This window comes from Pseudoalteromonas agarivorans (genome assembly GCF_024518735.1).
In the GTDB taxonomy this organism is placed as follows: Bacteria; Pseudomonadota; Gammaproteobacteria; order Enterobacterales; family Alteromonadaceae; genus Pseudoalteromonas; species Pseudoalteromonas atlantica.
On the sequence record NZ_JANIGJ010000005.1, the window covers coordinates 1 to 115,343 of the forward strand.

Annotated in this window: 96 protein-coding genes and 1 riboswitch (1 of these 97 running past the window's edge); of the genes, 55 read left to right on the plus strand and 41 right to left on the minus strand. The window is 40.7% G+C overall.

The genetic code is table 11. The features are described from left to right. Positions 1-278: 278 nt before the first annotated feature. The 5 genes from NQT65_RS10180 to NQT65_RS10200 all read left to right on the plus strand — a co-directional run bounded on the left by NQT65_RS10180 (position 279) and on the right by NQT65_RS10200 (position 3,958). Positions 279-707 (plus strand): hypothetical protein, encoded by a 429-nt coding sequence (locus tag NQT65_RS10180; RefSeq protein ID WP_024033275.1) that lies wholly within the window; start codon positions 279-281, stop codon positions 705-707. Positions 708-717: 10 nt separating this feature from the next. Next, complete coding sequence (locus tag NQT65_RS10185) at positions 718-1,746, plus strand: hypothetical protein (RefSeq protein WP_256851112.1); 1,029 nt, start codon at positions 718-720, stop codon at positions 1,744-1,746. A gap of 284 nt (positions 1,747-2,030) precedes the next feature. Next, positions 2,031-2,423: a hypothetical protein gene (locus tag NQT65_RS10190; protein WP_256851113.1), complete on the plus strand. Its 393-nt coding sequence runs from the start codon at positions 2,031-2,033 to the stop codon at positions 2,421-2,423. Positions 2,424-2,615: 192 nt separating this feature from the next. After that, complete coding sequence (locus NQT65_RS10195) at positions 2,616-3,158, plus strand: DUF6795 domain-containing protein (RefSeq protein ID WP_256851114.1); 543 nt, start codon at positions 2,616-2,618, stop codon at positions 3,156-3,158. Between the two features lie 458 nt (positions 3,159-3,616). Further along, positions 3,617-3,958, plus strand: a complete 342-nt coding sequence (locus NQT65_RS10200) for a hypothetical protein (protein ID WP_256851115.1) — start codon at positions 3,617-3,619, stop codon at positions 3,956-3,958. 206 nt (positions 3,959-4,164) lie between these two features. Here NQT65_RS10200 and NQT65_RS10205 read toward each other — a convergent pair whose 3' ends face one another. Next, complete coding sequence (locus NQT65_RS10205) at positions 4,165-4,473, minus strand: hypothetical protein (protein WP_138684889.1); 309 nt, start codon at positions 4,471-4,473, stop codon at positions 4,165-4,167. A 461-nt stretch (positions 4,474-4,934) separates the two neighbouring features. Between NQT65_RS10205 and NQT65_RS10210 the strand changes: the two genes are divergently transcribed. Further along, positions 4,935-6,167, plus strand: a complete 1,233-nt coding sequence (locus NQT65_RS10210) for a Vgb family protein (RefSeq protein ID WP_256851116.1) — start codon at positions 4,935-4,937, stop codon at positions 6,165-6,167. Between the two features lie 212 nt (positions 6,168-6,379). Further along, positions 6,380-6,874 carry a hypothetical protein gene (locus NQT65_RS10215; RefSeq protein ID WP_004587586.1) on the plus strand — a complete coding sequence of 165 codons (495 nt, stop codon included), beginning with the start codon at positions 6,380-6,382 and terminating at the stop codon, positions 6,872-6,874. 88 nt (positions 6,875-6,962) lie between these two features. On the opposite strand, the gene NQT65_RS10220 is transcribed toward NQT65_RS10215, so the two are convergent. Then, positions 6,963-7,208 carry a DUF4235 domain-containing protein gene (locus NQT65_RS10220; RefSeq protein WP_004587585.1) on the minus strand — a complete coding sequence of 82 codons (246 nt, stop codon included), beginning with the start codon at positions 7,206-7,208 and terminating at the stop codon, positions 6,963-6,965. Between the two features lie 507 nt (positions 7,209-7,715). On the opposite strand from NQT65_RS10220, the gene sodC reads away from it, so the two are divergent. Together sodC and NQT65_RS10230 are read left to right on the plus strand one after the other, a co-directional pair. Next, complete coding sequence (gene sodC / locus NQT65_RS10225; protein WP_096042283.1) at positions 7,716-8,285, plus strand: superoxide dismutase family protein; 570 nt, start codon at positions 7,716-7,718, stop codon at positions 8,283-8,285. Positions 8,286-8,299: 14 nt separating this feature from the next. Further along, positions 8,300-8,533 (plus strand): ChaB family protein, encoded by a 234-nt coding sequence (locus NQT65_RS10230; protein WP_256845473.1) that lies wholly within the window; start codon positions 8,300-8,302, stop codon positions 8,531-8,533. A 78-nt stretch (positions 8,534-8,611) separates the two neighbouring features. Here the strand turns inward: NQT65_RS10230 and NQT65_RS10235 are convergent, their stop codons facing one another. Next, a complete protein-coding gene (locus tag NQT65_RS10235; protein ID WP_138626223.1) occupies positions 8,612-9,940 on the minus strand; it encodes a sodium/glutamate symporter in 1,329 nt (442 codons plus the stop codon). 311 nt (positions 9,941-10,251) lie between these two features. Here NQT65_RS10235 and NQT65_RS10240 point away from each other — a divergent pair, with 311 nt between their 5' ends. After that, positions 10,252-10,842: an acyl carrier protein phosphodiesterase gene (locus NQT65_RS10240; protein ID WP_256851117.1), complete on the plus strand. Its 591-nt coding sequence runs from the start codon at positions 10,252-10,254 to the stop codon at positions 10,840-10,842. Positions 10,843-10,899: 57 nt separating this feature from the next. Here the strand turns inward: NQT65_RS10240 and NQT65_RS10245 are convergent, their stop codons facing one another. Genes NQT65_RS10245 through NQT65_RS10255 form a run of 3 tightly spaced genes read right to left on the minus strand, consistent with a single transcriptional unit; the run spans position 10,900 to position 12,606 of the window. After that, positions 10,900-11,577: a DUF799 domain-containing protein gene (locus NQT65_RS10245; RefSeq protein ID WP_004587580.1), complete on the minus strand. Its 678-nt coding sequence runs from the start codon at positions 11,575-11,577 to the stop codon at positions 10,900-10,902. 1 nt (position 11,578) lies between these two features. Then, positions 11,579-11,926 carry a DUF4810 domain-containing protein gene (locus NQT65_RS10250; protein WP_256851118.1) on the minus strand — a complete coding sequence of 116 codons (348 nt, stop codon included), beginning with the start codon at positions 11,924-11,926 and terminating at the stop codon, positions 11,579-11,581. Further along, positions 11,926-12,606, minus strand: a complete 681-nt coding sequence (locus tag NQT65_RS10255; RefSeq protein ID WP_256851119.1) for a CsgG/HfaB family protein — start codon at positions 12,604-12,606, stop codon at positions 11,926-11,928. The genes NQT65_RS10250 and NQT65_RS10255 overlap by 1 nt, the downstream gene beginning before the upstream one ends. 347 nt (positions 12,607-12,953) lie before the next feature. Between NQT65_RS10255 and NQT65_RS10260 the strand changes: the two genes are divergently transcribed. Beyond that, positions 12,954-13,631, plus strand: a complete 678-nt coding sequence (locus NQT65_RS10260; protein ID WP_256851120.1) for a glutathione S-transferase family protein — start codon at positions 12,954-12,956, stop codon at positions 13,629-13,631. A 67-nt stretch (positions 13,632-13,698) separates the two neighbouring features. Here NQT65_RS10260 and NQT65_RS10265 read toward each other — a convergent pair whose 3' ends face one another. Further along, the gene (locus NQT65_RS10265; protein ID WP_256851121.1) at positions 13,699-14,847 is read right to left on the minus strand and encodes a PA0049 C-terminal domain-containing protein; all 1,149 of its coding nucleotides are present in this window, start codon (positions 14,845-14,847) and stop codon (positions 13,699-13,701) included. Between the two features lie 206 nt (positions 14,848-15,053). Here NQT65_RS10265 and NQT65_RS10270 point away from each other — a divergent pair, with 206 nt between their 5' ends. Continuing rightward, positions 15,054-16,421, plus strand: a complete 1,368-nt coding sequence (locus NQT65_RS10270; RefSeq protein WP_256851122.1) for an alkaline phosphatase PhoX — start codon at positions 15,054-15,056, stop codon at positions 16,419-16,421. Between the two features lie 250 nt (positions 16,422-16,671). Here NQT65_RS10270 and dps read toward each other — a convergent pair whose 3' ends face one another. After that, positions 16,672-17,187: a DNA starvation/stationary phase protection protein Dps gene (gene dps, locus NQT65_RS10275; RefSeq protein ID WP_256851123.1), complete on the minus strand. Its 516-nt coding sequence runs from the start codon at positions 17,185-17,187 to the stop codon at positions 16,672-16,674. Between the two features lie 612 nt (positions 17,188-17,799). Between dps and NQT65_RS10280 the strand changes: the two genes are divergently transcribed. Continuing rightward, entirely contained in the window at positions 17,800-18,579 is a 780-nt protein-coding gene (locus NQT65_RS10280; protein WP_256851124.1) for a nucleoside-binding protein, read from the plus strand. 88 nt (positions 18,580-18,667) lie between these two features. Here NQT65_RS10280 and NQT65_RS10285 read toward each other — a convergent pair whose 3' ends face one another. Further along, the gene (locus NQT65_RS10285) at positions 18,668-19,447 is read right to left on the minus strand and encodes a DUF2189 domain-containing protein (protein WP_256851125.1); all 780 of its coding nucleotides are present in this window, start codon (positions 19,445-19,447) and stop codon (positions 18,668-18,670) included. A 256-nt stretch (positions 19,448-19,703) separates the two neighbouring features. Here NQT65_RS10285 and NQT65_RS10290 point away from each other — a divergent pair, with 256 nt between their 5' ends. The 3 genes from NQT65_RS10290 to NQT65_RS10300 all read left to right on the plus strand — a co-directional run bounded on the left by NQT65_RS10290 (position 19,704) and on the right by NQT65_RS10300 (position 23,417). Further along, entirely contained in the window at positions 19,704-20,537 is an 834-nt protein-coding gene (locus NQT65_RS10290) for a mechanosensitive ion channel family protein (protein ID WP_256851126.1), read from the plus strand. 230 nt (positions 20,538-20,767) lie between these two features. Beyond that, the gene (locus NQT65_RS10295; protein WP_256851127.1) at positions 20,768-22,840 is read left to right on the plus strand and encodes a catalase; all 2,073 of its coding nucleotides are present in this window, start codon (positions 20,768-20,770) and stop codon (positions 22,838-22,840) included. Between the two features lie 106 nt (positions 22,841-22,946). After that, positions 22,947-23,417: a GFA family protein gene (locus NQT65_RS10300; protein WP_256851128.1), complete on the plus strand. Its 471-nt coding sequence runs from the start codon at positions 22,947-22,949 to the stop codon at positions 23,415-23,417. 66 nt (positions 23,418-23,483) lie between these two features. On the opposite strand, the gene NQT65_RS10305 is transcribed toward NQT65_RS10300, so the two are convergent. Next, positions 23,484-24,500 carry a substrate-binding domain-containing protein gene (locus NQT65_RS10305; RefSeq protein ID WP_138684879.1) on the minus strand — a complete coding sequence of 339 codons (1,017 nt, stop codon included), beginning with the start codon at positions 24,498-24,500 and terminating at the stop codon, positions 23,484-23,486. A gap of 170 nt (positions 24,501-24,670) precedes the next feature. Between NQT65_RS10305 and NQT65_RS10310 the strand changes: the two genes are divergently transcribed. Then, positions 24,671-25,144, plus strand: a complete 474-nt coding sequence (locus NQT65_RS10310; RefSeq protein WP_256851129.1) for a VOC family protein — start codon at positions 24,671-24,673, stop codon at positions 25,142-25,144. Positions 25,145-25,181: 37 nt separating this feature from the next. On the opposite strand, the gene NQT65_RS10315 is transcribed toward NQT65_RS10310, so the two are convergent. Then, complete coding sequence (locus NQT65_RS10315; RefSeq protein ID WP_256851130.1) at positions 25,182-26,777, minus strand: nicotinate phosphoribosyltransferase; 1,596 nt, start codon at positions 26,775-26,777, stop codon at positions 25,182-25,184. A gap of 10 nt (positions 26,778-26,787) precedes the next feature. Then, positions 26,788-27,642: a ribose-phosphate diphosphokinase gene (gene prs / locus NQT65_RS10320; protein ID WP_126008120.1), complete on the minus strand. Its 855-nt coding sequence runs from the start codon at positions 27,640-27,642 to the stop codon at positions 26,788-26,790. A 186-nt stretch (positions 27,643-27,828) separates the two neighbouring features. Here prs and NQT65_RS10325 point away from each other — a divergent pair, with 186 nt between their 5' ends. From NQT65_RS10325 to NQT65_RS10335, 3 genes are all read left to right on the plus strand, one after another. Beyond that, positions 27,829-28,527: an NUDIX hydrolase gene (locus tag NQT65_RS10325; protein WP_256851131.1), complete on the plus strand. Its 699-nt coding sequence runs from the start codon at positions 27,829-27,831 to the stop codon at positions 28,525-28,527. Between the two features lie 19 nt (positions 28,528-28,546). Beyond that, positions 28,547-31,243 carry an AAA domain-containing protein gene (locus NQT65_RS10330; RefSeq protein WP_256851132.1) on the plus strand — a complete coding sequence of 899 codons (2,697 nt, stop codon included), beginning with the start codon at positions 28,547-28,549 and terminating at the stop codon, positions 31,241-31,243. Between the two features lie 61 nt (positions 31,244-31,304). Beyond that, positions 31,305-31,778 (plus strand): hypothetical protein, encoded by a 474-nt coding sequence (locus tag NQT65_RS10335; protein WP_126008114.1) that lies wholly within the window; start codon positions 31,305-31,307, stop codon positions 31,776-31,778. A gap of 81 nt (positions 31,779-31,859) precedes the next feature. Here NQT65_RS10335 and NQT65_RS10340 read toward each other — a convergent pair whose 3' ends face one another. Next, positions 31,860-32,627, minus strand: a complete 768-nt coding sequence (locus NQT65_RS10340) for a DUF6515 family protein (protein WP_256851133.1) — start codon at positions 32,625-32,627, stop codon at positions 31,860-31,862. Between the two features lie 437 nt (positions 32,628-33,064). Further along, positions 33,065-34,360, minus strand: a complete 1,296-nt coding sequence (locus NQT65_RS10345; protein WP_256851134.1) for a YHYH protein — start codon at positions 34,358-34,360, stop codon at positions 33,065-33,067. A 374-nt stretch (positions 34,361-34,734) separates the two neighbouring features. Here NQT65_RS10345 and NQT65_RS10350 point away from each other — a divergent pair, with 374 nt between their 5' ends. The 5 genes from NQT65_RS10350 (at position 34,735) to NQT65_RS10370 (ending at position 40,588) form a co-directional block, all read left to right on the plus strand. Continuing rightward, the gene (locus NQT65_RS10350) at positions 34,735-36,567 is read left to right on the plus strand and encodes a tetratricopeptide repeat-containing diguanylate cyclase (RefSeq protein ID WP_256851135.1); all 1,833 of its coding nucleotides are present in this window, start codon (positions 34,735-34,737) and stop codon (positions 36,565-36,567) included. Between the two features lie 246 nt (positions 36,568-36,813). Next, positions 36,814-37,659 (plus strand): enoyl-CoA hydratase/isomerase family protein, encoded by an 846-nt coding sequence (locus NQT65_RS10355; RefSeq protein ID WP_126008107.1) that lies wholly within the window; start codon positions 36,814-36,816, stop codon positions 37,657-37,659. Between the two features lie 94 nt (positions 37,660-37,753). Then, positions 37,754-38,362, plus strand: coding sequence for an NAD(P)H-dependent oxidoreductase (locus NQT65_RS10360; protein WP_126008105.1), 609 nt, complete (start codon positions 37,754-37,756; stop codon positions 38,360-38,362). A 2-nt stretch (positions 38,363-38,364) separates the two neighbouring features. Further along, positions 38,365-40,212: a monovalent cation:proton antiporter-2 (CPA2) family protein gene (locus NQT65_RS10365; protein WP_256851136.1), complete on the plus strand. Its 1,848-nt coding sequence runs from the start codon at positions 38,365-38,367 to the stop codon at positions 40,210-40,212. Positions 40,213-40,348: 136 nt separating this feature from the next. Further along, positions 40,349-40,588: an HP1242/YdcH family protein gene (locus NQT65_RS10370; RefSeq protein WP_256845461.1), complete on the plus strand. Its 240-nt coding sequence runs from the start codon at positions 40,349-40,351 to the stop codon at positions 40,586-40,588. An 80-nt stretch (positions 40,589-40,668) separates the two neighbouring features. Here the strand turns inward: NQT65_RS10370 and NQT65_RS10375 are convergent, their stop codons facing one another. Next, positions 40,669-41,565 (minus strand): LysR family transcriptional regulator, encoded by an 897-nt coding sequence (locus NQT65_RS10375; RefSeq protein WP_039972407.1) that lies wholly within the window; start codon positions 41,563-41,565, stop codon positions 40,669-40,671. A gap of 172 nt (positions 41,566-41,737) precedes the next feature. Between NQT65_RS10375 and NQT65_RS10380 the strand changes: the two genes are divergently transcribed. Both NQT65_RS10380 and NQT65_RS10385 read left to right on the plus strand, forming a co-directional pair. Further along, entirely contained in the window at positions 41,738-43,075 is a 1,338-nt protein-coding gene (locus NQT65_RS10380) for an MATE family efflux transporter (protein ID WP_256851137.1), read from the plus strand. 167 nt (positions 43,076-43,242) lie between these two features. After that, entirely contained in the window at positions 43,243-43,770 is a 528-nt protein-coding gene (locus tag NQT65_RS10385) for an acyloxyacyl hydrolase (RefSeq protein ID WP_256851138.1), read from the plus strand. Between the two features lie 37 nt (positions 43,771-43,807). Here the strand turns inward: NQT65_RS10385 and atzF are convergent, their stop codons facing one another. The 11 genes from atzF to NQT65_RS10440 form a co-directional block, all read right to left on the minus strand. Beyond that, positions 43,808-45,595, minus strand: coding sequence for an allophanate hydrolase (gene atzF, locus NQT65_RS10390; protein WP_256851139.1), 1,788 nt, complete (start codon positions 45,593-45,595; stop codon positions 43,808-43,810). 4 nt (positions 45,596-45,599) lie between these two features. Next, the gene (gene uca, locus NQT65_RS10395) at positions 45,600-49,202 is read right to left on the minus strand and encodes an urea carboxylase (RefSeq protein WP_256851140.1); all 3,603 of its coding nucleotides are present in this window, start codon (positions 49,200-49,202) and stop codon (positions 45,600-45,602) included. A gap of 105 nt (positions 49,203-49,307) precedes the next feature. Beyond that, positions 49,308-49,946: an urea amidolyase associated protein UAAP2 gene (locus NQT65_RS10400; protein WP_138684867.1), complete on the minus strand. Its 639-nt coding sequence runs from the start codon at positions 49,944-49,946 to the stop codon at positions 49,308-49,310. Between the two features lie 2 nt (positions 49,947-49,948). Next, positions 49,949-50,668, minus strand: a complete 720-nt coding sequence (locus NQT65_RS10405) for an urea amidolyase associated protein UAAP1 (RefSeq protein WP_031289807.1) — start codon at positions 50,666-50,668, stop codon at positions 49,949-49,951. Next, positions 50,665-51,444 (minus strand): ABC transporter ATP-binding protein, encoded by a 780-nt coding sequence (locus tag NQT65_RS10410; protein WP_024033241.1) that lies wholly within the window; start codon positions 51,442-51,444, stop codon positions 50,665-50,667. The genes NQT65_RS10405 and NQT65_RS10410 overlap by 4 nt, the downstream gene beginning before the upstream one ends. Then, a complete protein-coding gene (locus NQT65_RS10415) occupies positions 51,441-52,208 on the minus strand; it encodes an ABC transporter permease (RefSeq protein ID WP_256845456.1) in 768 nt (255 codons plus the stop codon). The genes NQT65_RS10410 and NQT65_RS10415 overlap by 4 nt, the downstream gene beginning before the upstream one ends. Before the next feature lie 69 nt (positions 52,209-52,277). Beyond that, complete coding sequence (locus NQT65_RS10420; protein ID WP_024033239.1) at positions 52,278-53,312, minus strand: putative urea ABC transporter substrate-binding protein; 1,035 nt, start codon at positions 53,310-53,312, stop codon at positions 52,278-52,280. Positions 53,313-53,368: 56 nt separating this feature from the next. After that, positions 53,369-53,532, minus strand: a riboswitch (guanidine-I (ykkC/yxkD leader). 235 nt (positions 53,533-53,767) lie between these two features. Next, on the minus strand, positions 53,768-54,835 hold the full coding sequence (locus NQT65_RS10425; protein ID WP_256851141.1) for a cytochrome-c peroxidase: 1,068 nt from the start codon (positions 54,833-54,835) through the stop codon (positions 53,768-53,770). Continuing rightward, a complete protein-coding gene (locus NQT65_RS10430) occupies positions 54,828-57,506 on the minus strand; it encodes a TonB-dependent receptor (RefSeq protein ID WP_256851142.1) in 2,679 nt (892 codons plus the stop codon). Before NQT65_RS10430 ends, NQT65_RS10425 begins: the two co-directional genes overlap by 8 nt. A gap of 16 nt (positions 57,507-57,522) precedes the next feature. Then, positions 57,523-60,267 carry an Ig-like domain-containing protein gene (locus NQT65_RS10435; protein WP_256851143.1) on the minus strand — a complete coding sequence of 915 codons (2,745 nt, stop codon included), beginning with the start codon at positions 60,265-60,267 and terminating at the stop codon, positions 57,523-57,525. Between the two features lie 195 nt (positions 60,268-60,462). Next, a complete protein-coding gene (locus NQT65_RS10440; RefSeq protein WP_256851144.1) occupies positions 60,463-61,116 on the minus strand; it encodes a hypothetical protein in 654 nt (217 codons plus the stop codon). A 192-nt stretch (positions 61,117-61,308) separates the two neighbouring features. Here NQT65_RS10440 and NQT65_RS10445 point away from each other — a divergent pair, with 192 nt between their 5' ends. The 5 genes from NQT65_RS10445 to NQT65_RS10465 are packed head-to-tail and all read left to right on the plus strand — an operon-like array spanning position 61,309 to position 68,963. After that, positions 61,309-62,670: a TolC family protein gene (locus NQT65_RS10445; RefSeq protein WP_256851145.1), complete on the plus strand. Its 1,362-nt coding sequence runs from the start codon at positions 61,309-61,311 to the stop codon at positions 62,668-62,670. Further along, positions 62,667-63,812, plus strand: a complete 1,146-nt coding sequence (locus tag NQT65_RS10450) for an efflux RND transporter periplasmic adaptor subunit (protein ID WP_004588879.1) — start codon at positions 62,667-62,669, stop codon at positions 63,810-63,812. The genes NQT65_RS10445 and NQT65_RS10450 overlap by 4 nt, the downstream gene beginning before the upstream one ends. Next, positions 63,812-66,997 carry an efflux RND transporter permease subunit gene (locus NQT65_RS10455; RefSeq protein WP_256851146.1) on the plus strand — a complete coding sequence of 1,062 codons (3,186 nt, stop codon included), beginning with the start codon at positions 63,812-63,814 and terminating at the stop codon, positions 66,995-66,997. The genes NQT65_RS10450 and NQT65_RS10455 overlap by 1 nt, the downstream gene beginning before the upstream one ends. Next, the gene (locus tag NQT65_RS10460) at positions 66,997-67,680 is read left to right on the plus strand and encodes a response regulator transcription factor (RefSeq protein WP_029772931.1); all 684 of its coding nucleotides are present in this window, start codon (positions 66,997-66,999) and stop codon (positions 67,678-67,680) included. The genes NQT65_RS10455 and NQT65_RS10460 overlap by 1 nt, the downstream gene beginning before the upstream one ends. Then, positions 67,677-68,963 (plus strand): sensor histidine kinase, encoded by a 1,287-nt coding sequence (locus tag NQT65_RS10465; protein WP_256851147.1) that lies wholly within the window; start codon positions 67,677-67,679, stop codon positions 68,961-68,963. The genes NQT65_RS10460 and NQT65_RS10465 overlap by 4 nt, the downstream gene beginning before the upstream one ends. Before the next feature lie 104 nt (positions 68,964-69,067). Here the strand turns inward: NQT65_RS10465 and NQT65_RS10470 are convergent, their stop codons facing one another. The 3 genes from NQT65_RS10470 to NQT65_RS10480 all read right to left on the minus strand — a co-directional run bounded on the left by NQT65_RS10470 (position 69,068) and on the right by NQT65_RS10480 (position 73,294). Further along, positions 69,068-70,015, minus strand: coding sequence for an alpha/beta hydrolase (locus NQT65_RS10470; RefSeq protein ID WP_256851148.1), 948 nt, complete (start codon positions 70,013-70,015; stop codon positions 69,068-69,070). A 107-nt stretch (positions 70,016-70,122) separates the two neighbouring features. Next, complete coding sequence (locus NQT65_RS10475; protein WP_029772934.1) at positions 70,123-70,980, minus strand: MBL fold metallo-hydrolase; 858 nt, start codon at positions 70,978-70,980, stop codon at positions 70,123-70,125. Positions 70,981-71,410: 430 nt separating this feature from the next. Further along, positions 71,411-73,294 carry an AMP-binding protein gene (locus NQT65_RS10480; protein ID WP_256851149.1) on the minus strand — a complete coding sequence of 628 codons (1,884 nt, stop codon included), beginning with the start codon at positions 73,292-73,294 and terminating at the stop codon, positions 71,411-71,413. Positions 73,295-73,478: 184 nt separating this feature from the next. Here NQT65_RS10480 and NQT65_RS10485 point away from each other — a divergent pair, with 184 nt between their 5' ends. Beyond that, positions 73,479-73,883, plus strand: a complete 405-nt coding sequence (locus NQT65_RS10485) for a nucleotide triphosphate diphosphatase NUDT15 (protein WP_256851150.1) — start codon at positions 73,479-73,481, stop codon at positions 73,881-73,883. On the opposite strand, the gene NQT65_RS10490 is transcribed toward NQT65_RS10485, so the two are convergent. The 4 genes from NQT65_RS10490 to NQT65_RS10505 form a co-directional block, all read right to left on the minus strand. Further along, positions 73,873-74,961 carry a polysaccharide lyase family 7 protein gene (locus NQT65_RS10490; RefSeq protein WP_055252782.1) on the minus strand — a complete coding sequence of 363 codons (1,089 nt, stop codon included), beginning with the start codon at positions 74,959-74,961 and terminating at the stop codon, positions 73,873-73,875. The genes NQT65_RS10485 and NQT65_RS10490 overlap by 11 nt on opposite strands. 127 nt (positions 74,962-75,088) lie before the next feature. Then, positions 75,089-76,039, minus strand: a complete 951-nt coding sequence (locus tag NQT65_RS10495; RefSeq protein WP_024033222.1) for an alpha/beta fold hydrolase — start codon at positions 76,037-76,039, stop codon at positions 75,089-75,091. Between the two features lie 46 nt (positions 76,040-76,085). Further along, the gene (locus tag NQT65_RS10500; protein ID WP_256851227.1) at positions 76,086-76,856 is read right to left on the minus strand and encodes a substrate-binding periplasmic protein; all 771 of its coding nucleotides are present in this window, start codon (positions 76,854-76,856) and stop codon (positions 76,086-76,088) included. 94 nt (positions 76,857-76,950) lie between these two features. Continuing rightward, a complete protein-coding gene (locus NQT65_RS10505; RefSeq protein ID WP_256851151.1) occupies positions 76,951-77,946 on the minus strand; it encodes an AraC family transcriptional regulator in 996 nt (331 codons plus the stop codon). A gap of 97 nt (positions 77,947-78,043) precedes the next feature. Between NQT65_RS10505 and NQT65_RS10510 the strand changes: the two genes are divergently transcribed. Beyond that, positions 78,044-78,490 carry an SRPBCC family protein gene (locus NQT65_RS10510; protein ID WP_256851152.1) on the plus strand — a complete coding sequence of 149 codons (447 nt, stop codon included), beginning with the start codon at positions 78,044-78,046 and terminating at the stop codon, positions 78,488-78,490. Next, positions 78,487-79,308: a sterol desaturase family protein gene (locus NQT65_RS10515; protein ID WP_096740120.1), complete on the plus strand. Its 822-nt coding sequence runs from the start codon at positions 78,487-78,489 to the stop codon at positions 79,306-79,308. Before NQT65_RS10510 ends, NQT65_RS10515 begins: the two co-directional genes overlap by 4 nt. A 5-nt stretch (positions 79,309-79,313) precedes the next feature. Here the strand turns inward: NQT65_RS10515 and NQT65_RS10520 are convergent, their stop codons facing one another. From NQT65_RS10520 to NQT65_RS10535, 4 genes are all read right to left on the minus strand, one after another. Then, complete coding sequence (locus tag NQT65_RS10520; RefSeq protein WP_256851153.1) at positions 79,314-81,146, minus strand: Lnb N-terminal periplasmic domain-containing protein; 1,833 nt, start codon at positions 81,144-81,146, stop codon at positions 79,314-79,316. 80 nt (positions 81,147-81,226) lie between these two features. Next, positions 81,227-81,709 carry a DUF3015 domain-containing protein gene (locus tag NQT65_RS10525; RefSeq protein WP_256851154.1) on the minus strand — a complete coding sequence of 161 codons (483 nt, stop codon included), beginning with the start codon at positions 81,707-81,709 and terminating at the stop codon, positions 81,227-81,229. A gap of 166 nt (positions 81,710-81,875) precedes the next feature. Next, positions 81,876-82,259 carry a hypothetical protein gene (locus tag NQT65_RS10530; RefSeq protein ID WP_024033215.1) on the minus strand — a complete coding sequence of 128 codons (384 nt, stop codon included), beginning with the start codon at positions 82,257-82,259 and terminating at the stop codon, positions 81,876-81,878. Beyond that, entirely contained in the window at positions 82,256-82,561 is a 306-nt protein-coding gene (locus NQT65_RS10535; protein ID WP_256851228.1) for a hypothetical protein, read from the minus strand. Before NQT65_RS10535 ends, NQT65_RS10530 begins: the two co-directional genes overlap by 4 nt. Before the next feature lie 271 nt (positions 82,562-82,832). Here NQT65_RS10535 and NQT65_RS10540 point away from each other — a divergent pair, with 271 nt between their 5' ends. Beyond that, positions 82,833-83,252 carry a VOC family protein gene (locus NQT65_RS10540; protein WP_024033213.1) on the plus strand — a complete coding sequence of 140 codons (420 nt, stop codon included), beginning with the start codon at positions 82,833-82,835 and terminating at the stop codon, positions 83,250-83,252. 153 nt (positions 83,253-83,405) lie between these two features. Further along, complete coding sequence (locus tag NQT65_RS10545) at positions 83,406-84,191, plus strand: hypothetical protein (RefSeq protein ID WP_232423966.1); 786 nt, start codon at positions 83,406-83,408, stop codon at positions 84,189-84,191. 25 nt (positions 84,192-84,216) lie between these two features. Here the strand turns inward: NQT65_RS10545 and NQT65_RS10550 are convergent, their stop codons facing one another. Beyond that, positions 84,217-85,803 carry a sensor domain-containing diguanylate cyclase gene (locus tag NQT65_RS10550; protein WP_256851155.1) on the minus strand — a complete coding sequence of 529 codons (1,587 nt, stop codon included), beginning with the start codon at positions 85,801-85,803 and terminating at the stop codon, positions 84,217-84,219. 294 nt (positions 85,804-86,097) lie between these two features. Between NQT65_RS10550 and NQT65_RS10555 the strand changes: the two genes are divergently transcribed. Further along, positions 86,098-86,556: a DoxX family protein gene (locus tag NQT65_RS10555; RefSeq protein ID WP_004586061.1), complete on the plus strand. Its 459-nt coding sequence runs from the start codon at positions 86,098-86,100 to the stop codon at positions 86,554-86,556. A 74-nt stretch (positions 86,557-86,630) separates the two neighbouring features. Here the strand turns inward: NQT65_RS10555 and NQT65_RS10560 are convergent, their stop codons facing one another. After that, positions 86,631-89,729: a beta-galactosidase gene (locus tag NQT65_RS10560; RefSeq protein WP_256851156.1), complete on the minus strand. Its 3,099-nt coding sequence runs from the start codon at positions 89,727-89,729 to the stop codon at positions 86,631-86,633. 112 nt (positions 89,730-89,841) lie between these two features. Between NQT65_RS10560 and NQT65_RS10565 the strand changes: the two genes are divergently transcribed. After that, complete coding sequence (locus tag NQT65_RS10565) at positions 89,842-90,669, plus strand: AraC family transcriptional regulator (protein WP_256851157.1); 828 nt, start codon at positions 89,842-89,844, stop codon at positions 90,667-90,669. Between the two features lie 5 nt (positions 90,670-90,674). Here NQT65_RS10565 and NQT65_RS10570 read toward each other — a convergent pair whose 3' ends face one another. Next, positions 90,675-91,910, minus strand: a complete 1,236-nt coding sequence (locus NQT65_RS10570; RefSeq protein WP_256851158.1) for a TMEM143 family protein — start codon at positions 91,908-91,910, stop codon at positions 90,675-90,677. A gap of 189 nt (positions 91,911-92,099) precedes the next feature. Here NQT65_RS10570 and NQT65_RS10575 point away from each other — a divergent pair, with 189 nt between their 5' ends. From NQT65_RS10575 to NQT65_RS10590, 4 genes are all read left to right on the plus strand, one after another. Continuing rightward, positions 92,100-92,684, plus strand: a complete 585-nt coding sequence (locus NQT65_RS10575) for a YqaA family protein (RefSeq protein ID WP_029772950.1) — start codon at positions 92,100-92,102, stop codon at positions 92,682-92,684. A 232-nt stretch (positions 92,685-92,916) separates the two neighbouring features. Continuing rightward, a complete protein-coding gene (locus NQT65_RS10580; protein WP_256851159.1) occupies positions 92,917-93,822 on the plus strand; it encodes a GGDEF domain-containing protein in 906 nt (301 codons plus the stop codon). A gap of 159 nt (positions 93,823-93,981) precedes the next feature. Beyond that, on the plus strand, positions 93,982-95,343 hold the full coding sequence (locus NQT65_RS10585) for a DUF4397 domain-containing protein (RefSeq protein ID WP_121637898.1): 1,362 nt from the start codon (positions 93,982-93,984) through the stop codon (positions 95,341-95,343). Between the two features lie 176 nt (positions 95,344-95,519). Further along, positions 95,520-98,237: a DUF2339 domain-containing protein gene (locus NQT65_RS10590; RefSeq protein WP_256851160.1), complete on the plus strand. Its 2,718-nt coding sequence runs from the start codon at positions 95,520-95,522 to the stop codon at positions 98,235-98,237. 81 nt (positions 98,238-98,318) lie between these two features. Here NQT65_RS10590 and NQT65_RS10595 read toward each other — a convergent pair whose 3' ends face one another. Then, positions 98,319-101,759 (minus strand): PAS domain-containing hybrid sensor histidine kinase/response regulator, encoded by a 3,441-nt coding sequence (locus NQT65_RS10595; RefSeq protein ID WP_248530587.1) that lies wholly within the window; start codon positions 101,757-101,759, stop codon positions 98,319-98,321. 392 nt (positions 101,760-102,151) lie between these two features. Here NQT65_RS10595 and NQT65_RS10600 point away from each other — a divergent pair, with 392 nt between their 5' ends. The 12 genes from NQT65_RS10600 to phoR form a co-directional block, all read left to right on the plus strand. After that, positions 102,152-102,415: a DUF4212 domain-containing protein gene (locus NQT65_RS10600; RefSeq protein ID WP_004586074.1), complete on the plus strand. Its 264-nt coding sequence runs from the start codon at positions 102,152-102,154 to the stop codon at positions 102,413-102,415. 10 nt (positions 102,416-102,425) lie between these two features. After that, positions 102,426-104,150, plus strand: a complete 1,725-nt coding sequence (locus tag NQT65_RS10605; RefSeq protein ID WP_126008048.1) for a sodium:solute symporter family protein — start codon at positions 102,426-102,428, stop codon at positions 104,148-104,150. Between the two features lie 113 nt (positions 104,151-104,263). Continuing rightward, entirely contained in the window at positions 104,264-106,102 is a 1,839-nt protein-coding gene (locus tag NQT65_RS10610) for a DUF294 nucleotidyltransferase-like domain-containing protein (RefSeq protein WP_126008046.1), read from the plus strand. 15 nt (positions 106,103-106,117) lie between these two features. Beyond that, complete coding sequence (locus NQT65_RS10615) at positions 106,118-106,741, plus strand: 3'-5' exonuclease (protein WP_256851161.1); 624 nt, start codon at positions 106,118-106,120, stop codon at positions 106,739-106,741. Between the two features lie 125 nt (positions 106,742-106,866). Then, positions 106,867-107,598 (plus strand): type II toxin-antitoxin system death-on-curing family toxin, encoded by a 732-nt coding sequence (locus NQT65_RS10620; protein ID WP_256851162.1) that lies wholly within the window; start codon positions 106,867-106,869, stop codon positions 107,596-107,598. A gap of 91 nt (positions 107,599-107,689) precedes the next feature. Beyond that, positions 107,690-108,418, plus strand: a complete 729-nt coding sequence (locus NQT65_RS10625; protein WP_256851163.1) for an SIMPL domain-containing protein — start codon at positions 107,690-107,692, stop codon at positions 108,416-108,418. Positions 108,419-108,497: 79 nt separating this feature from the next. Beyond that, complete coding sequence (locus tag NQT65_RS10630; RefSeq protein WP_256851164.1) at positions 108,498-109,160, plus strand: peroxiredoxin-like family protein; 663 nt, start codon at positions 108,498-108,500, stop codon at positions 109,158-109,160. Positions 109,161-109,338: 178 nt separating this feature from the next. Next, on the plus strand, positions 109,339-110,349 hold the full coding sequence (epd, locus tag NQT65_RS10635) for an erythrose-4-phosphate dehydrogenase (RefSeq protein WP_126008039.1): 1,011 nt from the start codon (positions 109,339-109,341) through the stop codon (positions 110,347-110,349). A gap of 63 nt (positions 110,350-110,412) precedes the next feature. Next, complete coding sequence (locus NQT65_RS10640) at positions 110,413-111,588, plus strand: phosphoglycerate kinase (protein ID WP_004586081.1); 1,176 nt, start codon at positions 110,413-110,415, stop codon at positions 111,586-111,588. 202 nt (positions 111,589-111,790) lie between these two features. Then, a complete protein-coding gene (gene fba, locus NQT65_RS10645) occupies positions 111,791-112,855 on the plus strand; it encodes a class II fructose-bisphosphate aldolase (RefSeq protein WP_004586082.1) in 1,065 nt (354 codons plus the stop codon). Positions 112,856-113,489: 634 nt separating this feature from the next. Next, positions 113,490-114,179 carry a phosphate regulon transcriptional regulator PhoB gene (phoB, locus tag NQT65_RS10650; protein ID WP_004586083.1) on the plus strand — a complete coding sequence of 230 codons (690 nt, stop codon included), beginning with the start codon at positions 113,490-113,492 and terminating at the stop codon, positions 114,177-114,179. 58 nt (positions 114,180-114,237) lie between these two features. Beyond that, positions 114,238-115,343: the 5' portion of a phosphate regulon sensor histidine kinase PhoR gene (gene phoR, locus NQT65_RS10655; RefSeq protein WP_004586084.1), read on the plus strand. It continues 202 nt past the right edge of the window; only the first 1,106 of its 1,308 coding nucleotides appear in the window; the start codon lies at positions 114,238-114,240; the stop codon falls past the right edge of the window.

Sequence of the window (115,343 nt, forward strand, 5' to 3'; positions counted from 1 at the left end):
CGGCGATATCGAAAGCTGTAGGTAGGTTGAATAAATTAATGGTTGAAGATGAAAAGGTTAAATTACAATTGGAAAAACTTCGAGATTGTTTGATGTCTGAAGTCAAGATTTGACCCCAAGCCTTTTTGACCCCAAGCCTTTTTTTGATAAAAATACAGAAAAACTCTATATTTCCTATAAAGCAGTTTTTAATTTATCTTAACAACTTTGCTCCGAAGTATACATTACTCAAAGAAAAATATAATATTATTAATATCTAATGTTAAACGGATTTAATTATGGAAGAAATTACAGCTTTCTCAGAAAATAAAACCAAAGAAAAATTACAGGTGCGCTTAGATAGCCTGAAAAACCAACAGGTATTATATGGAGAAAAGGTAGAAAGAATATTTAGAAGAAAAAATTGCACATATATTTTTTTTACCTCAGATGATTCTCCATACGAGGAGGCATTGTACATTACTTTAGTTGATTCAATAGGTGAAGTTATTGAAAGTGTTGAACTGATGAAGCCATATTCGCCAGGGATTTTGAAAGATTTAATAATTAGAAATGATCAAAATATTGAATTTAAATTTTGGGGGGAATCGATAAATAATTTAATTATTGCAGACAAAAAAAAAGTACACTTCTCTCATATAATACCTTCAAATGGTGTTCGTTACTCCAATAAATTATCACCAAGTTATTTAACAATAAAAGATTAAGGTTTCAAACATGGACTCGTTTATTTCTGATAAAGATGTAGAAATTAGTATTAAGCAAATGGAAATAGCTGCGATTAACTTTGGTAGTCGTTTCATAAATGACTCAAAAGTAAGAGCACTATATATGGAACAGACAAAAAAAATGTCCTTGGAATTAGTTAATGCTTATAAGGCTGGAGTCATTACGCCTAAACAGGCAGCTGTAGCTGCAAATGAGATGCGGAATGAAATAATGACTGTTTCTCGCAGTAAAACTAGTGATATTGGTAAAGCTAAAGTAGTTAAGTTAAAGGCAAAAGGTCTGAATTTAGAGACGTTATTAGATAAATATGCAAAAAGCCAGTTCGGTAAAAGTTTCGCTGAGCTTACCGAATCAGAAGCTTCATCAATTTATAAAAAGATAGTTCAAAGTGCAGGGAAGGCAAATCCTAAGGTTAGTGCCAAAGCAAGCAATTTAGGCAAAGCCGGACGAAGTTTATGGGTACTTTCTATATGCATCGCCGTTTATAATATTAGTAGTTCTAATAATAAAATTAAAACTGCAGGGCGTGAAGCAACCAACATTGGGGGAGGTTTCGCTGGGGGCGCTGCAGGGGGCGCGACTGCTGGTATCTGGTTTGGGCCTATTGGTGTAGCTGTAGGTGTTGTAGTTGGAGGTGTTTTAGGCTCTATTATGTCTGATCAAGCATATATTGAGCTTGCAGGTCCTGATGGAAAATTTGCAAGAAGTTTTATACCTCGCTTTACTAATGTCTTATCTACTCATGAGAATAAAATGGCAAGTGCTTTAATTACTGAGTGTACGTATGAATTAGATAAGGTAATGGCTGTTTTTTTTGAATTGAATGATAAATATTTCACTGATGTTGATGATATTGCACTAGCTTATGTAGGAATGATTAGAACAGGTAGGTATCCTCTTATTAAGCAAGCTTTATCACTAAATAAAGCTCTAAAAAACTTTCTTATTCAGGTATTGGATAGTGGTTGGACGTCTTCTTCTGAGAAAGAGTGTATAAGGTACCTTCGTCATATCTAGTTACAATGGACTTCTGTAGTGGTCAACTAATTTTGGCCACAGTTTTAAAATTTAAAAGTGTTAGAAATTATTTTTAATATTCAACACTATTCAGCCATATCCCAAACGGTATGCAGGCTAAATAAGTTAATAATTGAAGATGATAAGGTCAACTTACAGTTCGACAAACTTCGAGATAGTTTGATGTATGAAGTCAAGATTAGATCCCAAGCCTGACTATACAGGAACTGCATATAACGGGGAAATTAAGGGTATTGCAATTGGTGTCATTGAGAGCCTAGAAAGTGAAGGTTGAAGCATTGTCAGCAAGTGACCAAATTTCCAATTTAAAACATAGCTCAATCTGTGCTGCGGCGATTGTTGCGAGTGTTTTTAGCTATTCATCATTAGCATTCACTATATTAATAATGTTATGGCCTTACAGCGCAGTAGATGAGCTAGGTCAGCGGGTAATAGGTTTTTTTGTTGGAATATGTATATTGTTTGGTGTACTTTTATCAATTGGTAAATGCTTGGTTCTAAAGATTTATAGCCTGTTAGCTTGTAGTGCTATAATTTCAACCCTTATTTATATAATAGGTATTGTTACCGAGCAGAGAGATGGTTTTTCTTTTAATGGCTTAGAACTTTCTGTTTTATTTATAGTACTTAATTTTATTACTCTTTTTCAAAAGTAAATATTTAAAATTTAGCATTAAAGTAATTAAGAGGCTTAAAAGACTACATCAGCAGCAGTTAGAGTAGCGAAAATTAATTGCATATTATTTAATACCCGATAAAATATTTTTATATCGACAAGGACTGTGGGTAATCTTCATAATAAATTACACATTATTCCTCCAAAAACAATCATATTTCAAGAGGTTATTGTGTCAATCATTGACAAAATTCAAAGCTTCAGCGCGAAAATTCAGCCCTTTTTTGATCAATTTGGTGCGCACAAAGTACATCTATCTCCTGAAGTACTCGGGTGTTTAAAAAATAACGGTGAGCCAATTGGCAATCAATTGATTTTACGTAGTCTTAGCTTCTCAGACGGTAAGCCACGTAGAGATTTTGTTTATACAGACCCCGATGGTAGTTTTAGATTTCCTGAAAAAACGATTCGTTCCGATGAACCCAGCATACCATTCAAAGAAATATTTACTAATCAATACATTACCACGACTATTAATAGAAAAAAATTTATTATTTGGCGAGCGACATTAATAGGAAAAAACCCTATTAATGAATTTAACAGTAAATTAAGTTGCCTTAACGCTGATATAACTAATGAGGCCATTTTATTTAGCTTTTCTAGTAATCGAGAAGAAATGAGCTTAGAGGGGACTTCAATTTGTCGTTGGGATAAAGGTTTTGAAGTTATTGATGTTGATGAACACCTAAATCTTAATAGTGATAAAGTTAAATAAAAATATAAGAAAATAATTATGATGCAAGTTTTAACTCCTTCATTAGCAGCTAGGTTTACTGCAATATCATATTCAACTAACACAACTGATGGTGTCGAGGGCTCCTCTTATTATGGAGCTTTGTCTAGACACTTTGATTTTAATTAGCAAATGTTTTTAATGTTAGGCATTATTCGGCTGTATCAAAAGCTGTTGATAGATTAAATGCATTAATTATTGAAAATAATAAGGTTGAATTACAGTGGGAAGAGCTTCGAGATGGTTTGATGTCTGAAGTCAAGCTTTAACCTCATACTGCATACTGACTTTCATAATGGGATAGCCTTATGTTTGAGTTTTATACTACCAATAATAGCTATATTCCTTTTTTTTAGTGGCTTTTATTGCTTGTTATGTTTCTGGTTATATTATCAGAGTTTATCAAAATTTATTTTTATATATTTAAAAAGGAGTGTTAAATGATGCTTAGTGTTTTTTTAATTGCTTCGCTAAGTATTGACTTTCATCTTGCTGGAAAAACTTCTGCGGGCTTAATACTTTGTGAAAATTTAAATAAGAAGGCGACTCTCGAAAAAATAAAAGAATATAGTAAGTTGCATAATGAGCTCAATAGTTATTTAAGCTCTGAGTTAGAGTCAAACTCTGACTTAAGTAATCGATTTTATAGTGCGCAGGTTGATTTTATTAATTCATTTGAAAATGCAGATAAAAGCAAATCTTTAGATGAAAGTTTATTAACTACAGAAAAGTGCCAAATACATATAAATAATGCAAATCAGTTGATAAAAAAGTTTCAGTGAAAATTTTATCTCAGGCTTAACTTAATTCGATTATGATCAATTATAGTATTCGGTAGGGGGCGGCCCTTCTACTTTTGTGATTAAGGAAAAATGCAAAACCTGCCTCTATAACCCCATTTAAAAAGGGCAATATTATTGCTCTATTTTATGCCCTTAAACTTATTTTTATATACTATTGCGCTTCAAAGCTTTGCTCTAGCCCTTCTTTAGTCATCAGGGCCTTTTAAAGTAAACACTAAATGTTTACGCATATCTTTTAAAATCACGCCTTTTTTAAGCATTGCGGCGCTTAAACGCTTTTGCCATTTTAATAAATCAGGCTCTGCGGCTGCTAAAGCTTGTTCGTTTTCGAACTGAAAACACAAAAGTAGTGAACTTGGAAATAAGTGATATTCCACATCAAACCAGCACTGCACCATACCAGGGATTTCTTCGCGCCCTTGTGCTTCTAGTTTATCGGCAACGTTAAGCACAAGTGCTTGTTGTTTTACTTGCACTGCAGAGAGTTTTTTCATTATTAAAATCCAAATTAGCGGCTAATACATACAGCCAGAATGCGGGCATTATACGCAAGCTTGTAGCTATGCAACAACCGTAGGTTGGTTTGAGCGAAGCGAAACCCAACGCATAGCCAATGTAATAGCCACAGCTAAAGTTAAATACAATGTTATTTATTGTAGGCGCTTAGCTTGCTAGCGCGTTGGCCGAAAGCGCGAACTATTTGGTTTAATATGAAGGGGAAGTTTGTTTTAGTTTTTTAAGCAAGAAAACGTACCTAAATTACCATTACCCCCCCAAAAAATAACGATTTCCACACCGAAAATAAAAACGACACTATTCTGCTAAAAGCTAAAAGCTAAAAGCTAAAAGCTAAAAGCTAAAAGCTAAAAGCTAAAAGCTAAAAGCTAAAAGCTAAAAGTGCTCATATAGTAAACACTTTCGCCCTATGCTTTAATATTAAAAAAGGGAGGGCGTTATGCGTAAAAATCGATTTTTATTTAATAAACATGTTACGGCAATGGCTGCGCTAGGGGCTTTAGCTGCGCCGTTACCTGTATTGAGTAACGAGCCTGGGGTATTAGTTGAGCAGCTTTGTGCTAGTTGCCATAGTTTAAACAACCTTGAGCGCAGTGCGGGTTATAGCCAAGCGGATTGGCAAACACTCATAAGTTATATGGTAGATACAGGCGAGGGCACTGCGCTTAGTAAAGATATTAGCGCGTATTTGGCCAAGCATTACCCTGTTAATAATAAGCGTGAGTCAACGGTGGTTAAAGGCGATTTAAAACTTAGCTTTAAATACTGGCGAGTGCCTACGCTTGGGCAACGTGCTCGCGACCCTGTGCAAGGTGAAAACGGGCTTATTTGGTGGGTTGGCCAGTGGGGCAATATTTTAGGTAGGTTAAACCCTAAAACCGGTGAAATGAAAGAGTACACTTTGCCAAGTGGTACGTATGCGCACAGTGTATCGCTTGATAAAAACCAAACCCCTTGGTTTTTAGGTAATAAAAATGGCACGGTTGGGTATTTAGATTTAAAAACCGAAAAATTTAAAGTGTATAAAATGCCTGATAAAAACGCCCGTGACCCGCATACAGGCGTATTTGATGATGCGGGTATATTTTGGTTTACCCTGCAGCACAGCAACATGATTGGCAGGCTAAACCCTAAAAGCGGCGATATTAAACTGGCTACTTTACCCACTAAAGGCTCGCGGCCTTATGGTATAAAGCTTGATTCTAGCGGGACGCCGTGGGTGTCGTGTAATGGCAGTAACTGTTTGGTTAAAGTTGATAAAAACACCATGGAGCTTAGCGAAATAAAACTCCCAGGTGCTAAAACACATACTAGGCGCCTTGCTATTACGCCTGATGATATGGTGTTTTATGTAAACTCTGGCATGGGTAAACTTGGCCGCTATAACACCAAAAACGGTAAAATAACGCAGTGGGATAATCCCAGCGGCGAAAACAGCCACCCGTATGCCATTGAATATGCTGATAATGCTATTTGGTTTAATGAGTCGGCTAAGCGCCCCGAAACGCTGGTTAGGTTTGATTTAAAAACTCAAACCATGCAAAGCTGGCAAATTCCCAGTAAAGAAGGGGTTTACTCTGGCTTAATTAGGCACATGCGTATGGGCAATAACGGCTTAATTATTCATCAAACGGCTACTAATCAATTAGCCGAAATTACTTGGTCTAAGTAATTGAGTTGATTAACGCGTTATATAAAAGCGCTAAGCGTTAGTGTATTTATTTATGTGGTAGGAGTTTTTTACAACGGTTAGCAATATTTACTGTGTAAATGAAAGCAGTAGTTTGGGGTTGTTGTTTAACTTATTGATTAATAGCAATAATTTAAGTGGTTCAGGTTTTGCTTAGTAATGGCTGTATTTTTTAAATAAATAAAGGAGTTATTATGAGCACGGTTATTACTGGGTTATTTGAAAGCGCATCACAAGCAACACTGGCTATTTATAGATTAGAAGCATTAGGTATTAATGAAGCTGATATAAGCATTGTAGCCAATGACTCATACGCAAAGGAAGACTTTGCCTTAGACGAGGGAACCAAAGCGGCTGAAGGCGGCATTGTTGGTGCAGCGTCTGGTGGTATTATAGCTGCAATTGTTGGCGGTTTTACTGCCGTAGGTACCGTGGCAACCGGTGGTACAGGTTTATTAGTAGCAGGCCCATTAGTGGCTGCATTTGCAGCGGGCGGCGCTGGTGCTGCCGTTGGCGGAAGTTTAGGCGCTGCTATTGGGGCGTTTATTCCTGAGCACGAAGTTAAATTTTACGAAGACGCCATTGAAAAAGGCTCTATATTAATTGGTGTTAAGTACGACAGCGATAACAAAAGCGCGATTGAAGAAATACTTAAAAATGCAGGCGCGAGTAGTGTGTCTACCGCGTAAAGCTAATTAGTTTAAAGTAATAAAAAAGGTGAAACTTAGTTTCACCTTTTTTTATGCTTTTTTACGTTGCACTTTAGTGGCTATTGGCTTACTTAGATTTACGTTTGTCGAGCACATAATGTACGGCCATTCTTGCCACGCCTGCACCAATGCCAGATACCACTGCCCATGTAACGGCTTCTTTAAGATCTGTATGCTCGCTTGGCTTGTCTTTTGGGGCGGGCTCGTTGGTTACCTTTTCCCACGACTTTTGTAAACTTTTTCTGGTTAGCATGCCAGCTGATGCGGCGGCTAGGCCTATACCTAGTGTTTTAATTAGTTGCTTGTTACTCATAATTCCCTCGATTGTTTAATAGCGATAGGGTCATCTATAACCCGTTTAATAACACTAGTATGTTCAGCAATTAGTATACCGATAGCGCAGCAGGCGTGGTGAGCATGGTTTATTTTATCGTTTGCATAGGCGCGTATTTTGATTAAACGCGCTGTGCTATTGGCTTAGCGCGGTATTAGTAAATGCGCTATTAAGTGGTTAAGCTGCTTTTTTACCCGTTTTGAGCGGTACTTAGTATTAGGCGGGTGGGCGTGTTAAGCCTGTAAAGTTGTCATTTCTTTTGTAAATTTGCACCAGTTTTTGTACAGCGTTTAAACAAAAACATGCAGTAAATTTTATGTATGTGTAGTGGTTAATTATCTAGCCTTGTTTATTTTATTTTTAATCAATGCGTTACGTTTAGCGCAGGTGAAATTTTTTGCCTACAGTGAGCTTGGTATAGAGATTGTACCTAATAACTGAGCAGTCGCGTTATTTACAAACCTGATACTACATGAGGAGATCACGATGAATTGTTTACAGTTTGATTCAACCGCTAAAAAAAGCGTAACACGTATTTTTAAACCAGCTTGCGCCATATTATTTACCGCTGCAATGCTACAAAATAGCGCATTGGCGAATGTAGATGTTGATATGCATGCAGTAAGTAAGTCGGGGCAAGGTGAGCTACTTGGCACCGTTACACTGACAGAAAATGAGCACGGGGTGGTATTTACCCCTGCGCTTAAAGGCTTAACGCCTGGGCAGCATGGCTTTCATGTTCATCAATATGCTAGCTGCGAGCCAAAGCAAAAAAACGGTAAAGTTGTACCGGCCGGTGCTGCTGGTGGGCACTTTGATCCTAACAGTGCTAAACACCACGATGAACCGTGGAGTAATGGCCACTTAGGCGATTTACCTGCGTTATTTGTAAATGAACGCGGCGAAGCTAAATCGCCTGTTTTAGCGCCAAGGCTCAAGCTTGAGCAGCTTAAACAACACGCAGTGATGATCCACAAAGGGGGCGACAATTATGCCGACGAACCCAAGAAATTAGGTGGTGGCGGTAAACGTGTTGCGTGCGGCGTAATTAAGTAATACGGAGATTATTTATGCCTTATCAAAACACAAACGAGTTACCGGATTCGGTAAAAAGTAACTTACCTAAACATGCCCAAGAGATATATCAAGAAGCGTTTAATAGCGCGTGGGACACCTACGAGGACCCAAACGATAGAAAAAACGACGACGACCGCGAAACCACAGCGCATAAAGTGGCTTGGTCTGCGGTTAAAAATAGCTACAGTAAAAATGATAATGGCAATTGGGTTAAGTCGAGTAATTAGTTACTGGTAAAAGTAAAAAACCAATGCATAAAAAAGCCGCTACAAAAGTTGTAGCGGCTTTTTTATAGCGCAATTAGGCTACTCGCTTTTGTGTTTGCGGCGTTTATAAAAGGCAAAACCACCCACTACACAGGCTAATATAACCGCCATAATAATAGTAAATGCCCACGGCCCAAAGTTAGCAATGGCAGGAAGTGCAAGGGCAGTAACAATACCGCCGCCAACCACAGGCTCATAAAGTGGTTGTTTGTAACTAAAGGGACGAATATGCTCGCTTGGGTTTGAGGTAGCCTGTTTTAGCATTAACAGTCCAACCGCCGTAGTGCCCATAGATTGCCCAAGCTCGCCAATTCCTCTCACTTTCCAATCTTTTGGGAAAAACCACCCACCAAAGAAAAAGTAAATAGCTGCGCTATAGGCAACCCCCACCGCGCCTAAAATTAAAATACTTTGCCAATATTTAGCAAGTACCGATAAGTTAAGCGCACCCAGTGCGGCAATTATTAGTAAATCGAGGGAGAGGTTAGAAAGCAGATTTATTTGATAGTGACTAATTAAGTTACCCATGCCTGATTTATTAAGCACTATTTGCACCACTAAACCCACCATCATCGCAATGGGGAATAAAGGCATGTACTCAAGTATTTTTACCGATGAATCGGCAAAAAGGTTTTTTTCGGCTACTTGTAAGCCACTAAGAATAAGCCAAGCAACAATAACAACCGTGCCTAAAATAGCAAAGTGCAGGCCAAATGGGCGGTCTTTTACTTCTACTTTTTCGTCGTGGCTAATTTCAAGTTCTTGGTCGCCCCCATCGGTGCGGTTAGACATAATAGTCCCTAACACGATGGCGCTTATAAGGCCTATTGTTGCTATACCTAACCCCAAGTCCATACCTTTTGCAAAATCGATACTTTCAAAAGTGGATTGCAAGCCAGCTACGGTGCCATGCCCGCCCTGAAATCCCACCGCAATGAGTGCGCCGGCAACTTCGTTGGTATCAAATAAAGGGGCAAGTACTAATAATGCCGTGATCATACCCACCACATATTGACCTATGGCAATGCTGTAGCCAAAGCTTAAATTGGGTAGGCTTTGATTTAGCGATTGTTTAATTGTAGGTATTTTTTTACCTAAAAATAAACCTGCAAACACCACTACAATTAAATACCCTGGTAGCTCCTTCCATATGCTTGTGACCTTTTCATCTATCCATAAATTAGTGCCTTGGAGCGACAAATTAATATGCTCACCGAGTAATTGTGGCCCTAATAAAAGAGCCAATACGCCAGCAATTAACGATGAGGGCACAATTAAGCCCCTTAAAAATGTGTACTTAATTAAATTACCTAGCGTTAAAAAAAAAGCCAGTAATAGTAACGACTTAAAAAATATAGCTATATCCATAACTGATTTAACCTATGTTTTATGCTCCTTTAAACTACTCACTAATAAAAAGAGCTATACATGTTTGAGTGCTAAATACGCTAAGTAGCAATATATATTCCAGCGATTTTTAAATTTTAAGTGATTGATAATTCTATTTTAAATATTTAATGCTGAATTGAGTGCAACGGCTTTACAAAGTGTTTGTATAATTTTCAAACTAAAGTGTTAGGTAAAGACACAGGGAGTGCGCTAAACACTCGTGTGAGTTTCGCTTAAATGTGCGTTACTATTTGGCAAAATTAAGTTTGTTTAAACCCATTGGGATTACGTTGAATTATTTAGCTCACCTTTACTTAGCAAAGCCTACAGCCGATTCACACTTTGGCAATTTATTAGGTGATTTTGGTGGACGCAGGCACGCAGAATACCTGCCCAATAGCGTTAAAAGTGCACTAGAAAACCATTACTTAGTGGATAAATTTACCGACTCACACGCTTTAGTAAAAACCACTAAACAGTACTTTTCGCCCGAGCGAAAGCGCTTTGCAGGCGTAGCGATTGACGTGCTGTTTGATCACTTTTTAATTAGGCATTGGCAGCAATTTAATAAACACCCTTTAAATGATTTTAAACGCAGCAGCTACGCTCTTTTAAATGAGCGCATAGCCGTTATGCCACCGCGCATGCAGCATGTTGTAACCAGCATGACTACAAACGATTGGTTTAAAGAATACGAAACTATAGAAGGGGTAGGGTTTGCGCTTGATAACATAGCCAAACGCATTCGTTTTACTAATAACTTTGCCGGTGCCGCTGAAGATATAGCGCAAAACTACCATGAGTTAGAATCGGTGTTTTTAGCATTTTTCCCTGAGTTAATTGAACATGTAAAAGAGAACGCTCTTGAAAGGGATTATTAAAAAGACCAAACTACATTTAGTTTGGCCTTTTTGACTTTTGCCTAATAACGGAACTCGTTATTTTTGTTTTTCACTTGGTGCTGGCTTACCGTAATTTGGCGAGCGTGGTCCGTAAAGCAAGCCATTGTAAGTATCAGACGATAGTAAGCGAGTTGAAGTAATAGCTGCAATCTCAAACCCTTTGTCGGTCACCGTCTCAGCTATTTGATTAATAGCCGCAACTACTAGCATACCTACAAGTCCGCCACCGCCATTACTTTGCTGTTCTGCTGATGAGGCTCTTGCTTTACCCTGCCATAATTGCTCGCCACTTCGTAAATCAACTAATGAAGCTGAAACCGTTACAGCAGTTTCGCTAGAAATTACAACATAGCTAGTACCATATTCTTCGATGGTAATGTAAAGGGCAGTATCGGCACCAAAAATATCATGCAGCTTTTCTACTGGTACTTGGTGTACATCACTTGCCACTGTAAGGCCATTACCTTTAAACGTTTGTTCAACTAGTGCTACCGGAAAAACATAAAAACCAGATTCAGCAATAGGGGCAACCATTTGTGTCATAACACTGTATGGTGCAATTACTTCAGGTGTATTATTCAATGGTGGCAAAATAATTACTGAATGAGGGTCTGCTTGTTTAAATGCAGTGTAATCGTGTGCTGGTGGAGCTGATACACAACCTGCAAGTAGTGCTAATAATGCTGCTGTTGTAAGTGTTTTCAAGTTGAACATGTTAAGCACCTTCCGCTGACTTTAGAAGAAAATCTATGTATTGCACCGACTCAGGGAAAAGTGTTTTTTCTGTTTCGAAGTGAGTTGTACCTAATGAAGGGTTACCTGTTTCAAAATAGAGCATACCTAAGTGAGCATGAAGGCCAGGCGCAACAGGCTTGTTTTTACCTGCGGCCTCGCTAATGATTTGCTCAAGCATACTAATTTGTTCTTCAGCGGTTACTTCATCAGCTTTTAAGTAGGCGTAAACCGCAGTGCTATAATCGCCATAATAATAAATTGGCTCTTTAGTCGAGTTACAACCTGTTAAAGCTGCACAGACCATAATTAGGGATAACAGTTTTTTCATTATTTATCACCCCACTGGCCTGACTCTAAACCTGTAACAAGCTTATTTACCACTTCACGAATTGCTAAATCGAGCACTTTACCATTTAAGGTTGCATCGTATGAAGCTGTACTACCAAAGCCAATAACTTCACGTTCAGATAAGCTGTATTCGCCAGCGCCTTGAACGGAGTAAATAACTTCTGAAGTTGTTACATCAACAATATTTAAGGTTACTTTTGCATACGCAATTTGTGATTTACCTTTACCTAGTAAACCAAACAGTTGGCGATCGCCAATGGCTTTTCGGCCAAACTCTGTTACATCGCCTGTTACTACAAATTTAGCACCACTCAGAGCCTGTTTTGTACCTGTTAACTTTGCTTCTTCTGCTAGGGCTGCCATATTGTCGCGGTCTAGAACACTAAATCGATTTGTTTGTTGTAAATGGCTCATTAATGTAGTTTTGGCTTGGCTACCTAAACGGTCTTGTCCTGAAGAAAATATGCCGTTCTGAAAGCTAGAGCGATTTACAAATTGGCCTACGACTAATTTACTTTTTGTGCCAGAGTAAGTTGTGTTGTAGCTTGCTACCGTTGGCGTTTCAACTACTTTTGACGATGTAGTAGCACAGCCCGATAATGTAGATGCAGTAAGTGCAGAAATTATAATTGTTTTAATGTATTTGTTGCTTATGCGCATAAGTTTCTTATATCCGTTTAAATAAATGCAGAAGTAATCTAGAAAGGAGCTTGCACAAGAAAAGTGAGTTTAAGTTCAAGAATCCATTCCAAGCGACTTTATAAACAAAAACTCATGTAAACGCAATGTTATTATTACTTTAAGATCAATATATTCAATCGTATAACAAATGTAATTCTTACTCCTATGCTGAATATACTCACCTATTAACCATTGAATTAAAGAATGTGAAGCTAGGGCTGGTAGCTATTTAAGTGGGCTATATTTTATTTCGTAAAGATAGTAGTTAAATTGAACGACTGCTCAAGTTGTGGTTTAATTGTAGCTACTACTTTTAGGAGCGTTTTATGATCAAATTTTATTTTCACCATACACCTAACCCAATGAAGGTTGCTTTGTTTTTAGAAGAAACAGGGCTGCCGTTTGAACTTATGCCACTTGATACCTTAAAAGGTGAGCAACATACGCCTGAGTTTAAAGCCATCAATCCTAACGCAAAAGCACCAGCCATTGTTGATGGTGAAACCCGTGTGTTTGATTCGAACGCTATATTAATGTACCTAAGCGAAAAACACGGTAAGTTAGCAGGTAAGCCAGAGAATCGCGCCGAAATGCTTTCATGGTTAATGTTTATAGCATCGGGCCTTGGGCCGTATTCGGGGCAAAGTGTACACTTTAGACACATGGCGCCTGAAGGGCTTGATTACGCAGTTAACCGCTACTTGCGTGAGGCGCAGCGCCATTACGAAGTGCTTGATGCACACCTTGAAGGTCGCGACTTTATAGTGGGTGATGAATACACCATTGCTGATGTATCTGCTTGGGGTTGGATTGATAAAGCGCCAGTAGTACTTGGTGAAGAAGGCCTAGCGCCATACCCTAATTTAAAACGTTGGTTTGAAAGCATTGATAGCCGCCCAGCGGTTGCGCGTGCACGTAAAATTGGCACCGATGTCGCCTTTAAAAAAGAGTTTGATGAAGAAGCCAAACGTGCGTTTTTCCCATCTAACTACCCGAAGAGCTAACGCTTAAAAAGTAAAAAAGGGCAATTAATATTGCCCTTTTTTTATGTATATTAATTGCTTAGCTTTATTATAATGCCACTAAGCTTTGCGTGAGCATTGCTTTAATTTGTTTAACTATGTTGGCTTCTGTTTCGGGTTCAAATTGTTGAATACGCGGGGTATGGATATGCCCAGTAGGAATGCTCGAATTTAGCGCGTCACGCAGTCGAATACTACGATACGATATTTCGTTAGACAAATAACCACCCCCGCCGCCATTTACTGCAACACTGTTTTTAAGCGCGCCGTATGAGCCGGCTTTAAAGGTTTTATTAAGTGTAGTTACTTCGCGGTTGTCGATTACTTTATATGGGCCTTTGGCGTTTTGCATGGCGCTTACTGGTAGGCTAAATTTTACAAACTCATTACCAGGTAGTGGGCGGCCATTTAGCTTGGGTATAACAGGGCTTGTTTGCGTACCGCCGTAGACAATATTGGCGTTATCTGGCGCGGTTACGCTGCGGCGTTTACCAGGAAAGTGCTCTAAATCAAACTCGGTTCTGCCCATGCTAACCGTTACAACCATGTCGACGTTATTAAGTGCGTAGTAGGGGGCAAGGAGTGATTCTATTATACCTTGGTCAAAGTCTTCGTAGCGTACTGGTACCATAACCGTATTAATTTCGGCGCTAACGCCATTGTAATTAATAACTTGGCCGTCGAGTAACAATGCGGCGACCCCAGATGGGTTACTTTGGTTGATATTTTTGTCGAGTAAAAAAGGGTCAAATCCGGTAAGTATAATTTTTTTATCACTACCTGATGAAAAAGCTAAATCGGTGCGGCCTCGGCTGCCTTCTTCAAGCATGCTTAGCAGCGTATTTATGTGCGCGTCAGATAGCTCAACGTTAGCTTCGGTTGTACGTATTACTTTGCTTGAAAGCAAGCGCGCCCAGTAAAGTGCTCGGTCGTCGTAATTGTTAGTTTTAATAATGCGTTGCTTAGCGCTTTCCCACAGCTCAAAACTATAGGTTTGAATGAGCTGCTTTGCCTCTTTAAAGTTATTGAGTGCTTTAAACTGTTGCTCAAAGGTGGTTACTTCTTTATTAAAGGCGTTTAACACAGTGGGCATTGCTGTTTGTGCTTTGCTGATGCGTTGTTCTTCAACGGTGAGTGGATTACTTAAAGCTGCGAATGAAGAGGCAATTAAGCTGGTTGCTAGTAATACTTTGATCATGATACTCCTAATTAAGCCGTTGTTATTTGAGTAACTTACTATCCTACTATTAAACAGTGAGGGCAATTATTTAAAGTTGAATTAACTGATATCTGGTACGGATGGAATGTTACATTATTACATTTTGATGAATTTAGCAAAGCGCCGCACTTCTAGCGGGTTATTTCCTTTACTATAGATTTAATAAAAAACACGGGAATAAAATAATGGTTTCTAGAAGAGAGTTTTTATTTAGTGCAGGCTCGCTTGCGTTTATCGGCTTATCGCGCAGCGCAATGGGTAACGTTGCTTTACCTGAAGTAACGACTAAGTTGCCAGCTTATGGCCCATTAATAGCCGACCCTCAGGCCTTATTAGATTTACCTAAAGGCTTTAGTTATCGGGTTATATCGGCACTTGGCGATAAAATGGATGATGGTTTCGACGTACCCGACCGTGCCGATGGCATGGGTTGTATTGCATTAGATAACGAACGCGTAGCCCTTATACGTAACCATGAGCTACAACCTAAACACATTAATAAAGCATCTGATTTAATTAGTAACCACAAAACCCCCTTAGCCTATGATTCATTTAAAAATGGTGTAGCTTTGCCTGGGGGCACTAGCCATATTATTTATAACTTAAAAGAGCAAAAACGCGAACAAGAGTATTTATCGCTGTGTGGCACAATAAGAAACTGCTCAGGCGGTGTAACGCCGTGGGGTAGTTGGCTAACCTGCGAAGAAACCGTTATGGATAAAAGCGATGGCTTGTCTCAATCTCACGGTTACATTTTTGAGGTACCAGCCAGCGCCAAAGGCTTAATTAAGCCTGAGCCATTATATGATATGGGCCGGTTTAATCATGAAGCCGCCGCAATAGACCCACAAACCGGTATTGTTTATTTAACTGAAGATAGAGGCGATAGTTTGTTTTATCGGTTTATTCCTCATCATCGCGATAAGTTAAATAAAGGCGGCATATTGCAAGCTATGGTAATTAAAAACCAGCCTCAGTTTGATAGCCGAAATTGGGATTCACCGGCCATGCCATTACACAGCGACCTTTTAGTTGAATGGATAACGCTCACAGATCCTAAAAGCCCAAATGATGACCTACGTAAGCAAGGTTATAAAAAAGGTGCAGCCTTATTCGCACGAGGAGAGGGAATACATTGGGGTAAAAATGAGCTTTATTTTTGCTGTACTAATGGGGGCAAAAAGCAGTTAGGTCAGGTAATGAAGTACACACCTTCAAAAAACGAAGGCACTGAGTTAGAGCAAAATGAGCCTGGTAAAATACAACTATTTGTAGAAAGTACAAACGAGTCGTTATACAACTTTGGTGATAATTTAACGGTAGCACCTAACGGGCATTTAATTGTATGTGAGGATCAATACACAGACACGGTGAATAACCATTTACGCGGGGTGACACCTAAAGGAGAGGTGTATAACTTTGCTAAATTGCATGCGCAAACAGAGCTTGCTGGGGCGTGTTTTTCACCTGACGGGCAAACCTTGTTTGTAAACGTATACATGCCAACTAAAACGTTGGCTATTACTGGTCCTTGGGATAGTTTTAAGCTTTAAAGTGGTAAAAAATACAAACGCTTAGTATAGGTATACTAAGCGTTTGTATTTTAACAATCCTTGTAGGTTTACCAAATCCGTTAGCAAGCTTTAATCATCCTTGGTGCATTTACTACATCCTTTATGTAATAAGCAACGAGTCCTTGTAGTTTGCACTTCATCCTGTACCTACTTTTGTAACGTGTCCTTGTATTTTTATTAGTCCTTTAACTCTTATTAACATTCCTTGTATGGCAAAGTGGGTAATAAATTAATGATTTAGTTTACCTGCAGACGATTCAATGTGTGCACGTACAAACCATTGAAACTGCTCTAAGTCACCTAGCTGGCTGGTGATCATATCCTCTGATACTGGGTCTAATTCAGACAGCGTGCCAATGGCTTTGCGGTGGTCGGCGTTAACGCCGCTGTATACTTTGTCTAATGCACCTAAATGCTCTACTACAAAGGCTTTACCTAATGAGTATTCTTCCCATGTGCGGCGATCTACAATAGACTTAGGTGTACCTTGTGGCGTACCGCCTAATGTAGCAATACGCTCTGCGATGGTGTCGGTCATTTCGCGAATAGCATCCACTTGTGGGTCTAACATTTCATGCACACCAATAAAGCTTGGGCCTACTACATTCCAGTGAATATGCTTTAAAGTAAGTTGTAAGTCTAAAAGTGCTACGAGTCGGTTATCGAGTGTTTCAATTGTTTTTTTTGCTGATTCGTTATCCATACCTGGGGCTGTAAATTCAATTGGGTGTTTTGAGTTACTCATAATGTCTCCCGTTGTGTAATTTGTTGTATGTAGCCATTGCTACCATTTAACTTGCAATACATGAAGCAAAGCCTATGCCTACCAAGTTTATTTATTTAAATTATTGATATTTAATGCTTTATTTTTAATTGGGTACGTAGGGTTAAAAAGGGAGAGACGTAGAATATGAATTTTATGCACTTATTTTTGTAAATTGTGCACAGTAGTAAAAAAGCTGTGGCTGTTTATCGATTGAGTTGAAATTTGTTTATGCTCAATAAGGCATAGTCTGTGTAATACAGCTACCTAAAGTACCTAGCCTTACAATTCATGCCGTTATTAAATTGCCTTTAAAAGCCCATCTTAATATTGCACGCGCTACAACCTCTAAATAAAACCCAGTAAATAAGCTATGCAAGGGTATACAAAATATAAAGGTGCTTATTTATTACCTGCGTAATGATTAATTCAGGTGTTTTATAAAGGGCTAACGCTGCTCTTTTAAAGCCGCGCTACTGGGCTTTACTGCTTAGATTTTAAAAATCAGCCTTTGTGCTTATTTAATCTCTTTAGTTGGTGAATGCTCACTGATATACTCCCGCCGCATTTTAATTGGGGTTATGTAAATAAATCATGAATTTTTTAAAAACACTGTTTACAACATCTATACTGCTTTTGTCTCACTCAGCACTAGCAGAAAATTGGAGCGTCACACAGCTTCACACAAATTTTGGCGATGCCTTAAATCCCTTTACCGGGGAGTCGTCATTTACACGCACCTACACCATAGAGCATGCCTCAGAGCATGACTTAGGTGATAACTACTTTTTTATCGACTTTTTAAACGACAGCCTTAGTGATGGTTTTCAAGATACGGGTATATATGGCGAGTGGTACACAACGCTTAGCTTATCAAAAGCCTTTGATACCTCAGTGCGTTACGGTGCAATAAAAGACACAGGTTTAGTGTTTGGTATAAACGCCGGTGAAGAGGGGTTAATGAAATACACCCCAGGCATCAAGCTCAGTTGGGATGCCCCAGGCTTTGATTTTTTAACAACTACTTTTGCAGGTTACATTGATGCCAACGGCGGCGTGCAAAAAGATCAGCTAGCCAAGCAAGACAACAGTATTTTTATAGACCTTGCATGGGGTGCACCTTTTACACTAGCTAGCCAAGCATTTTATTTTACCGGCCACGTAGAATATATTTCTGGGCGTGATGACGAACTAGGCAATAAAGTTAAAGAGTGGTTGCTTGCTCAACCCGCTGTGCATTGGGATGTAGGGCAAAACTTTAATTTAAACCCGCAACAGTTAATGGTAGGGGTGGAGTGGCGCTATTGGTACAACAAGTTAGGGACTAATAAAATAGAAAACCAGCCCTTTTTACATGCTATTTGGGTATTTTAAGCACAGCTTGCTTTGCTAGGTTAATAAAAAATAGCGCCTTTTGGCGCTATTTTTAGTCAGTGTGGTTGGAACTTTAAGTGGTTGGTTGTTACTCGTAACCACGAGGTTTTTTGGTTTTAATAACTGCAATATAAGCATGCCAACTGGCGTAACTAAGCAAAGGCATAATTACAATAAAGCCCGTGGCGCCGGTAGCAAAACCAACAGCTACCAATACAAATATACAAATTGACCATACCACCATAGCGGCAAAGTTAGTTTTTACAGCGTTCATAGAGCTTATTACAGCGGTCATAATATCTACTCGGCGCTCCATCATTATTTGTGGAGCAAAAGCAGAAAGCGAAAATACAGTCACCAGTAATACCCCTCCTATTATGCTGCCTAACGTTAAAAACGCCGATAACTCTTCAAAGGTGGGATTGGCGTGGCTAGGATATAAAGCATGCACAAGTGCGGCTAAACGCATCCAAGCAATCATGATAACCATTAGCATTATTGCAAAGCCCCATTCGCCTACTGGGTTTCTAAACATCGACTTTATAGAGTGGCTAAGTGTGGGTTTATGGCCTTTTTCAAGCTCCCATGCTACATCGTAAAGGCCTGCCGCAAAGGCTGGGCCTATTAATGCAAACGCCACGGTTGCAGGCAGTATTACTAAATATGTACCTGTAAACATTGCCCAGTAAACAATAGCAACAGGAATAAGGGTAAATATTACCCCGTAAATAAGGCTCAATATGGGCGCACGGGTCATGTCTTTAAATGCCAGTGCTAGCCAGTGAAAAGCCGCAAATGTGCTTACCTTATTGCATTCAATGCAGCGGGCAAATTCAGAGTGTTTATTAATCGTATTTGTTGTTGGCATAACAACGCTCCTTAACAAGGTGTCTCTTAAAGGTTTAGAACACATTGGCTTTATTTACAAATTGAACAATATATACGCAATAAAAAATATTTTCGGTCAATTTATATACTGATTTGTGTTTGTAACTGTTATTGGTGATAAAAATGAAAGGCAAATACTGCGACTAAGTAAAAATTCGTAATTTAGTTAATTAAAAGTTAATATAAAGTGTTTAATATACTTTTATATTTACAACCAGTCTAACAGGAACAATAAAATGGACGAGATAATAAATAATATTGATGTAAATCAGTATTTGCCGGCAGCAGTAATGTGGGCAACAAATATTCTAATGGCAATAGTTATATTACTAATAGGCTTATGGCTTGCGGGTAAAGTGCGTAATATGATTATTAGTTTATGCCATAAATACACTCACTTTGATGACACGCTGTTTCGCTTTTTAGGCAGTATGGCGCGCTATGTTATTTTAGCGTTTGTATTTATTGCCGTGTTAAACCGCTTTGGTGTGCAAACAGCTTCAATAATTGCGCTATTAGGTGCGGCAGGTTTAGCTGTTGGGTTAGCGCTGCAAGGTGCTATGTCTAACTTAGCTGCAGGTGTAATGTTACTTATATTTAGACCTTACAAAGTAAACGACTTTATTGAAGCCGCAGGGCGCTTTGGTAAAGTTACCGAGGTTGATATGTTTACAACTATTTTGCAAACGTTCGATAATCAGCAAGTTATTATCCCAAATAGCCAAATATGGGGAGCGCAAATTATTAATCACTCGCATCATCCTATTCGTGGCGTAGATATGCACTTTGGTGTGGCATACGATGAAAACACCGACGCTGTTCGCAAAGTTATTGATAGCGTACTTGAGGGTCATCCACACATACTAAAAGACCCAGCTCCTTTTGTTGAAGTAGAAACACTAAACAACAGCTCGGTAGACTTTTTAGTAAGACCTTTTTGTAAAGGCGAGCACTACTTCGAAATTTTATACACGGTGCCAGAGCTGATTAAAAAAGCCCTTGATGAAAACAATATCGAAATTCCATTCCCACATCGAAAAGTTATTTTAGTTAACGAGAATAAAGATTAAGGCTTAAGCCTAAGAGCACTTTTTAAGTGCTCTTTTTTTGTCTGAAAAAGTTACACACCTGTGTAATTTTTTCTTTTATAAATTACCTCAAATACTACTTTTTTGTCTGTACAGCCCTTTTTTACTAGGTTGGATGGCTGGTCTTTATTTTGCATTTGCATAGTCGCTTTTAGTTTTAAAGCTCATAAAAACTATCGACCCATTAAATCAAATTGTATGAAGGACTAAACATGGCTGAATCATTTAAATACTCAGGCAATAAAGGGCATGGTGGCGAATTACATCAAAAGGCTTCTGATGAATACCCAACGATGACCACCGCGCAAGGGTGCCCTGTTAGCGACGATCAAAACTCATTACGTGCAGGCAAGCGCGGCCCAGGTTTATTAGAAGATCATGTAATGCGCGAAAAGCTGTTTCACTTTGATCACGAACGCATTCCAGAGCGTGTGGTACATGCCAGAGGCTACGGTGCTCATGGTTATTTTGAAACCTACGACACGCTTGAAGATTTAACCTGTGCAGATATTTTTCAGCGCAAAGGTGAAAAAACACCGGTATTTGCAAGGTTCTCAACTGTTGCAGGGAATAAAGGGTCTCCCGATTTAGCACGTGATGTTCGCGGGTTTGCTGTTAAATTTTACACCCAAGAAGGAAACTGGGATTTAGTGGGTAACAACATACCTGTATTTTTTATTCAGGATGCGATGAAGTTTCCTGATTTAATTCACTCAGCTAAGGCTGAACCAGACCGTGGTTTTCCACAAGCGCAAACCGCGCACGATAACTTTTGGGACTTTGTGAGTTTATCACCTGAGTCAATGCATATGATTATGTGGGCCATGTCAGATAGAGCCATACCGCGCTCTTTACGCTTTATGGAAGGCTTTGGTGTTCATACCTTTAAATTTATTAATGCAGATGGCGATGAAAAATTTGTTAAGTTTCATTGGAAACCAAAAGCCGGTATGCAGTCAGTAGTGTGGAACGAAGCACTTAAACTTAATGGTGCTGACCCTGATTTTCATCGCAGAGACATGTGGGAATCTATTGGTAAAGGCGACTTCCCAGAGTGGGAGCTGGGTGTACAAGTGTTTGATCAGCAATTTGCTGATGAATTTGAATTTGATGTTTTTGATGCCACCAAGCTTATACCTGAAGAGCAAGTACCAGTAAAAATTGTGGGCCGCATGGTGCTTGACCGTGTAGTTGATAACTTTTTTGCCGAAACAGAGCAAGTTGCTTTTTGTACTCAAAACATTGTACCTGGGCTTGATTTTACACCCGACCCATTACTGCAAGGGCGTAACTTTTCGTATTTAGATACTCAAACCAAACGCTTAGGCGGTCCTAACTTTACGCATATTCCGGTTAATGCGCCTAAATGCCCAATGCGTCATTTTCAACAAGATGGCCACATGGCAATGCATAACCCTAAAGGGCGTGCTAACTACGAGCCAAACTCGTGGAGCGGCGATGAACATAACCCCCGCGAATGCCCAGTGCATGGCTTTAAAAGCTCAAGCGAGCCAGAAGTAAGCGGTGGAGATAAGCTGCGTTATCGCTCAGAAACATTTAGCGATCACTACAGCCAAGCGCGCCAATTTTACTTAAGCCAAACAGACGTAGAGCAAGCGCACATTCAATATGCATTTGTATTTGAGCTTTCAAAAGTAGAGCATGTGCCGATTCGTGAGCGTGTGGTTTCGCACTTATTAAATGTAGATAACACATTAGCGCAAGAAGTTGCAAAAGGCCTGCGCCTGCAAGATATGCCAGAGCCGGCTGAAGCTGCTATGCCAACGCGTAACGATTTACCTGTATCGGATGCGCTAAGTATTTTAAAAAATGCGCCAGATACCTTTAAAGGTCGTAAGTTAGGTATTTTAGTGAGCGATGGCTTTGATGCTGATATTTTTAGTTCGGTTACAAATGCCTTAGACGCTGAAGGTGCTAACTACGAAATTGTGGCCGCACAAGTAGGTGGTGCATGTTGTAGTAAAGGTAAGCATGTAGCAGCGGATCAAGTAATCAATGGCGGCCCTTCGGTGCTTTACGATGCGGTGATGGTACTTGCAACGCAAGAGGGCGCTAAGAAGCTTGCTGGTATTCCTGAGGCAAAAGACTTTGTGAGCGATGCGTTCGCGCACATGAAATACATAGGCTACACAAAAGATGCCATGGCATTATTTGAAGCCGCAGGGCTTGATGGTAAAGCCGACGATGGTTGGATAGATTTAAACATGCACTCTGCAGATAAATTTATTGAAACATTGCGCAATTTAAGATTTTGGCAGCGTTAGAACAAAACGCTTTAGAAAATAAAAACCACACCCAGTAAAGGGTCTGGTTTTTTTATGGCTAACTGGTTATGGTATTAACTCTAAACAGTAACTAATTGGATTTATTATGAAGCTTAAAGGCGCTTGTCACTGTGGCAAAGTAACGTTTAGTGTGAGCTCTAAACACCCTTATCCTTATAACTTATGTTACTGCTCTATTTGTCGTAAAACGGCCGGCAGTGGCGGGTTTGTTATAAACTTGAACGCACAATACAGCACGCTTGAGGTTACAGGGCGTGAACATATTACTGTTTATCATGCCAAAGTGGGTGATAAAACCAGCCCCGCTGAGCGCCATTTTTGTAAGCACTGCAGCAGTAACTTGTGGTTATATGATTCGCGATGGCCTGAGCAAGTTCATCCCTTTGCTGGCGCAATAGACAGCGAATTACCCATACCGCCAGAGCACACCCATTTAATGCTTGCTAGTAAGGCCAATTGGGTTACCCCGCATATTCAAAAGAATGATAAACAGTTTGATGAATACCCCGATGAAAGCATTGCAGCGTGGCACCAACGCTTAAACTTAGAGCAATAATACGCTGGCTAAAGTGCACTGCATCGTACTTAAAAGGGCATAACTCCCAGTTAACTGGGTAAAATTTTAATGATTAACAGTGCACTGTGAGGCGTTACTTTGTGTACAGTAATGAAAGTCGGTGTAGTAGTGAGATTGCGCAGGCTTTTTATTATATAAAATGTAGTCGTGCATTAGCTTGGTGCTCAAGCGGCCCATTTCAAAAGGGTTTTGCCCTATGTTAGCCGAAGATAGACCCCTGCTTAACACATTGAGCTGTATTTCTTCTGTATCGGCAGAAACAATAATAATGTCTTTATCGGCAATACGTTGCTTAAAAGGCGCTAAGGCATTTACGTAATGAGGGTTAAATTGTGCAAACCCCGCCACAGCTAAAAAAATGGGTGGGTTGTCCATTTTTAATAAATGCATTAACTGCTTTAGTGACTCTTCGCGCTTACCTAAACTAAATAAGGGGCAGCGACTATGTTCGCGCCAGCCGTTTTTACCTGATAGGTGCGCTGTCGCTTGATCAGACAGCGCATACCTAACCCCAGCAATACGCTTGTTTAAATTAGGGGTTGTATGGTGCCCCGACTGCATGCAAAGCGTATTATTTGCTTTGTTGGTCAGTTTTTTTACTTGCTCGCCTAAGGCAACGCCAAAGTCGAAGTTGTTACTGCCAACGTAGGCTAGGCGGTACTGTTGGTGTTTTTCTAGCAGGTCAGAATCAAACGTTATAACAGGAATGTTTTTGCTTTTAAGCGCCATTAATGAACGAGTGACCAAATGCTGAGAGTCGGTTGTTGCTACAATTAACCCATCTATTTTTTGATCAACTAACCTATTAATGACCATAGATTGGCTACGAATGTCTTGAAAGTCTTTTGGTCCATCGTACTTGCATTCTATTTCAGGGTGCTCATTACTAAAGTGCAAACAGCCTTTAAAGGCTTGCTGATAAAAGGTGTCGTTTTTTGTTTTACCTACAATGGCAATCACAACTTTAGCCACGCTTTGGTGGGCGAATAAAGCACACCAGCTTAAAACTAAATACTTCAGAACTTTATACTTTTTAGCGGCTAAGCTAATTTTAGCTAACATTATAAAAGTCCTAAGCAAATAAAAGTAAGATATATATTACAGCTAGTATAGTTATTGACCACAAATTGGCTAATTTAATTATAGTGACTTAAATGAGTTAACACGTTGAAAGAAGTGTTTTTAACCTATAGGCTAAATACATACACCCATAAAAAATAATGGAGAGCGTTATGACTGTTTCAGCAATTCCCAAAGGGTTTAGTTCGATAACACCGTACTTAATTATAGAAGGTGCTCAGCAAGCTATTTGTTTTTATCGTGATGCATTTAATGCGCAGTCAGTAATGCAAATGCCGCTGCCAGAGGGCGGTATAGCCCATGCTGAAATTATAATTGGCGACTCCCATATTATGATTTCGGACTCATGCCCAGATGAGTCATTTAAAAGCCCCAATGCACTTGGTGGCACACCGGTAAGTTTAATGCTTTACGTAGAAGATGTAGATAGCGTATTTAAAAAGGCAATTGAACTTGGCGCTATAGAAGTACGCCCAGTGCACGACCAGTTTTATGGTGATAGAGCAGGTACCCTACAAGATCCATTCGGGCATATTTGGACCATAGGCACCCATAAAGAAGATTTAAGTGAGCAAGAAATTAACCAACGAATGGCCGACTTAATGTCAAAAGAGCAAGATGCTTAGCGCAACTTGCTCTTTTGAGATTAGATTATCTTAACAATTAAATTTGTGTATCTATTAAAGTTCTAATTTCACTTAGTGTTGTTTCTTTCACTATTTTACCGTTTTCAAAAACAACTTCTAATAGGCCTTTAGCTTCTTCTTGCTCGGTTACGTCATCAAATAAGGTTAGTTCGCCATTTACTCTGTCTATTTTTAAGAGCCCTTTAGCCGACTTTTTCTTTGAGTCAGTTTTTGGGTCTTTAAAAATAGCTAAACGTTCACCTGCTTTAACTACACTCGTTGCTTTTACAGCCGAGCCATGTGTGTCACGTGTTACGTATTGGTAGCTGTATGAGCCAATACCAAGTACGACTTTTGAAGCAAAGCCTTTATCCATTAAGCGCTGTAAAATTTGGCGTTGGCGAGTTAGTGTTATTGCGTCACCATATATAGCACCAATATGATCATCAAGCAGTTTATAGCCTTTAGCTGTTATTGTGCCGCCAAATGTATCCCATAGGCACTCTATAAGCCCTTTAACTTCACATTCCATCAGCTCAATAGTGTTGCTATCTTCAAATCCATAATATTGACCATTAAAGCGATACGCTTCATACCCTTTATTAAAAACGTCAGCTTCAGCTTCTTTTTGTGTTTCAAATAACTCCTTGTAATCAGATACTGGTGAAACTTTGTAACCTGTTAATACTTTAACAGGGTCGCCAGAATCGGGGCGTATAACTAAGGTGCCATCGCGCGCCATTATTTCGCTTTTTAACTGAGGCAAGTAGTTAGCAACAAGTGTCCAAAAGTCCCATGTGTCAGACACAACACTTAAAATCCCTTTTGGTGATTGCTCTTTCATTAAGTACTTAAAAAACTCTATTTCACCTTCCATAATCCATGAACAGGTAACCGAATGTTCAGTTGCATCTACAGAGCAGCCAACTAGCTCGTTATCTACATTTGCTCCGTAATATTTTTCTGCAAATAAAACAGCGGGTATGGTATCTGTACCTACCAGTCCTGATGCTAAATGGCCAAAGCCACTCATTGCCGCAGCGTGTTTGCCAAACATACCTCTAAAGCTAAAGTCATGGCCTTGAAAGGGAACAAACTCCATAGGCGTCCCTGTTTTTTGTGCAAACTCTTTGAATACTTTTAAATATGCAACAGAGGTTGTAGTGCTGGTTTGTATTGGCCAGTTTTCGCAGCTCAATACAGTTTCAATCATATTTGTTAGCCATTGAAAGCCAGCTTTAGTGTTTACTATCGTCATAGGCGGAACTAAATAAGGGACTAATGTTCCCTCTGGTAACGCTTTAATTTTTAGTGGTAAGTAACCTAAATCATGTAAATCTTCTAAATACTTTACATCAACTGTATAGCCAAGCATTGAGCTCATTATACGTTTATGGTTAGCAACGGCAGTTGCTTTATCTAGTTTAAAAAACTCATTCCATTCTTCTAAAAGATAACTTTTAATAAAGTATTGAAGACCAACAAACGCAACTCTATCGTTTTTTTCTATGTTGCTAAGTTTTCCGCTTCTTGATGTAAAGTTTGCATATACTTCACTTACATCAGGGTGATAAGCACGGCTATGAAATTCTTTATAAACATCTTTTTGCATACTTGCAGCTGTAATAGTCATGGTGTTTTCCTTACATCTCAATTATTTGTAAACTAATGGTGTTACTATTTTTAAACTCATTAGCCGGTTTAAACGAATCAGTTGTATAAATGTGCTCGATTAGGCCTTCAAAAACATCAAGCCCCTTTGAAAAAATACCGTGAGTTATAAAAAGAGAAACTTCAGCAGCACCATTGCTTTTTAGTACCTTCGCAAGTTCAATAAACGTTCTGCCGCCATCACAAATGTCATCAGCAATAAGTACGTTTTTACCTTTAACATTACCAATAATTTCTGTTTTTATTATTTCGCCTGTTTTTAAGTTTCTTACTTTTTGAGCTTGAATAACTTCAGGCACGCCATTGAACTTTTCTGAAATTTTAATGGTTTTTTTGCTTGCTCCCGCATCTGGAGAGATAAGCGTTAGTTCGCCTTTTGCTAAACGTTGGCTAAGTTCTTCACAGCGCCCAAGTAACGAAATTTGCTCAACATTAGTTACTCTATTAATTAAAGCTGGGGATACATCGCTATGCGCATCCCAAATAGTTACTTTTGAAAATTGTAAGCTATTAATAAAATTTGCCATAACTGCAGCGCCTAGCGCTTCCCCTTCAACGCACACTCGGTCTTGGCGTGCATAGGGAAAATAAGGAATAACGAGTTCGATAGGTGTGCTTTCATTTGTTAATCTTTTTAACGCATCAACAGCAATCATTAATCTAACCATTTTTGAAGAATTGGTTAATCGTTCAAAAATCTCTATTTTGATAGAGTCTGAAAAATTAGCAGTGTTGAATCTGACATGCTCTTCACCACCTGAAAAAGTAAAGTGATCATAATCAACTAACGATTTACTTCCTGTTGAGTTATAGCTAAATATTTTCATTTTTTGTCCTTTTAATGTTTGTGTCCTAGCGACACAATTAAATTATCAAATGTACCTATAGTAATCAAGCTGTTTTTTAAACTAAATCACTGAACTAATAATATGTCTGTAATTTTAAGGTAGGTTGATATTGAAATGCGTTTAATTTATTGTGTCACTAAGACCTTAACTTGATGTGAGCGTGCTGTGATTAACCATTACGATATTACCGAATACAAAAACCCATTATTTACAGTCGATAGTGTGTTATTTACTGTTAAAAACGGTGCTCTAAAAGTACTAATGGTTAAGCGTGCGAGTGAGCCATTTGCAGGGCGGTGGGGGCTACCCGGTGGGTTTGTCGACGTAGATATTGACGATAGCGTAAGTATGACTGCGCTTAGAAAGCTTAAAGAAAAAACCAGTGTGGCGCCTCAATATTTAGAGCAGCTACAGACATACTCAGGCATTAATCGCGATCCTCGAGGGTTTAGTGTCACTTTAGTTTATTTTGCTTTAATTGCAGAGGCGCAAGTATCAACCCATATAGAAACGGTTGATGATGCAAAATGGATAGATATAGATGAGGTAAATAATTTGCCAGTGGCTTTTGATCACAAGTATATTATTGAGCAAGCTAAAGCGCGTTTAAAACAAAAGGCATTGTACTCAATGGCGCCGGTTTATTGTTTGCCAGAGCATTTTACCGTAGGGCAATTTAAGTCAGTCATTGAAACCATTATAGGTAAACCTGTTCAGCGTAAAAGTATAATAAGACGCATTGAAGCTTCTGGTATGTTTGAAACACTAGATGAAAAAGTTAAATCTGGCGGTCGCTTAGCACAGTTATACAAAGTAAAAGCCGGCGTTGATATTGTAAATTTCGAACGTAATTTAAGTGTCTAACTTTAAATGGAATTAAATTTTGAGTAGTAAAAACGTCCTGTCGTATTATCGCGATTGCTACAAAGAAGATAGCGCGGATTTAAATTTATGGAATCTAAATAAATTAAAAAAAGAGGATCGCTTTGTTCTTCAAGGCCGAGATGATTTAGGTTCTGGATTTTTACCACGTCTTCCAATTCCTGCAAATTTTGCTAAGCAAATGATGAAGCGTGTAGAGGTGTATCAACGCGAACGGGTACTACTTTATGCACGCTTTATATTCGTTGGTAACATAGAAGTTAAGGGCGAGATAAAGCAGGTTGTTTCGCCTATTTTATTTAATGAAGCCGTTATTGAAAAAGATCAGGGTGACTATTACTTTTCTCTTACTGATACTCAACCGGATATAAATGAATCATTAACTCAACTATTAATACCACAGGGTAACAAGCTTACAAGTATCGATGAAACGGCTGATATTCAGTCAGCTTATTTTTGGACCTCATTATTGAAAGAAAGCCCGATAGCGCTGAACCTATTTGAGCTTTTAAACTACCCTGAACTTGCTGATTCTGACGAAATAAAAAAAGCCTTAAAAAGTAAAACCCCAACACTTTTACCTGCTTCTATACTGGTTTTTGTTGAGCGCTCAAATAGTAGCCGGGGTGTGCTGCATGAGCTAGAAGAAATCATTGAATCAGATAAACTATCGCCGCCTGTTAACGGTTTAATTGACGCTTTGAAGCCTTCAATTAAAAATAAAAACTTGAAGTACGATTATTTGCCTGGGCTATTATCAGCTTCGCAAAAGAAAGTTATCTCAATTGCCGCAAATATTAATTTAGGGTGTGTTTCAGGACCGCCAGGTACGGGGAAAAGCTACACAATTGCAGCGATTGCAGCCGAGCATATGGCGCGAGGAGAGTCGGTGCTTATTGTAGCAAACAATAATCCCGCACTGGATGTAATAGCCGATAAACTTAATGAAAACTTTGGGCTAAGCGATGTATCCATACGCGCCGGACAAAAAGAATTTTTAAAAAAATTAAAAGATTATATTGCCGATTTATTAGCAGGCTACTTAGCGGATGAACAAGATAACCCCGCGCTTATTGAGTCTGAACTAAACAAGCTAAATACCTCATTAAATGAATTAGAACTGCGCTTTAGTCAGTTTTGCCACCGAGCCATAATTAGAGGTAAAAGACTCAAAAATCTTGAAGATAAGAATATCGAATGGCTTAGTAATTTATACATTAAATTTGCTCGTCGTGGTATTAAGCAATTAGCAAAGCAGTGGTCTTCGTTAGAGCAAATAAATACCCAACAACTTAAAAGAGAAAAACTGGCGAGTAGTTATTTAAGCGCGTTAAAAAATAATAACCTTAAAGCGTTAATTGATACTCAGCGTAAATCGTTAAACGCATTTAACCAAGCTATTCGTAGTCGCACATCTAAAAGACAGTTTGAGCTTTTTGATAATATAGAATACGAGGCTTTATTATCGGCTTTTCCGGTGTGGCTCGTAAGTTTAAATACCTTGTATAGAGTACTACCGTTAAAAGCCGAAATGTTCGACTTAGTTATTATTGACGAAGCGACACAATGTAACATCAGTAGTTGTTTACCTGCACTTTATCGCGCAAAAAGAGCGATTATTGTCGGTGATACTAAGCAGTTAAAACATTACTCTTTTTTGGCAAAAAACAAAGAAACCCAGCTTATGTCTAAGAATAATGTGAGTTTTTGCGATAAAGGCGTTATGAGCTATCGTGATAACTCTATTTTAGATCTGACCTTAAATGCATTAAACGATAATAAACAACTGGCATTTTTAGATGAACATTTTAGAAGCAAGCCTGAGTTAATTAATTTTAGTAACGAACATTTTTATCAATCAAAGTTAAAAATAATGCAGCACAGACCTTGTACAAGTACGGGTAACTTACTGGTACAACGCGTTAATGGAACTCGAGATAGTTCAGGTATTAATCATCTTGAGGCGAGCAGTGTTATAAACACGATTAAGCAACAAATTGATGATGATAAAAGCGCAGGGATCAGCCATAGCATGGGGGTTGTTTCGCCTTTTAGAAGCCAAGCTGATTATATTACCAAAGAGATAGAAACTCACTTTAATGAAGCTGAGATAATAAAGTATAAACTGAGATCTGCCACTCCATTTGGTTTTCAAGGCGAGGAGCGAGACATTATGCTTATCTCTTTTGCGCTAGATAATAATGCTAAAAGAGCTGCGGCTTTTATTAATAAAGCAGATGTATTTAATGTGTGTATTACACGAGCGAGGCAAAAACAATGTGTATTTTTATCAATAGATGAAACGCAATTGCCAGAGCATTATTTACTAAGACGTTATATAAGTTCAATAACGCAGTTTGAAGCAGCTCACAATGTAACCTCTGATATTGATAAATTTCAGCAAAGAGTTATCTGCGAATTAACTAGTTTAAAAATAGAAACGTGGGCTGGTTACACGATAGCCGGAACGGATGTTGATATTCTTTGTCGGTATAATGGACGATATCTTGCGATTAATTTAATTGGCTTTCCTGGGTCATGGGCTGATTTTTTTGAGCTCGATACCTATAAATTATTTAGCCGCGCTAATATTGATATACTGCCAATAAGTTATGGATTATGGGTTGTAGATAAAAGTACGTGTGTACAGCACATTATTAGTAAGCTTAGGGTGTGTGAAACGTACTCAATAATGTAAAAGGAATTAAATGTTTATGTCCTTGTTAAAGCCTGAGTATGGGTACTATGGATTTTTATTTATGACCTTATTGGTCTTGTGTGGGTCAATAGAAGGATATTTACTGTCTTACAAGCAAAAAATTAGAGATAAAAGTATTTCTAACAACGCTAAAAAGATGAACATATCATTAGAGGAATCCACACAGCAAGATAATATTAAATACCGCAGGAAATTGGCTAAACGAGGGGGTGGGAAAGCATCACTAATATTTATATACGAAACAAGCTCATATCTTTTTGTTCTTTTTTTGTTGATATTTCCTTTTATTTTAGCAGTTTATATCCCCATAGTTTTATTTTTTGCAGATAATTACTTTTATCAATTTTTCATTAACTTTATTATTTGGGTAGCTTATTTTTTTCTATTCGCTTTATATTTAAAGTTAAATGATAGTGGTGGAATCCTTCTTATTACAGGCATTATGGCATTTTCGGGCTTTTTTCTAGCTAGTTCATTAGCGGTCACTGTTAGGTGGTTAATGGGCATGTTTTAGTAATTAAGGTGCATCCTAGATCGGGTTACATTAAATAAAAAGCTCAGCAGTTAAGTGCTGAGCTTTTAAAATTTATTACTATTACCCTAAATTTATCGCTAAATATTTTATTTCGTCACCGTTTATTTGCGGTAAAAAATAAATATCTTGGTACTTAAAATATTGTTGATCGTTAATCGTGACAGCCTCTGCCGAAATAGGGAGGGTGTCGTAGGTTTGCCCTAAATCATAATTTTTAGCACTGCCTACCTTAATAGCCTGATTAACCACTATTTTAGGCTCATCAACTACTCTATAACCATTATTATCTGCCACGTAATATACATTTTGGTAGGTATAGTAAGTGGTATTATGGCGTTTAAAGTGTGAATAATGCCTTGGTAGTGAGCGTATTCTTAAGCCTCTTGGTGGCTTAACTACGTGGTAGCCTCTTTTTGCTTTTCTGTAGTAAATACCATCACTAAATGTAAACGTAATGCCATTAAATCTGATTGAAGCACTATTGCGCGGTAAATGATTAAAATAATGCCCAGGCCGGTAGGTCACTACGTTGTGGCGATTATGTTTAAAATAATTACGAGTGCGTTGCTGCTGTTTGTAATGGGCAACTTTGCGCTTTTGCTCTTTGCGGTGCTCGCGTTTGGCTTGTTTGCGCTCTTTACGGTCGTTTTTTTTATATTCTATACGCTGTTTTTTGTTATCGCGGCGCTCATCTCGTTTGTATTCGATGCGTTTTGCGCGCTCATTATTAAAACTTTTTGCGTGTTCTCGCTCATTGGGTGCTGCATATGCAGCGCCAGATACTGCACTTATGGCAAGTAGAGCAGGGAGTAATTGAGTCAGTTTCATACTAGTGCCTCGTGTATGTTGTTACATAACTGGGTTCAATACTAGCGCTTTAAACTGAATGGTAACTGATATGTAACCGATAACAGGGGCGTGTTTACAGCTTTTTACTAACGTTTACTGTTCTTGACACAAGCCAACGTTTTCTCACATTTTTGACGATTTTAGGAACTTTTATAGGCTATAAGTTGCGTAACTAATTGTTACAGCAAGTGCTTTTAACACTTGCCGTAATTTATAATTAGCCTGAATTATTGGATAATAAATCTATCTCGAGCAGCTATTTTCAGTGCTAACCGCGTTTAAATTACTTGCAATAGGCAAGCTATTGACGCGTAAATTTACCTTATTTTCACTGAAAGTCTCTGGCTAGAGAAAATAAACTTAAATATCATTATGGTTCAATATGTTAGTAAATCTCTAACCAGAGTTCAGGTTAATTAGCGTTTAGGTTTTTCTGGTAAGGCGGCTTTTAGTTGCTCCAATGGTACGTTAAGTGCTTTTGCTACAACCGTTAAATCTGCATTAGGGCCGCCGGCTTTTTGCATTGCTTGCATAAGCACTTCTTCGCTAACGCCTAGTTTGTTAGCTGCCTCAGCAAACCCCGGTGGCGACATGCCGCCGTTAGGGCCACCCGCCTTTGGACCGCCGCCACCAGGTGGTTCATGGCGAGTTATTTTAGTGCCTTCAGGTGGCTTAGCTCCTACACCCGCTTGTGCTGTAGTCGTAAAATTATTTTGTGCAACCACACCTTTTAAGCATTTAGGTAAGTTAGGGAATGTATTACTTGCATGGTAGTGGTAAGTAACTATGCCGCTTTCACCCACGGGGCCTGTGTGGCCATTACAGCTATCAAACTCGGTTGGGGATGTACCATCAATTTCTTGGCTTCCGTAAATTGGGTAGCCATCAAAGCCATAACCAAATAGGGCGCTTGGCTTTTGCGCTAAATTATTACAGTTGGCGTTTACATGTTCGTGTTTATATACGCTGTCTATATCACTGGCAGTGCCGTGGTAGTGGTACCAACCGCCCGGATCAATATGCCCTGCGCACGTATCAAGCGCGGGTAAATGCCCTGTATGCTGCACACTTGGCGCATCCGAAAAAATAGGTACACCTGCAAGCGCTATACCCACTTTAGATACTGTGCCCAACGCTGTTGATTGCTCAGACATAACAGGGTGCAGTGGTAAAAGGGCGGTAATTTCTACGCTTTTATCTACCGATACATTAATACATGCATGATCAACTGTTGGGCGAATGGTCGCGTTATCAACAATATGCACGTTGCCGTCTTCATCGTAAAAGGTAAAACCTTGCTCGTTAAGCATGGTTAAAAATGCTTTATCTAACCTATATAGCCCCGCATCGGTGCCATCCCAATCCCAAATTCCGCCAACGTCGTCGAGTGTTTCTGGGCAAAAAGGGCCGACTTCAATGTTGTCGGGCTGATATTTTAAAACAACCTGGGCACACTGGGTTTGTAAGCCGTTTTCAAGCGTACACTCAACAGTTTGTGGCAGCTTTACCATGGCTTTAATATTAAAATCATCGGTATTAATAAGTGTGTTTTTAGCGCTTTTAGCTTCTGGGGAGGCAGGTGTACTTTCGCTTTTTATCTGCTCGCCACATGCAGTTAAAAGTACCGTGGCACTAAGCAGGCAAAATGCGAGCTTAGTTTTTGTAGTGTTAACGCTAGGCGCTTTTAAACGACTTCGCTTAATTGTTCTCATACTTACCCCAAAACGATTTATATACGTAGGTTTTAGTATGGCAATAAATTGTGCAAATAAAATGAAAGTTTCATTTAATCTAATTAATAAGCCGAGCTCTTAACCATTAATGTTTATTAGATAAAGCACTCTGAGAAAAGCATGCTCAGGCCAATAATAGCCGCATGCATCCACGAACCAATAACAGCCCAATTCATAAGTGGTTGATAGAGCAATTACAAAACCTATAACAGCAAACTTTAATGCAAGTATTAATATAAGTATTAAAGCAAATACTGTTACCATAATTAACAGTAGGTATTAAAAATTGTCGTCAGCTAATTACAGTGTCCTACAATTGTGTTTTAAGTACGGTAAAGGAATTATAAAGCTAAATGTTTAAGTTATTTATTGGTGTTTTTTACTCTCTACTTTGTTTTAGTACTTTTGCTAATGCAGTAAAAGAAGATGTTGGAAAAATACTAAGTGGACATTTAACGAGTAGTCAAAGTCGTGAGCTTATGGATAAGTTAGAGCGCAATTTACCTTATTCTTCAGTGCTCGATACTGCTCGTGTTAAAACTGTAAAGTGTTGGTTTTATGACCCCCAAAATGACAAAAATCATATAGCATTAAGTGATTTACTGACAGATGCAAATCAAGCAATCAAAAAAGCTAACTCGCCTAAATTAAAACTCGATTTAGAAACATGCCACGCATTTCATTTATACCAACAAGGCAAAGTAAGTACAGCCACTTCAATGGCTAAAAATGTTATTAGTGCCACCTCTAAAAATCCAGAGCTTTATTATCAACATGCAACAGCTAACTTAATATTAGGGATAATTTTTCGTTCACAAGGTTCGTACCAGCAAGCTTTTTTGGCATTTCAACAAGCTTATAATTCCTATGAGCAAGGCGGCTTTTCTTACGACAAAGCGCTTATACTTAAAGAGATAGGGCTTATCCACGCCGATCTTCACAATTTTTCGCTCGCTGAAGAGCAATTGCAAAGAGCGATTAATGAGCTGACAAATTATAATGAGCAAGAGTGGTACATAGCCACAGATAGTCTAGCCCAAGCTCATGAAGCTCAAGGTAATTATCAAAAAGCGATACTGTTGTACAACAGTATACTCCCAGCGGTTACTAAGTATGAAGACGATGAAGGGAATGCTTACCTACTTTTTAAAATCGCACAAATAAATATTCAATTAAATGAGCTGCAAGCGGCTAAGCAATACTTAAATAAAGCCAGGGGTTTAACATTAAATAGTGAGTGGATTAAATTTATTCAATCAATAACAACAGCTGAGTGGTTAATTAAAAAGGGCCGCCTAGATGAGGCGGAACTGCTTTATTTAGACTTTGAGCAAAATAGTTCTCAAGTATGGTCAGTTGACTCTTTAACACGTTTTTTAGAATTTAAGCGTGAACTAGCAATGCAAAAAAATAACTATCAGCAAGAAGCCTTAGCTCAAAGAGAGTTATTAAAAATCGCAGATAGAAAAGTGCAAGAAATTGCAGATAATACATTACTATCTCAACGTTTAGCGTTTGACTCGGAACAGCAAAAACGAGAAATAACAAGACTGAAAGAATCGTCAGAGGTAAAACAACAGTTATTAAATTTAGCTGATGAAAAAGCGTTTTGGCAAATTGCATCTTTGCTGTTTTCTATTGGGCTAATATTGATTTTAGCTTACATAACTTATAAACAAACTCAGCATAAACAGCGATTTAAAACACTTGCATTAAAAGACGAATTAACAGGTATCGCTAATCGTAGATCAATATTTGAATTTAAATATAATGCGATTAAAAAGAGTGAGTTTTTAGGGAGTGCGTGTTCACTAATTGTTATTGATATAGACCACTTTAAGCAAGTAAACGACACTTACGGACATGATATTGGTGATGAAGTTATTATTTCTACTGTTAAATTTATAGAAAAAAACATTCGTCAAACAGATTGTGCAGGTAGGGTTGGCGGAGAAGAATTTTTAGTTGTTTTACCTAATACTCCTCTTAGTTTTGCACATGAGGTGGCCCAACGTATACGTGAAAATATTGAAAATGTTACTCATACCTCACTCCATATAAAATCAACAGTAAGTATTGGTGTAGTACAAGTTAAACCAGGTGAAGCCCCAAAAGATGCATCCCGACGAGCTGATGAACAATTATACGCAGCTAAAAATGCAGGCCGTAATAAAGTAATGGTTTAATAACTCAATAATTATTGAGTTATTAAACGGCTAGAATTTTTTATTTATTATTAAATAATATACAGGGCTAATTACTAATGAGATGGTAGTAATACCAATTATTATCAAAAATAACAGTAAACTAATTCGTTTAATATCAATATTATCAAATTTATCTTTAGTTACTAGAATGTAAATCGTTCAGTTGATTGTTGCTAACAACATTTAACGTTTGCTGATTTATACAAAATAACAAAGGATAACGCTATGAAATACGAAGGGTTTACTACATTCAATACCATTGCAAATAATGGAATTTTAACGGTTACTTTTGACTACGCACCGGTAAATGTTCAAGGTTTACCAATGCTTGCAGATTTAACAATGTTGGCACAAAAGTTAGAAGCCGATAAACAAATTAAAGTAGTGGTGTTTCAATCGGCCCATCCAGAAATATTTGTTTCGCATGCCGATACCGACTTTTTAAAGGATATGTCTGATAAGGCTGTTCCACGTAACGAAGTAAAACTGCTCGACCTACAGGTTGTGTTAGAGCGCATTAGTAAATTACCGCAAGCAACCATTGCAAAAATAGAAGGCTTTGCCCGAGGAGGCGGCCATGAGTTTGCGCTCGCATGCGACATGCGCTTTGCAGCTCGTGGTAAAGCTAAGTTTATGCAAATGGAAGTGGGTATGGGGATTTTACCTTGTGGCGGTGGTGCATCGCGTATGGCACGTCAAACTGGTTTAGGCCGAGCGCTTGAAATAGTACTAAGCGCCGATGACTTTGACGCAGACCAAGCCGAATTTTACGGCACCGTTAACCGCGCACTAAACCCAGACGAAATAGGCCCATACGTTGATAAACTTGCAAAGCGCATTGCGCTTTGGCCAAGCGAATCGATTAATGCCACTAAACAAGCAGTGTATGAGTCAATCGACTTACCTATTCAAGAAGCGCTTCGCGCTGAAGCTTATTGGTTATACCAAGCGACAAGCCAAACACCTGCGTTAAGGCGTTTTAAATACGCCGATGAGCAAGGTGCCGAGTACAGCATGGAGAACCAACGTAATTGGCCCGACATGGTGGTTTCAATTCAAAACGTTAAATAACGGTTTTAACTAAGGCGCAGTGCATGGCAGTGCACCCTAATTTATTTAACTTCAGCTGTAGGCTTTGATTTTACAGTGCAATAGGCGATAAACCATGAAAAAAATACTCATTATTTTTGCTCACCCAGCGGCTGCTCGCTCAAATATAAATAAAGAGTTGCGCAGCGCAGTAGAAGACCTTGAAGGCGTTACTGTTAACGACTTATACGCACATTACCCCGATCTGATGATTGACGTGCAGCGCGAGCAAGCTTTATGCGAAGCACACGACATTATTGTTTTTCAGCATCCTTTTTACTGGTACTCAAGCCCAGCCATTATTAAACAGTGGTTTGACCTAGTACTTGAGCACAATTGGGCGTACGGCTCAAAAGGTGATGCATTAAAAAATAAATTGGCGCTACAGGCCATTACAACCGGGGGCGATGCCGATACCTATACGCCCACGGGCATAAATAAATTTACCATAGAGCAACTCACTTCGCCTTTTAAAGCCACTGTTAATTTATGCAAAATGCAATGCTTACCGCCGTTTGTAATTAGTGGCGTACACCGTGGTTTAGCACCAGAGCAGGTACATAATTATGCTCAGCAATATCGCCGCGCTATTTTAGCACTGCGAGATAGCAAGCTAGATGAAGCGCAGTTGGCGCACAGTGAATTTTTAAACTCTGATTTAAATAAACTTATCAGGAGGGACTAGCTATGGAAGGTTTTTTACTTCAAGTATTTATATTTTTAGCCGCTGCGGCCATTGCGGTACCTATAGCAAAAAAATTAGGCTTAGGCTCAGTGCTGGGTTATTTAATTGCCGGTATTATTATTGGGCCTTTTGGCGCTTCGTTAATTGGTGATGTAGAAGCCATTATGCACTTTACTGAATTTGGCGTAGTGATGATGCTATTTTTAGTTGGGCTTGAACTTAAACCGTCCTTACTTTGGCAGTTAAAGCTGCCTATTTTAGGTATTGGTGGCTCGCAGGTAATTGCTACAAGCATTATTATTACTGCTATTGCGCTAATATTTTTACCGTGGCAGCAAGCATTGGCGGTTGGTTTAATCGTGTCGTTATCGTCTACGGCTATTGTGCTACAAACCCTTCAAGAAAAAGGCCAAATGAATACAGAAGCAGGGCGCAGTGTGTTTGCTGTATTGTTGTTTCAAGATTTAGCGGTTATCCCTATGCTTGCAGCACTGCCGTTACTGGCAACATTTGCTATAGCGGGCGGCTCGCACCACAGCTCTGTGCTATTTGATATAACAACACTGCCTAATTATTTGCGAGTGATACTGACTCTTGCGGCTATTTTTGCGGTATTTTTAATAGGTAAATTTGCCAGCCAACCTATATTTAGAGCCATAGCAAAAACCGGTATTCGCGAAGTGTTTGTTGCTGCTGCGCTTGCTTTGGTTATTGGTACCTCTTTGTTAATGCTTGCGGTAGGGCTATCGCCGGCGCTTGGGGCATTTTTAGCTGGTGTGGTACTTGCCGACAGCGAATTTAGACACGAGCTTGAAAGCGACATAGAACCCTTTAAAGGCTTGCTACTGGGTATATTTTTTATCTCCATTGGGGCGAGTTTAAACTTTACGTTAATTGGCGATAATCTATTACTAATCCTTGGTTTAACAACAGGCTTAATTGCCATAAAGTGGTTGGTATTAGTAATTGTTGGCAAGTTATTTAAAATTAGCTCGGGAGCGCGCTTGTTATTTGCCATTGCCTTAGCGCAAGGTGGGGAGTTTGCGTTTGTGTTATTTCAGTTTGCAAAAAATAACGGTGTATTAGCCAATAACGTCATTGACCCGCTTATATCGGCGGTGGCTATTTCAATGTTTTTAGCGCCGTTGTTATTTATTTTTCATGATAAGTTTTTAGCACAAAACCAAGCAATACCAGCACAAAGCTCAGAACCCGATACGATAGCACAACAAAATCATCGTGTTATTTTGGCAGGCTTTGGCCGTTTAGGCACAGACCTTGGCCGCTTTTTAATATCTTCAGGTATTAAACCCGTTATTTTAGATAACGATGCTAACAACGTTAACTTACTCAGAAAACTTGGCTTTGAAGTTTATTATGGCGATGCCACGCGTTTAGATTTACTTCATGCAGCAGGAGCAGCATCGGCAGAGCTACTGGTAATTACCATGAGCAATACCGAACAAGCCAAACATTTGGCTGAGCTGGCTAAAAAGCATTTTCCGTGGCTTAAAATAGTAATTAGTGCATACAACCGCGAAGCCGAGTTTAAACTCATGGATAGCGGCCTTAATAGCATTCACCGAGAAACAGTTGGTAGCGCACTAGAAATGGGGCAAGCCGCTTTAGAAGCGTTAGGAGTAGAGCCCTATGAGGCTTACCGGTTACAACGTTTGTTTAAACAAAAAGATGCTCATGTAATGCCTGATCTTTATAAAAATCGCAACGAGCAAGAGAGCTATATATCGGCGTATAAACAGCATCATCAGCATCTTGAGCAAGTAATGAGTATAGATAGCGAAAACCTAAGAGCGACCGATAACGCCTGGAAAGCTAAAAACCCAACGTAGCGGTACGTTTATATTAGCTATTATCAAATTATTGAATAAAGTAACTCTGCTAAAATGGGTATTATAAAAATAAAGGTTAGTTGCTACTATTTTTACATGCCCAAGGGGTTACCTATTAAAACAACGGAGAACAATTATGTTAGGCGAAAATCACTCAGTAGCAAACGAATTCCCACAGTACACAGACACACTCACATCGCTTATTAAAAGTGATGCAGAATTTGCACAGCAAGTTGAAAAATACAACGCACTGGATACACAAATTCGCGAGTTAGAACTTGAAAATGCGCCAATTGATGACGAAGCAATGCATCAGTTAAAGCATGATCGCGCAGTACTAAAAGACATCATCTATAAGCGTTTAACCAGTAAATAACGGTTTTGTTTAACACTTGAAGATTAAAGCTTAAAACGCACAAACCTAGGTTTGTGCTTTTATATTTTACGGTTAAATAATTATATTTTTTCCCAGTAGGGTTCGTCACCAAAGTAGCCGCTAAAATAGTCTATAAAGGCCCTTACTTTTGGCGCTAATAAACGCGAACTTGGGTAAACACTCCAAATAGCGGTGTCGGATGCAAGTGGGTAGTCTTGTAAAATTTGTACCAGCTCACCACTTTGTAGTTTTTTATAGGCACACCAGCTCGACATTAACGTAATACCTAAGCCTTGCACGCACGCATCGCGCACCGCTTCACCGTTGTCAGCTTGTAATACGTTATTGGTTTTAATGTTTTGTGTGCCCTCGGGTGTAATAAACGACCACGTAGTTAAACCATGTAAATTAACGCAAGTATGATTTTTTAAATCTTGCGGTGTTGTTGGGGTGCCGTGTTTTGCAAGGTAATTAGGCGATGCGCAAATTAAGCGTTTATCGCGGGCAACCTTTCGGGCTATAAGGGTTGAGTCGTTTAGGGCGGCGTCGCGTATTGCTATATCAAAACCACCGCCAACCATATCAATAATGCTATCGCTTAAGCGTAAATCAATTGTCAGGTCGGGGTATTGCTCAATAAATCCAGCCAATGCAGGAATAATATGCATACGCCCGAACGAAGCAGGGGCGGTAATGCGCAATTTTCCTTGTGGAGTTACACTGCCTATACCTACCGAGGCGCGCGCCATTTCAACATTGGCAAGCACTTCCTCGGCGTGGGGTAAAAAAGCTTGCCCCTCTTCGGTTAGCGATACTTTACGCGTTGTACGATGAATAAGTTTAACGCCGAGCGTTTCTTCAAGCTTATTCATTTGGGCACTAGAAACCGCAGCCGACAAACCTAACTCCTTGCCAGCTAAGCTAATATTGTGTGTTGTTGCGATTCTGACAAACAGATTTAAATGGGCAATGTTCATTATCAAATTTTTCAATAAACTGATTATTTAAACAACTATATTATCAATACTTAGTTGTGTAAATATACTAGCAGCTTATTCATTGTGACTTTTCCTGTGGCGCTTACTATAAGCGCCTTTTTTTTCGGTATTTTTCTCGTTTAAATTTTTAAGTTTAGAGTGAGCCTGCCTTATGAGCCGTAATACATCATTACTTTTAAAGTATTTATTTAAGCAAACCTGGCCTATGTTGGTTGGCTTGTTTTCTATTATGGGAAGCCAGCTGGTAGACAGTATTTTTATTGCTAAGCTAGGCGCTGAGCCGCTCGCTGTAGTTGCCTTTAGTATTGCTATTTTTCAGGTAATTGTGGGAGTACAAGTAGGCTTAGGTATTGCGGCAACTGCGACCATTTCTACTGCACTTGGGGAAAATAAAGTTCACTACGCACGCTACTTAGGTAGTTTAATCGTACTTATTGGCACCGTAATAGTAACGCTATTGTGCTTGGCGTTGTGGCTTTTTCAGCAGCCTATAATTTTAGCGCTGGGTGCAACGCCTTCGTTATTTAATTTAACTGAGCTTTACTGGTTGCCTTGGCTAATAAGCTGCTGGCTTGGAGCGCTGCTTTATTTTGGTTACAGCATTTGCCGTGCTCATAACGAAACCTTATTGCCTGGGCGAATTATGGTGCTAACCAGCGTGTTAAATATAGCGCTCGATCCATTGTTTATGTTTACCTTTGATATGGAGTTAGCGGGTGCTGCATGGGCAAGCTGTGTTGCTTTTTCAATAGGCTTAGTAGTGGTGTTTTACACGCTTATTAAACGAGAACTTGTAACCTTTGACGTTTTAAAAAACCGCACCGAGCAGGCAATAAAAGCCATTGCAAAAATGATGGCGCCGGCTTTACTTTCACAGTTTATTCCGCCTATTTCAGCCATGATAGTAACGGCATTGATTGCCGCATATGGTGGGTTTGCTGTAGCAGCTTGGGGGCTTGCAAACCGTATTGAATATATTGCGATTATTTTAATTTTAGCGCTTACCATGGCGCTGCCCCCCATTGTTGGAAATTTAAAAGGGCGGGGCGAGCTTAGGCAAATATTAAGCGTAGTAAAACTTGCGTGCGGTTTTGTAATTGGCATACAAATTTTATTAGCGGTTATTATGCTAGGTGTGGCTAACCCGCTTGCAAATGCGCTTAGCAATAATAGTGAAATAGTAGCTAACCTAACAGATTACTTTGCATTTGTGCCCCTGAGCTACGCGGCTTTGGGTGTATGTATGATCATGGTATCGGTATGTAACGCGCTGGGGTTTGCGACCACGGCCTTATTTATCTCTATATCGCGGCTATTTTTGTGTTACTTACCACTACTTTGGTTAGGCTCGTATTTTTACGGTTTAACAGGGTTATTTATCGGTATGGCATGCGGTAATACCTTATCGGGTATTGTGGGTTGGCAGCTTTTTAAGCAGCAATATAAGCGGTTAACAACACACGTTAGCGTGCGCTCAAGCACTGTTTAATTATCAATATATTAAAGAAAGTTATTCCACTTAAATTGCAATTATCAAAATAGTTAAATGCAATTAGTATGCACCTCATTGAATCATTGCTTAATCTAGAGCAGCTAAATTTGCTGTGTTTAGGTCAAGCAATTGCAATAAAAATAGAGCTGCTTGAGGTGAATAACATGAAACTTTATAAATTGTTTTTAATAGCTATAACGCTATACGCAGGCGCTGCAACGGCTGCACAAGATTACTTTTCGATGAGCTATATTCAAGGTGAAGGAGACGTGCGAGGGGTTAAGGTGGCTTATCAATATGCCTTAGATTATCAAATAGAAGGCTTTGAAGAGCTAGAGATTTACCTAGAAGCCAATGCCAACTTTTTTGAATACGATGACCCAAAACGCTACGACGCTAATTTAGGCTTAACGCTTTCGCCTGTTATTTTTTATCCTATTGGCAGTATTGCTGGGAACCGCGTTTTTGCCGAGTTTGGTATTGGTTTAAGCTTATTAGATGACACCAAATTTGCGGGTAAAAACATAAGCACACATTACCAGTTTGAAGACCGCCTAGGCATTGCCATGAAATTTGGTGAGGCTGAGCAACATAGCGTGTCACTTAAGTATTTTCATTATTCAAACGCTGGTATTAAAAAGCCCAACCCAGGCCTCGATTTTATATCGCTTAGCTACTCACGCGCACTTTAACTAAAAGCAAAAGCCCTAAATTTAGGGCTTTTATGTTTTATTTAGTGGCTATATATTTTCGCCAACTACCGTACTCGCTAATATCTTTACCCGATTTTGCATGGCTTTGCGCAATAAAACCGGTAACTAGGCTTTTATCGGCAAGTGTTACTTGGCCTATACCGAGCGGGTCGCTAATACCTTGTACAAAACTTGCAAAGTGTTGAGTGGGCATTCGCCATACTTCTAGTTCAAAGTCGTTAGCATCTTGCTGTGTTTTAACCAGTGCAGGGCGCTCTATGTTGCCCTCAACAGCAAACATTTTATAGCTCTTAGCGCTACGTGTTTTAGTAATTAGCTGAGCATTACGCTCAATTAGCTGGCTGTTTAGTGGCATACCTGATAAATGCGCGCCACATACTGCAATATCAATAAAGCCCGTATTTTTAGAGGTATCCAGCTCGGTGCTAATGAAAGGGTGTTTAGTTGCCCCTAATGGCAATGCATTGTGTTGCATTATTTTATCGGCATAGCTAAGTAGTTTTTGATCTTTCATTGCAAAGCTAAATAACGTAATACCAAAAGGCATACTCTCGGCTGTAAAACCAGTAGGTACGGCTACTGCAGCATAATCTAACAAGTTCATAAAGTTGGTGTAATAACCAAGCTGAGAATTAAGCTCAATAGGGTTTTCGCGAATTTCATCTCGTGTAAAGTGCCTGCCTGCGGTTGGCGTAACAACAAAGTCAGCTTGCTCAACTAATAAATCAGCTTGCTGTTTAAAAGCTTGTAGTTTGTATAACGCGCTAAAACAATCAATAGCCAGAGGTTTAATACCGCCACTTATAATAGTGCGGGTAACATCTAACAGTGCTTGTGGGTTATTTTCCATTAAATCTTGAGTGGCTAAATAGCGCTCACTTACCCAAGGACCTTCGTAAAGCAGTGTTGCAGCTTCAAATAATGGACTAAAGTCGAGCTCCTTTTTAACCCCGCCCATTTTTTGTAATTCGTTAACTGCTTTTGCAAATTCACTTTTGTAACCTTCGTCACCAAAAAATTTCAGCTGCTCAGGAAGTGGTACAGCAAAGCTAAATGCGCTATTTACCAATACTGGTTGCTGGTTAGCTGGCGGGTTTTTACGTGAGTAGCAATCATTGGGGTCGTATTTAGCAGCTACCTGAAGCACTTTATTAGCATCGATTGCATTTAACGCAAATATACTCATGCAATCAATACTCTTACATGCCGGTACCATGCCGCTATTCGATAGCAACCCTTTACTCGGTTTTACACCCACTAGATTATTAAAACATGCGGGTACTCGACCAGAGCCTGCGGTGTCTGTGCCTAAAGCAAAGCTTACAATACCAGAGGCTGTGGCAACGGCTGAGCCACTGCTTGATCCACCCGAAATATAATCAGGATTAAACGCGTTTGGTGTTTCACCAAAAGGAGAGCGCGTACCCACTAAGCCTGTGGCAAATTGATCAAGGTTAGTTTTACCAATAGGGATGGCGCCTGCTGCAATGAGTTGCTCTACTACAAAGGCTGAATTTTCAGGTGTATAGGTAAATTCAGGGCAGGCTGCGGTAGTGGGAATACCGGCTAAATCTATATTATCTTTTATAGCAAAAGGAACCCCATAAAGAGGATGCGTTTTTAACGATTTAGATTCTAAGGCTTTTAAATAGGGCGCGAGCTCTTGCGCCGAAAGTACATGTAGCCATACGGCTTCTTGTTGTTTTGCTTGTTCAGTTAAATGGCTAATCAGAGTGGCCGGCGATAACTCACCACTACTGTACGCGTTATGTAATTGGCTAATTGATAAGTTAATTTGTGACATTCCATTACCCCTGTAAAATCATTAAAGCTTGGCCTGCATGAACTTGTTGGCCTTCTTTTACTAAAACCTGTACTACCTTTGCACTTTCGCTGGTGGTTAAATCAATTTCCATTTTCATAGACTCTAAAATCACCATAGACTCGTTAGCGTCAACTGCTTGGTTTTGCTCGGCATTTATTTTCCACACACTGCCTGCGGCCGTGGCCTCCATTAAGTACTGCCCAGGCGCGAGTTTAATTTGTTCACCTTGCTCGGTTTCGCTTTCTTCAAATTTATAATTTAATTGGCCTGTACGTTTCCACTGTTCCATTTCTTCGGCAAAAGCTTGCTCACGCTGCTGGGTAAATGTATTTATATTTTTTTGGTTTTGTTGCCACTGCTTTTGTAGTTCAGGCATAGAGACAACAGCTTGTTCTATTTTTGGTTGCCATTTACCTAACACAAAGTCTTCTCTAGTTTGCATTAGCTCTTCATGGCTTACAGGGTAGTATTTTATTTGATCAAAAAAGCGTAGTAACCAAGGTTTGTTAAACACATCAGTTTTACGATAGCGGTTCCACATTTGTACTGTGCGCCCCACAAACTGATAGCCACCTGGGCCTTCCATGCCATAAATACACATGTAAGCTCCACCAATCCCCACGGAGTTTTCGGCGGTCCACGTGCGAGCAGGGTTATATTTTGTTGTAACCAAGCGATGGCAATGATCTAGCGGCGTAGCTACAGGTGCACCCAAGTAAACATCGCCTAAGCCCAGCACTAAGTAGTTTGCGTTAAAAACAATGTTTTTTACTTCCTCAATGCTATTTAAGCCATTAATACGCTTTATAAATTCAAGGTTAGAAGGGCACCAAGGCGCATCTTTTCTAACTGATTGATGGTACTTATCAATTGCTTCTTGGCAGGCTTTGTCGTTCCAACTTAGTGGTAAATGTACAACACGCGATTCAAAGCTCAGCTGACGAGTGTCACCCAAGTTTAGGTCGAGCTGTTTAATGGTGTTTACCAAACTCTGTACTTCAATAGATTGATTATCGTAATGTATTTGCAAAGAGCGGATACCAGGTGTGAGCTCTAGTACCCCATTTAACTGCACGTTTTGTAATGCCTCAAGAAGTGCTTGTACGCGGGCGCGTAGGTTTAAATCTAAAATAAGCTCGCCGTATTCAGCAAGTAAAAACTTATCGCCTGCTTGGCGAAATACTAAATCGGGCTCGCCATCATCGGTTACTAAGGTATCTATTATTGGGGAGCTTGGCTCACAGGTTTGATAATTACACTCAACACGCTCTAGGCTGGCTAATTGCGAGTTTTGTGCTGTTTCGATAAGTTGTGCATTAATGTTATCAACCACTTCAAAACGCAGTGAATCACCCGCTTTTAGTTGGCCGAGCTTCCATAAATCGGCACTAATTACGGTAAACGGGCAAACAAACCCGCCTAAGCTCGGGCCATCGGGGCCTAAAATTACCGGCATGTCGCCTGTAAAGTCGACTGTGCCAAACGCATAGGCATTATCGTGAATATTAGAAGGATGCAGGCCTGCTTCGCCGCCGGTTTCGCGTGCCCAATCTGGCTTAGGACCTATTAAACGAATACCTGTACGGCTTGAGTTGTAGTGAATTTTCCACTGATGCGCGTGTATGGTTTTAATGTCATCTTTAGTAAAAAAGTCTGGCGCACCATGGGGGCCGTACATTACTCGCAACGTCCAATCGTTTGTAACAGGAGTAACAACGTGCTCGTTTAAGCTGGCTAACGGTTGTGCTTGTATAAATGTTGGTAACGATAAAAAGTCGCCCATGCGCAGGGCTCTGCCGCAGTGTCCACCAAATTGCCCTAACGTAAACGTACTTTTGCTACCTAAATAATCAGGGCATTGAATACCGCCGCTAAATGCTAAATAAGCACGGGCGCCAGCTTGCGTTACGTTGCCAGTTTTTAGTACTTGCCCCGCTTTAATATTAATTATTTGGTTACATTGCTGGGCTTTCTCGTCAAGCCACAGCTCAATAGGCGCACCGGTAATAGCTACTTGGCAGTCTTGGTAAAATTTAAGGCTTGGCCCTTGTAATGTAATTTCTAAACCGGCTGCGTCAGCAGGGTTATTTAATAAGCGGTTAGCAAGTTTAAATGAGTAAAAATCAAAAGGGCCTGAGGGCGGCACACCAATATCCCAATAACCAGTACGGGCAGGGTAGTCCTGAATGGTGGTCATAGTGCCAGCTTTTAGCACTTCGAACCCTGCAAAATGAGCTTTAAAATCATTTAAAGTGCGGGTAAAAATACAGCCTTGTACAAACTCCTGATGAGCTAAAATTTGTTGCACGTAACTTATATTGGTTGTTACACCATATACTTTTGAATTATTAAGAGCAGAGTTTAGTTGCTCAATGGCTTGCTCGCGGGTATCTGCATGAACAATCACTTTAGCCAGCATAGGATCAAAAAAAGGTGAAACGGTTAATCCGGCTTCTATCCAGCTATCTACACGTACATTATCCGTGGGCCACTGTACTTGGGTGAGTAACCCCGCTGAAGGTTGAAAGTTTTTAGCTGGGTTTTCGGCGTAAATACGCGCCTGAATAGCATGCCCTGTAGGTTTAATACTATCTAAAGCGGATAAATCTAACGCTGTATTTTTTATTGATTCGCTATAGGCTATTTTTAGCATCCAGCTTACTAAGTCTACGTTATAACACGCCTCTGTAACGCCATGCTCAACCTGTAAGCGGGTGTTTACTTCTAAAAAGTAAAAATGGTCGTGGTCGTTATCGTAAATAAATTCAACGGTTCCTGCGTTCAAATAGTCAATTGACGCCATTAAGTTTTTAGCTGTGTCTAGCATTGCTTGACGTGTGCTTGCTGGCAGGTTTGGTGCCGGTGTTTCTTCAACTACTTTTTGATTACGACGTTGGCTTGAGCAATCTCGCTCGCCAAGTGTCACTACTTCACCAAAGCCGTTACCTAATACTTGCACTTCGATGTGGCGGGCTTTTTCTACAAATTTTTCAACAAATACACCGTCGTTTGAAAAGTTTTGTGCGCCTAAATGTTTTACGTTTACAAAAGCTTTTTCTAACTCGCTTTGAGAATCGCAGCGCTGCATGCCAATACCGCCACCACCCGCGGTGCTTTTAAGCATAACTGGATAACCAATTTTTGCTGAAAAAGCAGTTAACTCGTCTAAGTCGCTAATTAAACCACTACCAGGGACTAGCGGTACATTTGCTTGCTCGGCTATATCACGCGCTTGGTGTTTAAGCCCAAACTCAATCATTTGCTTAGCGCGAGGGCCAATAAAGCTAATGCCATGTTGTTTTAGTTTTTCTGAAAAATCGGCATTTTCGCTTAAAAAGCCATAACCTGGGTGTATTGCTTGTGCACCGGTTTGCTTGGCTATATCAATAATTTTTTGCTGGTTTAGGTAGGTCTCGCTTGCGCCGCCTTCACCTAAGCTGTAAGCCTCATCGGCTTCGCGTACGTGTAATGACTCTTTGTCGGCTTGCGAATATAAGGCAATACTTTTAATGCCAAGCTTTTTAAGGGTACGAATAATTCTGCAGGCTATAGCGCCTCGGTTAGCTATTAGAACGGTATTAAACATAATTTTTACTCGTTTTCGCGGGTCGTCCCGCAGCAAATTTGTAAAAGTGATTGGGTCGTCCCAAACACATGCCTTGCGGCTAATTAATTAAATAGTTGATATAAGTTATTGCCAAATAAGCACTTCAACGGGGGTTGGGTTATAAGCGTTACAGGGATTATTAAGCTGTGGGCAATTGGAAATAAGCACAATGCAATCCATCAGCGCTTCAAGCTCTACGTATTTTCCTGCGCCACTTATGCCATCGGCAAAGGTTAGTTTTCCGTCGTTGGTTACAGGTACATTCATAAAAAAATTAATATTGTGGGTTATGTCTTTTTTACTTAAACCAAGCTCTGGTTGTTCGTTGATTGCTAATAACCAGCTATCGCGGCATGCATGCATGGTTTTTTTATCAAGAGAGTATCGCACTGTATTACTTTCACACGAACACGCCCCACCAACGGTATCGTGTCGACCACATGTATCGGCAACAATTTTAAGCATAGGATTACATTCATCTGATAGTAGTACGGTACCTGTTGTTAAATACACATTACCTTGTTCACGAATTGTATCGGTAGCGCTGTAACGCTCACTTGGTTTGTTCGCATTATAAAAAAGCGTATCGGCGGCTTGGTTACCTTCTAAGTCTAAAATGCGTATGGTTTCGCCTTTTTTGACCACATGTAAGTAATAGTCGCCGGCATCAACAACTTGGCGATTAATAGCGTCTTGTTCTAGTAGTTGGCTTGTGGTGATCATTATTAAACTCCTTCTAACCCTAAGTGATAAATTCGGTTGTTTTCGTAGCCGCGCTGGTTTTCGCTACAGCTGTTTTTACATTCATCGTCATCGCTTACAGGTTCTGATGGCAGTATTTGATACTCAATTTCAAATTGCGGATATTCGCTGGCGCTATCAAGCGGATGAGGGCAGGTGTGAAACAGCACTAACGTGTCCATTTCAAAGCGTAGTTCTATATAATCGCCGGCTTTTGAATGCCCACTTTGATAGTTTAAGTCGCCGCTATCACTGGCAATTACTTTGCTAAATAGATTCAGGTTAGCGGCTAGGTCTTGTTTAGTTAGTCCGTATTTAGCCGCTTCAACTAAAAATGCATCTAAGCCATTTTGCTTGAAGTTATTACGTTCGTTTTGGTAGTCGCGCTTGCCCCATTTTTTTTCAACTGATTGAGCGTTACTGTTGCCGCTTAAGGTATCGTGCCAACCGAGCGTGTCGTCGGTAATCGCGCAAAAAACACGTGCCATATCTGAATATAAACAATGGCCTTGGGTTAATTTAAAGGTGTGTTGGCACTTTAGAGTGTCGGGAGCGTTGTAGCGCTCGAGTAAATTTTCGGGGTTGTAAAACAACATCCCTACATTTGCGCCACCAGTTTTATCAATTAACCGTAAGCTAGTACCGCGACGCATACGCATAGACCAGTGTTTACCTGAGGTTAAAGTATCTTGATACAAAATCATGCAGTGACTTCCTTTTTTGTAAATTGCTGAGCAAGTGAGTGGTTTTGAGCTTTGGTTTCGCTATTAAGCGGTAAATCGTAAGTAATTTGTGCTCCATACGCGTTAGGTGCTTGTGGGTCATGGCGTACTTTGTCAAATACCCATAAACGAGAACCCAGCTCAAAGCCTTCTTGAATGTCATGAGTAACCATAAATATGGTGAGGTTGTTTTCTTTCCATACTTTACGAATAAGCTGGTGCATGTCTTTTCGAATACCGGGGTCTAGTGCACCAAAGGGCTCATCGAGCAAGAGTATTTTTGGGGATTTCATTAATGCTTGGGCAATAGCCAAGCGCTGCTGCATGCCGCCCGATAATTCGTGTGGGTATTTATTAATAGCATGAGATAAACCTACTGCTTCCATAAATTTAAGCGCTTTTTGTTTTATCTCGCGTTTTTGTTTGCCAAAGCAGCGTCCTAAAAAACGACTGGCAGAAAACTCATCGGCAATCATTACGTTTTGCAAAGCAGTTAAATGCGAGAATACAGAGTACTTTTGAAATACAATGCCGCGCTCTTCACTTGGCTCGCTAGAAATAGGTTTGCCGTCTAAAAGTATTTCGCCTCGTGTTGCTTGCTCACTGCCCAATATCATTTTAAGCAGGGTGGTTTTACCGCACCCAGAAGCGCCCACCATAGAAACAAATTCACCTTGCTCTACGTTAAGCTGTAAACGCTCTAATATTTGTACATCAGCAAACGATTTCCACACTTTGTTTATTTGTAATAGGCTCATTTTCCAGCCTCCTGATGGTGATACCAAGGGAAGCAAAGTGATGATAATTTACGTAAGCTAAAGTCCATCAAAAAGGCAAGCGTAGTGATCCAAATTACATAAGGTAAAATGACATCCATCGACATATAGCGCCTTACTAAAAAGATGCGATAGCCCAGGCCTTCTTGCGCGGCGATGGCTTCAGCGGCAATTAAAAATAGCCATGCGGTGCCAAGCGATAAACGCACAGCAGCAATTAAGCGCGGCATTATTTGTGGTAAAACAACACGTATAGCAACCAGCCATGTGGAGGCGCCCAAGGTTTGGGCTTTTATTAAAATTTCGCTGGGTAATTGGCGAACATGGCCCTGAATATCGCGAATAATGACAGGGGCAGTGCCAATAATTATGAGCATTACTTTTGCAAGCTCTCCTAGGCCAAAACTAATAAATAAAATGGGTAAAATGGCCATTGGCGGTATAAGCGAGACAATAGTAATGAGCGGCGAAAAACCGGCTCTAAACAGCGGCAGCAGGCCCGATAACATGCCTATTAATAAACCTAGCCCCGCGCTAATTGTGATACCTAAACAAATACGATACACACTCGCAGCGGTGTCTTTCCAAAACAGGTAGTCGCCACTGCGTTTATCAGGGGTAAATGCAAAGCGCTCGACGGCATCGGCAATTTGCGTAAAGCTTGGCAGCAGTTTATCGTAAGGGTTAGCCTCAAGACGTTCGTTAGAAGCGCTAAAGTAAAGTAGCAACAAAATTACAAACGGCAAAAAAGCCAAAAATCCTTTCAGTGACCGCGAGGGTGCTAAGTTCATTAATTTTTTCATAGTGGGTTCGCTTTATAAGCTGTTGTTAACGGCCATTTCCATAAAGCTAGGGTCAAAACGCAGCTTTATATTTTGCGGGTTACCTACTACGCCGCTTGGAGTTTCAATGCCTATAAAGCCAGCGTCAGGTGCGCCATCTCCTAATAGGCCATGCTTAAATGAAAACTCAGCAACGTATTTCATGGTTTTGCCAAGGTGAGGGCTTTGCGTAAATTCCACCGCTTCTTTGGCTTTATAAAACATTTTGGTGCTGGCAAGTTGAGCTTGATAGCCCGCTAAATCAGTACCTGATGCTTCGGCCATGTGTGAAAGCGCATTTTGATCAGCACTCATTTTTTCCATGATCTCGTACCATGCGCCTACTAAGGCTTTACCTAGTTTTGGGTTTTCTTTTAAGGTTTGAGTGTTTACTACTAAAAGGTCGATGATTTCGCCAGGGATGTTTGATGAGTCGAATACTTTGCTAGCACTAGGTTGTTTTTCTATTTCAGAAAGTAGTGGGTTCCATGTAACAACAGAAGTTACATCTTCAGTTGTATAAGCGGCGACTAAGTCGGCATCTGAGGTATTAACTACATTTACGTCACGCTCTGTTAAACCAATCGAGTCTAAACCGCGTGCTAACAAATAATGAGATACGCTTAGCTCAACGAGGTTAATTGTTTGGCCTTTAATTTGTTTTAAATCGGTTTTATCTTTCAAAACGATACCGTCGTTACCATTTGAAAAGTCGCCAACAATAAGCGCGGTACTATCTACAAAGCTAGCTGCCGGAATTGTTAACGCATCCATGTTGGTCATGGTGCATGCATCAAACTGGCCTGAGGTATATTGGTTAATCGATTCGATGTAATCGTTAATTTGTACTACATCAATTTCAATATCGTATTTATCGGCCCATTTTTTTACTATGCCTGAGCTGTCGCCATACTCCCATGGCATCCAGCCTACATAGATTGACCAACAAACAGAAAATTTATCTTTAGCGAGCGCATTTGAACTGCAGATTAAAGCGAGGACTAACGTAAGTGTTTTTATCGTTTTCATTTCGTATTCTCCAAGTTTTACACGGTTTTTGGGCGCAGGAGTTCCAAGCTAATTGAACCTCCCGGGCTTTTTTCCCGCCGTGTAACCCTTGCATACGCAAATATAAAAACTAAACACCTTTGGTGATTACTTGTTATATAGCTAGGTTGGCAACTCTCGGACCAGTCGTTCATTTTACTTCGTTAAGTACACATGAACCGGAACCCTAGTCGCCTGTTTAGCATTAAATTGTGCTGGTTCAAAAATCCTTGAACCCCTACACTTTTTAATAAGCATGAAGCTAGCCAATATTTAAATGTTAGTATAAGTCAATGAAATTAAAGTGCTAAATTTATTTTTGTGTTTTTTAAAATTATAAAATCGATGTGGAATGTTTTAATTTGGTGCGATATTTAAGTGCATTGAAATATATTGGTGCAATGGCACTACTGAATAAATTTACTCAGCAGTGCTTGTTATAATATGCGTAAAAATGCCACTAGGTCTGCTTGTTCTTGCTTGGTTAAATTAAGCTTTATAAGCAGGTCGGTGGTTTTAGGGAAGTGTGGTTCGTTTAGTTGGTTTTTTCGTGGTCTGGGCCTTACTCCTCCATGGTTATATAAGGCGACAATGCCGGCTAAATCGTCAAATAAGCCGTTATGCATCCACGGAAATGTTTGCATTAACCCTAATAGCGATGGGGTTCTAAATTGGCCAATATGCTCAGGGTTATGGGTGGCATCGTAGCGGCCTTTATCTTCAAAACGGCGGCCGTAATAATGCAGCCCTGTGCCATGGAATTGGTTGTCGCTGAGTAGTGCGCCGTTATGGCAAGTCATGCATTTAGCTTTAGTTCTAAATAGGTGCAGGCCATTTAACTCACTATCACTTAGACTACTAACTGCTTGTTGTGGATTTTTATTAAGCTGTGTTAAAAAAGTTTTATAGCGGCTATTTGGCGCTGCTAATGTGCGCTCAAACGCAACTAAGGCTTTTGCCATTTGATCGGTGGTTAACGTGCTGCTATTAAAAGCGCTTTTATTAAATGCACGGTAACTCTTATCTTTATTTACTCGGGCTAAGGCTATTTTTGGATCTAAGTCCATTTCAATCGGGTTTTCTATTGGCATAAGTGCTTGCTGCTCAGCGGTGCTTGCGCGTCCATCCCAAAAAAAATGTTGCCATTGATCAATACCAAAAATAGCGGGGGTGTTACGTGTGCCTACTTGCTCGTCAATGCCTATGGCAGTTGTACGGCCATCATGAAAGCCTTTATCGCGTTCATGGCAGGTAGCGCAGCTAACGGTATTATTACGTGAAAGCTGCACATCATGAAAAAGCTTATCGCCTAGTGCCACGTGCTCAGGTTTAGGCGATGCTACAGGCAAAAGCGACATGGGTTCAACGCTTCTTCCGTCACTGGTTTGAATAGCAGGCCAATGAGCTTGGCCTTTGCTATAAAGTGAGCGTAAATCGTTACTACTTGTTGATTTGGCGTTTAAGCTAAATGAGCACAGTAAAAAAATGCTTAATAACCTAATCATAGTTATAGCTAACTCCTACCCAAAACATACGCCCGGGCTCAATACCTGATGCTCCTTCGTTTACTGTGTAAGTGCGGGCATTTAATAAATTAGAAATATCCGCTCTTATGTCAATAGATTGGGTTTTTGTGAGGTTATGGCTATAGCGTAAACTTAGCCCTAGCATGGTTCTGGCGCGTATTTCTTGCTCTTCGTATACATCAACTAAGCTTGATTCTACAGGGCAACTTGTACAGCTTTGCTCAAGCCCAATACTTTCGCTAGCCCCGGTACTTACCGCGCTGGTGTAGCTGTCACTGTAGGTAACATTTAAGCCTGTACTAAATGAGCTGTTCCAATCAACATTCCAGCCAAGCGCACCTGACACTGGGGTGCCAAAGTTGGTACGTATTTGCTCTAGCTGCCCAAGCGTTACAAGCTCGCCTTCGCCTTGTGCATTGAGATAATAAACGAGTTCATCAAGGGGGGTATTTTCTGCGCTAGCGCTGTATTCGTCGTTTGAAACTTTGTTTTCAGCGTAGGAGGCATTGGCCCATAAAGAGTGTTTACCAAACTGTGCACTCCACGAGATAGAGTAGCGCTCTGAGCTGCCATCACCCTCGTTAGTCATATAAATGTATTTATAGCCATCACTAGCTGCTTCTTCATCGGTAACCTGAGAAAATTGCTGATGCTTTTTACGTTTTACATATTTGAGCGATATATTGCCTGCTTTTTCAAATGAATGCGCAATGCCTAATGCGAGTTCGTCATCGTAGGGGGTATTTACATCATCAAAGCGGTATTTAAACGCGCCGGTGTAGTTAGACGGTAGCCACCCTTGAAGGTAGCCGTTTTCAATTGGGCGGTACTCTCGGTATGAAAAACGCTGCTGCTCTTTTACTTTATAACCAATAATGGCTGAGTCGTAATAGCGGTTAACCCCTGCGCTAATAATAGTGCGGTTGTTGTTAAATACATCGTAACCAAGGGATAGACGTGGCGCAATATTGTGATTAGCTAAAAAGTCATCGTATTCGTAGCGCATACCTAAATTTAAGCTTAATTGCCCTAAGGTGATGCTATCTGTTGCATAAAACGAGGCGCGATTTAACGCTACATTTATATACTCTGCTGGGGTTACTAAGCGGCCATTAAAATACTGCGCGGTGGCTGTTACATTGTTGCTGTACGCTGTTATGTGATCTTGGTTGTTAAAATCAATTTCGCCCCCTAGCTGCGCTGCAAGTTCGTCAATAGATATAGTGGTTTCAAGCGCTTGGCAGTCAAGTGTGTAACCACTGCAATTAAGTGGTGTACTAGCGCTAGACCATATAATAGGGGAGTCGTAGCTGTAGCTATTTTGTATGCGTTCGCGCTCTACTTCTTGGCGAATAAGCTCTATACCGGCCTTAATATTATGCTCAGTACCTGCTAATTCAAATGAATTGAAATTTAGCGTGTTTTTCCAGCTGGTGGTGTATTGGGTGTTATCTAAAGCGCCATAGCCTCCTTGGCGAGAGTAGCGCGTTTGCGCATCGCCTTGGTCGGCATATTGTCCCCAATCTTTGCCTTTAGCTTGCAGCCAGTTATAAAAGTGCGCAGGGCCTTCTCGGCTGCTATCACTCATACTAAAATTAAGGTTGCTGCGCCAGGTTGCAAAATCAAAGTGCTGGGTAAGTGATGCGACCGCGCCTACAGCGCCGCCTTCTAAATGGAAGTCGCTGTCTTTGGCGTCGGTTATAAAGTCATCTACTTCGTAAGGTGAATACATTAGGGTTAAATCTAATGCGTCTACCCAGCCATTGCGATAACCATATTTAACAATGGCATTTATGTTTTTACGGCTTTGCGTTTTGACTTCCCCTAACGACAAATCGCTGATGTCGCTGGTTAAGTAACTAACACTCATCATTACGCCATGGCGCTTATTAATTTGTTTATTAGCACGCAGGTTATAGCTGATTTTTTCATACTTGGGCGTTTCAAGTGTGCTTTGATCAACATTTTGCTGAGAGCTGTCTTGATCGGCTTCTATAAAGTGATAACTCCCCCAGCTACTTTGATTACCCCGCACACCAAAGCTAAAACTGTCATTGGTAAATACGCTTTTGGTTTTACTATCAACAATGCCACCCGAAAAGCCACCAAACTCAGCCGGAATGTTATGGTCGTACACTGTGATTGATTCAACTACATCGGAGTTTACATTCATGCTTTGCACGCCGCCCGATACATCGTTTGATGAAGAGCTTAAGCGGCTACTGCTACCTGGATCTATGCGGTTATTGTAGTTTAGTCCATCTAATGAAAAGCCAGTTTGCCATGGCTGCGCGCCTGAGATTGATATTTCTGGTGCGCTGATTTCTGCCAAACTACCAATAGAGTAAGCCTCGTTGCTTAGCTGTACACCAGGGAGCAATGCAATAAGCTCGTTTATATCGCCGTTGCCTTTAGGTGTGGCATTTATAAAGTCACGATTTAAGTAAGAACGCCCAATAACTTCGGGTACTTCTATGCCTATGTACTGGCCTTTTACTTCAATGTGCTCAAGTGCTTCACAACGCTCTTTTTGCTCATTTTTAAGGCCGTTACATGGCTGTGTTTTTGGTTCGGTCTGCTGTTGCTGCTCTGCGGCGTATACACCCTGAGAAAGCAAAAGCAGACACGCGAGGGTAGTCGGTGTCTGCATTTATTACGGCTCTTAGTTAAATACCTAGTGGGGTAGTGTCTTCGCTATCAATTACGCCATCGTTATCGGCGTCTTGGTCGGCAATTAATCCAGCTAAGGCTATATCTTCATCGCTGGTGTTAGGTAAAAAGAAGTTAGGTAAGCCGTCGTGGTCAGTATCTACGCTGGCAATAGCTATGCCTTTAAAGTCATCACGAGAGGCGACTAAATTGGTCATGCCTATGTAAAGCTCAAGCTGATCGGCTTCGCCATTAACGCCATTATTTATTAAGCTTTGTGCTTTAGTGGTATCGTTAATTAGCGTAAAACTGTTTACTAAATCTTCCATGTTGTCGGCAATAATTGTATCGGCAAAGTTTAAAATAAGAGGCTCAAGCGTATTTAAAAGCGTGCTAGCTTGTGTTTTTGCATTGCTATAGTTTGCTGAAAAATCGCTAATATTCGCCGCGTTAGTGCCCATACTTGAAAGCATAGAATAACGTTCAAATTCACCTGTTTGAGCTTCTTCTAAGCCAATTACTTCGGCTTTAACAGCGGCTAAAATAGTTTCTAGCTGCTCGCTTGTTAATGCATTTAGCTCAGGGGTTATTTCAGTAATAGCATCATTTAAAGTGGTACTTGCCAGTGATGTTTGGTTTGCATTAACTAAGTAACCTAAGGTTTCTAAGCGGGCTTCAAACCTGTCTTCGGTATCTTCATCTAGGGCAATGTAGCTAAGTAGTTGATTGTGTACACCAGCTACTTGCTCCGATAAGCCGCCTTTAATAAGCGATACTATTACTTGATTATGAGCTGTAATTGATGAGGTATTACTTAGCGTACGTATATCGCCTGCATTGAGCGTATTAAGCATGGTTAAGCACTTATTAGCGGCATTTACTGTATCACCACCGACTTGCGCAGTTAAATCAACTAACAATTTACAGCCCTTGGAACCGGTTAAAAGCGTGGTTGATGATTCTTTGCTTATGTAGTCATCCGAGGCTATAAAGTCGCCAGCATAGGTAAATACTTGCTGTGCTAGGTCGTTTCTGCCAGCTTCACTTAAAATTAGGCCTGTGCCAGGGACGTTATCAAGCGATGTTAGCGCTCTAAAAAATTCGTTGTAATCACCATTTTCAGTAAAAAAGCTGCGAGCTTGAGCTGCAGCACTCGTTATATCTTCACCACTAAGCAGGCGATTAGCTATATTAAAACCATACACTTGCTCTTGCGCGTTGTTTATATCGGTTTCGCTGTCTGATAGCGTTATTGCTGGGTTTTCGTCGCTTTGGTAAAGGCCTTCAATTAAGCCTGCTAAAAATTGAATAGGGTAAGTGTAGTTATCTAAAGTAGCGGCGCTATAAGGCGATGCAGAGTAAGCGTAGTTACTATCAAAACCCGTTGAACCATACATGGCAAGTACTTGGTTGGTATAGTCTTTTGCCGCTTCAAATTCACCAGATCTATAAAGGTATTGCGCAGCCCATGCACCATGTAGCGTTTTGTATTGCTCGTATGGTTGGCCTTCGTATTCGCCGCTACGTACTAGCCTGTAACCTGTTTTTACTGCAAGTTGCGCGTAGTTATTAGCAAGCAATTTGGCTTGCGTTAAATCGCTTTCATCTAGGCTTTGCGCATAGCTTTGTAGGGCGTCATCTATTGATAAGCGTACGCCATTTAAAAAGTAGCCATAGCTTGAGGTGTATTCGTCTTCGCGTACTTGCTCTGCGTATAATGAAATTGTATTTAACAAATTACTTGCTTGCGAAACTTGATCAGCAGCTAAATAGCTTTTTACTAAAGAATAAAGCGCTGATGCGTCTGATGAGGCAATGTTATCAAAGCCTTTATCAGCTAAGTATTGGTTGTAGGCCGCCACCGCTTGGTCACGGTAATCGTTTGCTTGTTCTGTTTGGCCTATTTCGTCTAGTGCTTGTGCCACATCTTTTAGTGCTGAAGAACGCGCTGTTTGCTCGTTTATAAGCGCTAAATAGTCGTTAGCAGTATCTAAAAATCCTGCACGTGCATAGGCCGCAGCTTGGGTTGCGTATACCTCATATCGAGAAAGTTCATCGGCAATATTTGCGCTTAACTCGTCGGCTTGTTTTAAGTGCGACAGACTAGAACTGTAATAATAATTAAGTTTATCTTCGTTAGTTACATAAGACGGGCTTAGTGAAATAATTGCAGTTAACGGCTCGCTAATTAGGCCATCTGTGTAGCTAATTTCAAATTGCTCATCAATACTGCTTAGAGATTGAGCCTCATAGGTAAATTCACCCGTGGTGCTATTTATGCTCATTACGCCATTACTTGGTGGTGTTATTAAGCTAATAGTTACGGTGTCGCCATCTAAGTCTTGTGTAGTAATAACCCCTTGAGTGGTGGTTGAAGAGGTAACAAATACATTAGTAGTTAGTAGCTGCGGGGCATCATTAACATTTTCTACGCTAAAACGTATCACTACATTTGCCGTTAAGCTGCCATCGCTTGCGCTAATGGTTGCTGTGTCTTCTCCAAAATAATTACTAAATGGTGTGTAGGTAAATTCACCGTTTGCTTCAACTGCTATGATGCCATTGCTTGGTGCATTAGCAAGCGTATAGCTTAAGGCCTCGTCGTCGGTGGCTGTTACTTGGCCTGAAAAAGTGGTGTCTTCGTTTACAGTAAAACTTAAATTAGGTTGAGAAAACTGTGGAGCAGTATTACCCGAGCCACCGCCACAACCTGCCAACGCAAGCGCGCATAATATTGGGGTAAATTTAATTAGCTTGTTCATTATTGTTAATATTAAAAGTTAATGATGTTGCGAATGATAACGCATATCAATTAGATTTTAAAGCGTGTAAAGTATTTGTCATATTAATAGTGAGTATCCACAAAGTACTTATAAGGCAGCTAAAACACAAAACCCTGCTATTAACAGGGCTTTATTGTGAGTAAAAATGAGATTAGTAAAGTGGGGGTATGGTTATTAGTTTAAGTCGCTAATAATAAGCAGCGGAAAATTTTTAACTGAACGAGGTTGCCAATTATTATAGCTAATATTGCTAATTCCAAAATAGTTAAGCACCTTAGGTGAGTACGTCCAGCCACGCGCACGTTGCTTTATGGCGGCACTGCGTAAACTGGGTTTTAGCCCTACTGTGAGTAGGTCGTGATTTACATTTAGCTTTGTGTAAAAGGCTTTTTCGCGCAAGCTCGCTTTAGCAATTACCTCATCGTAATGGGCGCGTAATGTCTGCCACTTTTGGCTTTTTTGTGGCTCTTTTAAATGCTTTACCATGGCATCAATATCACTATCTAACCACTTAGCTGAGGCTGCACCCCCATGCCAGCCAATAATCGTATTGGGCTCAATTGTAGTAGGGTGCCCAGCAAGCAACACATAATTAGCACACGACGAAAAGCAAAACTGCTTTATGTTTACCGTTAGCTTATGCGCCAAAATTAATTCGGCTAAGTCCATCCCTAAATCTATGTTTCCGCCGCCGCTGGTAATCGTAAATGTATTAATTGTAGGGGTAGTTTTTAAAAGCTCAGCTGCCGTATTGTTATTTTGTTTGTTGATTTGGCCACTGTATATAATGGTTTTATCACTTAAGGTTACTTGAGCCTGCAATAACATGGGGAGTATTAAAAAAAGGGTAAAAATTAATTTATGCATATGAGTTTTAAGTGAGTATTTTTGCCAAAGGCTACGTAATTTGGCTAAACGAGGCAAATACTAATTTGTCTAAAGTAAGTTAACCCCTTTTAACCCATCCTTAACCCTTGCCCTAATACACTGTGTGTAATGATGTAAATTAGGCACAGTTAAATGGTTTATTTTAAAAAGCGCTCAACGGTTTTATTGCTTGCACTTAGCTGCACGCTTGCTGCGTGTAGTAGCCAGCCAAGCTATACAGGTAATAGCACCGAGCAATCGCTAAAGCAGCATGCAAATTGGCAATACACACAAGATGATGCAACCGAGGTAAGTTATATCACTGATTTAGTGAATATAGCGGGGCTTGATTCGCTTATTAACCAAGCCGTTGCAAATAACCCTTCATTTAACCAAGTGCATGTGGCGCTAAAACTTGCTTATGCACAGCGCGATGTTACCGCAGCAAGCCAGTGGTTTAGTGTAGATGCCGATTTTGACGCTCAGCGCAATGAAACAACTGGTACACAGTACAGCTCATCACTAGGGGTTAGCTGGGAGGCCGACGTATGGCAAAAAATTGCTGATAACGTAGCCGCGCAAGACATGACCATAGCTAGTAATCAGGCCACTTACCAAGGCGCTAAAGACACCTTAGTAGCCAGCGTGATGCGCACGTATTTAAACATTATTTTGCAGCAAGATTTACTTAACATAGAGCAGCAGCGCTTAACGGTTTTAGAAAATAACGAGCAAAGCATTGTTGAGCGTTACCAATACGGCTTAGGTGATTTAGAAGCCCTTGATACCGCGCGTACAAATACCGCCTCTACCCGAGCCACTATTGCCGATTATCAAGAACAAATAGCGCAAGCTAAACGTGCTTTAGTATTATTAGTGGGCGTTGATAAACTTGAAAACTTACCTACTACTTCTGTTTTACCTGAGGTTATTGAGCCGCTAAGCGCGCTACCAGAGCAAGATTTAGCGCGTCGCCCCGATTTACAAAGTGCCTATTACAATATTCAATCTAAACGTTATTTAGTGGATGTAGCTTACAAAGATTTACTGCCAAGCATTACGCTTTCGGCATCGCTTAGCGATTTAGCAGCTACACCCAGCCAAGCATTATTAACCAGCCCAGTTTGGAACTTATTAGGCAGTTTAAGTGCGCCATTGTTTCAAGGCGGGGCACTTCGTGCACAAGTTGATATTGCAAAATTAAATGCCGAACAGGCGTTTTGGGAATACCAAGACACGCTACTTAGCGCCGTAAACGAAGTAGAAAACGCACTAGGTCAAGAGCAATCATTAACACAGCAGCAGCTACAAATTAGTAAAGCACTTGCCAGTGCTAAGCGCAGTTATAGCAACTACCAAAGCAAATACCAGCAAGGTTTGGTTGATATTTTAGACCTACTCACTGTGCAGCAGCAGGTGTACGACCTACAAGCTCAGCTTAGCCAAATAAATTACACCCTTTTAACTAACCGTATAGATTTAGGCCTTGCCTTGGGCCTTGGAGTATCGTCATGAAAATTTCGCCAGTACCTGTTGTTGTAACTCTTGTTGCCATTGTTTGTATAGGGCTTGCTATTTCATATAACGGCCAAAAAATGGCGCAGCAAGCAAATGGCCCAAAGCCTGAGCCGGCTAAATCTGTGGCACCCAATGTATCGGTTATTAACGCTGTGCCAAGTACGTATCAAGCCTATGTTAGTGGCCACGGTGAGGCTAAAGCGCACTGGGCACTTAGCTTAAAAGCACAAGTTAAGGGCGAAATAACCAATATGAGCGAGCAATTTGCTACCGGTAATGTAGTTAAAAAAGGCCAAGTGCTTGCACAAATAGATAACACCGAATACTTACAAGCAGTCGCGAGCGCTAAAGCCACATTGGCAGATGCCAAACTTGCCCTACAAGAAGAGCAAGACTTAGGAAACCAAGCAAAGCGTGAATGGCAGCGCTCGGGTGTAACACAAGCACCAAGCTCGCCTTTAGTATTTAGAACGCTACAGCTAGAAGCCGCCCAAGCAACGGCCGATAACGCCCAATACGCACTCCAAACTGCGCAGCGTGATGAAAAAAACACCCATATAAGTGCGCCGTTTGATGCTGTTATTTTATCGCGCGATGTAGATTTAGGCACTTACGTAAGCATCGGCGATACACTGGCTACATTAAACAGCACCGACAAAGTAGAAATTAGCGTACCGCTTTCATTAAGCCAATGGCAAAACCTGGCAAGCGATAAGTCGGGCGAGGTTATTTTAAGTGATGTAACAACACAGAATCAGTGGCAAGGTTACATTGCTCGTTTTGAGCAGCATCTTGACGATAGCTCTCGCCAGCGCAGTGTAGTGGTTGCGCTAGACAAACCTTTTGAGCAAGCAACACCATTGCTACCAGGTACATTTTTAGCGGTACAAATTGCCGGCAAAGCGCTTAACAACGTAATTAAATTACCCGCCTCAGCAGTATCGCAAGAAGGCTTAATTTGGTACGTAAACGAGCAAAACACGCTAATGAGCATTCAAGCGCAAAAACTATTTGAGCGCGGTGATTACGTTTATATCTCTCCAATTGAAGGACACACTAATTTACGTGTGGTGGCTCGCCCACTCGTAAGCTACTTAAACGATATGTTAGTAAACCCAATTGTTGAGGAGATGCCATAATGAGCCCGCATCAAGCACCGCAATTACCTAATAATACTAACCCTTTGCACGGCATTATTAGCTGGTTTGCTAACAACTCAGTGGCCGCCAATTTATTACTCATTAGCGTAATCGTAATGGGTATAATGTCGCTTTCTACTTTGCGTAAAGAGGCGTTTCCAAGCCTTGAGCCAGATACTATTTCGGTATCGGTGGTTTACGACAGTGGCGATGCCTTACAAGCAGAAGAAGGCATCGCCCTAAAAGTAGAAGAAGCCCTTGAAACCGTACCGGGTATTAAGCGCATTACCTCTACATCTGATGCCAGCGGCAGCCATGTAAGCATTGAGAAAAAAACCGATTACTCGCTTGATGAGCTACTCACCGATGTTAAAAACCAAGTTGATGCCATAAATAACTTTCCGGCAGATGCCGAAGAGCCGGTGATCGACAAAGCGCGCAGGCAAGATCACGCATTAACCTTACAATTGTTTGGTGATGCCGACCGCCATACGTTGCAAAACCTAGGTGAAAAACTAAAAGCCGATTTATTAGCTAAATCAGGCATTAGCGATGTAGAGCAATCGGGCGTGCTTGACCCTATGATGTCGGTAGAAACCGACGAAGGCAAACTACAAGCCTACGGCTTAACTATTAGTGATGTAAGTGAGGTGATTAACAACGAATCATCGAGCCCGCTTTCTACTAGTTTGCGCGATAGCAATAAAATTATGCGCCTAAAAGCGGCAGACCAAGCTTATTGGCAGCGCGACTTTGCCAATATTGTGTTACTTACAACGCAATCAGGCACACAAATTAAATTGGGTGATGTAGCAACCGTTACCGACACATTCGCAGAAGATACCAACTCACTAAGTCGTTATAACCAACAAAATGCCGTAGGCATTGAAATTTTAATGGATGAAAATAGCGATATAACCACCATAGTTGAGCAAGCACAAAGCGTAATTGATACATGGCACGAGCGCGGCTTATTACCGCAAAATGTAGAGCTTGAAAGCTGGCACGACAAAAGCACTATGATCACCGAGCGCCTATCGTTGCTTACTAAAAATGCCGTAACCGGTATTATTATGGTGTTTGTTATTTTAGCGATATTTTTAAATGTACGCGTTGCACTATGGGTTGCAGGTGGCTTGCCATTTGTTTTTTTTGGCACACTGTACTTTATGACCGACAGCTACACTGCGCTGACCATAAATGAAATGACCACCTTTGGTTTTATTATGGCACTGGGGATCGTGGTCGACGATGCCGTGGTTGTAGGGGAGAGTATTTACACCACTCGCAAAAAACACGGCGACACCCTTAATAACACGATTTTAGGCACCATGAAGGTGGCTGTACCTACCATATTTGGCGTATTAACCACGGTAGCTGCGTTTGTTGCGCTTTCGAATGTATCTGGCAACTTAGGTAAAATTTACTCACAGTTTGCGACCGTAGTGACGATTTGTTTACTGCTTTCGGTTGTTGAATCAAAACTTATTTTACCGTCGCATTTAGCCCACGTAAGCACTAAACGTCAGTTAAAGTCGGGTCTTAGTGGCTTGTGGTCAAAGGTGCAGCATGGCGCCGACAGCGGCCTAACTTGGTTTAGCGATAAAGTGTACCGCCGCGTTATTGAATACTCGTTACGCTTTAGGTACGCCATTGTTGCTGCATTTGTGGCCTTTTTTATTCTGGTTGTTGGTATGCCTATGACCGGCGCAGTAAAAGTAGGTTTTTTCCCAAGTATTGCCGGCGACACCGTAACCGCTGAGCTTGTTATGCAAAACGATGCAGCGTATGGGCAAACTAATAAAAACTTGTTAGCGCTTGAGCAAAGTGCACTACAAGCCCAGCAAAATTTAATGGATAAGTTTGACTCGCAAGAGAGCGAAATAACGAGCTTACAATTAGTGAGCAGTAGCGATACTAGCGGTACGGTAAGTGTTGAGCTATTAAACGAGGGCGACTTTACTGCAAGCGAATTTGCACAAGAATGGCAGCGCCTTGCCGGTATGCCAGAGGGCAGCAAAAAGCTACAAGTATTGGCTACACGTAAAATGGTCGATAACTTTAAAGTGGAGCTAAAAGCCTGGGATGACGAAACCGTAATGGCCGCTGGTGCACTGTTTAAAGAGCGCTTACAAAATACCGCTGGTGTTAATGGCATAGACGATAATTTAAACCCAGGTCAGCCACAGCTTAAATTTACCTTAAATGCACAAGGGCGCGCTTTAGGTATGGATACGGCGAGCCTATCAGAGCAGGTTTTACAAGCTTTTGGTGGAGCAATTGTACAGCGTTACCAGCGCGATAAAGACGAAGTAAAAGTACGTGTGCGTTACCCAGAAAACGCCCGTAAAACACCAGCCGATATAATGCAATCGCGTATTAGGTTACCCGATGGCACCGTAGTACCTTTGGTTAACGTAGCCAATATAAGTAGCGAATATCAGCAAGATGAAATAACCCGCATTGACGGCCTACGTGCAATTTACTTAAGCGCTCAAGTAGATAAAAACATTGTGGCATCTAACGAATTAGTTGCTAACTTAAGCCGCGATTTAGTACCTGAGCTTAACGCGCAATTTCCTAACTTAAGTATTCATTTTGCCGGAGAAGCCGAAGAGCAAGACGAAACAACAGGCTCAATGGCCACTATGTTTATAGCCGCGTTATTAGTTATTTACGTATTGCTGGCGATTCCGCTTAAATCGTACATTCAACCTATGTTGATTATGGTGGCGATTCCCTTTGGTATTGTGGGGGCTATTTTAGGCCATTGGTGGAACGACTTAACCATCAGCATACTTTCTTTAAATGGTATTTTGGCGCTCAGTGGGGTCGTTGTAAACGACAGCCTATTATTGGTATCGCGCTTTAACGAGCTGGTAAAAGATGAAGGCATGAGCACGCACGATGCCATTGTAGAGTCGTGTACAAGCCGCCTACGCGCGGTAATGCTTACCTCAATTACCACCTATGCGGGCTTAGTGCCGTTATTAAGCGAAACCTCAATGCAGGCACAGTTTTTAATCCCTGCTGCGGCATCACTTGGTTATGGTATTTTGTTTGCCACGGTGATTACATTAATCCTTATTCCGGCATTATTAATGATTCAAATAGACATTAAGCGCTTACTTGCCAATGTGTTAGACTTTTTAAGTGGTAAACGCACCCAAGGAGCTACCTCTTAATGATAAACGTACTACTGGTGGAAGACGACATAGACCTGGCAACAACAATTGTTGATTACCTCGATATAGAAGACATTGAGTGTGACCATGCAAGCAACGGCGTTTTGGGCTTAAATTTACTGCAAATTAATGATTATCAAATGATTATTTTAGATGTCAATATGCCCAAAATGGACGGCTTAACAATGTGCAAAACATTGCGTGAACAAGGTAAAGATATTCCGGTATTAATGTTGACCGCACGCGATAGCCTCGATAATAAACTTGAGGGCTTTGCCGCCGGTAGCGACGACTATTTAGTAAAACCCTTTGCCATGAAAGAGCTAGTAGCGCGGGTACAAGTGCTGGCAAAGCGCAAAAGTGGTGAGGCCAAACGCCTCACCTTAGCTAATTTAAATTTAGATTTAGCAAAGCGCAGTGCCGATGTAGAGGGGCAAACATTAAAGTTATCGCCCATTGCATTTAAATTGCTAGAAACCTTAGTACGCCATGCGCCGCAGCCTGTTACGCGCAGTAGCATTATGCAAGCTATATGGGGCGAAGAGCAGCCCGACAGCAACAGTTTAAAAGTGCATGTGCATCATTTGCGTAAGCAATTAGAAGCAACCACACACCAAGTTACACTTGAAACCATTCCTAGTGTGGGCTTTGCAATAACAGCAAATGAAGGGCAACCACAATGAAAATAAGGCCTAGTTTAAGGCTCTACTTTTTTGCCAGTATGGTGGTGCTTAGCTCTGCTATGGCCATTGGCTTTTCGTTTTTAAGTGTAAATTACTTTATTGATGGGCTAGATAAAGGCTTAAACGGGGTGATGTTAAAGCTTTCGCAAACCACAGAAGTAAAGCCAGGGGAAACAAAAGAGCTGGTGGGCTTTAATATAGCAAGCCGCTGGGAAGACATGCCTGCGTCAATTCAGCAGCGTTTTAAAAAACCAACAGAGGTGGGGTTTTTACATAAAACAAAAGACAGGCCATCGATGTTTTCTATGCCGCAAAATTTATTTTTTGTGGTGTATTATCCAAGCCCCGAAGGCGAGCCGCGTTATATATCGCGCATTATGCTCGAAAAAGACAAACCCCAATTGCTCGCTAATATAGAGCCCGAACAACGCATGCTTTGGATTGCCATTACAGGCATTGCTGCCATTGTGTTATTTGCGTTTTTTTTGTTTATGGTAATGAAAAAAATAGCCAAGCCAGTGGAGTCGTTAAGGGGTTGGGCTAAATCGTTAAACCAAACTAATCTGCAGCAAACACCGCCCGATTTTACATATAACGAACTAAACACTTTAGCCACATTAATACGCAGCAGCTTGCTTTCGGCAAATGAAAGCGTAGAGCGCGAGCAGCGCTTTTTAAGCTATGCCAGCCACGAGCTGCGTACGCCAATTTCGGTTATTCGCAGTAACGTTGAGTTACTCAATCGGCTGAGCGAAAAAGCCCCGCTAAGTGATAAACAACAGCTTACACTTGAGCGTATAGAGCGTGCCGGTTTAACCATGAGTGATTTAACCGATACGTTATTATGGCTAAGCCGCAACGAAGATCAGCAAAGTAGTCCAGAACCGCTAAACCTTAGTGATAAAATAACGACCCTGAGTAACGAGCTTAATTACCTGCTTAATGCTAAGCACGTTGAGGTGGTTTTAAACACCCAGCAAGAGAGCGTTATTACCACCGATGCTACTGCGTGCCACATTGTACTGACTAATTTAATTCGTAATGCCTACCAACATACCCAATTTGGCCAAGTACACATTACGCAGCAAGGCAGTAAAGTCACTATTGTTAATTGTAGTAAGCAGGACGATGCCCCTAAAGCGAGCGAGCCTTCAGCAAAACACGCCAGCATAGGGTACGGACTAGGCCTGCAATTAAGCGAAAAAATAATAAAACGCCACGGCTGGGTTTACGATGTAAACGACATGCCAGGGCGCTATGAAGTGGTGGTCGATTTTAGTTAGTTATTAGGTTAATTAGGTTTAAAAGTCTATTAAAAAAGCGGCTTAACGTAGTAAACGTTAAGCCGCTTTTTTGTGATTACTGATAGGATAATACTTGTAAATGATTACTCGGCTGCAGCTTGTTTGGTTTTTCTAAACATAAACTCAAGGGGAATGTGTAAGCGTTTTGCCCACGCGTTTTCGGTGTGATCTTCCCCCGGGAAATACTGGCTTTGCCATAGCTTTGCTGGGTATTGTTGCGCCATAAATAAATCATCAATTTGCGCTTGTAGCTTAGGGTACATGGCATCTAAAGTGCTGTCGCCATAATCAAAATACACTTTTTGGTTACTCAGCTTTTCGATGTTGTTGGCAATGTAATTTTTAAACTCGGCAAATACTTCGTCGTCGTGGCTAAAAATACCCGGCCAGTGGGTCGACATACAAATAGCACCTGCAAATTCGTTAGGGTAATTAAGTAGTGTATACCACGATATAAGCCCACCCATGCTAGAGCCACCAATATAGCGGTGCCGCGCGCCTTTATTTACGTTGTAGTTAGACTCTATGTAAGGAATAACTTCTTTAACTAAAAAGCGTGAGTAGTTATCTGAGTAAACCTTAGAGGCAAATAATTTGTGGCCTGGGTATTTTTCTAACTGGTATAGGGCGTTTTGCTTTTGCTTGCTTAAGGCCTCAAACGGTTGCTGTGGGTAGTATTCGCTGTGGCGGTTTTCAACGGCGTTTGGAATGCCTACCACAATAAATGGGCGTACTTTGCCTTGCTCTATTAATGAGCCGGCTACTTCATCTACGCGCCATTCTTGCTTGTTCCATGTGCTATTGGCATCAAACAGCATGCGGCCATCGTGCATGTAAAGTACATCGTAGGTGGTGTTTTTGTTGTAACCTGGCGGTAGCCATACATTTAAAAAACGGTTTTTTACAAACTGTGATTCTATATTGTCGATCACCTCAATATGGCCCTTGCTTACTTGCACTGTGGGCGTATTTGCATAGCTGGTATGCACTACAAATATTGATAAGCTAAACAGTAAAGCAACTAATTTCATGGTGGCGCCTTAGCATACAAAAAGTGCACTATCACAAGCTTGCGTTGTTAATTCAATGTGAATACGTATGCACTTGTATTTAAGCTATAAATGCATACACATACAATTTATAAATCGCTGCGCCAGCCCATGCCCGACTCTTCCATAAGGCGCTCGTATACGCCCTCAATATTAAGTGGCAGCCATGCTTTATATTGCTTTAAATCTGAAAATTCATCGAGCTTAACGTTTTGTTTTATTTGCTCTAGGCTTTGCCCTGCAAGTGCGCCTGCGGTTACTTGGCTGTAAAGCTTCTCTATATAGCGTAAGTAACGTGCTACATCGGCTTTATTACCCATATCGGCATGGCCGCCCACAAAGGTATTAAAGTCGTAATTTAATACCGCTTGGGTTGAATTAATCATACCTTGAATATCGTAGCTCCACAGTTTTTGCCATGGCATTCTGCCAATGACTATCCAGTCGACCACAAAGAGTGTTTTTTGTTTTTCGAACAGCATACTTACTGAGCCTCGGCCATCGTTAGGGCCGTGGTAGTTAAGTTTTAAGGTTGAGCCGCCAAGGCTAAGTATTAGTTCATCATCAAAAGTAAGGTTAGGCATAACCGTTTTTATTTTCGTGTTTTTAATATCTTGCGCGGTAAGTTTGTGCGCAACAAAGGTTGTGTGCGGGCTTTTAAATACCTCTGCGCCGTAAATATGGTCGCTGTGATTATGGCTGTATACAACGTATTTAACGGGTACGTTATAGCGAGTTTTAATTTGCTCCTTTAACCACGTGGCAGCTTTTTTATTTAGTGGGTCGGTAACTATTGCACCTTGTGGAGTGATTAAAAATACCGAGCGGTGTCTGTCGTCAATAAAGCGGTGGAGGCCATCGCCTAAATCTTCAATTTCGTAACTTTGCGCCATAAAACCTGTAAATAGTAGGCTGGTGGCAAGTAGTGTTTGTAATAAGCGAAGCATGCACAATCCTGTTTAATGTTCTAAGGGTCTGTTGACCTTTGCGGATTAAAATTTGTTCAAACTAGGGGCTATTTAATCGCGGCGCGAGGTTTGTAACCTAGTGGGCTAAGTAAAAGCCGAGCAAAGCTTCCGCGTCCTGCTTACGCCCTTTACCTACATCCATGTAGGCAACAAAGAGTAAATAGCCCCTAGGAAGAACCCTTTGGGCAGCGCCTGTTTGGCATTAATGCTACGTTATCGCCTATTTGTGGGGAACAACCACACTATCATAGGCTCTGCCTTGCCTAAATACCAAACAGACAGCTGCAAATTTAACCTTAAAAGATCAACAGACCCTAGCATTAAGTAAGAAAGTGCTAATGAGTATAAAATTTCAGTCAAAGTAAAAGCCATTTTATTTTAAATATAAAATGGCTTTGTTAGGTTGGATTTAACGCAGGGTGAGCTGCTGGTTTATTTCTTCAAAAATACCGGCGTCGTCTATGGTTGAAGGAATTTGTAGTTCGTCGCCATCGACCAGTTGACGTAAATTTTTGCGTAGTATTTTACCTGAACGTGTTTTTGGTAATCGCTCTACGCTTACTATCGTTTTAAGGCACGCTATAGCGCCTATTTGGTTGCGTACTGTTTGCACAAGCTCTTGCTCTACATCGGTAGGGGAGCCGGTAAAGTCGTTTTTAAGTACGATCATGGCCATCGGTAATTGGCCTTTTAGTGTATCGGTAACCCCAAACACCGCGCACTCTGCAACGGCTGGGTGGGATGCGACTATTTCTTCCATTTCGCCGGTTGAAAGCCTATGGCCTGCTACGTTTATAACATCGTCTGTACGGCCCATTATAAATAGGTAACCATCGTCATCTATGTAACCACCATCGCCGGAAAGATAATACCCCGGGTACTGTGTTAAATAACCGGTTTTAAAGCGCGCTGTGTTTTGCCAAATGGTGGGTAAGCAACCTGGCGGCAGCGGCAATTTTATAGCCACCACGCCTTGCTCGTTTGGTGCGCATTGCTCGCCTTGCATATTCAATATTTGCACATCAAACCCAGGAGTTGGCACGGTAGAGCTACCTGGTTTTGTTACTAATTCTTCTATGCCTACGGGGTTACAGGCAATGGCCCAGCCGGTTTCAGTTTGCCACCAGTGATCGAGTATTGGCAGGTTGGTTTTTTCTTTTAGCCAGTTGTACGTTGGCGGGTCGAGCCGCTCGCCAGCTAAAAATAGTCGTTTTAAACTACTGGTGTTGTACTGCTTAAAGCCCTCTGCATTTGGGTCTTCTTTTTTGATGGCTCTAAACGCAGTGGGCGCTGTAAATAATGCATTTACTTGGTATTGCTCTACTACTCGCCAAAATGCACTGGCATCAGGTGTGCGAACTGGTTTGCCTTCAAACAACACTGTTGTACAGCGATAAATTAGCGGGGCATACACTATATAGGAGTGCCCAACGACCCAGCCTATATCTGAGGCAGCCCAAAACACCTCGCCGGGCTGCATGCCGTAAACGGTTTCCATGCTGTAGTGCATAGCAACACCATGGCCGCCGTTTTCACGCACTACGCCTTTAGGCGTACCTGTGGTGCCTGAGGTATATAAAATATAAAGAGGATCACGCCCACTTACAGGTACTGGCTCTACTGCAATGGCTGTTTGCATTGCCTCATCCCAGTTAATATCTCTTGTGGGGATAAGCGTGGCTGCTACTTGTTCGCGCTGGTAAATAACGCAGTGATCTATTTTATGATTGGCAAGATCTATGGCGTGATCAATCAGCGGTTTATATTCTATTACGCTATCTACCTCTACACCGCACGAAGCGCTCAGTATGAGTTTAGGTTTAGCATCGTCTATACGTACGGCGAGTTCATGCGCTGCAAAGCCACCAAATACCACAGAGTGTATAGCGCCTAATCGGGCGCAGGCCAGCATGCCTATTACAGCTTGGGGGATCATGGGCATATAAATAACAACGCGGTCGCCTTTACTAACGCCTAACGATTGCATTACACCGGCAAATTTAGCTACCTCTTGCTGTAGCTGGTAGTAGCTATACTTCTGCTGCGTGTTGGTAACGGGGGAGTCGTAAATAAGCGCGGTTTGCTCGCCAAAACCGGCAATAACGTGTTGGTCGAGCGCTAAAAAACTGGTGTTTAGTTGGCCATCATCAAACCAATGGTAAAGGCCGTCAGTGTCTTGTGTGTAGGCGTGATCGGGCTTTTTATACCAAGGTAAGCGCTTTGCTTGTTCAAGCCAAAATTGTGCTGGGTTTTGTTTAAAGCTTTCGTATTGTTGTTTATATGGGCCTAACATAGTGGGCTCCTAATACTAAATGTGTGTGAGAGACCTTACAAAAGGTAGGCTTTTTTTTAACCGATAGGTATTCGACTATGGTCGGCTAAAAGTTAAACAACACTTTGGGTTTTAAAATACAAAATTGACAATACAAAGCGTGTGGCTCAGCATGGCGCGCAATTAAAATAAGAGAAAACACAATATGAGTAACGTAGTAAGAGTAGGGGTTGCGGTTATTATAATGCGCCAAAATACTGTTTTATTAGGTGAGCGAATAGGGGCGCATGGTGCAAATACATGGGCAACGCCTGGTGGACATTTAGAATTTGGTGAAAGTGTTGAGCAGTGCGCAATACGCGAGGTATTTGAGGAAACAGGGCTAAATGTGAGTAAAATTACTAAGCTTGATTTTACTAACGATATTTTTAGTGCTGAGAATAAACACTACATTACTTTATACGTAAAAGCCGATTACGAGGGCGGCGAGCCTGTGCTAAACGAGCCAAATAAATGTATGCAGTGGCGCTGGTGCGACATTAATAATTTACCATCGCCACTGTTTACATCACTTAAAAACTACTTAACTACAACAACGCTTACGGTTTAGTTGATGGGCTTAATACTAATTTTTTAAAGCTCACTTGGGCGTAATCACCATTTTGCTTGTCGGTGGCCCAATCGCCCGTGCCTAAACAACCTGGGTACCAAATGCCTTTAGCGCTTTTGGTGCTACATTGGTTATAAGCACCCGCTTTAAAGTAATGCCAATCGGCAGCATAGCCATTAGGGTGATCTTTTTCATCTACCTTGCCATAGGCATCTACGTTATTGCCTAAGTTAATTGCGTAGTTAACGTCTTTTTTGCCTTGGGCGCTAAAGGTTAAGTACATCATGTTTTTATGCACGTTTACTGTGTAACTAAAGTCTTCGCCAAGCGCTATGCCTGTCGCACCGGGATCGTCCGAGTTTTCCCAGGTATTACCCCACACAGGGTATGTAATGTCGGTTCGGTTAGGATCTTTTTTTGGTAAGTTACGTTCGTAATTCCAAAAAACAGATCCGGTTTTATGGCCAGGCCATTTTTTATAATAAATTTTAAGTGGTTCGTTACCCCAGCCAAAACCCAGTTTTGTATCTATTAAAGCTTGATCTTTACCTGCGTGAATTTGCCCTACCACCACAGAATAAGCGGCTTTTTTATTAGGATCGTTAGCGCGAAGTGCAACATGATCCACCTTTAGGGTGGCTTCCATTTTTCCGCCTACCGAGCCAAAGCGCTCCGATAGCGGGTGTACAGCTAGGGCAAAGTTATTCTTTGAATTTTTAGTTTTTATTTTGGTATTGGTGCCGCGGATCATTTGTCTTAGTTCACTGCGGGTATTGGTTGAATTTGCACTGGTAAGCGCTTTGTTTGGCGAGGTAAATACCATATAACCTTGATCATCAAGGTAGAAAAAATCAGGGTGCGCGTAGGTTTGGATCTCTTCTACGTCTACGGTATCTATTTTTCCATCGTTATTAAGATCTACAGGTACGTTTATTTTCCATTGCGATAAATCAAATTTTGACGCAGGTACTGCGACATTACTATCAACAGGTGTACTTGTGCTGGCACAGCCCATAAATAGCAAAGGGGTAACAGCAGCCAGTGCTGTGAGTTTAAAAGTAGATGTTAGATTTTTCATTGTTGTCTCTGTGTGATGATATTAAAAATGAGCGATATTAACTTCGCTTAACTTTAATCTAACATACCAATTTAAAATATCAACATTACCAATTTTTGTTCGTGTAGTTTTTATATTGCACTTTTGGTTATACCAATGTGGTTTTTTGTTGCTGTTGTTTTTTACGTTTTTTATTTAGGTGTTTGCGCTGCGCTTTTTTTACATGCTTAACTATCCACTTAGTCATAAGGGGCATAAGTTCTGGCGCAAAGTTATGGCCCATCCCAGGGACTACTCTTAGCTTGGCTTTTTTTATAAGGCTTGCCGTTTTTTTGCCTGCACTTACGGGTATTACCACATCGTCGCTGCCATGAATTACTAAAGTAGGCGTTTTAATTTTACGAATTAAATGTTGCCTATCTTTACTCGCGGCCATAGCAATAAGTTGGCGTTTGTAGCCACTTGGATTATGCGAGCGCTCTACAATTTGCGTTGCATGATGGCGAAGTGCGTCTTCTGATTGAGGGTAAGCGGGGCTGCCAATAAGTTGGTTAAGTTTAATGTTGTAGTTTATTGCCTCATCACGGCTGGATGTTTTGGGCTTTAATTTGGCAAGCTTTATAAATACGCCAATGCTTTTGGCACTCAGCCTTGGCAGGCTAGAGCTTGACATAATAGTGGTTAAACTTAGCACCTTTTTTTTATGTTGAGCTGCAATTAGCTGAGCAATCATACCGCCCATAGAAGCACCTACAAAGTGTGCTTTTTTTATTTTAAGCGCCGCCATAAGCGCCAATACATCGTTTGCCATATCATCAAGTAAATAGGGCGTTTGCGTGCGTATGGGCAGGCGTTTACTTAACCACGATTTAAATAAACTCGGGCTAGGGTGATGCTCTAAATGGGTAGATAGGCCAGTATCGCGGTTATCAAAGCGTATAACCCTAAAGCCTTTTTTTACTAAGGTGTAGTAAAGCGAGTCCGGCCACACGGTCATTTGTGCGCCTAAACCCATAATAAGTATGATTGCGGGGGCTTTTTTATCGCCTTCGTCTTGGTAACTGAGTTTTATACCCTGAGGTGTTTTAATTGTTCGCATAGCCAACTAGCAGTGTTTGCGTTGCTAAAATTATAGACCCTGTTTATTACAACTTGTTGGCAGTAGCCGGAAGCGGTAGCTGCCACTTGGTTAAAATAGCCTGATATTCGCCGTTTTCTTTTAGCGTGTTAAGTGCATGGCTAATAGCGCTTGCGGTGTGTTTATCTAGGGTTTTGTTGGCACTAAAATATAATTTTGAAGGGTAGTCGGTTAAATGAATTCGCTTAGTTATTAAATTGGGATTTAGGCCTGAGTGCTTTAGCTCGTTATTTAATGTAAGTGTATTGGTTAGTACAAAGTCGATGCGTTTTTTATAAAGCATTTGCCACAGTTGCTGATAGTAGCTTACAAGAACTAGGTTTTTGTCTTCGGTAAAACCGGCGTTTTTCAAATAGGTGGCACTTGAATAGCCACGTATTGTGGCCACTTGGTAAAATTTTGCGTGATTAAGGTGGGTAACTTCATCAGTACGGTTTTTTAAGCTAACTAAATAAGCATCGGCAAAGTATGACTCACCTAGCCAGGTGTATTGCCTTGCTCTAATGGGGGTTTTTAAAAGAGACAACGCAATTGCATTTGGGTTGTTTTCAAGCATTGTAAAAATACGCGCCATAGGAATTATTTCAAACTTGGCGGATAGCTTTGTGTGTTTAATGGTGGCTTTGGCTAAATCGACTAATGCGCCGTCGGGTTCGTTATTTTCATTTATAAAATGATAAGGCGGGAGATCTTCTGCTACAAAGGTAATGGTTTGTGCGTTGCACATGGCGCTATAAAGCATAAACACAAAAATACTTAATACTACACGCACAAATATAACCCACATTTTTAATTATTATGCGCTCTAGTTTAAAGAGTGTTGATTAAAAGGTATACCATAAATGTTTATTTAATGTGAATAACACTGCGATTCATTTACGTTTTAAAAATTGTGTGGGTGTGCAATGGTGCCATCGTAAAAAAGCACGATTAAACGAGCTCTGATCTTTAAAGCCTAACAGGTTAGCTAGTTCGCTAAGTGGGAGCGTGCCAATTAATGTGTGGGAGCGGCTTTTTCTTTCTTGTTCAAGCAATTGCGCAAAGGTTACATGTTGTTTTTTTAAATGTCGCTGTAGTGTGCGCGGTGTTACGTTCAGTGCGCTTGCAACTGCAATAAGCTGGCAATTTTGTAATGTTGTTTTTGCAATAAGTAGCTGTTTAACTTTTTCTGTTAGGCACAGCTGACTTTTAAAACGCGATAGCTGCTGTTGTGAAAGCTGCTTAAATGTAGCATTTACAATGGCGTTATCGGTTTTAAAGGCAAGGTTTAAATAACTGCTCGGAAAGTTTATTTGGTTATGCGCTGCGCCGCTTATAACGGGGCATTTAAACCACGCCTCTAACAGTTGTGTGTGCCTTTTAGGGCAATTATGTATAAAGCTGATACTGCTTGGGCAAAGCGATGCGTTTATTAATTGGCGAATAACGCTTACCCACGCAGTCATGTTTCGTAATACTACTTGTTCATTACAATGAGGATGAGCATGCCAGCGCACCGTAGCGGTGTCTGCAGTTTGCAAAAACTGCGCTTTACCAATATCTGCCACTAAGCTGTCGTAATTTAACAGTGCCTTAATAGCGCTACTTAGGGTATCGCTCGATTCTATTAAATAGCCCAATATACCGTAATCTGCGGGGCGAATGTGCATACCTAAAGTAAAACCAAACAGCGCATCGTTTAGCACTTTTTGGCCGTACACAAGCAGCGCATTGTAACTTTGTAAACTAATACGGGGTGCTAATTGCTGACTATGCTGGCGACTAAATTCAGTAAACCCGATTGCCTTAAGAGCCGTATTAGAATCAATCCCTTGGGTTTGCAAGTAATCTAAAATGCTTGAAAAGTAATGATCAGCCAGTGTATGCATTTGTCGTCTAAAGCTAAAAAATGGTCGTGTATGAGCAAGCTTGCCATGTTCAATTTTTATATGCTAGTTACATGAGTAATTATCTTCGCTGTAAACAATGATCTTTATATCAATAAAACAAACGCTTAATGCAGATCCTTTGCAAATAATAACCACCTTGTTGGATCATCAGCAGTTAGATCGTTTTTTTAATGCCAAGTTTGAGCTAATAACAACAGCAAATAGCGGTGAGCTAAAAGGCGGTAAAGGCGCTATTAGGCAAGTAAAAATGGCAAATGCCACGTTTAATGAGCGTATAATAATGGCTAACCCCAGCCACATTTGCTACCAAATAGTAGGCAATAAGCCTGTGGCAAACCATCAAGGTGATATTTATTTAGTTGCTAATACAGGCGCTAAAAGTAACACTACCGAGCTTAATTATTGTATACGCTGCAAAGCGCCGTGGTGGCTGCCAAATGCTTTGCTAAAACACTTAATTAGTAAAGATATAACCCAGGCATTAAATAAACTGCAGCATTACTTTATGGTGGGCAAAGTATGAACTCAGAAATTATTTTACTTGCCCTAAGCCCTGTGTTTTTAGTGTTTGTATGCTTTGAATTTGTAAAATTTAAGCGCTATTACAATATAAAAGACAGCCTAGCAAACACCGTTTTAGCCTTGTTGCACCAAGGCGCAGATGCAATGGCACTGCTGCTACTTATGCCATTTTTTTACATGCTTTACGAGTACCGTTTATTTGATATAAAGCTAAGTGTATTAAGCGTTGCTTTTGCATTTTTACTGCAAGATTTTTTGTACTATTGGTTTCATCGTGCGTCGCATCATATTCATTGGTTGTGGGCTGCGCATGTGGTGCACCACAGCTCCACTAAAATGAATTTTACCACTGCGTTTAGGCAAAGCATAATGTACCCAGTAGCCGGCATGTGGGTATTTTGGCTACCTATGATACTGCTCGGGTTTGACCCTTTAACTGTATTTAGCGTAGTGGCACTTAATTTGGCGTATCAATTTTTTGTGCACACGCAAATAGTGGCTAAGTTAGGCTGGTTTGAAAGCGTATTTAATACGCCATCGCACCACAGGGTGCATCATGCAATTAATAAACGCTACCTTGATAAAAATTTTGCAGGTGTACTTATTATTTGGGATAAGTTATTTGGCACCTTTGTAGAAGAAGACAAAAATCAGCCCTGTAAATACGGCATAGTAGGGCAGCTAAATAGCAATAACCCACTAATAATAACGTTTCATCAGTGGGCTCATTTATTAAAAAGTACCTACACGGCGAAAGGGTTAAAAGCTAAATGCAAAGTGCTATTTGGCTACCCAACCAGTAGTGTTAAAGTTAAATAACAGACTTAAAAGTAAAACTGCACCGCAAAACTAGCCGCAGTATTATGGCTGTGCCATTTTTCGTGCTTTATTTGGCTGCGAAGTGCTATATTACGCGACAGCGCGTAGCTCCAGGTTAGGGCAGCTTCGCTGTGGTTATTAGCATTACTATCGCTTAGCCAAAACATATTACCTGTAAGGGCTAGTTTGTGATTGTTATTTACTTGCCAAATAACGCCCGCCTCACTGCCTAATCCAACGCTGAGCTGGTTAGTAATATCTCCAGTATTTAGCTCAAACTGTCCCAAAATGTAGCCATGCACACTGTTTGGATTGCCATAAGATTTACCGTATCCACCCTTAGTAAAAAAACGGCCAGAGCGTTTGTTTGGGCTTGGTTGCCTATCAAGGCCCATTTTTATATTCCACGACCAGCTATCAAATACACGGTTATCGGGGGCAAGCGACATAGCATCAAGTAAGTAAAAGTGCTCAATCTGGCTATTCCCGCTATCTGATAGGTTGGCTGATAAGTCAAAAAAGCTAATTTGTGCACCGGGTATAAAGCCTGCGGGTCTGTCTAGTAAATCATGATAAGCAAGGCGATAAGCTACATTGGTGGTGTTTTGCTGGTTATTATTTTGCACTCTTTTAGCCGTTAGCCTTGAAGAGCCATGGCCTTGCTCTGGTGATGCTTTAGGCTTTGTCGGCTTAGACAAAGGTGAAGGAACCGCATACTTACTGCGCATTAAAAGTAACTTAGTAAGACGAGGGGCTATTTCCTCACGGTTAAGTGCTTTTTCGTAAAATTCAAAATTTAACCATTCGTACGCCATTTCTAATATGGCAACAAGTTCTTGCTGCGAGTAATTACGTGTATTTAATGGCTTGCCTTGCATAAGGGCTCTGGCATCACTTAGTTGTTGGTCACTTAATTGTGTTGAATAGTGGAATAACTTAGTGCCAAAGGCGGGACGATAATTTGGCGTTTGCAGTAAATTGTTATCCCTTAACACGGCAACAGTGTCTGAAGGAATAGCCTGCATATTAAATTGTGAGGTTAAGTTAAGCTCCTCATTTGCTAATTGCAGTAACGCGAGTAACTGATAGGAGCAATTTTCGTCTATAAAAAAGTAATCAAAAGTGGCGTTTTGTAGCTCCCACAAATGCAGTAACACCAGCTCAACTTGTTGCTCGGTTAAGTTGAGTTTGTATTCCCAAATATCGCGTGATTCTAAATCATTATATTCGCGTACTTTTTTATAATACGGCATAAGCGAAAACTTACCCGGATAGCTACCAATAAGGCCTTTTAATGCGTACATAGCAGCGTTATCTGAGCCATCAGGTTCTGCCGCAAAGTTTACAGCAAAGGCAATTAGCTCTTTACTACGGGTTTGATCTTTAGCGTCGATGCGCAGCAAAGTGTGCCCAAACATAGAAGAAGGGCTGTTCATAAATGCTGTAGGGAATACAAGCGTAACCCCTTTAGGATTAATGACTTGTTGCCAGGCCTTAAGCTCAGCGCAATCAAGAGCAGGCCAATTGTTTTTAATTTTTGATTTTAGCCATGTGTAGCGAGCTGGAAATTGGCAGCTGTATTTTTGTTGACTGCTTTTATTGGCATTAAATGCGTTAATGGTGGCATTTAGCTCATCTACTGGGCTGGTTTTACCTGTAGGCGATAAAAAAAACTCGGCGCTATCTACTTCGCTTTTAAAGCTACCTAATGTGGTATTGCTGTAGTGGCCCAGTTTAAGCCAATAAGGGTGTGTGGCTAAGGTACTTTTTTCAATACTTTTAGCATGTGAATGCGTACTAAAAAGTATGGCTAGCAAGGTAAATAATATTTTTTTCATAATCACTAAATCATAAAAAAGCCGCTAGAGGATACTCTAGCGGCTTTATTTATACATATAAAACCGGCTAATTTAGCTGATTAAGAAAGAGTATAAGAAGCTAGTTGTGCATCTCTTGCTACAACAGCGTTTAGGTTTTCTAACACTGTTTGTGAAGTTACGTTCTCAGAAGTAAATACTGAAGAAAACTGTGCTTGAGCAAGCTTGTTGAATGCTGCTTTATCTTGTTCTGAAACGCCCCAAACCTCAGCAAGTGTTGCTAAAGTTTCGCCTTCACCTTGAGACATATCACGAGCAAGTTGCTCCATATTGCCATCGATGAATAATGCGATTTTTTCAGAAGAAGTAACTGTACCAGTACCGTCACAACCTAAAGTACCAAATGTGATACCGAAAGTTTGGTTACCAGAAGTGCCATTAGTTGTAGCGCCTAAAATTTTAACGCCTTTACCTTGCTGACCAGCAAATAACATAGAGCCTAGGCCACAACCAATATCTTGGTCAGCCATTGCGTTAGAGAAAGGAAGTAAAGAAAGTGCTGCTACTGCGATTATTTTTTTCATATTCATAAATCCATATACGATTAGTCTTTATTTAGGGTAAATAAAGATCGCGGAGGATTCTAACAGAGTTGTAGAAAAAAGGAACATAACTAGCTATGAATTTTTTCATGTTGCGTTTACTTTAAGCAATAAAATAAACAAGTTACTTACTGGTTTTAGCTTGCTTTTAAGAGCTTGGCTTTTTACTTCTTGGCGCTCCGAGTAAAATAAACATGTGGCAAATACAAATAGATAAAAACGCACTCACACCTAAGGCACCACCATAACCATCAAGCTTTGGTACTAGGTATTCAAATAAAAACGAAAATAAAATAGATGAGCTGGCCACGGTATAAATACCAAATCGGTGTGGGGCGCTCATGCCTATAAATGTGCCGCCAAAAAACACGACTGAGTATAAGTCGGGGTTTAGGTTTAAAGCACTTAATAGTAAATAAGCAATAATAGAAAGCGAGGCCGATGCACGTATGCCGTCAAAACGATTATGTTTGGCTAAGTAAAACGTTAAAAACGCACCTAATAAGGCTATAAACGGGTATTCTAAATTCATAAAACCATTCCTTTGGCCAACATAAATAAAGCCACGCTTGCAAAGGCAACACTGCCAAGCTTACCGCCAAATCCGGTAAACATATTTATGGTAAGCACATATAAGCTGGCGCCAATAACAGAAATTATGGCTATTTCCCAATAACTTGTAATTAAGTGTGTAGAGCACATACCGGCAAAACTACCTGCGTAAATAGCCGCATAGGGATGGTTTTTAAACCGAGCAGGAAAAGGAATAAACGAGCCAATTAGCCCTGTAAGCGCCGCCGAAATAACTAAAGGAAATGCAAAAGTTGTGTGCATGGCAAAGCAGGCTACAAAGCCTAAAAAGAAGGTTATAAATTTTAAAAATAAGAATTTAATCATAGCAGCGCATTTTAAACTAATCCTTTTACGCTTTCTAACTATCTCTAATAAATAAAATGTGGGTGTTAGCATTAAATGTTATTAAGGCTACTTTTTAATCTGGGTTGGTATTAACTATGCTTATTTGTGGCTGTTAATGTTTCATAAATTATATTTTATGTATAATAGAGGTTATTAATATAAAAATTTAAAAGATTAAAGGTAATTTATGTCTAACTGTTTGCACTTGGCTATACCCGCTGGCGATTTAAAAGTAGCGAAAACGTTTTACTGTGATGTGCTTGGCTGTAAAACAGGGAACAGCGAAGAAGGGCGCTGGGTAGACATAGACTTTTGGGGTAATGAGCTCACATTACACCAAAGCGAAGAGCGCTTACCCACTGTTCGCCACGATGTAGATATGGGCGCAGTGGCGGTACCGCATTTTGGTATTCATTTATCTGAAGATGAATTTAACGGTTTAAAAAAACGTATAGAAGATGCGGGGCTTGAATACCTAGATAAACCGTATCGCCGCTTTGTTGGTGATGAGTTTGAACAAGAAACCTTTTTTATTGAAGATCCAAACGGCAACGTGCTTGAAATGAAAACCATGGTAAACCCTGAGGTTTTATTTAAAAAAGCGTAAGCAATATTTATTAAAGAATAGGCCACTTTTGTAGTGGCCTTTTTTGTACCTATAGATGAAAATAATTACACCGTATGAGTGATATTTATTCACTCTACAGTACGGAATTTTAAACGTAGACTAACGCGCAACTCTCATTCTTTATAGTTATTTATGTTGCTGTTAAAACTCACCATTGCGCCATTACTTTTATTATTTATTCACTTTGCTCAAAAACGCTTTGGCAGTTTTGTGAGCGGTATTATTCCGGGCTTGCCTATTACATCGGGCCCTATTTCGTATTTTATTGCGCTTGAGCAAGGTAAGTTATTTGCGAGTAACTCGGCTGTGGCGTCGTTGTATGGCATGAGCGGTATAGGCTTATTTTGTTTTTGTTATGCTGCCATGCTTGCAAAATATGGGGTAGTTAAAGCGCTGTTTGCTGCATTAACACTATGGTGCGCTTTTAGTGCATTTACCTTGTTATTGCCGGTGAATATTGCCTTTGCATCGGTGCTCTCGCTCAGTACTTTATTGGTGCTTGCGCTGGCATCGAGTAAGTTAAAATTTGCGCCCGATGCCAAACCTTTTACCGCTGCGTGGGAGCTGCCGCTAAAAATGTTACTGGTCAGCTGCTTTATTATGTTAGTTACGTTTATATCGGCAAAAATAGGGGCAATGTGGAGCGGGTTACTTTCTACTTTTCCGGTAATTTTGGCGGTTATGGGCAGTATTGCGCATGCAAGTGATAAAAAATACTCGGCGTATAAGGTGCTTAACGGCGGCATTATTGGCTCGTTAGGGGGGTGTGTGTTTTTTGCTGTGATTGCACTCGCGCTTAAGTTTGAATTTGTGATTTGGCAGGTATATGCAGCGGCTGCAGTGTGCTCAACTTTATTTACCATTATTATGAGCCACTATGTAAACCGTAAACAATTTGCCAAGCCGGCTACGGTTTAATAGCAATAAGCAGTATTGCCTAAATTTAGCCATCTACTAACGTGAGCGGTTTAACCTTTCGTTGTATTTTTTCGTGGTACATGGCGGTGTCGCCCGCTTTTAAAATTTCATCAATGGAGTGGGGCGGTTCACTAAATACGGTAGTACCCATACTTGCTTTAATGGCTATAGGGTCGTTGTTGTGATTTATTGTGAGCCTATTTAAGGCGGTTTTTAAATGATGAGTTTTAGGATTTACCTGCGCATTAGTATAAAAATGTGCAAGCACTACAAATTCATCACCGCCTAAGCGCCCTACAGCATCGCTGCTGCGAACACTGCTTTTTAAGCAACGGGCAACGTTGCATAAAGCGTCATCGCCTACAGCATGGCCATAGCTGTCGTTTATTTGTTTAAAGTCGTCTAAATCTATATACATCAAACATAATACGCCGCCTTTTTTGGCGTGCATATTGATAAGCGCGGATGATTTTTTAGCCCAGCCCCTACGGTTTAAAATACCACAAAGGGGGTCGTAGTCGGCTTCGGTTTCGGCGCGCTTTTGTGCAATTCGTATTCGGCTTATACGCCTTGAAACCGCAACAGCTAATAAAAATGATTCAACCGCAAACGCTAACACAAACCCATAACGCTGCATAAACGGGCTTTGGTTAATAAGCAGCACCCTAAAAATCATACTTACTAATACAAAGCTAAGCGCTACAAATACGAGTGTTGCCTCGCGTACACCTTTGAGGGCTTGCATGGCTGCTAAAGTAAAAATAACAGCCACAATAAACAGCGAAGAATAAGCCATAATATGCCCTGCTATTGTCCAAAATAACAGGTCGGTAACGAGCATTTTAAGTACCGCGCATAGCATTACAGTACAGGCCAATGTTTTGAGCAGCTTAGTTAATTTAGGCCAGCGTTTATTAGTCTCTAGTAACGCAAGCATAAACCACGTGGCACTTAGTACGGTTAAGCCAATGCTAAGTAGGTATAAGTTAAAAATAACGCCAGAGACATGCTGCGTTACAAATAAATACAGTTGCCCTTCTTGGAGTAAAATAAAGCTGCCAATACAAAAAATGTAAATGCTGTAGAGCTTAAATACACTTTCGTTAAGTCTATGCCCCATTATTAATACATAAAAAATAAGCGTAATGCACAACCCATAAAATGAGCCCATAATCAGCGAATGTTGCTGCGCTTTTTTAAAATAAATGTGAGTTGGCTGCCATTTAAACCGCGGTGTGTAATTAAGCTTTGATTCTAATGTTATTGTGGCTGTAAAAGCCCCCAAGTCCATTAAGTAGGCTACTTGCCCTGCTTTTAAGGGCGCTTTTACAGTGTTGTTTTGCTGCCAAGTAAAGCTATCTAACCCCGGGCGTAAAAAGCTTAGTACGCCACCGTTTTTAACAGAGCAACTTATTTGGTATTGATTAACACCGCGTTGAGCAGTGAGTTCAGAAGGAGTATTTACCTTTAGCACAGAGGCAGGCGTGGGTGAGTTTAAGTGCTTTATTTTACATGTATCGGCAGCATGAGAATCAAAAGTAATAAATAACGCGAGCAAAGTAATGAAAACAAAAAAGAGCGCCCCCTTATTTTTAGGTGGGAAAAACGTCAATCTATTACCTTTATAGCTCATAAGCGGGTCCAATTTTTACTACTTTTTTTATACTAGCAGAGCCGGGCTATTTAGCTATTAGTTTACTGTTTAATAACGCTTAAAAGTGCGCTATTAAACTAGCTCCTGAGGTGTTTATGCCCGCTAAGTACAAAATAGGCGCAACTTAGTTAAGCAATTAAAAACACCATGTTGATAATTTGGCAATAATATTCGTATTAATTGTTTTAAATGATGATAGTAAACTGTACTCATTGGTTACTAGCCTTATTAACAATAAAATAGGATCACACTATGAAATACTTACACTCATTATTAAGCTCTAACGCAGGCATGGCAGCACTTATTTTACGTGTACCCGTTGGTTTAATTTTAGCAGCGCACGGCGCACAAAAATTATTTGCTTGGTTTGGCGGCTACGGCCTTGAAGGCACAGGGCAGTGGATGGCAAGCATTGGCCTTGAGCCAGGCTATTGGCTTGCAATGATGGCAGGCAGCGCTGAATTTTTTGGCGGCATTGCCTTAGCCATTGGTTTATTAACGCGCCCAGCGGCTGTAGTAACGGCGTTTACTATGCTGATTGCGATATTTAGCGTGCACATTAGTCATGGTTTATTTGTAGCAAACAACGGCTATGAGTTCGCACTTACTTTGTTAGTTGCAACGGCTGCACTGGCTATACAAGGGGCAGGTAGCTTATCTGTTGATAACGTAATTGCTAAAAAGTTAGCGAACAAATCGCTGCCTCAGTAGTAATAAATAACAATTCAGTGTTAAAAAAATAGCGGCTAAATTAGCCGCTATTTTTGTATGGATTAAGCGCTGTTTTATTTAGCACTAAATTTTAAAGAGTAGTTGTATTGCTTTTGCTCTAGTAAATACTCTTTATGGGTACTTGGGCTCCACGAGTCATCGCCGCCAACCCCCATATGTTGATGGTCAATATGTACATGTAAGCAATCATCAGCTACTAGCTCATTGGTGTGCTTTGCTTGCGTTAACATGCTTTGTGAGTACTCGCTGGCGGCAAATAAAAACGCACCAGTCACGGTTAAATTATTAATGCTAAGTAATTGGCAATCACTACGTACGCCATTATCGGTTGGGAATATATACGGTGTATGTAGCTCATTATATTGTGCGCTGTAATACCCTAAGCGCGCAGCCGCTTTGCGATCTGGATAGTTTTCAAATGGGCCTAAACCAAGCCAATTTACTTGTGTATCGCTTGGTTTATTAAGCGTTGTGCTTAACCCTATGCGTGGCATGGGTGGGAGAGTATCGTTTAGTTGTACATCAACATTTAAGTTAATTTCACCGGTATTATTAAGTGTATAAAGCCATGTTGTTTTTGCTTGTACTGCGCCATTAAATTCATAACTAAATACACAGGTAATACGTATATCTACGGTTGATTGCACTACTTCAAACGAGCGACATGTACGCTGCCACTGCCCAATACCCGCTCTTAACCAGCGTGCTTCCCATGCGTTAGGGTCTAGGTTGTCTACTTCGCTTACGCCTATGTCGTTATCAAGCGGGGCGCGGTAAAAATTATCAACAAATGGGCTTTTAATAACTTGGGTTTGATTGTGTAACCATTGCTCAATAAGGCCTGATTGGCTATTAAACACAAGTTTAAAGGTATCGCCTTCAATACTTATCTGCGTATCGGTTTCACTAATATTTAGTGCGCCGTGCGTTGAGGCGTTTGCTAAAGCAGGCGAAAATGTATCAGCGCTTAAACTTTGGCTATTTATAAGCTTAAATTGCTCGGTGTTTAATACATGTTCGGCACTTGCAAAGCTTGAGTCGTTAATCAGTGCAACATCTAAATTAAGGTGATATTGCGCACCTGCTTTAAACACCATTTTTGTATTAATAGTTAGCGTTTGCGTACTTTGCGGAGCAATATTAATAACTTGCTCGCCTTGTTCTACACATTGGCCATTTTCTATTAACTGCCAAATAAGTTTTTCGTTATCGGTTGCTCTAAATACATAATCGCTAAATACATCAACGGTGTATTGGTTTTGAGTTTGCTCTCGCAGCGTAAATTGTAAATGTTGTTGGCTGTATTTAGCTTCAAACAGGCTTGGGTGCGGTGTACGGTCTGGGAATAATAAGCCGTTAATACAAAATTGGCGGTCATTTAGTTCATCACCAAAGTCGCCACCGTAAGCCCAGTAATGCTTACCGTTTTTATCTGTTTTAGATAAACCTTGGTCTACCCAATCCCAAATAAAGCCACCTTGCAAACGCGGGTATTCTCTAAATGCTTGCCAGTAATCGTCAAAGCTACCTAGGCTGTTACCCATTGCATGGGCGTACTCACATAAAATAAGTGGGCGCGTTTCACCCGGTAGGCTTAACCATTTTTTAATAGAGTATTTAGGTACGGCGTCGTCGGCAACATGGGTATCTACACGGGCGTACATAGGGCAAATAATATCGGTTGCTGTGGTATTTGCGCCGCCACCTTCGTATTGCACGGGGCGCGATGGGTCAAAGCTTTTAGACCAGCCGTACATCGCATCGTGGTTGGCACCGTGCCCGCACTCATTTCCCAATGACCAAATAATAATAGAGGGGTGGTTTTTATCGCGCTCAACCATTTGCGTATAGCGCGACATAAATGCGCCAGCCCACTGCGGATCGCTGGCAAGCCTACCCATAGGAAACATACCGTGAGTTTCTATATTGGCTTCGTCTACTACGTATAAACCTAGCTCGTCACACAGCTCGTAAAAACGAGGGTGGTTAGGGTAGTGAGCGGTACGTACAGCATTAAAGTTATTTTGCTTCATCAGCTTAATATCTTCAATCATGTCGGCAGTGCTCACCGTGTGGCCGTTTTCTGGGTGGTGTTCGTGGCGATTAACACCGCGAATAAGCAGCGGCTTGCCGTTTAAGCAAAGCTGCCCGTTAAGCATTTCTACTTTTCTAAAGCCAATGTTATAGGCTTCTACGTCTACTGTGTTGCCTTGCTCATCTAACAGGCTTACAACACAGCGGTATAAGGTCGGGGTTTCGGCGGTCCATTTTTTAGGGTTTTGTATATCAATTGTTTGAAATACGACATCGCTCCAACCGCCTTTTTCATCAACGCGCTTATTGTTAGTGCTTTGTATGTGTGGTTCACACAGTGCCTGTTCACCATCAAAAACCTGTACTGCGACTTGGTAGTTATTTGGTGCATCTATTGCGGTTTTTATATGCAAAGTGGCATCGCGATAGCAGGCGTCTAAATCTGGGGTTATAAATACATCGCGTATTTGGTGCTGCGGTTTAGTAAGTAAATTAACATCGCGAAATATGCCACTTAGCCACCACATGTCCTGATCTTCTAAGTAACTGCCATCGCTCCAGCGAATAACCATAACCGCAATGCGATTGCTGCCAGCCACTAACAGTTTGCTTAAATCAAATTCGCTTGGTAAGCGGCTATCTTGCGAGTAGCCCACCCATTGCCCGTTACACCAAAGGTGAAACGCCGAGTTTACGCCTTCAAAAATAATATGATTACGCTGCGCTAATTGCTCCGCCGTAATAGTAAACTCAGTACGATAGCAACCTGTTGGGTTATCGCTTGGTACAAATGGCGGGTTTACGGCAAAGGGATATTTAACATTACAATAAATAGGTTTATCAAAGCCGTGTAGTTGCCAGTTAGAAGGCACTGGAATACTTTGCCAGTCGCTGGCGAGTGCCTCACTTAGCAATGACTCATCAACCGCTTCGGGTTTATCAAATAATTTAAAATCCCACAGGCCGTTTAAACTTTGTTTTTGTGATTGGGTGTTTGTACGGGCATGGTCAACGCTTTTAAAACCATTAAGTGGGCTGTGCGCTTTTACTTGATTAACTTGCACCGAAATTGGGTTTTCCCAATCACGGCGGTTAATTATGTGCTGTAGTGAGTTCATTCGTGTCCTATTGCATGTGTGGCAATTATAGTGGCTTAAATATAGCTAAAATAATGCGTTGCAGTTATGCTTAAAGCTCTCTTTTATTTATCCAAAACTATCATTTTAAATTATGCGCAACACCATTGTAGATGTACTCGATATTGGCCCAGAGTGTACAGAGCGGTTTATTGATTTAGCCACGCTTTCGCAAATGCCAAGCCTTGAAATAGAGCTGGCAGGTTGCTCAAATTTATTGGGTGACTATTGTGTTGCACGTACTAACCCGCTTGAACACACTCTTTTTTATACTTTGGCTGGCCAGGGCTCGCTAAAAACCATTAATAACCAATATACACTTGCCGAAAATAGCTTAGCTATATTGCCTGCAAGGCAAAGTTTTGAGGTTGAAATAGCGAGCGAAAAATGGGATGTGATTTGGCTAAACCTTGCAAACACTAAACGTTGGCAACATTTAAATTTAGCGCACGCTAAAGTATTAACTAATCAGCAGTTAGCGCCATTACATTTAGCTATGGAGCTTTTATACAGCGAGGCAAACACTACTTTGCGCGAAGGCGTAATGCCTATTTTAAGCCATTACTTAAATAATACGCTTCAAAGCGAGCCGCAAATAGGCGGGCAAAACAGATTAACCAGCTTGTTTTTAGAAGTAGAAGAGCGCCTGCAGTTTGATTGGACAATAGAGGCTATGTGCGAACAAGTACATTACTCAGCACCGCATTTACATAGGTTATGCCAAGCGCAATTTGGTAAAAGCCCAATGCAGCAGCTTATTTACTTACGTATTAAACGGGCTAAAAACTTGCTACTAAATACCCGCTGGCCGGTTGCCCATATTGCTGCTTATGTGGGGTATCCTAATATATTTAATTTTTCTAAACGGTTTAAAAAATCAGTGGGCGTGTCACCCACTGAGTTTAGAAAAAAGTTGTTTTAAACATTTTAATTATATTGAAACAGATTATCCCAGCGCTCATCCAAAATAGTTTTTGCATGATCTAAATTTATTGCACTATACAAATTGTTAGTGCAGGTTACTAAACGCATCCGAGTGAGCTTTTCAAGCGCGTCGCTAATTTCAAAGTCGAGTTCGCATTTATACTTTGTTTTAAACCACGCCTCTATTTGCTCATCAAGTATTTGTGCGCTTAAGCCACTTTCTGATTTTAGTAAAAACGTGAAGGCCAGCAGGGCTTCTTTTATGTCTTCTTCTTCGGCGGCGTCTATAAGGGTATGAAAAACACCGGCGTTGTTATCTAGATTTTTAAAGTAAAGATTATCGCTTAGCGCTTTCATAAACTTAATTTTACGGTTTTTAAATTTACTCCACTCTTTAAAAATAAAGCTGCCAAAAACCCCCATCCCAATAGCAAAGGTAATAAAGTGTTGTTGGGTCATTTCTACGGCCTCACTTCTAAAGCCACCCCAAAAAGCAAACAAAGCAAATAACAATAAAATAGATGCGCCAAGCTTAGTGATTAATACCACAGCACCGCCTACTAAAGCCGATGAGCCAATAATCACTTTATCAATAGGGCGCATACGCACTTCGCTATTCGGAAATAGCATTTCAAGGTCGGCTTTTGGTACATTTTGAAACAGCTTAACTATGGTAGAGCTTGGCTCAAACCCTAAAGGCGTTTTATTTTTAGCCTCAAAGTAGGCTTTATCTTTAAAGCGAATAAACACTGCAACGCGGTCGTAATTGGTAAAGTGCAGGGGCTTTTTACGCAAGCCCCAAAAGCTGGTTATGGTTTCAGTGAGTTGTGATTCGCCACGGCGGTAAAAAACCACTTCTTCAAAGTCGTCAAACTCTACCTCAAGGCGTACTTTAAAAAGGGATTCTTCGTTGAGTGCATCTTGCAGGTCTTGATGGGTGATCACTTCAAAGTTAGCTGCATTAAGTACCTTAGCAAAATCTTTAGCAAATTCGCGTTGGCACTGCGCTTTTTGATCAGCTGATACTGGCGCTAAAGATCGCGTATCGCTATTGGGATCAAAGGGCGCGTAGTTATTTTTGAGCGACTCAAGTGTTGAATGGTAATCGTAATGGATAAGGCTTGCTAATAAATCGCAAAATTGTTTAAACGATGTTTGCTCTGAGTTGTTTGTGAGCTCAGCGCTGCACATATCAACAATATCTTGTTTTCTAAAGGGAATAAAACGTGCACTTGGCATAAATTTTAACTGCTTCGGTAGGTATTTAACTGCATTGGCACATAATAAAATATTCTTATAAATATTGCTAATTTGTTAACAGTTATGTGGCTGTTAAATCTTTAACTGTTTTCAGCGTGTATTAACGTAAATATGTAAGAATTAACCCATTGAGCAACGGCTTTTCATCACAAGCAAAAAAGGATTTACATGGCTATTCAAAAAAAACTAAAAGAAAAAACACGGCACTTTATAGATTCTAAACATATGCTAACAGGCATTACCGTAGCGTCGTTTTTAGAATCTACGATAGTCCCTATTCCGCTTGAAGCAGTGCTTGTGCCTCTTATGCAAGCACGTCGTGAAAAGCTTTGGTTAATAGCGCTTATGGCTACAGTTGGGTGCGTGATTGGTGCTTTATTTGGCTATGCGCTGGGTTATTACCTATTTGACGCTATAGGTGACTGGGTTATTGAAATGTTTTCAAGCCAAGAGCAATTTGAAAATGTTAAGCAGCAAATGCAAAGCCAAGGTTTTTGGTTTGTAATGACGCTGGGCATAGTGCCCATTCCGTTTCAAATTGCGATGCTTGCCGCTGGGGCTACGAAATACTCTATTGGTTTGTTTTTATTAGCCTCTGGTATTGCTCGTTCAATTCGCTATTTTAGTTTAGCTGTTGTTGTATATTACGCAGGTAATAAAGCCGAGCAAATAATCAGTAAACACAAAACTAAAGCGATGATTGCTATTACTATTTTAATATTAGCTTTATGGGGCCTTAGCACCTTAATATAGTTTTATACTTGGTTGGTATAGGTAAGTAAGCTGCTCAGCGAGACTGAAACTGTGTGGGCACATAATGCAAATATGGGTTTTTAGCTTTGCGTTGTATTTGAGCCTACATTGCTCAAGCTTTTGTATACAAGGTGGTGAAATAACCCAGCAAGTATAGGGTAAGGTAACCTTTTATAACGGTTTTTTCTGGTGTGCTATAGTTTGTTAATAACGCACTAAGAAGCGCCACCCTATGATTGAAACTGTAAAACTTACCGTTAGGCTGTCTAACTTTTATAAAATGAGTTGGATAAACAAGGCGGTAAGTATAGCGTTACTGCTCTACATTATTGTTTTCTCACTTTATGCTTTAAATACTTTCCCCCCTTTAGATGTGCAAAATAACGTGTACGGTTTTACTACCGACTTTTGCAACCTTGTTGTGCTTATATTTTTATTTTGGATAGTGCAGTGCTCTGAGCTTTCAAAACAAGCGTATGTGTTTTCTACATTGGGTTTATTGTTATGGAGTATGGGCACAACGGCCGATGTAATAGATGAATTAGTTGTGCAGCCCTATTGGATGAGTGTTTATTTTGAAGACTTATGCAGAACCATGGGAATGCTTTTTACCGCCTATGGCTTATTTAAAACCATGCGCTTTGTGCAAAGTATTCATAACCGTTTAGCGCGCGAACTAATTACTGATGACTTAACACAAGTACATAATAGGCGTTATTTTTATCGGCATGTTAAAACCGCCTCCGCCACGCCTTATGTTATTATAATTGTTGATATTGACCATTTTAAGGCAATTAATGATGAGTTTGGACACGATGAAGGTGACTTAGTGCTTCAGCAACTAGCCACTAAATACAATCATGTATTTGTTAATAACGCTAAATTTGCGCGCCTCGGTGGTGAGGAATTTGGTGGCTATTTACCTACTAGCAATATAAGCCAAGCGGCTGAGTTTTGTCAGCAATTAATCAGCATCGCCCACAGTGTTAATGTTAAGCAGGCTAAGCACCTTACAGTAAGTATTGGCATGGCGCTGCAAACCCCCAACGAGCCCCTCGATAAAGTAATGAAACGCGCAGATATGGCGTTGTATCTTGCTAAAAATAATGGCCGAGACAGATTTGAAATAGCCCCGTAAATCTTTTTTTTGTAAAAATACGTCCTTATTATTTGCACATTTAATACACTTTTTTACGTTTTCGTAAAGAACTGTCAGCAAGGGTAATACTTTGTAAACTATGAAATTAAAATGCAGCAAAGAAGTCATAATAGTGATTTTAATAATAAGGAAACTTTAATGACCAACTCTCTGTTGAAAGCTGCTTTACCTCTAAGTTTAATGTCTATTCTAGTTGGTTGTGGCGGCAGCGACGGCTCAAGTGATACAGGCTACGTACAATTATATAATGGCTCTTATAACAGCCCATATACGCGTTTATTTGTAGACGAAACTGAGCGCTCAGGCACTGATTTTGCTGATGTAACCACGCGTCATAATTACAGCACCGGCACTTACGATTTAAGCTTTGAATACTTAGATGCAAACGACAGCTACATTACAATTAGCGAACAAGAAGTATCAATCAAAGGTGACAAAACCGAACTAATTGTAATGAGCGGTAACTTTGACGAACCTACGTTCACAGAGCTAAGTGTGCCCATTTCAAGTGATACAGATGAGTTTAACTTAGGTTTTTACAATATCACCAGTGAAGACACTAGCTACGATATTTACCTAGCAACCGATGATGGCGTATTTGAAAGTGCTGAACTATTTACATCAACACAGTATTTAAGTGAACTAGATTTACAAACCCTTGATGAGGGTTACTACACAATTTATATCACTGAGGCGGGTAGCACTGATGTAGTGTATGAGTCGGAGTCGGTTTATTTTTACGATGAAGAAAGCTACGTAGCCATGATCCGCCCAAGCTATGCAACAGAAGAAAACGGTATCACGCTCGATATTGTGACTGACAATAACTATGTTACAGCACTAAAGCACCAATCAGCGTTAGGCCAATTGCGCTTTATAAATACCGTTGACGATTACTCGCCAGTTAGCTTTAGCACGACCCGTGGCACCACAGTTAACGATACTAATACGGTAGCAAGCGATACCTACACCGATTACATTGAGCTTTCGCCAAACAGTTACAGCGTTGCAATGTACGACGAAGAGGGCACTAAGCTTGCCGATAACTTTTTAATGACCCTAGAGCGCGAGCAAAGTGCGGTAGGCGTTTTTTACAACGATGTCGATAATGGTTTACGCATGATGAGTGTTGAGGAAAACCTAACACCTAGCAGCTACAGCCATACTATTTCGGTTGTTAACTTAATTGAAAGCTACGCAGGGCAAACAGTAAGCGAAGTTGACGTGTACTTTACCTTAAATGGTGAAACTGTTGATGACGCCACCAATGTAATTGATGGCTTAGATAGATACGATCAAGAAGAAATTGATGTAGATGATGAAGCTTACACTGTGTATGCCGTATACGAGGATAACGGCCAGCAAATAGTGTTAATTCAACAAAGCGATATAGATTTTACCGAAGAAGGTAACTATATCTTAATTTTAGAGCACGATGAGACAACCAGTTCAGGCTTTAAAATGAGTGTAACGCGCACAATTACAGACAGCGTAGAATAAGTAACATGTAACACGTTCTAGAAAGTAAAAGCCCTAAGCATTATTGTTTGGGGCTTTTTTTTGCCTAGCTGTAGCGTGATTTTGTTTACATTAAATAAACCCATATATAAGCAGATTGCTATAACTTTTAAAAATTTTAGGTACACTCATAACATAATAAATAAAAAGAGCGTGCCATGGATGAGTTTTTAGGAATAGTAGGTTTATTTGCATTTGCAATAATGGCCGGTGCTATTTGCGGTATTGTCGCAATTGCACAGCTTAGTAATTTAAAGCAAGAAATTACCCAATTAAAAGCAAAAGTACTTAGTTTAGAATTAGCTAACAACGCACAAAGCCACGCTGAAAACGCCGATAAAAGCACCGATAAAAGCACCGATTGCTCCACAGCTGAACATGCGGACACGGCTCAAGCAAATAGCAATGAGGCGACTTTTAATCAAGTTAGTCCTAATCAACTCAATCAGCCAAGTCAGCCTCGTGGGCAGGTAAAAACGCCAGCTTCAGCAATAAAGCCTCCCGCTAATGCTTCTGCCAGTAAACATAAGCAAGGCAGTAAAGATCGCAAACCCACACTTTTAACTTCTTTTTTTGAAAAATTGCGTAGCGACTTTGAACAAAACTGGATGACCTGGATAGGCGCAATCGCATTGGCGCTAGGCGGTATATTTTTAGCAAAGTACAGTTTAGAAGCCGGGTTGCTCTCTCCTGCAATGCGATTAACCCTAGGCGGTTTATTTGGTGGTGGCTTAATTGCAGCCGCAGCTTATATGCATTACAAAAATAGTGTATTTGAAGGGTTTAATAACTATATACCTGCAGCGCTTGCCAGTGGGGGTTTTATTACGTGCTTTGCACTGACCTTATTAGCGTATAGCAGCTATAACATGATCAGCCCTTTAACAGCATTTGTTGTCCTTGGGGTTATTGCCATAAGTGCGAGCGCTATGGCAATAATGCTTGGCCCAGTATTAGCCGTACTAGGTATTATTGGTGCTTATTGTGTCCCCGTGCTGATTAATACCGGCAGCAATAATTTATTTGCGCTTTATATGTACATTGGGTTTGTGAGCTTATCTGCTGCGCTGGTCGCGTATAAAGTACAGCGTGCATGGCTGTGGTATTTACTTTGGGCGGGGCATTTGAGCTGGTATGTTGTTGGCTTTACTTTAGCTAACAGCAGCACCATTTGGCTTATGGGCACGTATGGGCTATTAAGTGTTATTGGTTTAATTGCCCTGCCACGCTTGGGGTTAAAACTTGCGGTGGTTGAAACTCGCCCACATAGTTTAAAGCGCCTAATAAGCGCACTCCCTAGTAACCCTTTAATGCTTGCCTGTATTGTCCCTTTGTTACTGGCTATGCTTTTTGATAGTACTAACTACTTACAGTGGCAAATAATAAATGCGTTAAGCATATCAACATTGCTGTTTTTAGTGCTTAAAAATAGCCGCTGGGATTTATGGCAAGGGGTGGCGATGTTAATAGCTATACTCTGGCTATTAAGCACGCCTTCTTATTATGTTGATTATTCTGACTCGCTATTTATATTTAGGCACCAATATGGTGGCGCTATATTTTTAGGGTTAGCGCTCAGCGTATATGGGCTTTATTTTGGTATAAAGTGGCAGCCTAAACGATTGGCTTTTCATATTACTGCCTCGTTTAGCGTATTTATAATGATTGCCACCTTATACGCTATAATCCCAAACCATGCGTTGGCCACAGCCTATCCATTGTGGGCAGTGATACTACTTACAAGTAGCGCCATTTTAATTAAGTGCGCAATAGGTGGCACAACGCTTTTTCAGCGCTTTACATATTGGGTGGGGGCAAATGCCAACATCACGCTTGCTATCACTATGTTATTAAATGACAGCGGGCTAACCATTGCACTGGCTATTCAAGTTTTACTTATTAGCGTGTTAATAAACCGCTATCGGGTGCCTATGCCACATTGGCCAATTAAAGCGCTGGTGGCTGCATTATTACTTCGCCTTACACTGTCACCGTGGACCCCAAGTTACGAGGCGCTTAGTGTATTGGGTGTGCACTGGAGCTTAGTAGTTTACCCTTTGTGTGTGGTGTTATTTTACACTGCAGCCAAATGCTTTAACGCATCACAGTTAAAAGTTTGGCTTGAAGGCGCAGCGCTGCATTGCTTGGCGTTATTTATTACCACCGAAACCAGCTATCAACTGGTAGGGCACTATCCGCAGTTTGATTCTTTGAGCTTTTACGAACAAGCTTTACTCACCTGTAATTGGCTTGCACTGGGTTGTGTATATTTACACCGTGCTCGTATTGCCGGTAGCTTAGCTAAATTATACCAAGTGGCAGGCATGGCATTAGCAGGTGCTGCGGGTGTTACTGCACTGAGCACCTTGCTAAACGCCAACCCGTTTTTAAGCTCTATTTATATTGGTGAATATTTTGTATTTAATTGGCTATTTTTGCTTTGGTTAGTGCCTGCGGGTCTCGTGCTTTGGCTTTATACGTTAATTAAACCGCTGTATACAAAAGCTGCGCCATTTATACTCACAGTAGCGGGTGTATTGAGTGTGTTGGCAATTAATGGCTTTATACGCCAATACTGGCAAGGCCCGTATATTTACTTATCAACAGGTGCAAGCAACGCAGAGCTTTATAGCTACTCGGTTATTTGGCTTGTGTTAGGGGCTATTACTGTGGTGCTAGGACATTTAAAAAATCAGCTATTAATCCAAAAAATAGGGTTAGGATTATTGGCAGCCGTTATTTTAAAAGTATTCTTAGTGGACATGGCTAATTTAACGGGGCTTTTAAAAGCGCTGTCGTTTATCGGCTTAGGCTTGTCGTTAGTGGGGCTTAGTTGGTTATTTCAAAAACTGCGAAGCCAAGCCAAACCAGCCTAATAATTAAGGGTTCCAACGCTTTGTTAAGCACATAAATAAGCCCAGCTAATGCTGGGCTTATTTTTTGCTGCTAATTGGCTATTACGTGCTGTGATTAAGTAAAGCTTTAAGCTTACCCGGCTTAATAGGCTTACTTAAATAATGAATATTAGCCGCTTTGGTTTCTTGTTTAAGCTCGGTGTCGCGTACAGCGGTTATAAGTATGGCGGGCACTTCGCTTTGCCATGTATCACGCAGTGTTTTTATAAGCGAAATACCATCGCAATCATTACCTAATTGGTAATCCATTAAAATTACATCGGGCGCTGCGTGCTGTTTAGCGTGCGCGAGTACTTTATTTACATCGTCAAACAAGGTGTAATTGGCTTGCCACTTTTTAAGTAAACTGGCCATTGCTGCTAGGTTTTCGGGGTCATCGTCTACCGCGACTATGTTAATCGCGGCGCGGTTTTCTACTAAGCTGCTGGCCGTTGCTTTTTGTTGTACAAACTGCGCATCTCCATAGGGTACTTCAATACTAAAGCGGCTGCCTTTACCGGGCTCTGAGTGCACATCAAGCTCTAAGCTAAGCAAATCGGCCATACGTTTTACAACGCCAAGCCCTAAACCAACGCCTTTGTTATCACCGGCTTCTATACGGTAAAAGTCGTTAAATATTTTAGCTTGTTCTATTTGGCTAATACCTGGGCCGGTGTCCCATACTTCTATACGTAAATTATGTTTACGGTTTCTGCACGCTATTAATACTCGCCCTGTTTCGGTGTATTTAACCGCATTAGACACCAAGTTTTGTATAATTCGGCGCAAGTAGGTAATGTCGCTATGCACAATTTGTGCGTTTGAACGCACGGTTAGTTTTAAGCCTTTATCGCTTGATAAAATAGCGTACTCGCTTTGCAGTGGCATAAGTATATCGTTTATACAAAAGTGCCGAGGGGTTGGGGTCATTGCGCCTTGCTCTAACTTGGCAATTTCTAGTAAGGCCGACATTAAATGCACGGTTGAGTCTAAACTGTGGCCAAGCTTATTAAAGCTATTTTGGTTAGTTGTATCAAGCTGCTTTTCATCAATGGCGGCAAGGTATAAACGTGCCGCGTTAAGGGGCTGTAAAATATCGTGGCTTGCCAGTGCTAAAAATCGCGTTTTACTGTCGTTGGCTTGCTCTGCTTCGCGCTTGGCTAAAGTAAGTGCTTGCTCTGTTTTTACTCGACTATCTATTTGGGCTTGTAAGTCTTTATTAATGGTTTGTACTTCTTGAGTTCGCGCCTCAATGCGGTTTTCAAGATCCATGTTAATTTCTTCAAGCGCATTTTGCGTACTTATATGGTTTGTAATGTCTGAAAAACTCGTTACAAAGCCGCCATCGGGTAGGGGGTTACCTATCATTTCGTACACTTGGCCATTACGGCGGTGGCGAATAAAGTGATGCGAGCTACCATTTTTTAAATGCTGAACGCGTTTTTCTACTTGGCGCTCTATTTCGCCTGGGCCACATTCACCGCGTACTGCGTTGTACCTTATTATATCTTCAATGGGTTGCCCCACTTCTAAAAAGCCGTCGGGGTAGCCAAACATTTGGCTGTAGCGCTTATTCCATGCCACTAGTTTTAAATCTTTATCGACCACCGAAATACCATGGCTTAAATTTTCGAGCGAGGTATACAGCAGGTTTTGGTTAAACTGCAGTGCTTGTGTGGTTTCGTCAAAAAAGTTAACCACCTCTTCAAAGGCCATACGTTTACCCGATGAAACCGTACGGATTAGCGCCTGCGCCGAAGACGCCCCTAACACCCCAGTTAACGCACGTTCGCAGTAGGCTATAAATTCGGGCTCGGGGTGGGCATTATTGTCACTTAGCTGGTGCGAAAGTGAAAAGTGCGCCAGTACTTGTTGGCTACGCTGAATACCTAAAAAGGTTTGCAGCAGTATTTTAAAGTCGTAAACCGTGGCTTTAACATTTTTGTTTAAGCGGCGCGATAAAATAGCCTGATCTTTAGGGTTAACAAATGCAGCGGCCTGAATTTTATCTATCAAGCGTTCTTCTGCCCCTAACGAAAAGCTAATATAACAACCAATGTTAGCAAATAAGGCTATCAGAGTGCCGCGTGTAATAAGGGTTTGCTGAAGCTCGCTATCAAGGGCACTGCCGGCATCTAAAATTGGCATCATTAAAAATAATACCCAACAAATAAAACCCGCTAATAGCCCCGCATATACACCATAAGCATGGCCTTTTCGCCAGTAAAGCCCGCCCACAATAGCCGGGAGCAGCTGCGTTACTAACGAAAATGCCACCAGCCCCATGCTGGCCAGCGCACTACCATGGCCAAACCATTGCTGATAAAAATAAGCCAATATAAGTATGCCGGCTATGGTAAAGCGCCTGACTAATAAAATTTGCGATTTATAACTGCTGGTAATTAAGTTGCGCTTAAATTTACGGCGTAGCAGAAGCGGCAGCACTACATCGTTAGAGATCATGGTGCTAAGCGTAAGTGTGGCCACCACTATCATGGCGGTGGCTGCAGAAAGCCCGCCAATAAATACAAAGGTACTTAAAAAAGCTTGGTCGTGAATAAGCGGTAGCGCTAATACAAAGCTGTCGGGTGAAAAACTGCTACCAATACTTGGGTGAATTGCGGCAGTAGCAATAGGAATTATCATCGCGGCGGTGAGTAATAAATACAGCGGAAAAGCCCAGCGAGCAGTAAATAAATGGCGTTTGTCTTGGTTATCTACCACGGTGACATGAAATTGTCGTGGTAAACAAATTATGGCCGCGGCAGCCATAAGTGACTGGCCAATAAAGTTAAAACTAAAAAAGTTAAAGTTGCCCCAGTGTTGCCAAATCGACTCTGTGACTTTGTCGCCGCTAAGGGTGGGTAAATTAAATAAGGTGTACAAGGCTAAGCCAGCGACGGCAATAAGCGCAATGAGCTTTATCATTGACTCAAAGGCGACTGCTAGCATAAGCCCAGAGCGGTACTCGGTAACATCTACCTTACGGGTACCAAAAAATATTGCAAACAGCGCCATAATTAACGTGGCGGTGAGGGTAAGCATTTCGCCAGATATTTGATTGCTGTTTTGCAAAAGCAAAAAGCTGGTACTGAGTGCTTTTAACTGCAGCGCAATATAGGGAATGGTAGCAAGTAGGGCAATAACAGTGACCAGTATTGCACTGGTTTGACGTTTACCGTAGCGGGCAGAAATAAAATCGGCAATGGTGGTAATGTTTTGTTTTTTACTTACTAATACCAGTTTGCGTAAAAAGCCTTGGCCAAAAAAGAACAACAATGAAGGGCCCAATAAAATGGGTAAATAGCTCCAACTACTGGTGGCGGCGGTACCAACCGAACCATAGTACGTCCACGAGGTACAATAAATCCCTAACGATAACGAATACACAAAAGGATGATGGCTAATCCGTTTAGCAAGTGGTGTTGTTTTATCGCCCCAATTAGCAAGCCAAAAAAGCACCCCAATATAGCCTAATGCTACAAAAATCAGTACAGCAGTCATGTTGTTATTAAACCTTATTATTTATACCCACACACAATAACAGAGATAACTTTAAGTGTGCGTGCACAATTTTATGCAAAATATTAACGTTGTTTTTATTGTGTTGATTTTAAATGATTATTTATATTATTGATGATTTATTAGACTAATGTCGCATTTTTACACAAAGCCACTTAAATTTTGCCATTAACGCGCTTTGTTAAAAGCTAACTTACTGAAAATTATGTGTAATTGTGTTTTTAAATACAATTGCATTTGCAGTTTACGTAAACGTTAATAAGCTGTTACGACTATGGTCTCACTTCACTCTTCACGCCGCGTTGCTAAATTAATAACCGACTATAAAAAAACCACTCATTGCAATTATGCAATGCTTAAAGGGGAAAATAAAAATGGCTTTTAAAGATGAAGAACAAGCAAAAGCTTATTGGGCAGAAAACATTTCACTACTGTTTAAGTTACTAGCAGTGTGGTTTGTGGTCTCATTTGGCTTTGGCATATTACTGGTAGATGTACTGAATGAAGTACGTTTTTTTGGGTTTAAACTTGGCTTCTGGTTTTCACAACAGGGCGCTATTTACACCTTTGTAGCTTTGATTTTTGTTTACGTTTTCAAAATGAACACGTTAGATAAAAAATACGGCGTAGACGAATAGGAGCTAAGTAATGGATGTTCAAACACTCACATTTATAATTGTTGGTTTAAGTTTTGCGCTTTATATCGGCATTGCAATTTGGGCGCGTGCAGGCTCTACAAATGAGTTTTACGTGGCAGGGGGCGGCGTACCTCCGCTTGCCAATGGTATGGCAACCGCAGCCGATTGGATGAGCGCAGCGTCGTTTATTTCAATGGCGGGTATTATTTCGTTTGCAGGTTACGATGGCGGTGTTTACTTAATGGGGTGGACTGGCGGCTATGTATTACTCGCTATGTGTTTAGCGCCTTACTTACGTAAATTTGGCAAATTCACTGTACCTGACTTTATAGGCGACCGTTACTACTCACAAACAGCACGTGTTGTTGCTATTTTGTGTGCCATCTTTATTTGTTTTACTTATATTGCTGGACAAATGCGTGGCGTAGGCGTGGTATTTTCGCGCTTTTTAGAAGTAGAAATTGAAACCGGTGTTTACATTGGAATGGTGATTGTATTCTTTTATGCGGTACTTGGCGGCATGAAAGGCATTACTTACACGCAAGTAGCGCAGTACTGTGTGCTTGTGTTTGCCTACCTTGTGCCCGCTATCTTTATTTCAATGATGATGACAGGCCACTTCTTCCCACAAACCGGCTTTGGTGCCACATTGAGTGATGGCTCAGGCATGTATGTACTTGACAAGCTAGACGGGTTAAGCGCAGAGCTGGGCTTTGCACAATACACCGAAGGCTCTAAAAGCATGATTGACGTATTTGCTATTACCGGCGCGTTAATGGTGGGTACTGCTGGTTTACCGCATGTAATTGTTCGCTTTTTCACTGTACCTCGCGTTAAAGATACCCGTATTTCAGCAGCGTGGACACTGGTATTTATTGCTATTGTTTACACTACTGCACCGGCGGTTGCCTCGTTTGCACGTGTAAACATGATTGACACCATTAACGGTAAAGATGGTAGCGGTACAGAGTACGCTCAAGCACCAGCGTGGATCAAAAACTGGGAACGCACGGGCTTAATTACCTTTAATGATAAAAACGGCGACGGCAAAATGTTTTACACCGCCGGCAAAGTAGAAGACCCAACAAGCGCAAACGAAGTAAAAGTAGACCGCGATATTATGGTACTGGCTAACCCTGAAATTGCTGATTTACCAGCATGGGTAATCGCATTAGTTGCGGCCGGTGGTATCGCTGCTGCGCTTTCAACCACAGCGGGGTTATTGCTGGTTATTTCGACCTCAGTGTCACACGATTTACTTAAACGAACCCTTAAACCCGACATAAGTGATAAACAAGAGCTACTAGCTGCTCGCTTAGCCGCGATGATTGCCATTGTTATATCGGCTTACTTTGGGATTAACCCGCCTGGGTTTGTTGCATCGGTGGTCGCCTTTGCCTTTGGTTTAGCGGCGGCGAGTTTCTTCCCAGCAATTATTATGGGGATATTCTCTAAAACAATGAATAAAGAAGGCGCAATTGCTGGCATGGTGACCGGTATAGGCTTTACCGCTGCGTATATTATCTTCTTTAAATTTGTAAGCCCTGAGCTTAATAGCCCAGAAAATTGGTTCTTAGGTATTTCGCCCGAAGGAATTGGCTTAGTGGGGATGATAATTAACTTTGCGGTTGCTGCAACCGTACTTAAATTAACAAAATCGACACCGCTTGAAATACAACAAATGGTGGAAGGTATTCGTAATCCTAAAGGGTCAGGTGAAGCACACGCTCATTAATGCGCTAAGCCTACTTAAAAATAAAGCACCAAAAGCCCGACTTTAGTCGGGCTTTTTATTTGTTCAAATAATGAGTACATTAGGTTTTGTGTATACTTTTTAAGAGTACAGCAATGAGTGTAGAGCAGCAGGAAGTTGCCCAGTTTGTGTGTATGCAGGCGCCATTTAGCATGCTACACGACAGTGCGTGTGAGTATTTTGTAAGCCATATTGATAGTGTTTATTTAACCCGAGAAAACCAAGCGCAGTGGCTGCAAACGCAAACCCCAAAGCTTTTTTTAATTCGCTCTGGTTTATACGACCTAGTGGATGCAAAAGGCGATGTAGTGAAGCGTTTAGCGCAGGGTGATTACTTTGGCTATCCTTCTTTGTTAACCGGAGAGGCGATTCAAAATAGGTTACAGGTACAAAAAGAGGGCATAGTGTATATGCTTGCGCAAACGCATTTTGACTTTTTACGTCATCAATACAAACCGTTTGAGCAGTATTTTGTACGCGCGCACGCCAATCGTTTACTTTCATCACATTATAAAAGTAAAAACGATAGCTGGTCTGAGCGCAGAATATCTGAGCTGATGACCCGCACCGCCATAACCTTAGCCCCCGATGCCAGTATTAGGCAAACCGCTAAAAAAATGAAAAAACACGGCGTATCGTCAATTATGATCACCGAACACGCCATTTTAGTTGGCGTAGTGACCGACCGCGACTTACGTAACCGTGTACTGGCCGACGAGGTAGACCCGCAAGATGCGGTTAGCAGCATAATGAGTGCAAAGCCTAAATTTATATTTGAAAACAATCGGGTTTTTTCTGCTTTGCATTTAATGCTTAAATACAATATTCATCATCTACCTGTACTTGATGAAAACCATAAGCCTTTGGGTATGCTTACCAGTACTGATTTACTGCGTCAGCAAAAAAGTGACCCTGTGCAGCTTATTGGCCGCATTTATAAAGCCCACAGCATTGCCGATTTAAAACGTTATGCGGGAGAAATCCCTGAGTTACTACGTAGTTTTTCATACAACATAGAAGACATATCGCTAATTGGTAAACTGCTCAGCGGCTTAACCGATGCACTCACCTCGCGCCTTATTCATTTATTTCAAGAAGAAAATGGCGCAGCGCCCACCAGCTTTTGCTTTATATGTTTTGGCTCGCAAGCACGCGAAGAGCAAACCCTACATTCAGATCAAGACAACGGCTTATTACTCCCAAATGATTTAAGCGAGCAACACCAAGCTTACTTTAAACACATGGGGGAGTTTGTATGTGAGCAGTTAGTAGAGTGCGGCATTAGGCGTTGCCCTGGTAATATTATGGCCAGCAGCGATGAATGCAGAATGAGTGTAAGCCAGTGGTGTGAGCGCTTTTTTAAATGGATAAAAAGCCCAACCCCAAGTGCCATGCTTAACTGCAAAATATTTTTTGATTTGCGCTTTATAGAAGGCTCCAATGCCTTATACAGCGGCTTTTGCGAGCAGCTAAATAGAATATCGCGCGATGAGTTATTTTATGCTGCTATGGCAACCGATATAAGAGCCAGCTCAGTGCCTATTGGCTTGTTTAATAAACTTAAAACGCAAAAAAATGATAATAATCATAAATACATTGATTTAAAAAAACGTGGTGTGGTGATCATTAACGACATAGTGCGTTTATATGCGTTAAAAGCAGGCATAAAACGCGCCAATACCCAAGAGCGCTTAGATGCTTTACTTAAGCATTCACTGCTAAATAAAGACGATATTTATAATTTAAAAGATTGCTGGCGATTTTTAACTCAGTTGCGTTTTAGTACGCAAATAAACGAAGAAGGTTTGCCAAGTAACTGCATAAACCCCGATAAATTAAGTTCATTAGAGCGTCATCAGCTTAAAGAGGCTTTTTATTTAGTAAAGCAAGCGCAGCAAGCCGCGGCGTTTAAATTTGCCCGTGGCAGTTTGTAACAAGAGGTAAGCGCTGTGGTAAAAAAATGGCTCAGTAAGTATATAAAAAGGCGTAATCTTTTAAGTCAAAATGCGTTAACGCAACGCTATTTAGTGATTGATTTAGAGCTTACTGGGCTTGATGTAAACCAGCATGAAATTGTCTCAGTAGCCTGGGTAAAAATAGATAACCAATGTATAAAAATGAGTGAGTCTCAGCATTTAATTAATAAAAACGTTAAACGCTTAGAGCAAAGCCCTGTTTTTCACGGCATTATTGACGACACTGTGGCTAAAGGACAAAGCCTGCACACTATATTAACGCAGCTAAGCCGTGATTTTAGTGACCATATTTTGGTTTTTCATAACGCCATACTGGATTGGGGGTTTTTAAAAGCAGCCCTTAAAGGTTCCAATATAAACGCACAACCTAAGCTAATACTCGACACCCTCCACATAGAAAAAAAGCGCCTTATTTGCCAAGGTGCAGAAATAAAACAAGATGATTTAACCCTAAGTGCGTGTCGCAAACGTTATGAGTTACCAAGCTATCATTGCCATAACGCACTTACAGACGCACAGGCCACTGCCGAATTACTACTAGCCCAGTGCTACCAAATAAACCGTGGGAAGGAGTTAAAACTTAGGTACTTAATTTAGAAGCAGAAAATTGAGTTCTAATTTCCGTTTCTCTTTATTTAGCACTCCAAATATATGATATGTTTACAATCATATTTTTTAGGAACTAGAATGATTTATTGGAAATCAAGTTTATGGAGTAAACAATGAATAAAGAAACAACGATTAAAATACATGAATATCTAACAGAATACTTTCAAGATGGAGAAGATCCCATTTCACCTCCCGGTGTTAAGGATTTGGGGTTGCTTGATAGTGCAGTGGCTAGAAAGGACATGACCGCTGGTGGTAAAGACATTTTTGAAGGTGTTTTTAACAAATCCGCAGCTTTATTTCATGGAATTATCTCAAATCATTCTTTTTATAACGGGAATAAGCGAGCTGCTTTAATGTCAACTCTTGTCTATCTAGGCGAAAATGGATATTGGCTAACTAGATGTGATGATGAAGAAATGTTCGAATTTACAAGAAGAATAGCAGCTCATGAATTGAGTATGGACCGTAATGAAGAAATCAGAATAATAGCAGAGTGGTTAAAATTCAACTCCAGAAGAAGGGAAATCAGGGACAAAATGCTCAACTACAATGAGTTAAAAGGTATCTTATCAAGCTTCGGTTATGAAATCGAAATTGGGCGAAATAATTGTTGTGACATATCAAAAAATGGAAGGTTCGTTACCAGCATACGCTATAAGGGTAATAAGGGAGCTGAGGATTATGATGTGAAATATGTTAAAGGACTTCGTCGAAGGTTAAAGTTAACACCAGAATATGGTATTGATAGTTTGGAGTTTTATAGTATTAAAGGTACTAATGATATATTAAATAAGTATATGAAAGTAAGGCATAAAGTTATGCGCTGGCTTGCCAAAATTTAATATAAAAATAATCTATTTATAAATATACGAAACCAGTAATAGTACTTTTGAATAGTTAAAAGTACTATGTTCACCCCTTATAGGTATTAGTATGAAGCTCATTATTACTATTTTACTTACTTTATTCCCACTAATCACTTTTGCTAATTCGAGCTTACCTGCCAATCGTCATATCTCAGTGCAAGGCACTGCTGAGGTATTAGTTGAGCCTGACATGGCTAAAATACTATTTAAGGTGAATAGTGTTAAAAATGAGCCGAATGCCGCCAATAACGCGCTTGAGAATAAAGTGAAGTTATTAATCGATGGGCTCAATCAATTTGAAATAAGCGCCGATGACGTAGTTGCCTCAAACGTTAAAATTGAAAAAACAGGAATGGATTATATTGAAACAGGGCATCAGGCCCTTAGCGAATACGCAGCGATAAGAACGTTTGAAGTAACGCTAAACAGTATTGAGCGTGTGAGCGATTTAACAGATTTTTTATTGAACCAAGAAGTAAATGCCATTCAAAATATTGCGTTTTTATCTTCAAAATCTGAGCAATTACAAGTGCAAGCCACACAGTTAGCAATTGAAGATGCAAAAATAAAAGCGGATTTACTTGCTGATTCATTCAATGCAAAAGTAGGTGAAGTACGCACTATTCGCTCAACTAAAAACAACTATGACAGTGGTTTTAGTACAGCCATAACTAAGATGCACAGGGCGCAGCAAGATAATAATTCTTTTCCTCAAATACGTAGTAACGATTTACAGGCAACAATAAGCTTTAAATCATCCATAAACGTGGTGTTTGATTTAGAGATAACTGATTAAATTAATAATTTCATTTCAAATACATGTTCGTACTGTAAGCTAGCTTTATGTTTTTGATTAATTTGAAGGTAGCAATACTATGAGCGATGAAAGCAACACATTAAAAGCACAAACCGAGGCAAAAGTAGCTGCAGGGCGAAAAGGTAACCCTGATTTTATGAAAGGCGTTGATGAAACCATTGCTCAGGCAAAAGCGTTTCAAGAAGGGACAAATGCACTTAATTTAGATCAAAATGCCCCACGCTTTGAACTGCCGAACCAGCACGCTGAGCAAGTTTTATTAGATGAGCTACTTGCAAAAGGGCCTGTGGTTATAACTTTTTATCGTGGTAGTTGGTGCCCTTACTGTAATTTACAGCTAAAAGCATTGCAGTCACGCCTACCTGAAATTCACGCATTAGGCGCACAGCTGGTGGCTATTAGCCCACAAGCGCCCGATGGCTCAATGAGCGAAAACGACATACGTAATATGGATTTTGTTGTGCTGAGTGACCAAAATGCAGATGTAGCAGCAAGCTATGGCGTAGCGTGGCAAGTACCTGCATTTTTATTAGAGCATATGCGCGAAGACCGCGGCCTTGATTTAGAGTCGCTTAATAACGGCAACGGCAGTATTTTACCTATCCCTGCCACGTTTGTTTTAGATAGCGAAGGTAAAGTGACGTGGCGCTATGTCGATGTTGATTACCGCACCCGCTCAGAACCGCAAGATATAATTAATGCTTTAAAAGCACTACAGTAAGCAATAAAGCAAGCTCGCTTTATGCCTAAAAGTAGCCAAGTAAATTAGCTACTTTTGGGTTAATTTAAAGTTTCTAATCGCTCCCTCTTATAATAATGTTCAAGGTCGATTACAATACAGCCATCTAAAAGGCATCGATGCCTTTGTCTGCACGTAAAGAGAGTGGATTTTATATTTCATGGCAATCAAACTTGCAATTAATGGTTTTGGTCGTATTGGTCGAAATATTGTCCGCGCGTTGTACGAGTCAGGTTTGAGCAACGAGATAAAAATTGTTGCGATTAACGAACTTGCTGACCCTGAAGCTATTGCTCATTTATTAAAATACGACACGTCCCACGGTCGTTTTTCTTTTCCTGTAAAACTTGGTGAAGACACCATTAGCGTTGCAGGCGATACCATTGCACTATTTTGTGAAGAAAACCCAGTAGAATTGCCTTGGCAAACCCTAGATGTAGATGTTGTGCTTGAATGTACCGGTGTTTATCACTCGCGCGAGCATGCACAATTACACATTACTGCGGGTGCTAAAAAGGTGTTGTTTTCGCACCCAGCTGATAACGATGTAGATGCCACCATTGTGTATGGCATTAACGACGATGAGCTCAAACACGAGCACACTATTGTATCTAACGGCTCGTGTACTACAAACTGTGTGGTGCCTGTTATTAAAGTGCTAGATGATGCGTTTGGCATTGAATCGGGTGCTATTACCACTATTCACGCGTCGATGAACGATCAACAAGTGATTGATGCGTACCATCATGATTTACGTCGTACCCGCGCTGCGAGTCAGTCTATTATTCCGGTTGATACAAAATTAGCACGAGGAATAGACCGCATTTTACCCAAATTTGAAGGGCGCTTTGAAGCCATTGCGGTTCGCGTGCCGACAATTAACGTAACGGCAATGGATTTAAGTGTTACAGTAAATGCCGATGTAGATTTAAAGGCGGTAAATACGGCACTTAAAGCCCAAGCAAAAGACCGCTTAGAAGGTATATTAAGTTACACCGAAGAGCCATTGGTATCGGTTGATTTTAATCACGACCCACATTCTTGTATTATTGATGGCACGCAGACACGTGTTAGTCACAAACGCCTGATAAAGTTACTTGTTTGGTGTGATAACGAATGGGGTTTTGCCAATCGCATGCTAGATACAGCACGTGCGATGATGGCTAAGTAAACATTTTATAATAATTTTAAAATTTATTTTTCAGGTTCAAGTATCGTTAACTAAGGAGATGTTATGTCGGTCATAAAAATGGCAGATTTAGATTTAAACGGCAAGCGCGTATTAATTCGTGAAGATTTAAATGTACCAGTTAAAGCAGGTAAAGTGACCTCAGATGCACGTATTCGTGCTGCACTACCTACTATTAAGCTAGCTCTTGAAAAAGGCGCTAAAGTAATGGTTATGTCGCACCTTGGCCGCCCTACGGAAGGCGAGTACGATGACGAATTTTCACTTGCCCCTGTAGCCGATTACCTAAACGACGCACTTGAGCAAAATGTCCGCCTTGAAAAAGATTACTTAAACGGCGTTGAAGTTGCCGATAACGAAGTAGTTGTATTTGAAAACGTACGATTTAATAAAGGCGAGAAGAAAAACGACGAAGCCTTATCAAAACAACTTGCTGCCCTGTGTGATGTGTATGTAATGGATGCATTTGGCACCGCTCACCGCGCACAAGCGTCTACTCATGGCGTTGGCTTATTTGCAGATGTTGCCTGTGCTGGCCCGTTATTATCAGCAGAACTTGAAGCACTAGGTAAAGCACTAGATAACCCAGCACGCCCATTAGTGGCCATTGTAGGTGGTTCTAAAGTATCAACTAAATTAACTGTTTTAGACTCGCTTTCAACGATTGTAGATCAGCTTGTAACAGGTGGCGGTATTGCTAATACCTTTATTGCAGCTGCGGGTCATCCGGTTGGTAAATCACTTTATGAAGCTGATTTAATGGATGAAGCAAATCGTTTATGTGCAGCAGCTAAAGCAAACGATGGTGAAATTCCGGTACCGACCGATGTTGTAGTAGGTAATGAATTTTCAGACTCTGCAGTCGCTACGCTTAAAGATGTAAGCGAAGTAACAAGCGATGACATGATTTTTGATATTGGCCCTGATACAGCCAGCCAGCTTGCAAAAATTATTGCAAACGCCGGTACTGTTGTATGGAATGGCCCAGTTGGCGTATTTGAGTTTGATCAGTTTGGTAATGGTACACGTGCTATTGCCCAGGCAATTGCTAACTCTAATGCGTTTTCGATTGCAGGCGGTGGTGACACTTTAGCGGCAATTGATAAATACGGCATTGCCGATAAAGTATCTTACATTTCTACCGGTGGTGGTGCGTTCTTAGAGTTTTTAGAAGGCAAAAAACTTCCAGCAGTAGAAATGCTAGAGTCGCGCGCTAAATAATAAATTTTAGCCGCATTTGGTGAGGGGAAACCCTCACCAACGATTAATTATTAAATACCTCTCACCCTTATTTAATAGTTAATTAAGACAAAACTAAGCAGTGTAAATTGCTTTATTTTGTGGCGCAGTGATTGCGTCAAACTAACATATCCGTTCAAACTAGATGGCAGGAGACTGCTGTCGATAAATTGGAGAATACCCAATGGCTTTAATCAGTATGCGACAACTTTTAGATCATGCAGCTGAACACGGTTACGGCGTTCCAGCCTTTAACGTGAATAACCAAGAGCAAATGCGCGCAATAATGGAAGCGGCTGATAAAACAAACAGCCCAGTAATTGTTCAAGGATCAGCAGGCGCACGTGCTTATGCTGGTGCTCCATTTATCCGCCACATGATTTTAGCAGCCGTTGAAGAATGGCCGCACATTCCAGTAGTAATGCACCAAGATCACGGTACCTCACCCGGTGTTTGCCAACGCTCAATTCAACTTGGCTTTTCATCAGTTATGATGGATGGCTCATTAATGACTGACGGAAAAACCCCATCAAGCTACGAATATAATGTAGAAGTAACACGCGAAACCGTGGCTATGGCACATGCTTGTGGCGTATCGGTAGAGGGCGAGCTAGGTGTACTTGGCTCACTTGAAACCGGTGAAGCGGGCGAAGAAGATGGTGTAGGCGCAGAAGGTAAACTAACTACTGATCAAATGCTTACCGACCCAGAAGAAGCCGCTGATTTTGTAAATAAAACCCATGTTGATGCCTTGGCAATTGCTTGTGGAACATCGCACGGTGCGTACAAATTTACGCGCCCACCCACAGATGACATTTTAGCGATTGATCGTATTAAAGAAATTCACGCACGTATCCCGAACACGCACTTAGTAATGCACGGATCGTCGTCTGTACCACAAGAGTGGTTAGAGATCATAAATCAATACGGTGGCGAAATTCCTGAAACGTACGGTGTACCTGTTGAGCAAATTGTAGAAGGGATCAAATACGGTGTACGTAAAGTAAATATTGATACCGATTTACGCTTGGCCTCTACCGGTGCTATTCGCCGTCATATGGCGCTTAACCCATCTAACTTCGATCCGCGTAAATACCTAGCAGAAGCAACTAAAGCAATGACAGAGATTTGTGTTGCGCGTTACAACGCGTTTGGTACGGCTGGTCAAGCAGGTAAAATTAAGCCAATTTCACTTGATGACATGCACCTTAAGTATTTGAGTGGTGAGTTAGACCCACAAATTAAATAATGATCTTTGATTAATAAATAGCGTTATAAAAACCAGCTGGCGTAATCCAGCTGGTTTTTTTATACCATAAAGTACTGGGATCACTGTTGTACCAACTTAATAAAATGGGATCACTGATTTACTAACCGCCCCGCATTCGGATCATTTATTTACCAACTAGCGCATAAATTTACGCCACGTTAGGCGCTCAATCAATCAGATCGTTTTTTATTTGTACAATAGATCAGGTGCTTAGTTGTTTGACTAAGTATAACCGTGATCCCAAACCCGATCGGCTTAGTAAAAATCTGATCTTTTTATAGGCTGCTTAGTAAAAAACAGATCTATTTTTAACCACGTAATGACATCTTCCAGTGCAAACTCAGTTTCGTATCTGGTTGTTTTACTGTGTTAGTAAAGTAATGATCCCGCCATGAATATCTACTCAGAAATAAAACTGTCATCTTTTTGTAAATATGTTTTGATTAACCGTAATTTGCAAAATAGTTTTAAAAATATGACGTTAATGAGGTTTTTTGTCACTATTTTGTGTTTTTTTTACCAGGATTTTAATTTACACGTTACACTTTCATAAAAATGTCATACTTAGTCATAATAATGAAAACTAATTCGATAGCGTAAGAGATAATTTGGAATGTCACGTAAAGTACTAGTCGTAGATGATGAAGCTCCTATCAGAGAGATGTTAGTTTTTGTTTTAGAGCAAAATGGATTTCAAGCAATTGAAGCAGAAGATTACGATTCTGCAATTGCAGCTATGGTTGAACCATACCCAGATATGGTTTTACTCGATTGGATGTTACCAGGCGGTAGCGGTATTCAAATTGCTAAGCAATTTAAGCAAAGTGAATACACACGCCAAATTCCAATCATTATGCTTACAGCCCGCGGCGAAGAAGAAGACAAAGTACGCGGCCTAGAAGTAGGGGCAGATGACTACGTCACTAAACCTTTTTCTCCTAAAGAGTTAATGGCTCGTATTAAAGCGGTTATTCGCCGTGTATCGCCTACCTCATTAGAAGAAGCTATAGAAGTACATGGCTTGCGTTTAGACCCAATATCGCACCGCGTTACCTCTGAGGGAAGCGAGCTTGATATGGGCCCAACCGAATTTAGATTATTACATTTTTTTATGACTCACCCAGAGCGTGTTTATAGCCGTGAGCAACTGCTTGACCATGTTTGGGGAACTAATGTGTATGTAGAAGACCGTACAGTTGATGTGCACATACGTCGTTTACGCAAAGCGATTGCACCGCTGGGGCATGATCGCTTAGTACAAACAGTACGTGGTGCAGGTTATCGTTTTTCTAGTAAATTATAAGGTACCGCAGCTAGGGTGTGAGTACGCATAAATTACTACTCAAAGGTAAAGTGAGTGTATGTATCGAGTTATTAATAAACAGGCGTTAGTAAAACGTCTGTTTATCTATTTTTTACCCCTGTTATTAGTTGGTGTGCTTATTGGTGCACCATTTTTGCTTTTATTTTTAGGCACTTCTTCTCTTTTAGTCTGGCATTATCATCAACTTTATCGCTTAAGCGATTGGCTTTTAAATCAACGTAGCTTTAACCCACCAGAGGGCGAGGGTGCGTGGGAACAAGTATTTGAAGGCATTTATCATTTACAGCACCGTAATCGTAAAAAACGCAATGAACTGGCCGATTTAATTCGTCGCTTTCGCGATGGAGCTGAAGCCGTACCCGATGCCGTAGTGGTGTTGCAAAGTGATTTAAGCATTGTTTGGTGTAACCAACTTGCACTTAAAGTCTTGGGGCTACAATGGCCGACCGATCATGGCCAGCGCCTAGATAACCTAATACGCGAACCTAAATTTGCCAAGTACATGCTGCGCGGTGAATTTGAAGAGCCATTAGAGCTTGATAACGGGCATATTGTTGACCAAGTGCTTGAATTTAGGGTAATGCCGTATGCCAACACGCAGCTTATGGTGGTAGTACGTGATGTAACACGCCTAAAGCAGCTAGAGCAAATGCGCAAAGACTTTGTTGCCAATGTATCACATGAGCTGCGTACGCCGCTTACGGTTGTTACTGGCTACCTTGAGATGATGGATGGCGATATGATGCCACCGCCTGCAATGTGGAATAAAGCGCAAAATACCATGCTTGAGCAATGTAAGCGTATGGACAGCTTAGTTAATCAGCTTTTATCTCTTTCGCGTATTGAAGGGGCGCGCAGGCAAGACAACGACAAAGCCATTAATGTGCCGCAAATGCTCAACTACATTAAAACCGAAGCGCAGTCTATAAACCAAGACAAAGGCCATGAGCTTATTTTTGATATAGATAATGAGCTTGATATTAAAGGCTCTGAAGATGAGCTACGCAGTGCGTTTTCTAATTTAGTGTTTAACGCTATACATTACACTAAAGCGGGCGGAAAAATTGTTGTTACCTGGCAGCGCAAAGAGGGGCTTGCGCACTTTAGTGTAAATGATAATGGCGATGGTATTGCACCAGAGCA

Coding starts and splice junctions, on each gene's coding strand:
- NQT65_RS10575 (WP_029772950.1), top strand. CDS start 92,100: ATGGCTATTCAAAAAAAACTAAAAGAAAAAACACGGCACTTTATAGAT.
- NQT65_RS10405 (WP_031289807.1), bottom strand. CDS start 50,668: ATGATTTTGTATCAAGATACTTTAACCTCAGGTAAACACTGGTCTATG.
- NQT65_RS10555 (WP_004586061.1), top strand. CDS start 86,098: ATGAAATACTTACACTCATTATTAAGCTCTAACGCAGGCATGGCAGCA.
- NQT65_RS10485 (WP_256851150.1), top strand. CDS start 73,479: ATGAGTAACGTAGTAAGAGTAGGGGTTGCGGTTATTATAATGCGCCAA.
- NQT65_RS10535 (WP_256851228.1), bottom strand. CDS start 82,561: ATGCACACAACTTTTGCATTTCCTTTAGTTATTTCGGCGGCGCTTACA.
- NQT65_RS10640 (WP_004586081.1), top strand. CDS start 110,413: ATGTCGGTCATAAAAATGGCAGATTTAGATTTAAACGGCAAGCGCGTA.
- NQT65_RS10440 (WP_256851144.1), bottom strand. CDS start 61,116: ATGTTATTGCAGGCTCAAGTAACCTTAAGTGATAAAACCATTATATAC.
- NQT65_RS10450 (WP_004588879.1), top strand. CDS start 62,667: ATGAAAATTTCGCCAGTACCTGTTGTTGTAACTCTTGTTGCCATTGTT.
- NQT65_RS10185 (WP_256851112.1), top strand. CDS start 718: ATGGACTCGTTTATTTCTGATAAAGATGTAGAAATTAGTATTAAGCAA.
- phoB (WP_004586083.1), top strand. CDS start 113,490: ATGTCACGTAAAGTACTAGTCGTAGATGATGAAGCTCCTATCAGAGAG.
- NQT65_RS10270 (WP_256851122.1), top strand. CDS start 15,054: ATGGTTTCTAGAAGAGAGTTTTTATTTAGTGCAGGCTCGCTTGCGTTT.
- NQT65_RS10335 (WP_126008114.1), top strand. CDS start 31,305: ATGACCTTATTGGTCTTGTGTGGGTCAATAGAAGGATATTTACTGTCT.
- NQT65_RS10515 (WP_096740120.1), top strand. CDS start 78,487: ATGAACTCAGAAATTATTTTACTTGCCCTAAGCCCTGTGTTTTTAGTG.
- NQT65_RS10205 (WP_138684889.1), bottom strand. CDS start 4,473: ATGAAAAAACTCTCTGCAGTGCAAGTAAAACAACAAGCACTTGTGCTT.
- NQT65_RS10295 (WP_256851127.1), top strand. CDS start 20,768: ATGGCTGAATCATTTAAATACTCAGGCAATAAAGGGCATGGTGGCGAA.
- NQT65_RS10255 (WP_256851119.1), bottom strand. CDS start 12,606: ATGCGCATAAGCAACAAATACATTAAAACAATTATAATTTCTGCACTT.
- NQT65_RS10250 (WP_256851118.1), bottom strand. CDS start 11,926: ATGAAAAAACTGTTATCCCTAATTATGGTCTGTGCAGCTTTAACAGGT.
- NQT65_RS10220 (WP_004587585.1), bottom strand. CDS start 7,208: ATGAGTAACAAGCAACTAATTAAAACACTAGGTATAGGCCTAGCCGCC.
- NQT65_RS10285 (WP_256851125.1), bottom strand. CDS start 19,447: ATGCCAACAACAAATACGATTAATAAACACTCTGAATTTGCCCGCTGC.
- NQT65_RS10445 (WP_256851145.1), top strand. CDS start 61,309: ATGGTTTATTTTAAAAAGCGCTCAACGGTTTTATTGCTTGCACTTAGC.
- NQT65_RS10490 (WP_055252782.1), bottom strand. CDS start 74,961: ATGAAAAATCTAACATCTACTTTTAAACTCACAGCACTGGCTGCTGTT.
- NQT65_RS10620 (WP_256851162.1), top strand. CDS start 106,867: ATGAATAAAGAAACAACGATTAAAATACATGAATATCTAACAGAATAC.
- fba (WP_004586082.1), top strand. CDS start 111,791: ATGGCTTTAATCAGTATGCGACAACTTTTAGATCATGCAGCTGAACAC.
- NQT65_RS10370 (WP_256845461.1), top strand. CDS start 40,349: ATGTTAGGCGAAAATCACTCAGTAGCAAACGAATTCCCACAGTACACA.
- NQT65_RS10595 (WP_248530587.1), bottom strand. CDS start 101,759: ATGACTGCTGTACTGATTTTTGTAGCATTAGGCTATATTGGGGTGCTT.
- NQT65_RS10315 (WP_256851130.1), bottom strand. CDS start 26,777: ATGACTATTACAGCTGCAAGTATGCAAAAAGATGTTTATAAAGAATTT.
- NQT65_RS10600 (WP_004586074.1), top strand. CDS start 102,152: ATGGCTTTTAAAGATGAAGAACAAGCAAAAGCTTATTGGGCAGAAAAC.
- NQT65_RS10495 (WP_024033222.1), bottom strand. CDS start 76,039: ATGCGAACAATTAAAACACCTCAGGGTATAAAACTCAGTTACCAAGAC.
- NQT65_RS10180 (WP_024033275.1), top strand. CDS start 279: ATGGAAGAAATTACAGCTTTCTCAGAAAATAAAACCAAAGAAAAATTA.
- NQT65_RS10280 (WP_256851124.1), top strand. CDS start 17,800: ATGAATTTTTTAAAAACACTGTTTACAACATCTATACTGCTTTTGTCT.
- NQT65_RS10430 (WP_256851142.1), bottom strand. CDS start 57,506: ATGCAGACACCGACTACCCTCGCGTGTCTGCTTTTGCTTTCTCAGGGT.
- NQT65_RS10625 (WP_256851163.1), top strand. CDS start 107,690: ATGAAGCTCATTATTACTATTTTACTTACTTTATTCCCACTAATCACT.
- uca (WP_256851140.1), bottom strand. CDS start 49,202: ATGTTTAATACCGTTCTAATAGCTAACCGAGGCGCTATAGCCTGCAGA.
- NQT65_RS10265 (WP_256851121.1), bottom strand. CDS start 14,847: ATGATCAAAGTATTACTAGCAACCAGCTTAATTGCCTCTTCATTCGCA.
- epd (WP_126008039.1), top strand. CDS start 109,339: ATGGCAATCAAACTTGCAATTAATGGTTTTGGTCGTATTGGTCGAAAT.
- prs (WP_126008120.1), bottom strand. CDS start 27,642: ATGAAAATATTTAGCTATAACTCAACAGGAAGTAAATCGTTAGTTGAT.
- NQT65_RS10470 (WP_256851148.1), bottom strand. CDS start 70,015: ATGAAATTAGTTGCTTTACTGTTTAGCTTATCAATATTTGTAGTGCAT.
- NQT65_RS10365 (WP_256851136.1), top strand. CDS start 38,365: ATGGAAGGTTTTTTACTTCAAGTATTTATATTTTTAGCCGCTGCGGCC.
- NQT65_RS10525 (WP_256851154.1), bottom strand. CDS start 81,709: ATGAAAAAAATAATCGCAGTAGCAGCACTTTCTTTACTTCCTTTCTCT.
- NQT65_RS10630 (WP_256851164.1), top strand. CDS start 108,498: ATGAGCGATGAAAGCAACACATTAAAAGCACAAACCGAGGCAAAAGTA.
- NQT65_RS10420 (WP_024033239.1), bottom strand. CDS start 53,312: ATGAAAACGATAAAAACACTTACGTTAGTCCTCGCTTTAATCTGCAGT.
- NQT65_RS10540 (WP_024033213.1), top strand. CDS start 82,833: ATGTCTAACTGTTTGCACTTGGCTATACCCGCTGGCGATTTAAAAGTA.
- NQT65_RS10230 (WP_256845473.1), top strand. CDS start 8,300: ATGCCTTATCAAAACACAAACGAGTTACCGGATTCGGTAAAAAGTAAC.
- NQT65_RS10505 (WP_256851151.1), bottom strand. CDS start 77,946: ATGCATACACTGGCTGATCATTACTTTTCAAGCATTTTAGATTACTTG.
- NQT65_RS10585 (WP_121637898.1), top strand. CDS start 93,982: ATGACCAACTCTCTGTTGAAAGCTGCTTTACCTCTAAGTTTAATGTCT.
- NQT65_RS10380 (WP_256851137.1), top strand. CDS start 41,738: ATGAGCCGTAATACATCATTACTTTTAAAGTATTTATTTAAGCAAACC.
- NQT65_RS10455 (WP_256851146.1), top strand. CDS start 63,812: ATGAGCCCGCATCAAGCACCGCAATTACCTAATAATACTAACCCTTTG.
- NQT65_RS10475 (WP_029772934.1), bottom strand. CDS start 70,980: ATGCTTCGCTTATTACAAACACTACTTGCCACCAGCCTACTATTTACA.
- NQT65_RS10565 (WP_256851157.1), top strand. CDS start 89,842: ATGCGCAACACCATTGTAGATGTACTCGATATTGGCCCAGAGTGTACA.
- NQT65_RS10605 (WP_126008048.1), top strand. CDS start 102,426: ATGGATGTTCAAACACTCACATTTATAATTGTTGGTTTAAGTTTTGCG.
- NQT65_RS10385 (WP_256851138.1), top strand. CDS start 43,243: ATGAAACTTTATAAATTGTTTTTAATAGCTATAACGCTATACGCAGGC.
- NQT65_RS10590 (WP_256851160.1), top strand. CDS start 95,520: ATGGATGAGTTTTTAGGAATAGTAGGTTTATTTGCATTTGCAATAATG.
- NQT65_RS10245 (WP_004587580.1), bottom strand. CDS start 11,577: ATGTTCAACTTGAAAACACTTACAACAGCAGCATTATTAGCACTACTT.
- NQT65_RS10260 (WP_256851120.1), top strand. CDS start 12,954: ATGATCAAATTTTATTTTCACCATACACCTAACCCAATGAAGGTTGCT.
- NQT65_RS10480 (WP_256851149.1), bottom strand. CDS start 73,294: ATGTTAGGCCCATATAAACAACAATACGAAAGCTTTAAACAAAACCCA.
- NQT65_RS10360 (WP_126008105.1), top strand. CDS start 37,754: ATGAAAAAAATACTCATTATTTTTGCTCACCCAGCGGCTGCTCGCTCA.
- NQT65_RS10570 (WP_256851158.1), bottom strand. CDS start 91,910: ATGCCAAGTGCACGTTTTATTCCCTTTAGAAAACAAGATATTGTTGAT.
- NQT65_RS10305 (WP_138684879.1), bottom strand. CDS start 24,500: ATGTTAGCTAAAATTAGCTTAGCCGCTAAAAAGTATAAAGTTCTGAAG.
- NQT65_RS10340 (WP_256851133.1), bottom strand. CDS start 32,627: ATGAAACTGACTCAATTACTCCCTGCTCTACTTGCCATAAGTGCAGTA.
- NQT65_RS10435 (WP_256851143.1), bottom strand. CDS start 60,267: ATGAACAAGCTAATTAAATTTACCCCAATATTATGCGCGCTTGCGTTG.
- NQT65_RS10235 (WP_138626223.1), bottom strand. CDS start 9,940: ATGGATATAGCTATATTTTTTAAGTCGTTACTATTACTGGCTTTTTTT.
- NQT65_RS10355 (WP_126008107.1), top strand. CDS start 36,814: ATGAAATACGAAGGGTTTACTACATTCAATACCATTGCAAATAATGGA.
- NQT65_RS10375 (WP_039972407.1), bottom strand. CDS start 41,565: ATGAACATTGCCCATTTAAATCTGTTTGTCAGAATCGCAACAACACAC.
- NQT65_RS10210 (WP_256851116.1), top strand. CDS start 4,935: ATGCGTAAAAATCGATTTTTATTTAATAAACATGTTACGGCAATGGCT.
- NQT65_RS10345 (WP_256851134.1), bottom strand. CDS start 34,360: ATGAGAACAATTAAGCGAAGTCGTTTAAAAGCGCCTAGCGTTAACACT.
- NQT65_RS10545 (WP_232423966.1), top strand. CDS start 83,406: ATGTTGCTGTTAAAACTCACCATTGCGCCATTACTTTTATTATTTATT.
- NQT65_RS10290 (WP_256851126.1), top strand. CDS start 19,704: ATGGACGAGATAATAAATAATATTGATGTAAATCAGTATTTGCCGGCA.
- NQT65_RS10520 (WP_256851153.1), bottom strand. CDS start 81,146: ATGAAAAAAATATTATTTACCTTGCTAGCCATACTTTTTAGTACGCAT.
- NQT65_RS10460 (WP_029772931.1), top strand. CDS start 66,997: ATGATAAACGTACTACTGGTGGAAGACGACATAGACCTGGCAACAACA.
- NQT65_RS10465 (WP_256851147.1), top strand. CDS start 67,677: ATGAAAATAAGGCCTAGTTTAAGGCTCTACTTTTTTGCCAGTATGGTG.
- NQT65_RS10610 (WP_126008046.1), top strand. CDS start 104,264: ATGAGTGTAGAGCAGCAGGAAGTTGCCCAGTTTGTGTGTATGCAGGCG.
- dps (WP_256851123.1), bottom strand. CDS start 17,187: ATGAGTAACTCAAAACACCCAATTGAATTTACAGCCCCAGGTATGGAT.
- atzF (WP_256851139.1), bottom strand. CDS start 45,595: ATGTCACAAATTAACTTATCAATTAGCCAATTACATAACGCGTACAGT.
- NQT65_RS10400 (WP_138684867.1), bottom strand. CDS start 49,946: ATGATCACCACAAGCCAACTACTAGAACAAGACGCTATTAATCGCCAA.
- sodC (WP_096042283.1), top strand. CDS start 7,716: ATGAATTGTTTACAGTTTGATTCAACCGCTAAAAAAAGCGTAACACGT.
- NQT65_RS10560 (WP_256851156.1), bottom strand. CDS start 89,729: ATGAACTCACTACAGCACATAATTAACCGCCGTGATTGGGAAAACCCA.
- NQT65_RS10215 (WP_004587586.1), top strand. CDS start 6,380: ATGAGCACGGTTATTACTGGGTTATTTGAAAGCGCATCACAAGCAACA.
- NQT65_RS10510 (WP_256851152.1), top strand. CDS start 78,044: ATGATCTTTATATCAATAAAACAAACGCTTAATGCAGATCCTTTGCAA.
- NQT65_RS10310 (WP_256851129.1), top strand. CDS start 24,671: ATGACTGTTTCAGCAATTCCCAAAGGGTTTAGTTCGATAACACCGTAC.
- NQT65_RS10410 (WP_024033241.1), bottom strand. CDS start 51,444: ATGAGCCTATTACAAATAAACAAAGTGTGGAAATCGTTTGCTGATGTA.
- NQT65_RS10580 (WP_256851159.1), top strand. CDS start 92,917: ATGATTGAAACTGTAAAACTTACCGTTAGGCTGTCTAACTTTTATAAA.
- NQT65_RS10425 (WP_256851141.1), bottom strand. CDS start 54,835: ATGATTAGGTTATTAAGCATTTTTTTACTGTGCTCATTTAGCTTAAAC.
- NQT65_RS10350 (WP_256851135.1), top strand. CDS start 34,735: ATGTTTAAGTTATTTATTGGTGTTTTTTACTCTCTACTTTGTTTTAGT.
- NQT65_RS10300 (WP_256851128.1), top strand. CDS start 22,947: ATGAAGCTTAAAGGCGCTTGTCACTGTGGCAAAGTAACGTTTAGTGTG.
- NQT65_RS10530 (WP_024033215.1), bottom strand. CDS start 82,259: ATGAATTTAGAATACCCGTTTATAGCCTTATTAGGTGCGTTTTTAACG.
- NQT65_RS10200 (WP_256851115.1), top strand. CDS start 3,617: ATGATGCTTAGTGTTTTTTTAATTGCTTCGCTAAGTATTGACTTTCAT.